This is a genomic window from Streptomyces luteolus, from assembly GCF_029968015.1.
GTDB classification, from domain to species: Bacteria; Actinomycetota; Actinomycetes; order Streptomycetales; family Streptomycetaceae; genus Streptomyces; species Streptomyces luteolus.
In genome coordinates this window covers 1-84,962 of record NZ_JASCIS010000035.1, presented here as the reverse complement: position 1 = coordinate 84,962, position 84,962 = coordinate 1, and the positions used below count along the sequence as shown (strand labels likewise).

General features: G+C 71.2%; 65 protein-coding genes, 1 tRNA gene and 5 pseudogenes. 37 read left to right on the top strand and 34 right to left on the bottom strand.

Going from position 1 to position 84,962, the window contains the following annotated elements; genetic code table 11:
• Positions 1–46: 46 nt before the first annotated feature.
• The 6 genes from hflX to miaA all read right to left on the bottom strand — a co-directional run bounded on the left by hflX (position 47) and on the right by miaA (position 8,352).
• Positions 47–1,552 carry a GTPase HflX gene (hflX, locus tag QIT00_RS28140; RefSeq protein ID WP_282538220.1) on the bottom strand — a complete coding sequence of 502 codons (1,506 nt, stop codon included), beginning with the start codon at positions 1,550–1,552 and terminating at the stop codon, positions 47–49.
• A gap of 232 nt (positions 1,553–1,784) precedes the next feature.
• Entirely contained in the window at positions 1,785–3,338 is a 1,554-nt protein-coding gene (locus QIT00_RS28135) for a M1 family metallopeptidase (protein ID WP_282538219.1), read from the bottom strand.
• A 120-nt stretch (positions 3,339–3,458) separates the two neighbouring features.
• Entirely contained in the window at positions 3,459–5,642 is a 2,184-nt protein-coding gene (locus tag QIT00_RS28130) for a RelA/SpoT family protein (protein WP_282538218.1), read from the bottom strand.
• Positions 5,643–5,784: 142 nt separating this feature from the next.
• A complete protein-coding gene (dapF, locus tag QIT00_RS28125; RefSeq protein WP_282538217.1) occupies positions 5,785–6,669 on the bottom strand; it encodes a diaminopimelate epimerase in 885 nt (294 codons plus the stop codon).
• Between the two features lie 130 nt (positions 6,670–6,799).
• Entirely contained in the window at positions 6,800–7,312 is a 513-nt protein-coding gene (locus tag QIT00_RS28120) for a hypothetical protein (RefSeq protein ID WP_408909865.1), read from the bottom strand.
• Between the two features lie 101 nt (positions 7,313–7,413).
• The gene (gene miaA / locus QIT00_RS28115; protein ID WP_282538216.1) at positions 7,414–8,352 is read right to left on the bottom strand and encodes a tRNA (adenosine(37)-N6)-dimethylallyltransferase MiaA; all 939 of its coding nucleotides are present in this window, start codon (positions 8,350–8,352) and stop codon (positions 7,414–7,416) included.
• 134 nt (positions 8,353–8,486) lie between these two features.
• Here miaA and QIT00_RS28110 point away from each other — a divergent pair, with 134 nt between their 5' ends.
• On the top strand, positions 8,487–8,879 hold the full coding sequence (locus tag QIT00_RS28110; protein WP_282538215.1) for an antitoxin: 393 nt from the start codon (positions 8,487–8,489) through the stop codon (positions 8,877–8,879).
• A 21-nt stretch (positions 8,880–8,900) separates the two neighbouring features.
• On the opposite strand, the gene QIT00_RS28105 is transcribed toward QIT00_RS28110, so the two are convergent.
• Both QIT00_RS28105 and miaB read right to left on the bottom strand, forming a co-directional pair.
• A complete protein-coding gene (locus tag QIT00_RS28105) occupies positions 8,901–9,617 on the bottom strand; it encodes a class III extradiol dioxygenase subunit B-like domain-containing protein (protein ID WP_282538214.1) in 717 nt (238 codons plus the stop codon).
• A gap of 115 nt (positions 9,618–9,732) precedes the next feature.
• Complete coding sequence (gene miaB / locus QIT00_RS28100; protein WP_282538213.1) at positions 9,733–11,277, bottom strand: tRNA (N6-isopentenyl adenosine(37)-C2)-methylthiotransferase MiaB; 1,545 nt, start codon at positions 11,275–11,277, stop codon at positions 9,733–9,735.
• 112 nt (positions 11,278–11,389) lie between these two features.
• Here miaB and QIT00_RS28095 point away from each other — a divergent pair, with 112 nt between their 5' ends.
• Positions 11,390–12,385 (top strand): TAXI family TRAP transporter solute-binding subunit, encoded by a 996-nt coding sequence (locus QIT00_RS28095; RefSeq protein ID WP_282538212.1) that lies wholly within the window; start codon positions 11,390–11,392, stop codon positions 12,383–12,385.
• 153 nt (positions 12,386–12,538) lie between these two features.
• Here QIT00_RS28095 and QIT00_RS28090 read toward each other — a convergent pair whose 3' ends face one another.
• Positions 12,539–13,576, bottom strand: a complete 1,038-nt coding sequence (locus QIT00_RS28090) for a LacI family DNA-binding transcriptional regulator (RefSeq protein ID WP_282538211.1) — start codon at positions 13,574–13,576, stop codon at positions 12,539–12,541.
• A gap of 340 nt (positions 13,577–13,916) precedes the next feature.
• Between QIT00_RS28090 and QIT00_RS28085 the strand changes: the two genes are divergently transcribed.
• From QIT00_RS28085 to QIT00_RS28050, 7 genes and pseudogenes are all read left to right on the top strand, one after another.
• Positions 13,917–15,149, top strand: coding sequence for an ABC transporter substrate-binding protein (locus QIT00_RS28085; RefSeq protein ID WP_282538226.1), 1,233 nt, complete (start codon positions 13,917–13,919; stop codon positions 15,147–15,149).
• Between the two features lie 17 nt (positions 15,150–15,166).
• Entirely contained in the window at positions 15,167–16,078 is a 912-nt protein-coding gene (locus tag QIT00_RS28080; RefSeq protein WP_282538210.1) for a carbohydrate ABC transporter permease, read from the top strand.
• The gene (locus QIT00_RS28075) at positions 16,075–16,923 is read left to right on the top strand and encodes a carbohydrate ABC transporter permease (protein ID WP_282538209.1); all 849 of its coding nucleotides are present in this window, start codon (positions 16,075–16,077) and stop codon (positions 16,921–16,923) included. The genes QIT00_RS28080 and QIT00_RS28075 overlap by 4 nt, the downstream gene beginning before the upstream one ends.
• A gap of 108 nt (positions 16,924–17,031) precedes the next feature.
• The gene (locus QIT00_RS28070; RefSeq protein WP_282538208.1) at positions 17,032–18,294 is read left to right on the top strand and encodes a glycoside hydrolase 5 family protein; all 1,263 of its coding nucleotides are present in this window, start codon (positions 17,032–17,034) and stop codon (positions 18,292–18,294) included.
• A gap of 29 nt (positions 18,295–18,323) precedes the next feature.
• A pseudogene (locus QIT00_RS28065) lies at positions 18,324–18,629 on the top strand (endo-beta-N-acetylglucosaminidase); the annotation flags it as partial.
• Positions 18,630–18,784: 155 nt separating this feature from the next.
• A complete protein-coding gene (locus tag QIT00_RS28060; protein ID WP_282538207.1) occupies positions 18,785–20,038 on the top strand; it encodes an RNA-guided endonuclease InsQ/TnpB family protein in 1,254 nt (417 codons plus the stop codon).
• Positions 20,039–20,431: 393 nt separating this feature from the next.
• Positions 20,432–23,449 (top strand): alpha-mannosidase, encoded by a 3,018-nt coding sequence (locus QIT00_RS28050; protein WP_282538206.1) that lies wholly within the window; start codon positions 20,432–20,434, stop codon positions 23,447–23,449.
• A 146-nt stretch (positions 23,450–23,595) separates the two neighbouring features.
• Here the strand turns inward: QIT00_RS28050 and QIT00_RS28045 are convergent, their stop codons facing one another.
• Both QIT00_RS28045 and QIT00_RS28040 read right to left on the bottom strand, forming a co-directional pair.
• Positions 23,596–24,996 carry a sensor histidine kinase gene (locus QIT00_RS28045; protein ID WP_282538205.1) on the bottom strand — a complete coding sequence of 467 codons (1,401 nt, stop codon included), beginning with the start codon at positions 24,994–24,996 and terminating at the stop codon, positions 23,596–23,598.
• Positions 24,997–25,003: 7 nt separating this feature from the next.
• A complete protein-coding gene (locus QIT00_RS28040; RefSeq protein ID WP_282538204.1) occupies positions 25,004–25,729 on the bottom strand; it encodes a response regulator transcription factor in 726 nt (241 codons plus the stop codon).
• Between the two features lie 303 nt (positions 25,730–26,032).
• On the opposite strand from QIT00_RS28040, the gene QIT00_RS28035 reads away from it, so the two are divergent.
• The 8 genes and pseudogenes from QIT00_RS28035 (at position 26,033) to QIT00_RS28005 (ending at position 33,412) form a co-directional block, all read left to right on the top strand.
• Complete coding sequence (locus QIT00_RS28035; RefSeq protein ID WP_282538203.1) at positions 26,033–26,809, top strand: amino acid ABC transporter ATP-binding protein; 777 nt, start codon at positions 26,033–26,035, stop codon at positions 26,807–26,809.
• 178 nt (positions 26,810–26,987) lie between these two features.
• Positions 26,988–27,908 carry a glutamate ABC transporter substrate-binding protein gene (locus QIT00_RS28030; protein WP_282538202.1) on the top strand — a complete coding sequence of 307 codons (921 nt, stop codon included), beginning with the start codon at positions 26,988–26,990 and terminating at the stop codon, positions 27,906–27,908.
• 166 nt (positions 27,909–28,074) lie between these two features.
• On the top strand, positions 28,075–28,722 hold the full coding sequence (locus QIT00_RS28025; protein ID WP_282538201.1) for an amino acid ABC transporter permease: 648 nt from the start codon (positions 28,075–28,077) through the stop codon (positions 28,720–28,722).
• Positions 28,719–29,660, top strand: a complete 942-nt coding sequence (locus QIT00_RS28020; RefSeq protein ID WP_282538200.1) for an amino acid ABC transporter permease — start codon at positions 28,719–28,721, stop codon at positions 29,658–29,660. The genes QIT00_RS28025 and QIT00_RS28020 overlap by 4 nt, the downstream gene beginning before the upstream one ends.
• A gap of 173 nt (positions 29,661–29,833) precedes the next feature.
• Positions 29,834–31,420 (top strand): annotated as a pseudogene (locus QIT00_RS28015) (FAD-dependent monooxygenase); the annotation flags it as partial.
• Positions 31,421–32,170: 750 nt separating this feature from the next.
• Positions 32,171–32,254: a putative leader peptide gene (locus QIT00_RS38795; RefSeq protein WP_349017208.1), complete on the top strand. Its 84-nt coding sequence runs from the start codon at positions 32,171–32,173 to the stop codon at positions 32,252–32,254.
• Positions 32,255–32,336: 82 nt separating this feature from the next.
• Positions 32,337–32,945 carry a cupin domain-containing protein gene (locus tag QIT00_RS28010; protein ID WP_282538199.1) on the top strand — a complete coding sequence of 203 codons (609 nt, stop codon included), beginning with the start codon at positions 32,337–32,339 and terminating at the stop codon, positions 32,943–32,945.
• Between the two features lie 20 nt (positions 32,946–32,965).
• Positions 32,966–33,412 (top strand): rhodanese-like domain-containing protein, encoded by a 447-nt coding sequence (locus QIT00_RS28005; protein ID WP_282538225.1) that lies wholly within the window; start codon positions 32,966–32,968, stop codon positions 33,410–33,412.
• A 30-nt stretch (positions 33,413–33,442) separates the two neighbouring features.
• Here QIT00_RS28005 and recX read toward each other — a convergent pair whose 3' ends face one another.
• Both recX and recA read right to left on the bottom strand, forming a co-directional pair.
• On the bottom strand, positions 33,443–34,375 hold the full coding sequence (gene recX, locus QIT00_RS28000; protein ID WP_282538198.1) for a recombination regulator RecX: 933 nt from the start codon (positions 34,373–34,375) through the stop codon (positions 33,443–33,445).
• Positions 34,376–34,378: 3 nt separating this feature from the next.
• Positions 34,379–35,530, bottom strand: coding sequence for a recombinase RecA (gene recA / locus QIT00_RS27995; RefSeq protein WP_282538197.1), 1,152 nt, complete (start codon positions 35,528–35,530; stop codon positions 34,379–34,381).
• Positions 35,531–35,820: 290 nt separating this feature from the next.
• Between recA and QIT00_RS27990 the strand changes: the two genes are divergently transcribed.
• The 10 genes and pseudogenes from QIT00_RS27990 to QIT00_RS27945 all read left to right on the top strand — a co-directional run bounded on the left by QIT00_RS27990 (position 35,821) and on the right by QIT00_RS27945 (position 42,970).
• Positions 35,821–36,444 carry a LysE family translocator gene (locus tag QIT00_RS27990; RefSeq protein ID WP_282538196.1) on the top strand — a complete coding sequence of 208 codons (624 nt, stop codon included), beginning with the start codon at positions 35,821–35,823 and terminating at the stop codon, positions 36,442–36,444.
• Positions 36,445–36,500: 56 nt separating this feature from the next.
• A pseudogene (locus tag QIT00_RS27985) lies at positions 36,501–36,793 on the top strand (class I SAM-dependent methyltransferase); the annotation flags it as partial.
• 122 nt (positions 36,794–36,915) lie between these two features.
• A pseudogene (locus QIT00_RS27980) lies at positions 36,916–37,244 on the top strand (dTDP-4-dehydrorhamnose reductase); the annotation flags it as partial.
• Positions 37,245–37,356: 112 nt separating this feature from the next.
• Positions 37,357–37,692 (top strand): annotated as a pseudogene (locus tag QIT00_RS27975) (carboxymuconolactone decarboxylase family protein); the annotation flags it as partial.
• A gap of 69 nt (positions 37,693–37,761) precedes the next feature.
• Complete coding sequence (locus QIT00_RS27970; protein WP_282538224.1) at positions 37,762–38,328, top strand: TetR/AcrR family transcriptional regulator C-terminal domain-containing protein; 567 nt, start codon at positions 37,762–37,764, stop codon at positions 38,326–38,328.
• 178 nt (positions 38,329–38,506) lie between these two features.
• Positions 38,507–39,736, top strand: coding sequence for a sensor histidine kinase (locus QIT00_RS27965; protein WP_282538195.1), 1,230 nt, complete (start codon positions 38,507–38,509; stop codon positions 39,734–39,736).
• Entirely contained in the window at positions 39,733–40,452 is a 720-nt protein-coding gene (locus QIT00_RS27960; RefSeq protein WP_282538194.1) for a response regulator, read from the top strand. The genes QIT00_RS27965 and QIT00_RS27960 overlap by 4 nt, the downstream gene beginning before the upstream one ends.
• Before the next feature lie 125 nt (positions 40,453–40,577).
• Complete coding sequence (locus QIT00_RS27955) at positions 40,578–41,885, top strand: cytochrome ubiquinol oxidase subunit I (protein WP_282538193.1); 1,308 nt, start codon at positions 40,578–40,580, stop codon at positions 41,883–41,885.
• 8 nt (positions 41,886–41,893) lie between these two features.
• Entirely contained in the window at positions 41,894–42,688 is a 795-nt protein-coding gene (locus tag QIT00_RS27950; protein ID WP_282538192.1) for a cytochrome d ubiquinol oxidase subunit II, read from the top strand.
• 45 nt (positions 42,689–42,733) lie between these two features.
• Positions 42,734–42,970, top strand: coding sequence for a DUF5957 family protein (locus QIT00_RS27945; RefSeq protein ID WP_282538191.1), 237 nt, complete (start codon positions 42,734–42,736; stop codon positions 42,968–42,970).
• 45 nt (positions 42,971–43,015) lie between these two features.
• On the opposite strand, the gene QIT00_RS27940 is transcribed toward QIT00_RS27945, so the two are convergent.
• From QIT00_RS27940 to QIT00_RS27930, 3 genes are all read right to left on the bottom strand, one after another.
• A complete protein-coding gene (locus tag QIT00_RS27940; protein ID WP_408909864.1) occupies positions 43,016–44,281 on the bottom strand; it encodes an AI-2E family transporter in 1,266 nt (421 codons plus the stop codon).
• 72 nt (positions 44,282–44,353) lie between these two features.
• The gene (locus QIT00_RS27935; protein WP_282538190.1) at positions 44,354–44,479 is read right to left on the bottom strand and encodes a hypothetical protein; all 126 of its coding nucleotides are present in this window, start codon (positions 44,477–44,479) and stop codon (positions 44,354–44,356) included.
• Between the two features lie 259 nt (positions 44,480–44,738).
• Complete coding sequence (locus tag QIT00_RS27930; protein ID WP_282538189.1) at positions 44,739–44,957, bottom strand: DUF3046 domain-containing protein; 219 nt, start codon at positions 44,955–44,957, stop codon at positions 44,739–44,741.
• A 249-nt stretch (positions 44,958–45,206) separates the two neighbouring features.
• Here QIT00_RS27930 and QIT00_RS27925 point away from each other — a divergent pair, with 249 nt between their 5' ends.
• The 4 genes from QIT00_RS27925 (at position 45,207) to QIT00_RS27910 (ending at position 47,946) form a co-directional block, all read left to right on the top strand.
• Complete coding sequence (locus QIT00_RS27925; RefSeq protein WP_282538188.1) at positions 45,207–45,506, top strand: WXG100 family type VII secretion target; 300 nt, start codon at positions 45,207–45,209, stop codon at positions 45,504–45,506.
• 87 nt (positions 45,507–45,593) lie between these two features.
• Entirely contained in the window at positions 45,594–45,893 is a 300-nt protein-coding gene (locus QIT00_RS27920; RefSeq protein ID WP_282538187.1) for a hypothetical protein, read from the top strand.
• A gap of 38 nt (positions 45,894–45,931) precedes the next feature.
• Positions 45,932–46,606 carry a hypothetical protein gene (locus tag QIT00_RS27915; RefSeq protein WP_282538186.1) on the top strand — a complete coding sequence of 225 codons (675 nt, stop codon included), beginning with the start codon at positions 45,932–45,934 and terminating at the stop codon, positions 46,604–46,606.
• Between the two features lie 23 nt (positions 46,607–46,629).
• Positions 46,630–47,946, top strand: a complete 1,317-nt coding sequence (locus QIT00_RS27910; RefSeq protein WP_282538185.1) for a hypothetical protein — start codon at positions 46,630–46,632, stop codon at positions 47,944–47,946.
• An 87-nt stretch (positions 47,947–48,033) separates the two neighbouring features.
• Here the strand turns inward: QIT00_RS27910 and QIT00_RS27905 are convergent, their stop codons facing one another.
• Entirely contained in the window at positions 48,034–52,494 is a 4,461-nt protein-coding gene (locus QIT00_RS27905) for an FtsK/SpoIIIE domain-containing protein (RefSeq protein ID WP_282538222.1), read from the bottom strand.
• A gap of 364 nt (positions 52,495–52,858) precedes the next feature.
• Here QIT00_RS27905 and QIT00_RS27900 point away from each other — a divergent pair, with 364 nt between their 5' ends.
• Positions 52,859–53,803, top strand: coding sequence for a hypothetical protein (locus QIT00_RS27900; RefSeq protein ID WP_282538184.1), 945 nt, complete (start codon positions 52,859–52,861; stop codon positions 53,801–53,803).
• Positions 53,804–53,806: 3 nt separating this feature from the next.
• Here QIT00_RS27900 and QIT00_RS27895 read toward each other — a convergent pair whose 3' ends face one another.
• Together QIT00_RS27895 and QIT00_RS27890 are read right to left on the bottom strand one after the other, a co-directional pair.
• The gene (locus tag QIT00_RS27895; RefSeq protein ID WP_408909868.1) at positions 53,807–54,325 is read right to left on the bottom strand and encodes a sigma-70 family RNA polymerase sigma factor; all 519 of its coding nucleotides are present in this window, start codon (positions 54,323–54,325) and stop codon (positions 53,807–53,809) included.
• Between the two features lie 450 nt (positions 54,326–54,775).
• Positions 54,776–55,519 carry a LamG domain-containing protein gene (locus tag QIT00_RS27890; protein ID WP_282538182.1) on the bottom strand — a complete coding sequence of 248 codons (744 nt, stop codon included), beginning with the start codon at positions 55,517–55,519 and terminating at the stop codon, positions 54,776–54,778.
• Between the two features lie 481 nt (positions 55,520–56,000).
• Here QIT00_RS27890 and QIT00_RS27885 point away from each other — a divergent pair, with 481 nt between their 5' ends.
• Positions 56,001–56,969 carry a hypothetical protein gene (locus QIT00_RS27885; RefSeq protein WP_282538181.1) on the top strand — a complete coding sequence of 323 codons (969 nt, stop codon included), beginning with the start codon at positions 56,001–56,003 and terminating at the stop codon, positions 56,967–56,969.
• 129 nt (positions 56,970–57,098) lie between these two features.
• On the opposite strand, the gene QIT00_RS27880 is transcribed toward QIT00_RS27885, so the two are convergent.
• The 3 genes from QIT00_RS27880 to QIT00_RS27870 are packed head-to-tail and all read right to left on the bottom strand — an operon-like array spanning position 57,099 to position 59,244.
• Positions 57,099–57,404, bottom strand: a complete 306-nt coding sequence (locus QIT00_RS27880) for an AzlD domain-containing protein (protein WP_282538180.1) — start codon at positions 57,402–57,404, stop codon at positions 57,099–57,101.
• Positions 57,401–58,147, bottom strand: coding sequence for an AzlC family ABC transporter permease (locus tag QIT00_RS27875; RefSeq protein WP_408909867.1), 747 nt, complete (start codon positions 58,145–58,147; stop codon positions 57,401–57,403). The genes QIT00_RS27880 and QIT00_RS27875 overlap by 4 nt, the downstream gene beginning before the upstream one ends.
• Before the next feature lie 29 nt (positions 58,148–58,176).
• A complete protein-coding gene (locus QIT00_RS27870; protein WP_282538178.1) occupies positions 58,177–59,244 on the bottom strand; it encodes an AraC family ligand binding domain-containing protein in 1,068 nt (355 codons plus the stop codon).
• Between the two features lie 127 nt (positions 59,245–59,371).
• Between QIT00_RS27870 and QIT00_RS27865 the strand changes: the two genes are divergently transcribed.
• From QIT00_RS27865 to QIT00_RS27855, 3 genes are all read left to right on the top strand, one after another.
• Positions 59,372–64,084, top strand: a complete 4,713-nt coding sequence (locus QIT00_RS27865) for an ATP-dependent helicase (RefSeq protein ID WP_282538177.1) — start codon at positions 59,372–59,374, stop codon at positions 64,082–64,084.
• Between the two features lie 136 nt (positions 64,085–64,220).
• Positions 64,221–65,057 carry an Fpg/Nei family DNA glycosylase gene (locus QIT00_RS27860; protein WP_282538176.1) on the top strand — a complete coding sequence of 279 codons (837 nt, stop codon included), beginning with the start codon at positions 64,221–64,223 and terminating at the stop codon, positions 65,055–65,057.
• Positions 65,058–65,088: 31 nt separating this feature from the next.
• Complete coding sequence (locus QIT00_RS27855) at positions 65,089–65,874, top strand: SDR family NAD(P)-dependent oxidoreductase (RefSeq protein ID WP_282538175.1); 786 nt, start codon at positions 65,089–65,091, stop codon at positions 65,872–65,874.
• Here the strand turns inward: QIT00_RS27855 and QIT00_RS27850 are convergent.
• The 10 genes from QIT00_RS27850 to QIT00_RS27805 form a co-directional block, all read right to left on the bottom strand.
• Complete coding sequence (locus tag QIT00_RS27850; RefSeq protein WP_282538174.1) at positions 65,822–66,190, bottom strand: hypothetical protein; 369 nt, start codon at positions 66,188–66,190, stop codon at positions 65,822–65,824. The two genes, QIT00_RS27855 and QIT00_RS27850, sit on opposite strands and share 53 nt — an antisense overlap.
• Before the next feature lie 274 nt (positions 66,191–66,464).
• Positions 66,465–66,935: a Dps family protein gene (locus tag QIT00_RS27845; RefSeq protein ID WP_282538173.1), complete on the bottom strand. Its 471-nt coding sequence runs from the start codon at positions 66,933–66,935 to the stop codon at positions 66,465–66,467.
• A gap of 262 nt (positions 66,936–67,197) precedes the next feature.
• Positions 67,198–67,599: a helix-turn-helix domain-containing protein gene (locus QIT00_RS27840; protein ID WP_282538172.1), complete on the bottom strand. Its 402-nt coding sequence runs from the start codon at positions 67,597–67,599 to the stop codon at positions 67,198–67,200.
• 109 nt (positions 67,600–67,708) lie between these two features.
• Positions 67,709–68,239, bottom strand: coding sequence for a CinA family protein (locus QIT00_RS27835; protein ID WP_282538171.1), 531 nt, complete (start codon positions 68,237–68,239; stop codon positions 67,709–67,711).
• Positions 68,236–68,892: a CDP-diacylglycerol--glycerol-3-phosphate 3-phosphatidyltransferase gene (gene pgsA, locus QIT00_RS27830; protein ID WP_282538170.1), complete on the bottom strand. Its 657-nt coding sequence runs from the start codon at positions 68,890–68,892 to the stop codon at positions 68,236–68,238. The genes QIT00_RS27835 and pgsA overlap by 4 nt, the downstream gene beginning before the upstream one ends.
• A complete protein-coding gene (rimO, locus tag QIT00_RS27825; RefSeq protein ID WP_282538169.1) occupies positions 68,889–70,361 on the bottom strand; it encodes a 30S ribosomal protein S12 methylthiotransferase RimO in 1,473 nt (490 codons plus the stop codon). Before rimO ends, pgsA begins: the two co-directional genes overlap by 4 nt.
• A gap of 149 nt (positions 70,362–70,510) precedes the next feature.
• A complete protein-coding gene (locus tag QIT00_RS27820; RefSeq protein ID WP_408909866.1) occupies positions 70,511–71,371 on the bottom strand; it encodes a helix-turn-helix domain-containing protein in 861 nt (286 codons plus the stop codon).
• A 249-nt stretch (positions 71,372–71,620) separates the two neighbouring features.
• On the bottom strand, positions 71,621–74,371 hold the full coding sequence (locus tag QIT00_RS27815) for a DNA translocase FtsK (RefSeq protein WP_282538168.1): 2,751 nt from the start codon (positions 74,369–74,371) through the stop codon (positions 71,621–71,623).
• A 117-nt stretch (positions 74,372–74,488) separates the two neighbouring features.
• Complete coding sequence (locus QIT00_RS27810; RefSeq protein WP_282538167.1) at positions 74,489–75,172, bottom strand: response regulator; 684 nt, start codon at positions 75,170–75,172, stop codon at positions 74,489–74,491.
• A gap of 254 nt (positions 75,173–75,426) precedes the next feature.
• A complete protein-coding gene (locus tag QIT00_RS27805; protein WP_282538166.1) occupies positions 75,427–80,970 on the bottom strand; it encodes a HAMP domain-containing protein in 5,544 nt (1,847 codons plus the stop codon).
• A gap of 276 nt (positions 80,971–81,246) precedes the next feature.
• Between QIT00_RS27805 and QIT00_RS27800 the strand changes: the two genes are divergently transcribed.
• Entirely contained in the window at positions 81,247–83,916 is a 2,670-nt protein-coding gene (locus tag QIT00_RS27800; RefSeq protein ID WP_282538165.1) for a SpoIIE family protein phosphatase, read from the top strand.
• An 87-nt stretch (positions 83,917–84,003) separates the two neighbouring features.
• Here the strand turns inward: QIT00_RS27800 and QIT00_RS27795 are convergent.
• Together QIT00_RS27795 and QIT00_RS27790 are read right to left on the bottom strand one after the other, a co-directional pair.
• Positions 84,004–84,076: transfer RNA gene (locus QIT00_RS27795), tRNA-Thr, on the bottom strand.
• 105 nt (positions 84,077–84,181) lie between these two features.
• A complete protein-coding gene (locus tag QIT00_RS27790) occupies positions 84,182–84,859 on the bottom strand; it encodes a DegT/DnrJ/EryC1/StrS family aminotransferase (RefSeq protein ID WP_282538164.1) in 678 nt (225 codons plus the stop codon).
• Positions 84,860–84,962 lie beyond the last annotated feature (103 nt).

The following is an 84,962-nucleotide window of genomic DNA, read 5'->3' as shown; positions in this document are numbered from 1 at the left end:
GGCTGGAGGGGGGCGGGCCTTCGTACGTACTGCTTCGCGGTGTTGCTCAGTGCTCCGCGGGGACGAACCGGGCCAGGTCCGCGGCGAGTTCGCCGTGCACCCGCGCCTTGAGCAGCGTGCCCTCCGGGAGGTGCTCCTCGGAGATCACCTCGCCCTCGGCGTGCGCGCGAGCGACGAGCCCGCCCTGCGTGTACGGAAGCAGCGCCTCGATCTGGATCTCGGGGCGGGGCAGTTCGGCGTCGATGAGCGCGAGCAGCTTCTCGATGCCGTCGCCCGTGCGGGCCGAGACCACGATCGCGTGCCGCTCGGCGCGCAGCAGGCGCTGCAGCACCAACGGGTCGGCCGCGTCCGCCTTGTTGACCACGACGATCTCGGGGACGTCCGTCGCGCCGACGTCCCTGATCACCTCGCGCACGGCGGCCAGCTGCTCCTCCGGCACGGGGTGCGAGCCGTCCACCACGTGCAGGATCAGGTCGGAGTCGCCGACCTCCTCCATCGTGGAGCGGAACGCCTCGACCAGGTGGTGCGGCAGGTGGCGCACGAACCCGACCGTGTCGGCCAGGGTGTAGAGCCGCCCGCTCGGGGTCTCCGCGCGGCGGACGGTGGGGTCAAGGGTGGCGAACAGTGCGTTCTCCACCAGGACGCCCGCGCCCGTCAGGCGGTTGAGCAGCGAGGACTTTCCGGCGTTGGTGTACCCGGCGATGGCGACCGAAGGCACCTTGTTCCTGCGCCGCTCCTGGCGCTTGATGTCGCGGCCGGTCTTCATCGCCGCGATCTCCCGGCGCATCTTCGCCATCTTCTCGCGGATCCGACGCCGGTCGGTCTCGATCTTGGTCTCACCGGGACCACGGGTGGCCATGCCGCCACCGCCGCCGCCGCCCATCTGCCGGGAGAGCGACTGACCCCAGCCGCGGAGCCTCGGCAGCATGTACTGCATCTGCGCGAGGGCCACCTGCGCCTTGCCCTCTCGGGACTTGGCGTGCTGGGCGAAGATGTCGAGGATCAGGGCGGTGCGGTCCACCACCTTGACCTTGACGACATCCTCGAGGTGGATGAGCTGGCCGGGGCTGAGCTCACCGTCACAGACGACGGTGTCGGCTCCGGTCTCGAGGACGACGTCACGCAGCTCCTGGGCCTTGCCCGAGCCGATGTACGTCGCGGGGTCGGGCTTGTCCCGGCGCTGAATGACGCCGTCGAGCACGAGCGCGCCCGCCGTCTCCGCGAGGGCGGCGAGCTCCGCGAGGGAGTTCTCCGCGTCGTCCACGGTGCCCGAGGTCCACACGCCGACGAGCACGACCCGCTCCAGGCGGAGCTGTCGGTACTCGACCTCGGTGACGTCCTCGAGCTCGGTGGAGAGGCCCGCCACACGGCGCAGAGCCGCGCGCTCGGAGCGGTCCAGCTGGTCGCCGTCCCGCGCTCCGTCGACCTCGTGGCTCCAGGCGACGTCCTCTTCCATCAGGGCATCGGCCCGAAGTCCTTCGGGGAGGTTCTGCGCGGTGCTCTGGCTCTGGCGGTCCTGCGCGTCCTGGGAAGGGGAAGAAGAGGAGGTCATTGGATCCTTACGTCGTTGGGAAGGGGGAGCCACCCGACAAGGGCGGTCCTCGTATCGGTCAACGTGCGCCCGGCCCCGGAGATTCCCGGCCTGCCGCGCCGTCGACCTGTCGATGGTCTCACGATACGCCCCGTCTCGGCACCCGAATTATTCGGTGCGTACGAACGGTCCGGTTCGGGCTCGGGTTCGGGCTCGGGCTCGGGCTGTCGCTCGGGCCGGGGCAGGGCTCGGCTCATCCGGCGTGACCGTGGGAGTGCCCCGGGGCGCCGTGGGAGTGCCCGGGGGTGGCCGTACGCGTTCCGGGCTTGCCCTTGGCCTTGGCCTTGGCCTTGGCCTTCGCGGTGCCGGACTTCCAGTCGGGGTGACCGGGCATGGGCGGCGTCTTCTTCCCGTACAGCCAGGCCTTGAAGAAGGCGCTCAGGTCGCGGCCCGCGATGCCCGAGGCGAGGTGGGTGAAGTCCGCCGTGGTCGCGGTGGAGTCCACATGCCGCCGGACCCAGGCGCGCTCCAGGCGCTCGAAGGCCGTGTGGCCGATCTCCTGGCGCAGCGCGTACAGGACGAGGGCGCTGCCGTCGTAGACGACCGGGCGGAACAGGCTGGTCTTCTGGCCGGGTTCGGGGGCCTTGGGCGCGGCGGGCGGGCCGCCGGCGGCGCGCCAGCCGTCGGAGAGGCTGTAGGCCTTCTTCATCCGCTTGCGCAGGGGCTGCTTGGCGTGCTCCTCCGCGTAGAGGGCCTCGTACCAGGTCGCGTGCCCCTCGTTCAGCCACAGGTCGGACCAGGTGCGGGGGGTGACGCTGTTGCCGAACCACTGGTGGGCCAGCTCATGGACCATGATCGAGTCGACGTACCAGCTCGGGTAATCGGGCTGCATGAAGAGCCGGCGCTCGAACAGCGACAGGGTCTGGGTCTCCAGGGCGAAGCCGGTGGTGGCGTCGGCGGCGAGGACGCCGTACGTCGCGAAGGGGTAGCGGCCGACCTTCTTCTCCATCCAGGCGATCTGGCCCGGCGTCTTCTTGAGCCACGGTTCGAGCTTCTTGCGGTCCTTGCTCGGCACGACGTCCCGGACGGGCAGCCCGTGCGGGCCCTCGCGGTGCAGGACGGCGGAGCGGCCGATGCTGACCTGGGCGAGCTCGGTGGCCATGGGGTGGTGGGTGCGGTACGTCCACGTGGTGCTCTTCGCGCCCGCGCGGCGGCCGGTCGGCAGTCCGTTGGCGACGGCGGTCAGCTGCTTGGGCGCGGTGATACGGAAGGTGAAGTACGCCTTGTCGGAGGGGTGGTCGTTGCCGGGGAAGACCCGGTGGGCGGCGTCGGCCTGGTTGGCCATGGCGAGCCCGTCGCCCGTACGCACCCAGCCGCCGTCTGCCTTGCCCGCCGGGTCGCTGGTGTGCCGCACCGTGATCCGCAGCGGGCTGCCCCGGAAGACCGGCCGGGCGGGCGTGACGACGAGGTCCTCGCCGGTGCTCGCGAACGGCGCGCGGGCCCCGTTGACCTCCACGGAGCGGACCTTGCCCTGGGTGAAGTCGAGGTTGATCTGCTGCAGGTGGTCCGTGGCGCGCGCCTCCACGACGGTGACGGCGTCCAACGGCTTGCTGTTGTCGCCCCGGTAGTGGAGCGAGATGTCGTACGCGGTGACGTCGTACCCGGGGTTGCCGAGGTGCGGGAAGAGGCGGTCGCCGATGCCGCGCGGGGCGACCGGCGAGGGCGCGCTCGCTGCGAGCAGCGAGACGGACACGGCGGAGCTGGCGGTGGCGAGGAGTGCGGCCCTGATGCGGCGCGAGAGCAACATGAACCACCGCTATCAGCACGGGCCTTGGTTGCCGTGCCGACGCGCGACCGGCCCACCCGAACGAGGTGTTCCGCCATCGGCCGACGCGCCGCCGTGCTCAGGCTGTGGCCGCCGCCTCGCTCAAGGAGTGGCCGCCGCGGGCTCCTTGCCGCGCCCCACGTCGTACACCCCCGGCACCTTGCGCATCGCCCGCATCAGGCCGGGGAGCTGGGCGGCGTCGGGGAGTTGGAGCGTGTACGAGTGCCGGACGCGGCCCTCGACCGGGGGCTCGACCGTGGCCGAGATGATGGCGGCGCCCTCCAGGGCGATGGCCTCGGTGAGGTCGGCGAGGAGGTGCGGGCGGCCGAAGGACTCGGCGATCAGCGTGACCCGGCACTCGGCGCCCTCGTCCAGCTGCGCCCAGTGCACCGCGACCGGTGCGCGCCCGGAGGCCGACATCCGCTCGACCGCCGGACACTCCACGCGGTGCACGGTGACGGCGCCGCCGCGCACGGTGAAGCCGGTGACGGCGTCAGGCGGGACCGGGGTGCAGCAGCCGGCGAGGCGGACCGTGGCGTTCGGCAGGTCGACGACGGCGTTGGCCGCGGTGGGCCGCATCGCCTCGACGGTCAGCTGGGGCCGGGGGGCCGCGGCCGCGACGACCGGGCCTTCGGGGTGCGAGCTGAGCCAGCGCCCGATGGCGATGCGGGCGGCGGGCGTACGCGTGTGGTCGAGCCACTCCGCGTCGGGGCCCGAGCCGGTCTCCGGTGGGGCGAGCAGCACATGCACGGTGTCGCCGTCCCGCAGGACCGTGCTGAGCGTCACCAGGCGGCCGTTGACCCGGGCGCCGATGCAGGCGTGGGCCTCCTCGCCGTACTGCGCGTAGGCGGCGTCGACGCAGCTGGCGCCCGCGGGGAGGTTCAGCGTGCCGCCGCCGGTGCGGTAGACGGTGATCTCGCGGTCCTGGGCGAGCTCTTCGCGCAGCGAGCTCCAGAAGGTGTCCGGGTCGGGGGCGGAGCGCTGCCAGTCGAGGAGGCGGGAGAGCCAGCCGGGGCGGGTGGGATCGACGCGCTCGCCCTCGCCGCTGTCCTCGTCCGAACCGGCGTCGTAGGGATTGCCGAGGGCGACGACTCCGGCCTCGGCGACCTTGTGCATCTGGTGGGTGCGGATGAGGACTTCGGCGACCTCGCCGTCCTGACGGGTGACCGCTGTGTGCAGCGATTGGTAGAGGTTGAACTTCGGGGTGGCGATGAAGTCCTTGAACTCGGAGATCACTGGCGTGAAGCAGGTGTGCAGTTCGCCCAGGACGCCGTAGCAGTCCGCGTCCTCGTTGACGAGGACCAGGAGGCGGCCGAAGTCGGCTCCGCGCAGCTCGCCGCGTTTGATCCGGGAGCGGTGCACGGAGACGAAGTGCCGTGGCCTGATGTGGACTTCGGCGGCGATGCCGGCCTCGCGGAGCACGGCGCGGAACTCCTCGGCGAACTCGCCGAGCGGGTTGCCGGCCGCGGCGTTCTCGGTGATGAGGGTGCGGGTCTGTGCGTACTCCTCGGGGTGGAGGATCGCGAAGACCAGGTCCTCCAGCTCCGACTTCAGGGCCTGGACACCGAGGCGTTCGGCGAGCGGGATGAGGACGTCCCGGGTGACCTTGGCGATGCGGGCCTGTTTCTCGGGGCGCATCACGCCGAGCGTGCGCATGTTGTGCAGGCGGTCGGCGAGCTTGATGGACATCACGCGGACGTCGTTGCCGGTGGCGACGAGCATTTTGCGGAAGGTCTCGGGCTCGGCCGCCGCGCCGTAGTCCACCTTCTCCAGTTTGGTGACGCCGTCGACGATGAAGCAGACCTCTTCGCCGAACTCCTCGCGTACCTGATCGAGTGTCACCTCGGTGTCCTCGACCGTGTCGTGGAGCAGCGAGGCCGTCAACGTCGTTGTCTCGGCGCCGAGTTCGGCGAGGATCAGGGTGACGGCGAGGGGGTGCGTGATGTAGGGCTCGCCGCTCTTGCGCATCTGGCCGCGGTGCGAGGACTCGGCGAGGAGATAGGCGCGGCGCAGCGGTTCGAGGTCGGCCTCGGGGTGGTGGGCGCGGTGGGCTTCGGCCACATGGCCGATCGCGTCCGGGAGGCGGCCGCGGGAGGTCGAGCCGAGGAGCGCGGCCAGGCCGATGCGGCGCAGATCGATGCGGGCGCGACCGCGTCTGCGGGGGCTCGAGGGGGGTGCGGGGGCCGCCGGGGCGGGCGTGGGCGGCGTCGCGGTGACGTGCTCGTGCACGGCCTCGCCGCCGTCCGGGGCGGTTCGCGCCGCAGTCCTCGATCCGTCCGCACTCATGGGAACCTCCGGCAGCTCGGCCGGCGGTCGGGGGCGGGGCGGCGGGTCCCCCCGTTGCCGGTGCTTGATGCTATCGAGCCCATCACGCGCCGCTCACCCGCTCTCGCTCAGCGTGAAACGGATCACCCATTCGAGCGAACGCTCACGCAATTCGGGTTTCGATCCACTCGGGAGTGATCTCGCCCTCGGCCACGATCACCGCTGGTCCGGTCATCTCGATCCCTCCGTCGGTCCGCTCGGTGATCACGAGGGTGCCACCGGGCAGATCCACTCTGTACGTCGCGGGCTCGCCGGTGTCGGACGGGCTCCGGCCGTCCCGGCGGGCGGCGGCCACGGCGACCGCGCAGGCGCCGGTGCCGCAGGAGCGGGTCTCGCCGGATCCGCGCTCGTGCACCCGCATCGCCACGTGGCCGGGGCCCCGGTCGACCACGAACTCCACGTTCACCCCGTCCGGGTAGACCGTGGCCGGGCTCGTGGGCGGGGCGTCGAAGAGCGTGCCCGCGTGGGCCAGGTCGTCCACGAAGGCGACGGCGTGCGGGTTGCCCATGTTCACGTTCAGGGCGGGCCAGCTGCGCTCGCCGACCGTGACCGTGGCCTGCTCGGCGGGGAGCTCGGCGCGGCCCATGGAGACGGTGACGGCGGCCTCGCCCTGGTCGTCGGGCTTGGCGATGTGCGCCTTCTTCACGCCGCCGCGGGTGGCGATGGCGAGGTCACCGGCCTCGATGTGACCGGCGCGCTGGAGATAGCGGGCGAAGACGCGGACGCCGTTGCCGCACATCTCGGCGATGGAGCCGTCGGCGTTGCGGTAGTCCATGAACCACTCGGCCTCGTCCGCCATGTGCCGGGCCTCGGGGTGGGCGGCGGAGCGCACGACGTGCAGCAGGCCGTCCCCGCCGATGCCCGCGCGCCGGTCGCACAGCGCGGCGACCGCCGTGGCGGGCAGCTCGACGGCGTTGTCCGGGTCGGGCACGATCACGAAGTCGTTCTCGGTGCCGTGGCCCTTGAGGAAGGCGATCCGCGTGCTCATTCCTCGATGTTACGGCCTACGGCCGGAAGCCCTCGCCCGGCCTGTGGGTAGCTGTGATTCCGCTTCTGCCGCGCTGCGGGACGGACCCTGACATGCGGGACGGACCCTGGCAAGCGTCCGAATGCGCAGGTCAGCGCAGCCGGGCCACGCGCCAGACCGCGAGGACCGCGAGAGCGGCGACGACCACGGCGTACAGGGCGATCACGCGCCAGTCGGCCCGGCCGCCGGAGCCCCGGACGGGCAGTCCGGGCCAGGTGTGGCCGACGCGGCGGGCGGCCATCAGGCCCCAGCCCGCGGCGCAGCTGCACAGGAGCAGGCCGAGCATGGCGACGACCGGGCCGCCCTCGCCGAACTCGAAGGCGAGCGGGAAGGCGAACATCAGGGAGCCGGTGGCGGCGAGGATCACGATGGGGGCGAGCTGCCAGATCCGCAGCCTGCGCCGGGGCCGCAGCTCGACCTCGACCTCGGAGCCGGTCACGCCGTCGGGCACGTGCTCGTCCAGCTCGTCGGGGCCGTCCGCGACGACGCCGTCCGGGGTCGCGCGGGGGCTGTCGGCAGGCGTGCGGGAAGCGTCAGGACCGTCGGGACTGAGCTGTCCCGGTTCCTCGTGTGCGGTGTCGCGAGGGCCGGCCTCCATCGCCACGCGCCCTCCCAACTCGGCTCCACTGGCTCGATCGAAGCTTGATGATGGCACGCCCCCGGGAGCCCGGATGACCGCCGGAGCGTCCCGATGCCATCACGTGATCAGGCTGTAACCGCTCGTTCGACCAACGCCAGGGCACGGCCTCGGAGTTCCCCCCGGTCCGCGGCGGCGCCGCTGAGCCAGTGCACCCGCGGATCCCGTCGGAACCAGGAGTCCTGGCGGCGCGCGAAGCGCTTGGTGGCGCGGATCGTCTCGGCGCGCGCCTCGTCCTCGGTGCACTCCCCCGCGAGCGCCGCGAGCACCTGCTGGTAGCCGAGCGCGCGGGAGGCGGTGCGCCCCTCGCGCAGGCCCTGGCGCTCCAGGGTGCGCACCTCGTCGACGAGGCCGTCCGCCCACATCCGGTCGACCCGGACGGCGATCCGCTCGTCGAGCTCGGGCCGCGCCACGTCGACGCCGATCTGCACGGTGTCGTAGACGGAGTCGTGGCCGGGGAGGTTGGCGGTGAAGGGGCGGCCGGTGATCTCGATGACCTCCAGGGCGCGGACGATGCGGCGGCCGTTGCTCGGCAGGATCGCCTGGGCGGCCTCCGGGTCGGCGGCGGCGAGCCGGGCGTGCAGGGCGCCGGAGCCGCGCAGGGTCAGCTCTTCCTCCAGGGCGGCGCGGACGTCGGGGTCGGTGCCGGGGAACTCCAACTGGTCGACGGCGCCCCGGACGTAGAGCCCGGAGCCGCCGACGAGGATCGGCCAGCGGCCCTCGGCGAGCAGCCGGTCGATCTCGGCGCGGGCGAGCTTCTGGTACTCGGCGACGCTGGCCGCGACCGTGACGTCCCAGATGTCGAGCAGGTGGTGCGGGACGCCGCCGCGCTCCTCGGGGGTGAGCTTGGCGGTGCCGATGTCCATCCCCCGGTACAGCTGCATCGAGTCGGCGTTGACGACCTCTCCGCCGAGCTGCCCGGCGAGGAAGACGCCGAGATCGGACTTGCCTGCCGCGGTGGGGCCGACGACTGCGATGACCCGGGGGGTGTTTGCTGCGCTGCTCACCGCCCCAGTCTCCCAAACGCGGGCGTGTGCCGGTTCCACAGGCGATGCGGTCCACCGCTGCGACCTACGCGCATTTTCGCCGGTACGAGTACGTTTGGAGAGGTTAGACCGGAATTGTCGGAAGAGGTGGACCCATGAGCTTTCTGGACACGCTGAAGGCCAAGCTCGCCCCGGCCAAGGACAAGGCCGCGGGCCTCGCCAAGGAGCACGGGGACAAGATCGACCACGGCCTGGACAAGGTCGCGCGGACGGTCGACCAGCGGACCAAGGGCAAGTACAGCGACAAGATCCAGTCCAGTACGGGCAAGGCGAAGGAGGGGCTCCACCGGTTCGCGGACAAGGGCGACGACACGCAGGGTCCGGGCGGCGCACCCGGCCCGGGCGGGACAGCGGGTCCGGGTGACACGCCCGGCCCGGGCGGGACAGCGGGTCCGGGCGGCGCACCCGGCCCGGGCGGCGCACCTGGCCCGGGCGGCACGGGCACTCCGCCTCCGCCGCCGGGCGCGGGCGGACCGACCACGGGCTGAGACACCCTGGGACCAGGCGGCCTAGGACCAGGCGGCCACCAAGTACCCCACCCCGTAAGGCGCTTCGTCGTAGAGGAGCGCTCCGCTGAGGCCGGCGCCCTCGGCGGCGCCCGCGAGGACCTGCCAGGGGGCGCGGCCCGCCGCCTTCAGCTCGTACGCGAGTTCCGTGTCGAGGGACGTGAGGGCGGCCAGGTCGGCGGCGCCGAGTGCGCGGGCGGCCTCGGTGTCGAAGGCGGCGGCGCGTTCGTCGAGGTAGCCGGGGGCCTTGAGGGTGCGGCAGGCGCTGGCGTCACCCATGACGAGGAGGGCCACGCGCTCGCCCTGTGCGGCGAGTTCGCGTCCCGCCTCGACGCAGCGCTCGGTGGACAGGGGCTCGCCCACGCCGAGTCCGGTGACGGGCGCGGACGACCAGGTGGCGCGCTCCAGGAGCCAGGCGCCGACGGCGAGGGACGCGGGGAGTTCGCGGTCGGCGGGGGCGGCCGGGTCGGCGGGGCCGAGGTGGACGTCGAGGTCCACGCCGAAGCCGCGGAAGCTGCCGCGGGCGCCCTGCGGGTGGGTGCCGCGGCGGCTCTGCTCGGCCGGGCCGACGACGATCAGCCGGTCCGGGCGGGCGGCGGCGAGCACGGCGACCGCGTCGGCGCAGGCGGCGCGGGCCTCGGCCAGTTCACCGGCGGCGCCTGCGGCGACCTCCGGCACGAGGAGCGGTGGACAGGGGCAGACGGCTGCGGCAACGAGCATGATCGGCAGGGTAGCTGGCCGCGGTGTGCCGCAGCCTGTACGGGCACCGGCGGCAGGCGCCCGTACAGGAGGCACCCGTAACGGCAGGTCCGCGTTGCGGCAGGTCCGTGAACGGTCAGTCGCAGCCGCAGCCCGAAGGGGCCGGAGCCGCCTGCGGGGCGGGGGCGCCGATGGTGGGCAGGCCCAGCATGACGCCGGCGGGCTTCGCGGCCTCGGCGGCGTTGCGCTTCGCCCAGGCGTCGCCCGCGCGGGTGCGGCGCACGTCGAGGACGGGGCCCTCGGCGAGCAGGTGGTGCGGGGCGGCGTAGGTGATCTCGACCGTGACGACGTCGCCGGGGCGGACCTCGGCGTCCGGCTTGGTGAAGTGCACCAGGCGGTTGTCGGGGGCGCGGCCGGAGAGGCGGTGCGTCGTGCCGTCCTTGCGGCCCTCGCCCTCGGCGACCATCAGCTCCAGCGTGCGGCCGACCTGCTTCTTGTTCTCCGCCCAGGAGATCTCCTCCTGGAGCGCGACGAGGCGCTCGTACCGCTTCTGCACGACCTCCTTGGGGATCTGGCCCTCCATCTCGGCGGCGGGCGTGCCGGGGCGCTTGGAGTACTGGAAGGTGAAGGCGTTCGCGAAGCGGGCCTCGCGCACGGCGTGCATCGTCTGCTCGAAGTCCTCCTCGGTCTCGCCGGGGAAGCCCACGATGATGTCGGTGGAGATCGCCGCGTCCGGCATGGCGGCGCGGACCTTCTCGATGATGCCGAGGAAGCGCTCCTGGCGGTACGAGCGGCGCATCGCCTTCAGGACCGGGTCGGAGCCGGACTGCAGCGGCATGTGCAGCTGGGGCATCACGTTCGGCGTCTCGGCCATGGCGGCGATCACGTCGTCGGTGAAGTCGCGCGGGTGCGGGGACGTGAAGCGGACGCGCTCCAGGCCCTCGATCTTCCCGCAGGCGCGGAGCAGCTTGCTGAACGCCTCGCGGTCCCCGATGTCGGAGCCGTACGCGTTGACGTTCTGGCCGAGCAGCGTGATCTCGGAGACGCCCTCGGCGACCAGGGCCTCGATCTCGGCGAGGATGTCGCCGGTCCTGCGGTCCTTCTCCTTGCCGCGCAGCGCGGGCACGATGCAGAAGGTGCAGGTGTTGTTGCAGCCCACGGAGATCGACACCCACGCGGCGTACGCGCTCTCGCGCCGCGTCGGCAGCGTCGAGGGGAAGGCCTCAAGCGACTCGGCGATCTCGACCTGCGCCTCTTCCTGGACGCGGGCGCGCTCCAGGAGGACGGGGAGCTTGCCGATGTTGTGCGTGCCGAAGACGACGTCGACCCAGGGGGCCTTCTTGACGATCGTCTCGCGGTCCTTCTGCGCGAGGCAGCCGCCGACGGCGATCTGCATGCCGGGGCGCCTGGTCTTCATCGGGGCGAGCCGGCCGAGGTTGCCGTAGAGCCGGTTGTCGGCGTTCTCGCGGACCGCGCAGGTGTTGAACACGACGACGTCGGCGTCACCGTCGGCGCCTTCGGGCGCGCGCACGTAGCCTGCGTCCTCGAGGAGGCCGGAGAGCCGCTCCGAGTCGTGGACGTTCATCTGGCACCCGTAGGTCCGCACTTCATAGCTCTTCGGAACGGCTACGTCCTGTGCCTGCTTGTCGTCCACGGTCTCACTCCGGCCCACGCTGGTCATACGGACAAGGGTAAGGGGGTCCGGGGGAGCGTCGGGACGAGAGGCGGGGTCAGGGCCGCAAGCGCGAGGGAGCCCTGGTCGGCAGGTGGGGTGAGCTGGCAGGATCGCGGTCATGTCGCAGGCACTCCCCCGGATCAGCAGGCGCCGCGCCCTGCAGGGCTCCGCGGCCGCCCTGGTGGTCTTCGGGCTGCTGCTCTGGTGGCTGCTGCCGCTCGGCGAGTCATCGCCGGGCGGGAAGGTGGTCTTCAGTACGGGCCTGCAGTCGGGCGTCTACCAGCGGTACGGGCAGCTCCTCCAGACCGCCGCCGCCGACGATCTGCCCGACCTCGACCTGGAGCTGATGCAGAGCGAGGGCTCGCAGACGAACGTGGCGCGGGTCGCTGCGGGCAAGGCCGACTACACGATCGCGGCGGCCGACGCGGTGGAGAAGTACCGCCTGGAGGAGCGCCCCGGCTGGCAGCGCCTGCGCGGCTGCGCCCGGCTCTACGACGACTACGTCCAACTCGTCGTGAAGCACGACTCGACCGTGACGCGGGCCGCCGATCTGCGCGGCAAGCGGGTCGCCGTCGGCCAGGAGGGCTCGGGCGTACGGCTGATCGCGGAGCGGGTCCTGCGGGCGGCGGGGCTCGACCCCGAGAAGGACGTCGAGGCCGAGCCGAGCGGCATAAACAAGGCGCCGGAGCAGCTGGAGAAGGGCGAGATCGAGGCGTTCTTCTGGTCCGGCGGGCTGCCCACGACCATCGTGCGGGAGCTGTCGGAGCGCGCCGACATCCGCCTGGTCCGCCTGGACGACCTGGTCAAGGGCCTGCACAAGCAGGGCGGTGCCTCGCGGTACTACCGGGCCGCGGTGATGCCCGCCGACGCGTACCCGGGCATGCGGGAGAACACCCCGGTGCCGACGATCGCGGTGGCCAACCTCCTGGTCACCACCGACCGCGCGGATTCGGCTCTGACCGAGCGTCTGACCCGTACGGTGATCGACAGCCGGGACCACATCGGCCGCAAGGTCCACGCGGCCCAGCTGGTGGATCTGCGTACGGCGATCTACACGGACCCGCTGTCGCTGCACGATGGCGCTCGCCGCTATTACCGGTCGGTCAAGCCGTAGTCGTAGCACCGGCGCCGGGTGGCCTCAGCGGGCAGCTCCTGGGGCTGCGCCCCCGGGCCCCGCTTCTCGGCCGTCGTTCGGCTTTCGCGCCGCCGTGGCCGGTCGCGCAGTTCCCCGCGCCCCTTAAAAGCAGCCCCTCCGGCGGGGAGGGGATCAAACGCCTCGCACCCCCACCCGCCCCGTACTCTCCCGCGGCTCCAACCGAGGAAGCTCCGCCTGGATACTGCGGACCGGCCCCCCGTCGAGCCGGTCGAGAAGCTCCTGTGCGGCCAGGCGGCCGAACCCCGACGTGTCCCGGACGAGCGCGGTCAGGCGGGGGTGCGTGACGCGGCAGAGGGCCGAGTCGTCCCAGGCCACGATGGACAGTTCGGCCGGTACGGCGGTGCCGCGCTCGGCGGCGACGGAGGCGCCCGCGACGGCCATCACGTCGTTGTCGTAGATGATCGCGGTCGGCGGTTCGGCCTCGTCGAGGATGCGCCGGGTGGCCTCGGCGCCCTCCGCGTCGGAGTAGTCGGTGGTGACCGAGCGGGCGTCGGTGAGGCCGAGCCGGGAGGCCTCCGTACGCAGTGAGCTGATCCGGCGTTCGGTGTGGGCGAGGCCGGGCAGTCCGGCGACGTGCACGACGCGGCGGTGTCCGAGCTCGTGGAGGTGCGCGAGTACGGAGGCCATGGCGGCGGAGTCGTCGGCCCACACCGTGGACAGCTCGGCGGAGCCCGAACCCGACGCGGGCGCGCCGATGACCACGGCGGGCAGGCCGAGCGAGGAGAGCAGGGCGGGCCGCGGATCGTGCGCGCGCGGGTCCACGATGAGCACGCCGTCGACCCGCTTCTCGGCCCACCAGCGCCGGTGCACCGCGCACTCGGCGTCGATGTCCTCGACCACCTGGAACAGCAGCGCCACCTTCCGGGAGGCGAGCACTTCCTGTACGCCGGAGACGAGTTGGAGGAAGAACGACTCGACGCCCAGGGTGTGCGCGGGCCGCGCGAGCACGAGGCCGACGCACCCGGCGCGCAGCCCCGACAGGGCGCGGGCGGCGCTGTTGGGCTGCCAGCCGAGCTCTTCGGCGACGCGCTGGACGCGGTCCCTGGTGCCCTGGGAGACCCCCGGCCTGCCGTTGAGCGCGAAGGAGACGGCGCTCTCCGAGACCCCTGCCCGGCGCGCGATGTCCTTGATGGTGGGGCGACGCGTCATGTCATGGGCTCCTCGTGCTCCTCTACGTATACGCGGTATACGCGGTATTTAAGCTAAACCGCATTAGCTCCTCAAGCCCCCGCCTCACTCGAAGCCGGGCCAATGGCCAGCAGCAAAGCGTCGGTTGGGCCCGGACCATTGACACCGCTAAACCGCATTAGTAGAACTTCGGTTGCGCGCATCCGAGTTGTTTCCGGTCCGAGCAGAGGAGCCGCAAGCCATGCGCATATCCCGTCGACAAGAGCGCCGCGCGGCCCGCCATACAGCCCGCCGCGCGGCCCGCCGTACAGCCCGCCGTGCCGCCACCACGACCGCGATCGCCACGGCGTGCGCACTCGTCATGGCGGCCTGCGGGGCGTCCGGCGGTGCCGGCTCGGACAGCGCGTCCGGCAAGGTCGAGGGCACGGTCGAGTTCCAGACCTGGAACCTCAGAACCAACTTCAAGAAGTACTTCGAGGGCCTCATCGCCGACTTCGAGCAGAAGCACCCGGGCACGAAGGTCGAGTGGATCGACCAGCCCGCCGAGAACTACGCCGACAAGCTCAGCGCCGACGCCGCCGGCGGCACCCTGCCCGATGTCGTGAACGTCTCCCCCGACCTCGCCGTCCCGCTGGCGAAGGCGGGCCTCGCCCTGGACCTGGACAAGGCGGCCGGCAAGTACAGGGACGAATACCTCGACGGCGCCTGGAAGAGCCACCAAATACCGGGCATGGAGGGCACGTACGCCTTTCCCTGGTATCTGAACACCGGCCCGATGTTCTACAACAAGAAGCTGTTCAAGGAGGCGGGCCTCGACCCCGAGAAGCCGCCGACGACGTACGACCGGCTCTTCGAGGACGCCAAGGAGATGGCGGACCGGAGCAAGGGCAGGATCGCGATGCTCGGCAACGCCCCGGCGATCGAGGACTTCGGCCGCTACGGCGTGCCGCTCATGGACGAGCAGGGCACGAAGTTCACCTTCGACGACGCGAAGGGCGTCGAACTCCTCAAGAAGTACAAGGAGTTGTACGACGTGGGCGCCCTCGACTCGCAGGCCCTGACCAACGAGGCCGAGGCGACGGGCCGCAAGTTCCAGCAGCAGTCCATCGCCATGAACCCGGGCAGCGCCCTGGATCTGGGCAAGTTCAAGAAGGAGGCGCCGAGCCTCTACAAGAACATCGGCATCACGCCCGCGGTGAGCAACACCGGCAAGGACAACATGTACGTGCAGGGCCTGATGGTGAACGCGCGGAGCGAGGTCAAGCCGGCGGCTGTCGCGTTCGCGCACTTCGTGACCAACGCCGAGAACCAGATGGACTTCGCGCACGAGGTCACGGTCTTCCCGTCCACCGAGGGCAGCCTCGACGACCCGTTCTTCACCGAGGAGGACGGAACGGACGAGACGCGGGTGCGGGTGGCGGCCGCCAAGTCCCTGAAGACCGCGGTGAATTACACCCCGGTGCTGTTCAGCGACCAGATGAAGACGGTCCTGCGCAACGAGGTCGCCAAGGCCATGCAGGGCGAGAAGTCCCCGCGGCAGGCCTTGGACGACGCCGTGGCCGAGTGCGACCGGCTCCTGAAGAGCGCGGGCTGAGACGGGACGTACCGCAGATGAGCCGCCGCATCCGTACCCACCTCCCCTCCAGCCGCCGCATCCGTACCCATCTCCCCTCCAGCCCCTGGCTGTTCCTCGGTCCCGGCCTGCTGATCGTCGGCGGGTTCAGCCTGTACCCGTTCGTCTCAACGGTGATCAACTCCTTCACCGACAAGCGCACGCTGATCGACGGGCAGTACGTGGGCGGCGCCAACTACCAGGAGCTGGTCCACGACGACATGTTCTGGACCGGGCTGCGCAATAGTGTCCTGTACGTCCTGGGCGCCGTGCCGCTGCTCGTGATCCTGCCGCTGCTGCTCGCACTCCTGGTGCAGCGGCACCTGCCCGGCATTACGTTCTTCCGTTCGGCGTTCTACACGCCCGTGGTCGCGTCCGTGGTGGTCGTCGGCCTGATCTGGGTGTGGATGCTCGACGACCGCGGCCTGGTCAACTCCGTGCTCGGGGCGCTCGGTCTCGGCACGGTGTCCTTCCTCAGCGACCAGTGGCTGCTGCTGCTCAGCGCGATGCTGGTGACGGTCTGGAAGGGCCTCGGCTACTACATGATCATTTACTTGGCGGCGCTCGCCAACGTGCCCCGCGAGCTGCACGAGGCCTGCGCCGTGGACGGCGCCGGAGCCGTGCGCCGGTTCTTTACCGTGACCGTCCCGGCGGTCCGCTCGACGATGGTCCTGGTCGCCGCGCTGTCCTCGGTCAACGCCTTCAAGGTCTTCTCCGAGGTGTATCTGCTCGCCGGTCCCGGCGGCGGGCCCGGCGGCGCGGACACCACGCTCGTGATGCTGGTGCAGCAGGTCGGCACGGGCCTCAGCGGCCGGGTCGGCTACGCCTCGGCGCTCTCGGTGGTGGTCTTCGTGATCACCCTCGGCCTGATGCTCCTTGTGCTGCGCGCCAACCGCAGGGAGGACGCATGAACCAGCGGCAGAGCGGACGCCGGTTGCCCGTAGGGCAGTTGGTACTGCGGTACGCACTGCTGCTCGCGGTGTTCGCGCTGATGGTCGGCCCGTTCCTGTGGCAGCTGTCGACCTCCCTGAAGGGCCCGACGGAGGACATCTACAGCTACCCGCCGAAGCTGCTCCCGGGCGACCCGACGCTCGACAACTACGCCAAGGTCGCGGACCTCATCCCCGTCTGGGACTTCGCCCTGAACTCCCTGAAGGTGGCCACGGCCAACGTCCTCACCAACTGCGCGGGCGCCGCACTGGCCGGATACGCCCTGGCCAGGGTGCGCTTCCGGGGCCGCAAGGCCGCCCTGGTCGTATTCGTGATGGCGATGCTGGTGCCCGTCGAGTCGATCATCATCGCCCAGTTCATGACGATGCGGGAGCTGCAGCTCAACAACACCCTGGTCGGTGTGGTGCTGCCCGCCTGCATCGGCGCGATGAACGTGCTGCTGATGCGGAACGCCTTCGCCAACCTGCCGTACGAGGTCGAGGAGGCCGCGTACGTGGACGGGGCCAACGCCTGGCAGCGGTTCTGGCGGATCGCGCTGCCCTCGGTGAAGGGCACGCTCGCGGTCGTCGCGATCTTCGCGTTCATGGGCGCCTGGGACGACTTCCTGTGGCCGCTGATCGTGCTGAGCGACCAGTCCAACTTCACCCTCACCATCGGCCTGAACTATCTGCACGGCACGTTCGCGCACGACCAGCGCCTGGTCGCGGCCGGGACCATCATCGCCGTACTCCCGCTGATCGTGATGTTCGCCTGCTTGCAGAGGTTCTTTTTCCGGGGGGTCGGTGAGGGGGCGGTCAAGGGGTAGGCCGCTCGGCGATTTCAGCGCACCGTCGTCCACCGCACCGTCGATCGCCCTTCGGGCTCGTCCTCAAACGCCGGACGGGCTGAGATGTCACCCCCCGATAGGACCTGAATGCCGCACCCTGCCACCGCCCAAAAGCTCCGCTTCGGCGCCAACTACACCCCCACGCAAGGCTGGTTCCACCACTGGCTCGACTTCGACCTCGATGCCGTACGGGCCGACCTCGACTCGATCGCGCAGCTCGGGCTCGACCACATCAGGGTCTTCCCGCTGTGGCCGCTGTTCCAGCCGAACCGCACCCTGATCCGCCCCCGCGCCGTCGAGCAGCTGGTCGCCCTGGCCGACGCGGCCGCCGAGCGCGGGCTCGACGTGAACGTCGACGGGCTCCAGGGCCACCTGTCCAGCTTCGACTTCCTGCCCGCGTGGACCCGGACCTGGCACCGCCGGAACCTGTTCACCGACCCGGACGTCGTCGCCGGGCAGGAGGCGTACCTGCGCACCCTGGCCGCCGCGCTCGCCGACCGGCCGAACTTCCTCGGCATGACCGTCGGCAACGAGGTCAACCAGTTCTCGTACGACCCGCACCCGGATCCTGACCGCATCTCCCCCGAGCAGGCGGCGCGTTGGCTGGAGCGGATGCTGGCCGCCTGCGAGGCCGGGGCGCCCGGCAGGCTGCATCTGCACGCCGAGTACGACGCCGCCTGGTACCAGGACGGGCACCCCTTCACGCCCGCGCAGGCCGCCCGGCTCGGCGGCGCGACCGCCGTGCACTCCTGGGTGTTCAACGGCACGGCGCAGCGGCACGGCCGCACCGGCACGGCCACCGAGCACCATGCCGCGTACCTGATCGAGCTGGCCCGTGCCTGGCACACCGACCCGCACAGGCCGGTGTGGCTGCAGGAGGTCGGGGCGCCCGCGCCGCACATCCCCGCCGAGCACGCCGCGCGCTTCACCGAGGCGACGGTCGCGAACGCCCTGGACTGCGCGCATGTGTGGGGTGTCACCTGGTGGTGCTCGCACGACGTCTCGCGCGGCCTTGCCGACTTCCCCGAACTGGAGTACTCCCTGGGCCTGTTGACGGTCGACCGGGCCGTGAAACCCGCGGGCAAGGCCATCGCGGGCATCGTCGAGGAGTGGCGCGGCCGCGAACACCGGCCGGCTCCCCGTACGACCGCGCTGGTCCTGGACACCGATCCGGTGACCGCTCCGGACCGCTCGGTGTGCGCGCCCGGCGGTGCGTTCTTCGAGGCCTGGGCCGCGCTCACCGCGCAGGGCGTACGGCCCGCCGTGGTCCTCGCCGCGTACGCGCACGACAAGGAACACCTGGCCGCGCGCGGGATCACCGCGACGGTCACGCCCGAAGAGGTCGTCTGAACCCTCCCCCCACCGAGGAGCCCCCAGCCATGACCGGCAACCACCCCACCCGCCGCACCGTCGTCCTGACCTCGGCCGCCGCTGCCGCCGCGCTGCTCACGCCCGCGACCCGGGCGACGGCCGAGACGGGACGGGCCGCCGACGACCTGCAGCCGTACGCGTCCTACTGGTTCCCCGACTCGCTCCCGTCCGGCAGCCCGGGCGAGGGCGCCGTCTGGCGCTCCCTGCTCGACTGGACACCGGAGGGCGACGCGGACCTGGCCTTCAACCGCTCGACGGTGCCGCTCGCGGAACGCTTCACACCCGTGCCGGTGAACGCCTCGGCGCGAGCGGGGGCGCCCCCGACAGATCCGGCGAGGGGGGAGCCGGTGAAGCCTCGAACGGTCGAGTGATCGCAATGGTTCGAACGTGCTTGCTCACACAGAGAGCCGTTTCGGCCGAGTGTGATCTTTCGCGCGAGAGTACGCGGCAGGCCCGTACGGTGATCGGCATGCAGCTTCGGTACCAGTTCCGCGTCTGTCCGACGCCCGGTCAGCGCATCCGCGCGGCCAGGGTGTTCGGGTGCAGGCGTGTGGTCTGGAACGACGCGTTGTCACGGATCAAGCCGGTCAAGGCATCGAACAAGCTACTCGGCAACCCGAAGAAGCGGCTGGCTCACGGCCCATACCGGTTGGTGCCGAAGCACCCGAACCTGGCCAAGACGCTGATCACCGAGGCGAAGAAGACTCCCGAGCGGGCGTTCCTCATCGATGCGCCGGTCGGTGTGATGCAGCAGACCCTCCGGGATCTGGACGCAGCGTGGAAGGCGCATGAGGACTCCAAGACCGGTAGGCGCAAGGGGCCGAAGGTCGCCCCGCCGAAGTTCAAGTCCCGCAAGGACAACCAGCAGGCTGCCCGGTTCACCCGCTCCGACCGCTGGTCGATCACCGAGACAAGCAAGCTGAGGTTGCCAAAAATCGGCGACCTCAAAGTGAAATGGACCCGTGACCTGCCCTCTGCCCCCAGCTCGGTGACACTGATCAAGGACCGTTCCGGCCGGTACTGGGCGAGCTTCGTCGTGGAGACCGACCCCGCCGCCGACATCCTTCCGCCCACGGACGGAGACCAGGGCATCGACCTGGGCCTTACCCGGTTCGCCGTCCTCGCCGACGGCTCGCACATCGCCTCCCCGAAGTACCTGCGCCGTGCGGAGAAGAAGCTGAAGAAGCGGCAGCGGGAGCTGTCGCGGAAGAAGAAGGGCAGCAGCAACCGGGACAAGGCCCGGATCAAGGTCGCCCGCGCACACGCCAACGTGGCGGATGCGCGCCGCAACTTCCACCACCAGTGGACTCACAAGCTGACGCGCGAGAACCAAGCCGTCTTCACTGAGACCCTGAACGTGCGTGGACTAGCGCGTACCCGGCTCGCCAAGAGCGTGCACGACGCGGGCTGGGCGCAGTTCGTGATGTTCTGCGAGTACAAGACGATCCGGCGCGGACGAGACTTCGCCAAGGTCGACCGGCACTTCCCGTCGTCCCAGATCTGCTCCGCCTGCGGACACCTCGACGGACCCAAACCACTCCACATCCGGCAGTGGTCGTGCCCGAACTGCGACACCCTGCATGACCGCGACTGGAACGCGGGCAAGAACGTCCGCAATGAAGGCCGCCGCATCCTCGCGGCCTCTGCGACAGCACCATCCACCCCAGGACCTGGGGCCCGACGCCGGCAACGGCAACGGCAAACGCCTGTGGAGCGCACGTAAGACCAGGCAGCAGCCCGGCAGCGCGCACAAACCCCACACCACGTGGGAAGGAACCAGGAACCCACCCGAGTGGGTGCCCCTCACCTACGAGGACCACCCACAGACGGAGAATCCACGCCCTCCAGGGCGACGGAGGAGGTCAATACGAGCTGCACCGCGTCCTGCCCGACGGCGCCCGCCGCTTCCTCACCGGCACCTGCGCGCGGGCCGCGTACGTGCGAGGACTGAAGGCCGAGCAGGGCGAGCGGGCGGTGCGGTTCGAACTGCGGGCGGTGGGAGAGCTGTTCACCACCTCGGAGGCGGTTGCGGTGGCCCACCCCTGGTAACCCCTCCTCGTACAGCCACGACACCGAGCGAGTACGCCGAACAGAGCCGAACAGATACGGAGCCCCCATGCATGACGACCGCGCCCTCGTAGAGGCCCGCCTCAAGCGTGTGCTCGACGAGCGCATCCGCCCCGCCGTGTACCCCGAGTCGGTGCCGCTCGCGGTCGAGGCCTGGGTCGCGCCGGGCGAGCCGGTGCCGGTGGCCGAGGGCCTGGCCGCCTCGCACACGCCGATCGAGGTCGGTACGCGGTGGGGGGCGCCGTGGGCGACGACCTGGTTCAAGGTGACCGGCGAGGTGCCCGCCGAGTGGGCCGGGAAGACCGTGGAGGCGGTGCTCGACCTGGGCTTCGACGAGCGGATGCCGGGCTTCCAGTGCGAGGCGCTCGTCTACACGCCGGACGGCGAGCCCCTCAAGGCGGTCAACCCGCGCAATCAGTGGGTGCGGGTGGGCGACCCCGTCGCGGGTGGGGAGCGCGTCGAATGGCGCCTGGAGGCGGCGTCCAACCCGGTGATCCTCGGCGACAACCCGTTCCGGCCCACCGACCTGGGCGACAAGGAGACGGCGGGCGACGAGCCGTGCTACGTCCTGACGCGGATGGACCTCGCGGTCTTCGACCGGGACGTGTGGGAGCTGATCCAGGACCTGGAGGTCGTCGGCGAGCTGATGCACGAGCTGCCGGTCGAGAGCGGCCGCCGCTGGGAGCTGCTGCGCGCGGTCGGCCGCTGCCTGGACGCGGTGGACCTTCAGGACGTGGGCGGTTCGGCGGTCGCGGCCCGTGCCCACCTGGCGCAGGTCCTCCAGGCCCCCGCCGACGCCTCCGCACACCGGCTCAGCGCGGTCGGGCACGCGCACATCGACTCGGCGTGGCTGTGGCCGCTGCGCGAGACGGTCCGCAAGGTGGCGCGTACCACGTCCAACATGACCAACCTCCTGGAGAGCGAGGACGAGTTCGTCTTCGCCATGTCCCAGGCCCAGCAGTTCGCCTGGATCAAGGAGCACCGCCCGGAGGTCTACGCGAAGGTCAAGAAGGCGGTCGCCGAGGGCCGCTTCGTACCGTCCGGTGGCATGTGGGTGGAGTCGGACACCAACATGCCGGGCTCGGAGGCGATGGCGCGGCAGTTCGTGCACGGGAAGCGGTTCTTCATCGAGGAGTTCGGCGTCGAGAACGAGGAGGCCTGGCTGCCGGACACCTTCGGCTTCGCGGCCGGTCTGCCGCAGATCATCAAGGCCGCCGGTTCCAAGTGGCTGCTGACGCAGAAGATCTCCTGGTCGCAGATCAACAAGTTCCCGCACCACACCTTCCAGTGGGAGGGCATCGACGGCACCCGGATCTTCACGCACTTCCCGCCGATCGACACGTACAACTGCTCGATGAAGGGCAGCGAGATCGCCCACGCGGCACGGAACTTCAAGGACAAGGGCGTCGCCCGGCACTCGCTCGCGCCGACCGGCTGGGGCGACGGCGGTGGCGGCGCGACCCGCGAGATGATCGCGAAGTCCCGCCGGATGAGGTCCCTTGAGGGCTCGGCGACGGTCGAGTGGGAGAAGCCCGCCGAGTTCTTCCGCAAGGCCGAGGCGGAGTACCCGGAGCCGCCGGTCTGGGTCGGCGAGCTGTACCTGGAGCTGCACCGCGCCACCCTCACCAGCCAGGCGAAGACCAAGCAGGGCAACCGCCGCAGCGAGCACCTGCTGCGCGAGGCGGAACTCTGGTCGGCGACGGCGGCCGTCCGCACCGGTTTCGCCTATCCCTACGAGCAGTTGGACCGGCTGTGGAAGACGGTGTTGTTGCACCAGTTCCATGACATCCTGCCCGGCTCGTCGATCGCCTGGGTGCACCGCGAGGCGGAGAAGACGTACGCGGCGGTGGCCGAGGAGCTGACCGGGATCGTCGAGGCGGCGCAGCGCGCGCTGGCCGGGGACGGCGACACGGAGCTGGTCTTCAACGCGGCGGCGCACCCGCGCGGCGGAGTGCCCGCGGGCGCGGCGGGCCCGTACGAGGAGTCCGGCTGGGTCGCGGTGACGCCCCGCCCGGACGGCGGTCACATCCTGGACAACGGCCTGCTCCGGGTGGAGGTCGACGAGCGCGGCCTGGTCGTCTCGGCGTACGACATCGCGGCGGACCGTGAGACGGTCGCTCCGGGCGAGGCGGCCAACCTGCTGCAGATCCACCCGGACTTCCCGAACATGTGGGACGCCTGGGACGTCGACGCGTTCTACCGCAATGTGGTCACGGACCTCACGCAGGTCGACTCCCTCACGGTGGAGGGGAGTTCGGTCACGGTGACGCGTAGTTTCGGCGACAGCCGCGTACGGCAGACGCTGTCTCTGCCTCCTCGCGCGAAGCGCCTCGACATCGACACCGAGGTCGACTGGCACGAGACGGAGAAGTTCCTCAAGGCGGCCTTCCCGCTCGATGTGCACGCGGAGCGGTACGCGGCGGAGACGCAGTTCGGGCACCTGTACCGCCCCACGCACACCAACACCAGCTGGGAGGCCGCCAAGTTCGAGGCGTGCAACCACCGCTTCGTGCACGTGGCGGAGCCGCACTGGGGCGTGGGCCTGGTCACCGACTCGACGTACGGCCACGACGTGACCCGCACGGTCCGTCCCGACGCGACGGGCAACCCCGGTACAACGACGACCGTCCGCCTCTCCCTCCTGCGCGCCCCGCGCTTCCCCGACCCGCAGACCGACCAGGGCGTCCACCGCTTCGGCTACGCGCTCGCCCCGGGCGCGACGATCACGGACGCGGTGCGCGAGGGGTACGCGATCAACGTGCCGGAACGGCGGGTACTCGGCTCCGGGCCGGTCGCTCCGCTGGTGTCGGTGGACCTCGACTCGGTCGTCGTCAGCGCGGTCAAGCTGGCGGATGACGGGTCGGGGGATGTGGTGGTGCGGTGCTACGAGGCGGGCGGTGGGCGCGCCCGCGCCTCCCTGAAGCTCGGGTTCGAGCCGGGGTCTGTGGTGGGGACGGACCTGCTGGAGCGCCCCTTGGAGGGCGGCCCGTCGTACGAGCTGGACGGGGGTGAAGTCGCCCTGAGCCTGCGCCCGTTCGAACTGGTGACGCTGCGTTTCACCCGCTGATTTTCCCCTCCCCGCCCCTTCCCGAACTGGGGCTCCGCCCCAGACCCCGCTCCTCAATCGCCGGAGGGGCTGATTTTTCAGCCCCTCCGGCGATTGAGGAGGCCCGTCCGGCGAGGACTTTCGGGAAGGGGCGGGGAGGGGAAAGATCAGCCGGACGTGCGCGGCACCGTGACCGTCACCCGCAGCCCCCGCGGCTCATTGGGTGCGTACCCGATGGACCCCCCGCCCGCCGCCAGCAGGGCACGAGTGATCGACAACCCGAGCCCCGACCCCTTCACATTCTGGTGCCGCCCACTCCGCCAGAACCGATCCCCGATCCGCTCCAGCTCGTCCTCCGTGAGCCCGGGCCCGCCATCGGCGACGACGATCGTCGCGGAGGAGCCGTTGGACGCGACGGTCACCGTCACCGACTCCCCCGCCGGAGTGAACTTCAGCGCGTTGTCGACCACCGCGTCCAGTGCGCTGGAGAGCGCGACCGGGTCGGCCCACGCGGTCGCCGCCGCCAGGCCCGCGCAGCGCAGCTCCACCTCCCGGTCCTGCGCCAACGGCCGCCACGCGTCGACGCGTTCGGCCGCCAGCTCCCCGATGTCCGTGAGCCGCAGATCCGCGGGCGCGTGCTCGGCGAGGGCCAGGTCGAGGAGGTCGTCCAGGACCTGCGCGAGCCGCTTGCCCTCGGTGCGTACGGACGCGATCTCCTCGTTGTCGTCCGGGAGTTCGAGCGCGAGCAGCTCGATGCGCAGGAGCAGCGCCGCCAGCGGATTGCGCAGCTGGTGCGAGGCGTCCGCGACGAATGCCCGCTGCTGTTCGAGCACGTCCTCCACATGGTCGGCCATCTCGTTGAACGACCGTGCCAGGCGCCGCAGTTCGGGCGGGCCGCCCGCCGCCGCGACCCGGGACTTCAGGCGTCCGGTGGCGATGTCGTGTGTCGTCGCGTCGAGTACGCGTACCGGTTTCAGGACCCAGCCGGTCAGCCGCAGCGCCGCGCCGATCGCGAGCAGCATCGCCGCCGCCTCGCCCGCACCGATCAGCCACCAGCCGTGCAGCGTCTCGGACCGCATCTTCTCCGTGGGCGAGTCGGTGACGACGACGGCGACGACGTCACCGTCCCGGATCACCGAGGATGCCACGTACAAGCGGCGGTCCTGCCAGGGCCAGACCTGCTTCGGGTCGTGGCTGCCGCGCCCGGCCCGCGCCTCCCGGAACGCCTCGTCGCCCTCGCCGTCCTCCGGCACCTGGAAGTTGTCCGCGCTGGCCATGACGTCGCCGTTCCGGTAGAAGACGCCTGCCCTGATGCCGTACACGTCGTGGTAGCGGACGAGCTGCTTCTCCAGCGTGGCGAGCCGCTCGTCCTTCTGCAGGCGCCGCGAGCCGGACGGGCGCTCCGTGACGTACTGCGCGAGTCCGGCGAACCGGGCGGTGTCGTCGATGCGGTCGATGACCACCTTCTGCTGCTGCGCCGCGGCGAGGCTGACCGCGAGCGGAAAGCCGAGCGCGAGCAGCACACCCGCCATGAGGACGATGAGCAGCGGGAGGAGACGGGTCCGCACCGAACGCCTAGCCCTGGGCGGGGGCGACGAGGCGGTAGCCGACTCCGCGCACCGTCTCGATCAGCGCGGGGCTGCGCAGCTTGGAGCGGAGCGAGGCGACATGGACCTCAAGAGTCCGGCCCGTCCCCTCCCAACTCGTGCGCCACACCTCGCTGATGATCTGCTCCCGGCGGAACACCACACCAGGCCGCTGCGCGAGCAGCGCGAGCAGGTCGAACTCCTTGCGGGTCAGCTGGACGCTCTGCCCGGCCACGCTCACCTGCCGGGTGGGCAGTTCGATGCGTACGGGACCGAGGCTGAGGGAGTCGTCCGCGGGCCCGGCGGCCTCCTCGGGCACGGTGCGCCGGCTGACGGCGTGGATCCGGGCCAGCAACTCGCCGGTGTCGTACGGCTTGACCACATAGTCGTCGGCGCCGAGGTTCAGGCCGTGTATGCGGCTGCGGACGTCGGCGCGGGCGGTCACCATGATCACGGGGGTGGCGGTGCGCTTGCGGATCTTGCCGCAGACCTCGTAGCCGTCCTGGTCGGGCAGGCCCAGGTCCAACAGCACCACCCCGAAGCCAGATTTGGCGGATTTGTCGGATTTGGCGGGATCGTTCGTATCGGGCGGGAGCAGCGCCCGCAGCGCCTCCTCGCCGTTGCGCGCGTGCACGACCTCGAAGCCGTGCCGGGCGAGCACCGCCGAGAGCGCGGCGGCGACATGGTTGTCGTCCTCGACGAGCAACAGCCTCATTCCGGCTCCCTTCGGTTCATCGGCCGGTCGGTCGGCACGGGCAGTCTGGGCGCGCACGCGGTCTGCGCGCGCACGCGAGGCGCACCAAGGCAGTCACGCCGATGGATGAGGACGGCGTCAAGAGCCTTCGGGTCACGGCCGGGTTCCGTTATGCAGCCGGTACGGAGCCGGGACGCCCTGTTCACACGGAGTGTCCGGTTGCGGCCGGATCGTTATGCTCAATTTCCCCTCAGATGTAATGACGCTGGTCGTACGGCATTACTACTGTCCTCCCCAACCGAGGAGGATGGAGCCAGAACCCCCATGGCCGAAGTATCAGTGACCAAGGACGCCGCGCCCGCGGCGGACGAGCTGGTCGCGCTGAAGAACGTCAACAAGCACTTCGGCGCGCTGCACGTGCTCCAGGACATCGACCTGACCATCGACCGCGGCGAGGTCGTCGTCGTGATCGGTCCGTCCGGATCCGGCAAGTCCACGCTGTGCCGTGCGATCAACCGGCTGGAGACCGTCGAGTCGGGCAGCATCACCATCGACGGCAAGCCGCTCCCCCAGGAGGGCAAGGAGCTGGCCAGGCTGCGCGCCGATGTCGGCATGGTCTTCCAGTCCTTCAACCTCTTCGCGCACAAGACGGTGCTCGAGAACGTGATGCTGGGCCAGGTCAAGGTCCGCAAGGTGGAGAAGGCCGCGGCCGAGGAGAAGGCGCGCGCCCTGCTCGACCGCGTCGGTGTCGGCACGCAGGCCGACAAGTACCCGGCGCAGCTCTCCGGCGGCCAGCAGCAGCGCGTCGCCATCGCCCGTGCCCTGGCGATGGACCCGAAGGTCATGCTCTTCGACGAGCCGACCTCGGCGCTCGACCCGGAGATGATCAACGAGGTGCTCGAGGTGATGCAGCAGCTCGCCCGGGACGGCATGACGATGGTCGTGGTCACGCACGAGATGGGCTTCGCCCGCTCCGCCGCGAACCGCGTGGTCTTCATGGCCGACGGCCGGATCGTCGAACAGGCCACCCCCGACGAGTTCTTCAGCAACCCGCGCAGCGACCGGGCCAAGGACTTCCTGTCGAAGATCCTGCACCACTGACCGACCCGCGGCGCCGGGGTTCCAGGCCCCGGACGCCCGCAGACGTCCCTGCGCCGGGCTCCTCCTTCAAGGACTCCCCCTCAAAGGGCCCCCTTCAAGGGCCCCCTTCAAGGGCTTCTCCCTGAAGGACTCCCGCCCGCACACGTCTCAGCACCTGACGACACGAAGGATGTGCACCATGAAGCTCCGCAAAACCGCAGCCACCGCGGCCGTCGTGGCCGCCCTCGCCCTGACGGCCACCGCGTGCGGCGGCAAGCAGGGCTCCGCCGGCGACAAGCCGAAGGGCCCGGACACCTCGGACACCAAGTCCCTCTCGTACGAGGTGAACAAGGACGCCAAGGTCGACTCCCCGGTGTTCGAGGCGGCCAAGAAGCGCGGCAAGCTGATCATCGGCGCCAAGGCCGACCAGCCGTACCTCGGCTTCGAGGACCAGTCGACCAAGGAGCGCTCCGGCTTCGACATCGAGATCGCCAAGATGATCGCGGCGGACCTCGGCTTCTCCCCGAAGCAGATCGAGTGGAAGACGGTCGACTCCGGCGCCCGCGAGACCACCGTCGCCAAGGGCGACGTCGACCTGATGATCGGCACGTACACGATCAACGACGAGCGCAAGAAGCAGGTCGACTTCGTCGGCCCGTACTTCCAGGCCGGCGCCTCCCTCCTGGTCCGCAAGGACGAGAAGGACATCAAGGGCCCCGAGACCGTGCGCGGCAAGAAGGTCTGCTCGATCGTCGGCTCCACGCCGCTGCAGAACATCAAGAAGCCGAAGTACGGCGCCAAGGTGACCGAGCTGTCCAAGTACTCCGAGTGCGTGGCCCAGCTCCTGCAGAAGCAGGTCGACGCCGTCACCACCGACGACGCGATCCTGATGGGCTACGCCGCGCAGAACGAGGGCAAGCTCAAGGTCGTCGGTGAGACGTTCTCGGACGAGCCGTACGGCGTCGGCCTGAAGAAGGGCGACAAGGCGCTGCAGAAGGCCGTCGCGGACGCCCTCACCGCGCACATCGACAACGGCGACTACAAGAAGGCCTTCGAGGCCACCCTCGGCAAGTCCGGCTCCGAGTACAAGGACCCGCCGGCCTTCACCGACCCGAAGTAATGCTGCCCGCCCCGCTCCGTACGCACCCCAGGGCGCGGCGGGGCGGGGCGATCCATGTGCGCCTCGCTGCCGGAGCCGTCCCTGTTCATGTCCGTGATCCCATCCCCGGACACCAGGGCCCCGTCGCGAAGACCTGCGACCGTCGCGAACCCCTCGCGGAGAATTCATGAACGTACTGCTCGACAACCTGTCGCTGTTCCGCGAGGGGTTCATCGGGACCCTGGAGTTGACCGGGGCCAGCGCCCTGGTGGCGATGGTGCTCGGCGTGATCATCGCCGGGTTCCGGGTCTCGCCCGTGCCGCCGCTGCGGATATTCGGGACCCTCTGGGTCACCCTGCTCCGGAACACCCCGCTCACGCTGCTGTTCCTCGTGGCGTTCTTCGTGGTGCCGAAGGTCCTCTTCCCTGACCTCGACTCCTTCCTGCTCGCCGTCTGCGCCTGCGGTTTCTACACCTCCGCGTTCGTGGCCGAGGCGGTGCGCTCCGGCATCAACACGGTGCCGCTCGGCCAGGCCGAGGCCGCCCGCTCCATCGGCATGACCTTCACGCAGACCATGCGCATGATCGTGCTCCCGCAGGCCACCCGCACCGTGGTGCCGCCGCTTTCGAGCATCTTCATCGCGCTCACGAAGAACACCGCGATCGCCGGTGCCTTCAACAACGTCGACCTGTTCAACGTCTCCAAGACCCTGAGCAACGACGGCTACGACATCGCGGTGATCTTCCTCTGGATCACCCTCGCGTATCTGATCGTCACGTACGCCATCAACGGTCTCTTCCGGCTGTTGGAGCACCGCCTGGAGGTCGCCCGATGAGCGCGAGCGTTCTCTTCGACGCCCCCGGCCCCAAGGCCCGGGTCCGCAACATCATCTACACCGTCATCGGCAGCGCCGCACTGCTCGGCGGCATCGCCTGGGTGATCCTGCGCCTCAACGAGAAGGGCGAGTTCGACCCCGCCCTGTGGGACATCTTCAACTACGCGGGCATCCGCCAGAACATCCTCGAAGCGCTGCTCGCCACCCTCCAGGTGTTCGCGCTTGCCGGTGTCTTCTCACTGGTCTTCGCGGTCGTCCTGTGTGTGGCGCGGCTCTCCGACCACAAGCCGGTGCGGTGGGTCGCGGTCGTCTTCATCGACCTCTTCCGCTCGATCCCGCTGCTGATCACGATCTTCGCCCTGTGGGTCGGCATCCTCGGCACGATGTCCCCGTTCTGGGCCCTCGTCGTCGGCCTGACGATCTACAACGGCTGCGTCCAGGCGGAGGTGCTGCGCGCCGGCGTCAACGCCGTACCGAAGGGCCAGAAGGAAGCGGCGTACGCGATCGGCCTGCGCAAGTCCCAGGTCATGACGCTGGTGCTGTTCCCGCAGGCGATCCGCTCGATGCTGCCGACGATCATCAGCCAGCTCGTGGTGACCCTCAAGGACACCTCGCTCGGCTTCATGATCCTCTACCCGGAGCTGCTGCACTCGGCCCGCCTGATCGCCAACAACACGCCCGTCAACGGCGTTTACCCGTTCGTCCAGACGGTCGCCGTCTTCGGTGCGATCTACATCGGGCTCTGCCTGGTGCTGTCGTGGCTGGCGACGTGGATCGAGAAGCGGGGGCGGCGGGCGAAGACGGGGATCAAGACCGGCAAGGCCGTCGAGCCCGTCGCGGCCGAGGTGGGCAAGGCTCACGGGACGACGAACCTGATGGCCTCCGACCCGCGCGGCGAGACGATCGTCACCGACACCCCTTCCGACGGGGCCAACTGACGAACCGTCGGTTGTTTGACTCTCACGGAGGCAGCGGCGTCACGTCGCTGCCTCCGTCACTTGACGCAAGCACCGGCAATAGGTTGCATACGTTCTGTGATCGCGCACCCCGCTCCAACTGCCAGTACCAGCACGCCCCTCAAGGCCTCATCCCTGGCAGGAGGCGCCGCGCCGTGGACCCGGTGATCGTCGTCGGAGCGGGACCCGTCGGGCTGACCCTCTCCCTCGCACTCGCCCATGCCGGAGTCCCGTCGGTCGTCCTGGACGAGGGCCCCGGCAAGGACGAACAGCGTCTCGCCCGCACCGCGGTGCTCCGCGAGGACACCGCCGACCTCGCCGCCCGGCTCACGGGGCGCGACTTCTCCGACGCCCGCTGGGCAGGCTGGCGCTCCTACCGCCGCAAGCAGGAGATGCGCCGGCACGCGTTCACCGTCGACGAGGTGAGCCCCGCCCCCGTTCACCTCGCCCAGCACACCCTGACGTCCGCCCTGCGCGAGGCCGTCGCCGACGAGCGGCTCGTCAAGCTCGCGCCGGACAGCCGCCTCGACTCCCTGGAGCAGGACGCCCACGGCGTGTCGGCCCACACCCGCGGCCCCAACAGCACCTGGTGGCGCGGGAGTTACCTCGTCGGCTGCGACGGCCCACGCTCGACCGTGCGCAAGCTCCTCGACATCCGCTTCCCCGGCCGCACCGCCGTCGAACGGCACGCCGTCGCCGCCCTGCGCGCCGACCTTCCCTGGCCCGGCGAGGCCGTACTGCACCGTCTCCCGCCGTGGCCGGGCGCCGCCACCGAGATCACCGCCCGCCCCCTGCCCGAAGGTGCCTGGCGCCTCGACTGGCTGCTGCCCGCCCGCAGCGAACTCGTCACTCCCGAAGTTCTGTTGTCAAAGATCCGTGACACCCTCGCCGGCTGGTGCGGCGGCAGCACCCCGCCGTACGACCTGCTCGACACCGGCGTCCACACCGTGCACCATCGCCTCGCCCGCGCCTGGCGCTCGCGCCGCTGCTTCCTCGCCGGGGACGCCGCCCATCTGCTCGGCGCCCTCGGCACCCAGGGCGTCGACGAGGGGCTGCGCGACGCCGACAACCTCGCCTGGAAGCTCGCCCAGTGCTGGCACCAGGGCGAGTCCGACGCCCTCCTCGACAGCTACCAGGCCGAGCGCCGCAGCACTGTCGCCGCCCGGCTGCGCGCCGCCGACCAGGCCCTGCCGATACTGCGCGGAGGCGGCGGCCTGCGCGCCTACGTCCCCGGCACAGCTCGCGGCCACGATGCCCTCCTCACCGACGGCCACGTGGGCCGCGGCCCCCTCGGCGCCGGTCCTTCCTACGCCAACTCCCCTCTCTCACCGGACACTTCCTCACCATCGGCCGTCGCCACCGTCACCCCGCCCGGCGCTCCGGTCGCCGACGTCCCGGTCACCGTGCCCGACGGCACGACGGCCCGCCTCCGCGACCGGCTCGGCCGCGGCAACTTCCTCGTCGTCCTCGTCGCCCCCGGCACCGGCGTCTGGGAGCGCCGGCACTGGATGACCGCGGGCGTCATGCCCCGCCTCGCCGCCGCGGTGACCGCCCTCCCGGTACGCGGCGAACTCCTCGTCGCCGAGCGCTACCCCGGCGCCGGCGCCCACACCGTCCTCCTCATCCGCCCCGACGGCCACCTGATCACCGCCCTCGGCGGCGTCCGCCCCGCAGAGCTGTACGCGGCGGCGGATACGGCGCGCGGCGGACCGTCGCCCCAGTCCCGTGCGTACGGGGGTGCCGCGGATTCCGTGGATTCCGTGGATTCCGTGGATTCCGTGGACGGCGGTGGCACCGGAGGCGCGGCGGCGGAAGGCACGGTCGAGTTCATGGCCGGGACCATGTCCGAGGTAAAGGTCGATGTAGAGGTCGAGGCCGAGTCCCAGACTTCGGCGGAGGCGGAGGCGGAGGCGGTGGCGGAGGCGGAGGCCGAGCTGTGGGCCGAGGCGGAACGGGGTGACCGGAGCGGCCGGGGCCACCGGGACCACCGGGGCGGTGAGGCCGGACGCGGCGGGGAAGCGGCGCCCGCCCCCGAGCCCCACGCCCCCGAGCCCCACGCCGACCCCCAGCTCCACGCCGCCCCCGAGTCCCACGCCGACACCAGCTCCGGCACCGAACCCGGCGCCCACGGCGATGCGGATGCGGTCACTGGCGCCGACACCGGGGCTGGTACCGAGGCCAGGGCCGAAGCGGCAGCCGAAGCCGATCCCGACGCCAGCCCCGGCAACGACAGCGACAGCGACAGCGACAGCGACAGCGACAGCAGTAACGCCAACCCTCCGGGCCGCCGCTGACCCGGCCCCTGCCCCGGCCCCGGCCTGGCCGCTTGCTCCAACCGCGCCTGCCCGCCCCAGCCCCCGCCTTTCCGCGCCCTCCGGGCCCCGGGCCCTCAGCCCAGCCCGCCCGGGGACGGCGCCCCTGGTCCCCGACACCCCCGTTCACCCACCGGACACCGTTTGACCCGTCCCGGTCCCCGTGCTGTACTCCGCCCCATGACCGACACCAGCCGACGCCTTTGGCGGAGGGTCCACATGGACCTCGTCCGCTATGCGGGCTGCGTCTGTCACCCGTCCTGAACTCGCCCTTCTCTCACGCGCCCCACCCTGCGGACCAGCGGGGTACCTGCGCGTTCCCCCGCGACTTCTCAGGACGGCCTACGTGTCTTCGACGACCACTCCCGCAGCCCCGGCAACGAGTCCCGCTCGGACCACCCCCGCTTCCACCTCCGCTGCCGCTTCCACCTCCGCTGCCGCTCCCACTTCCAGCGGCGGTTCCGCCCCCTCCCCGGCCCAGCTCCTGGACTTCGTGCGCCGCACCGCCGCCGACGCCGAGCTGGTCGCCTCGCTCCCCCTCGACCCCGAGGGCCGCACCTGGGTACGGCTCGAAGGTCCCGGCGGCAGCGAGGCGTGGCTCATCGGCTGGCCGCCCGGTACCGGCACCGGCTGGCACGACCACGCCGAGTCGGTCGGCGCCTTCACCACGGCCCAGGGCGAGTTGACGGAGAACTCGCTCGCGGTCCGGCTGCCCAGCGAGGGTTGGAAGACCCTCGAACTCGCCGCCGACGTCGACCGCCGACGCACCCTGCCCGCCGGCCGGGGCCGCGCTTTCGGCACCCACCATGTGCACGAGGTCCTCAACGAGTCGACCACCGAGCACGCCGTCTCCGTACACGCCTACTACCCCCCTCTCCCCTTGATCCGCCGCTTCAGCCGCACTGGCGCGGTGCTCAGGCTGGAGCAGGTCGAGCAGCCGGAGGACTGGCAGTGACCACCCCCGCATCCACCCCGTTGCCCGCGCCTTCATCCACCCCGGCCCCCGAGCCGCGCCGACCCCAACCCCTTTCCATCGACGCCCACTTGGAGCGTGTCCGCGCGGGTCTCGACCGCGTCGGACCGCATGAGGCCCACACCGCCGCCGAGGCCGGCGAGGCTCTGCTCGTGGATATCCGGTACGCCGAGCTCCGCGAGCGCGACGGCCTGATCCCCGGCGCCCTGGTCGTGGAGCGCAACGAGCTGGAGTGGCGCCTCGACCCCCAGGGCACTCACCGCCTCCCGGAGGCGACCGGCCACGATGTGCACGTCGTGGTGGTCTGCAACGAGGGCTACGCGTCCAGCCTCGGGGCGGCCTCGCTCAAGGAGTTGGGGCTGTACCGCGCCACCGACCTGACCGGTGGCTTCCAGGCCTGGCGTGCGGCAGGCCTACCGGTCACCGCCCCCGCCGTCGAGCCGACCTGAGCCACCGCGCGCCAAGATCCCCGTACTCACTCAGAACCCCCCGTACTCCAAGTCGTCTGTCTCTTCCCCCTCTTGTTCCAGCGCCTGGCGCACCACGCGTAGGGCCATGCCCTCCGGGTAGCCCTTGCGGGCGAGCATGCCCGCGAGGCGGCGCAGGCGCTTGTCCCGGTCGAGGCCTCTGGTCGAGCGGAGTTTGCGGTCGACCAGTTCGCGCGCTGTTGCCTCTTCCTGCTCGGAGTCGAGCTGCTCCATGGCCTCGTCGATCGCCGTGGAGTCGACTCCCTTGGTGCGCAGCTCGCGGGCGAGTGCGCGGCGGGCCAGGCCCCGGCTGTGGTGCCGGGACTCCACCCAGGCTCCCGCGAACGCCGTGTCGTCGATGAGGCCGACCTCCTCGAATCGGGAGAGGACCTCCTCCGCCACGTCCTCGGGGATCTCGCGTTTGCGCAGGGCGTCGGCGAGCTGCTTGCGGGTGCGCGGGGTGCCGGTGAGCAGGCGCAGACAGATGTTCCGTGCCCGCTCCTCCGGTGGCAGGTCGCGCTCTCGCGTACGCGATTCCCCCTTCCCGGCCCTCGACGGGTCGGGGGAATCGCCGTCCTGGTCCCCGGCGTGGCCGCCGCCTCGGGGCGCACGGTCGCCGAAGGTGCCGCCGCGCCCCTCGCCGAAGGCGCCGTCGCCGCCTTCGCGGCTTCTGGACGCACGCCGGCCACGGGCACTGGAACGCCCTCCTCGACCGCCCCGGTATCCCCCGCCGCTCAGGCCTCCTCGGCCCGCGCGACCACCGGAGCGGTCGGATTCCTCGCCGGTGCCGAACTCCTGGGAGCGACCCGACTGCTCGTCGCCGCCGAAGAGTTCGCCGTCACCACCGTCGCCGGAGGCCTGCCCGTGGAAGGGCTGCCCGCCCGGGGTCTGGCCGTCGAAGGGCCCGTCGAAGGGTTCTTCCGGCCAGTCCGTTCGCCGTACCACGGCTCAGCTCTTGGCCGGGGCGGCCTTGGTCGACTTGGCCTTGGTGGCCGGTGCGGGCACCGACTTGGCCGCGTCCTTGATGTCCTTCGTGTCCTTGGCGTCCTTGTCGGCTGCCGCGTCCACGGTCGCCGCGTCAGTGCCGGACTCGGCCTCGGCCGGCTTCACGCCGACGCCCAGCTTCTCCTTGATCTTCTTCTCGATCTCGTTGGCGAGATCCGGGTTGTCCTTCAGGAAGTTACGAGCGTTCTCCTTGCCCTGGCCGAGCTGGTCGCCCTCGTACGTGTACCAAGCTCCGGCCTTGCGGACGAAGCCGTGCTCCACGCCCATGTCGATCAGGCCGCCCTCGCGGCTGATGCCCTGGCCGTAGAGGATGTCGAACTCGGCCTGCTTGAAGGGGGGCGCCACCTTGTTCTTCACGACCTTGCAGCGGGTGCGGTTGCCGACCGCGTCCGTGCCGTCCTTGAGGGTCTCGATGCGGCGGATGTCGATACGCACCGAGGCGTAGAACTTCAGGGCGCGGCCACCGGTCGTGGTCTCCGGCGAGCCGAACATCACGCCGATCTTCTCGCGGAGCTGGTTGATGAAGATCGCGGTGGTCTTGGACTGGTTCAGGGCGCTGGTGATCTTCCGCAGCGCCTGGCTCATCAGACGGGCCTGCAGACCCACGTGCGAGTCGCCCATCTCACCCTCGATCTCCGCGCGCGGGACCAGGGCCGCCACGGAGTCGATGACGATCAGGTCGAGCGCGCCGGAGCGGACCAGCATGTCCGTGATCTCCAGGGCCTGCTCACCGTTGTCCGGCTGGGACAGGATGAGGTTGTCGATGTCGACGCCGAGCTTCTTCGCGTACTCCGGGTCGAGGGCGTGCTCCGCGTCCACGAACGCCACTTGGCCGCCGGCCTTCTGCGCGTTGGCCACGGCGTGCAGGGTCAGGGTCGTCTTACCGGAGGACTCCGGCCCGTACACCTCCACCACACGGCCGCGCGGGAGGCCGCCCACGCCGAGGGCCACGTCCAGGGCGGTCGATCCGGTGGGGATGACCTCGATGGGTTCGTTCGGCCGCTCGCCCATGCGCATCACGGCGCCCTTGCCGAACTGCCGTTCAATCTGTGCGAGCGCGGCGTCGAGCGCCTTCTCGCGGTCGGTTCCTGCCATGGGTTCCACCCGATTTGCTTGAGTCGATCGCTTCACGTCCAAGACGCTATCCCCTGCCACTGACAATGCGCCTCGACGTCGGCCCCGGCCTGTGGATAACTCCCCGGAACCCCCGAGATTCCGGGGCTGGAGTGGTGCCGGAGATCCCATAAGAATGGATGTTCGATTTACGTGTCAAGCGCACCACGCGGCACCTCGGCCCCGCCGATGTGAGCGCGAAGCCATGCCGCCGGAGGCCGGGCGTCCGAGCTGGGAGAAGCCCTCCCGCTGCCCGATGAGAGAGTGAACTCATGTTCGTTCAGCTCCTCGCGGCCACGGGTGTGCTCGCTGTCCTGACCATGGTTCCCGGCCCCGACATGGCAGTCGTGACGAAGCGGGCCATCGCGTCCGGCCGGCGGGACGGCCTGAGCACGGTCGGAGGCATCACGGCGGGCCTGCTCGTCTGGGGCGCGCTGACCGTGGTCGGCCTGGCCGCCGTCCTGGCCGCGTCCTCCACCGCCTATACGGTGGTGAAGCTCGCCGGTGCCGTCTACCTAGGGTTCCTGGGTGTCCAGGCGCTGCTGCAGAGCCGGCGGAACCGTGCGACGGCTTCGGAGGCGGCCGCTCCGCCGCCCCCGTCCGGCAATCCGTGGCGGACGGGACTGGTCAGCAACGTGTTCAACCCGAAGATCGCGGTTTTCTACACCGGCCTCCTGCCCACGCTCGCGCCGCCCGGTCTGGCGCCGCATCTGGGGATGACTCTGTTGGTCCTCATCCACGCGGCCCTCACACTCGTCTGGCTCGGTGCCTACGTGCTGGTCCTCGCAAAGGCCAGCGCCTTCTTCGAGAAGCCATCCGTACGACGCGCCCTGGACCGTGTCACGGGTGTCGTCCTGATCGGCTTCGGAGCCAAGGTCGCGACCTCCCAGCCGTGATGGCAGCCGGGCGGGGCCCGTAGCCGTACGGGCCCGCGCTGCCTACCTTCGGCCGCATGGCTGACGACTGCTTCGCGCACCCACGGCTCGCCGCGCTCTACGATCCGCTCCACCCCGACCGCAGCGATCTCGACGCGTATCTGCGGCTGGCGGAGGAGTTCAAGGCACGCCGAGTACTGGACATCGGCTGCGGCACAGGCGTGTTCGCGGCCCTCCCGGCGGACCTCGGGATCGACGTCACCGGCGTCGACCCCGCCTTCGCGTCCCTCGACACCGCCCGGGCGATCGCCGATCCAGAGATGTGGCGGCAGACGCTGCGGGGACCCGCGAAGCGCTGCGGCCGGGCGGGTGCCGCCACCAGCGCCCTGGCCTGGCGGAACTCGCTGGGCCTGCTGGTACAGCTCGCCCACGCATGACCGTCGACTGGGCTGTCACGGCCCACGCCCCGTCCGCCGCCTGGCGCCGCTGCCGCACGCCACGGCGAAGGGGGCGGCGGAAACGGGCGTCGGCGTGCTGTTCACCGACGACGTCCGTTGCCCGGTGCACGTCTGCGATCTGGCCGCCGCGCTGCTGGAGTTGGCGTACTCCGATGCTCAGGGTGTGCACCACTCGCAGGTGCCGACGCTGTCAGTCGTTACCAGCTCGGTCTTCTCGTCGTCCGTCGCGATGGGCTCGACGCCTCCCGTCTGGCAGCGGGCCTGCGGGCGGACTCCGGGCTCCCGGGTGCTCTCGACGTACGCCTCGACAGCCGTGCGGCCCAGCGCAGGCTGAGCACCGCACTGCGCGGGCTCGCACGTTTCTCGCCGCAGCCTGACCAGCGTGGCCCACGTCACCCTGAGCGATGTCACAACTCGCGGACTTCCGCCGTCCTATGGGTGCCAGCAAGCACCCGCAAGGACAGATGAGTTCACCATGGAAGCCCGGCTGAACATCATGGCAAGCCCTGTCGCCGCCAAGGCGCTGAAGCACCTCGTCGCCGCAGGCCAGGCGCCCACGGAGTCGACTCTTCCGCTTACCACGCAGGAGTTGGTGAAGATCCGCGCCAGTCAGGTCAACGGCTGTGCCGGCTGCCTGGACATGCACACCATGGAGGCTGCCGCGGCCGGTGAGACGTCGCTGCGGCTGAACCTGATCGCGGCCTGGCGTGAGGCCACGGTGTTCACCGAAGCCGAGCGGGCAGCGCTGGAGCTGACGGAGGAGGGCACCCGGATAGCGGACGGTGCGGGTGGCGTCCCGGACGCGGTGTGGGAGGCCCTCGGCACCGGCCAGGCCTCCCTCTACCGGTACATCTCCGGCCGCGACGATCTGCTCGACCTGATGACCGACGCGGTGGCCGGCGAGGTCGACCTGGACGTACCGCTGCTCGGCGACCCGGTCGCGGACCTGGTCGCGCTGTCGGACCGGACCAGGTCCGTCCAGCTGCGCCACCCCTGGCTGACCGACGTCCCGCCGGAACCCCTGCGCCTCGGCCCGCACGGCCTCGACCACGTGGAGTACGCGCTGCGGGCGATGACGCCCGTGGCGTTGCCGGGCGGGGCCAAGCTGGAGATCGTCGGCCTGACGAACGCCCTGATCACCCAGCTCGTACGGGCCGAACTCCAGGGCCGTACCAGCGAATCCGGCCGTACGACGAACGCGGACGGCGGCACGAGCAGCACCGAAGGCAAGGCTGCCGAACGCAACGCCGCCGAGCGCAACGCCGCCGACCGCCGAGCGGCGCAGGCGATCTACCTGAGCCGGGCCGCGGCGCGGGGGGACCGCCCGCAGCTCGCTGCCGCCCTGGCCGAGCAGCGCGGCGCGGAGCTGACGGACGCCCCTGAGGTGCTGTTCCGGCGCACCATGCGCCGGATGCTGACGGGGCTGCTCGTATCGGATGGCTCCTGAGTCGGCTCTCCAGCAACGCCGCTACAGGTGCCGATTTCCGCATCTACAGGTGCCGATTTCCGCACCTACAGGTGCCGATTTCCGCACCTAGAGGTGCCGATTTCCGCGAAAGCTGCCCCTAAGGGGTGCCGATTCCTGGCCGGGCCGAGCGGTGCCCGCCCGGAATATCCTTCGGGACATGGCACTCCTCCCGACCGGCCCGCTCGGACAGCGACGCTCCGCGCGTGCCAACGATCTCGCGGTGACGCTGGCCGTCGCCGCCGTGGTCCTGGGCGGCACGCTGTGGGGGATGCGGAACACGTCCGAGTCGTTCTGGCAGGCCGTGACGGGCTGGTGTCTGCTCGGGGTGGGCTGCGGTGCGCTGCACTTCCGGCGCCGTCGGCCCATCGGCGTCGCCGTCGTCACGCTCGTCGTGTGCGCGGTGTACTACCCGATGAGCGCGAGCGACGGTCCGGTGATGCTCGCGTTCATCATCGCGCTCTACACCGCCGCCGTGGACGGCCGCTTCGCCGCGGCTGCCGCGCTGGGCGTCATGGCGATGCTGTTGGTCGTGTACGGCGAGGTGTTGCAGGAGCCGGGGCAGCGCAAGGTCGACGACATGTCCCTCGTGATGCTGGCGGGCTGGCTGCTCAGCCTCCTGGTGCTCGCGCGTGCACAACGCACGCGTGCCGCCTATGTGGAGGAGGTCCGCCAACGTGCCCTGGCCGCCGAGCGGGAGCAGGAGGCCCGCGCCCAGCAGAGCGCGTCGGAGGAGCGGCTGCGGATCGCGCGCGAACTCCACGACGTACTGGGGCACAGCGTTTCGCTGATCAACGTGCAGTCCAGCGCCGCCCTGCACCGCCTCTCCAAGCGTCGCCCCGAGCCCTCGGAGAGGGCTGCACACAGCGCGGAACTCGCCACAGCCGAGGAGGCGCTCGAAGCGGTGAAGTCCACGAGCAAGCACGCGCTGGACGAACTCCGCGCCACCCTCGGCATGCTCCGCCAGGCCGACGAGAGCGCGCCCACGGCGCCCACAGCGGGCCTCGATCGGCTGCCGGAGCTGCTCGCGGGAGCGCGGGGCGCGGGGCTCGACGTCCGCGCGGAGACGGTCGGCACGCCCCGCCCGCTGCCGCCGCCGCTCGACCTGGCGGCCTACCGGATCGTGCAGGAGTCACTCACCAACGTGACCCGGTACGCGCGCGCGTGCAGCGCGACGGTCACGCTCGTCTACTGCGACGAGGACCTGCGGGTGCGGATCGACGACGACGGGCAGGGCTCGTCGGACGAGCCTGCGCACGGCAGCGGAATCCGGGGCATGGCCGAGCGCGCCAAGGCGTTCGGCGGCGAACTGACGGCACGCAACACGGCGGACGGTTTCCGGGTGAGTGCCCGGCTGCCGCTCGGGACTCCGTTGGAGGGGGAGCTGTGACAGCCACGCAGGGACCGCCGGAATCCGGCACCGGGCCCGAGGGCGGGAGAGCGGTCCGCGTCGTCCTCGCCGACGACCAGACACTGGTGAGAGCGGGATTTCGCTCGATCCTGGAGGACGAGGACGACATCGAGGTGGTCGGCGAGGCAGCCGACGGCGATCAGGCGCTCGCGCTCGCCCGCCGGCTGCTCCCCGACGTGGTCCTGATGGACATCCGGATGCCGGGAGTCGACGGCCTGGAGGCCACCCGCCGCATCACCGGGGACACGTCCCTGGAGGGCGTGCGCGTCGTCATCCTCACGACCTTCGACGTGGACGACTACGTGTACGGGGCGCTGCGCGCCGGTGCCTCCGGGTTCCTGGTCAAGGACACCGAGCCGATGGAGCTGCTGCACGGAGTGCGCGTCGTGGCGCGCGGTGACGCGCTGATCGCGCCCGCCGTGACCCGCCGCCTCATCGCCGAGTTCGCGGGCCGCAGCAGGCAGCCCGACCCCAGCCCCCGCCTCAACGCGCTGACGGAGCGCGAGCGGGAGGTGATGGGCCTGGTCGGCGCCGGGCTCTCCAACGACGAGATCGCCCGGCGCCTCGTCCTGTCCCCCGCCACGGCGAAGACGCACGTGAGCCGGATCATGACGAAGCTGGACGTACGAGACCGGGCCCAACTGGTCATCCTCGCCTACGAGTCCGGGATGATCACCCCGGGCTGGCTGACCTGATCCGCCACCGCGCGTGCGCGCAACTTTCGGAGTACGCGCAGGACGGCACCCGCAACTGAGGGGGTACGCGGACTGTCCACCGGCGGCCGACGCCGCCACCGGAGCCGTACGCGGACGCTGACGGGGTGGACCCATCCCTGACTTTCGCGAGCGGCCCAGCGGCCCCGGAAACCCTCGACCTGGCGCGGCTGCAGTTCGCCCTCACCGCGGGCGGACACTTCCTGTTCGTGGCCCTCACGCTCGGCCTCGCCACGCTGGTGGCGTGCCTGCAGACGCGGGCGACGCTGAGCGGCAGCGTGCTGCACGCGCGCATGGTGCGGTTCTGGGGGCAGCTGTACGTCATCAACTACGCGGTCGGCATCGTCACCGGCATCGTCATGGAGTTTCAGTTCGGCCTCAGCTGGAGCGGACTGACGCACTACGCAGGGGACGTTTTCGGGGCCTCCATGGCGCTCGAAACAGTCGTCGCCTTCTTTGTGGAGTCGACTTTCCTCGGCCTGTGGATCTTCGGCTGGCACCGGTTCAACCGCTGGGTCCATCTGGCGCTGATCTGGGTGGTCACCCTCACCGCGTACGCCTCCGCGTACTGGATCCTCGTCGCGAACGGCTTCCTCAACAACCCCGTGGGATACCGGGAGTCGGGCGGCAGGCTGGTCATCGGGGACGCCGCGGCGGTGTTCACCAACCCGAGCACGCTCCTCGCGTTCGGGCACATCGTGGCGGGCGCGCTGCTCACCGCGGGGTTCTTCATGGCGGGGGTGAGCGCGTACCACCTGTTCAAGCGCTCCCCCGAGTGGGAGTTCTTCGGGCGCAGCCTGCGCATCGGGGTGTTCGTGTCGCTTCCCGCGCTGTTCGTCGCGGCGGCCTTCGGCGGGGTGCAGTTCACCGTGATGCAGCCCATGAAGGAGGCGGTTTTCAGCAGCAAGGCGGCTGAAGTGGCCCGTCTCCAGGCCGACATGGTGGCCCGTTTCGGCCCCGGTGACTACGTCCCTTCGGAGGCCTGGACGCGCGGTGCGGGCATTCTGATGCTGCTCGCCTTCGCGCTGATGATGTACCTGTGCATCGCCGGTTTCGTGCTCGCCTGCTTCAAGAGGACCGTCTACCGCTTCCGGCTCTGGCACCTGGCGCTCATGGCGGCGGTTCCGCTGCCGTACGTGGCGGTGATCAGCGGCTGGGTGTTCCGTGAGGCAGGGCGCCAACCCTGGGTCGTGTACGGCCTGTTGAAGACCGAGGACGCGGTCTCCTCGGTGTCTCCCGGCGCGATGCGCACCTCGTTGATCGTCTTCACCTCCCTGTTCGCGTTGCTCGCCGCCGTCAATGTGTGGCTGCTCGTGCGGCACGCGCGCGTGGGGCCCGTCGACCGCGGGCTCGGCCACGACGAGCGGGCCGCGGAGCGGGACCCTGCCGACTCTCTCGCCGCCGCGAGCTACTGAGGAGCGCCATGGACACCTCGACCCTCGAAACCCTGGCCGTCGGCCTCCTCGCGTTCTTCGCGGCCGGGTACTTCGTGCTCGGCGGCGCCGACATCGGCACCGGCATGCTCGCGCCCTACCTCGGGCGTGGTGACGGCGAACGGCGCCTGGTGCTGACGTCGTTCGCGCCGTTCTTCCTCGGCAACGAGGTGTGGCTGGTCGCCACCGCGGGGCTGCTCATCGGCTGCTTCCCGGAGCTCGAGGGCGAGCTGCTGAGCGGGCAGTTCGCCGTCGTGGTACCGCTCCTCGCGGGCTGGGTGGTGCGCGACGCGGGGCTGTGGCTGCGCGGGCGTGCGGGCGGCTCCTGGTGGCGCGCGGGATGCGACACCGCGGTGGTGTGCGGGAGTTGGGCCGTCGCGCTCGCCTGGGGCTGGCTGCTCGCCGCGCTGTTCACCGGCTCCGCCGACACCACGGCGTCCGGTCCGGTGGCGTTGCTCACGGCGCTCGCCGTCGCCGCCCTGTTCGCGGCCCACGGTCTCGGCTTCGCCGCGATGCGGCTGACCGGAGACCCGTACGCACGCGCGCGTGTGCTGGTGGGTCGGGGCGGGCGGCCCTGGCAGTCGTTCGCCCTGACCGGTGCGCTGATGGCCGCGCTGCCGCTGTCCGCGGGTGTCGCGCTGCCGCTCACGGAGTCGGCCGCGGACGGCACCACGCTCGCGTTCCTCGTACCGGCGCTCCTGGTGGTGACGCCGCTGCTGCTCGCCGTGCAGGCGTGGACGTGGCACACGTTCCGTCACCGGGTGACCAGACCCTCGTACATCTGAGCCCGCCTGCCGCCCGATTCCCCTCTGCCTCACCCTGGAGCTCTCGTGAAGTACGTACTCGGCGTCCTCGGCGGTCTGTTCGGTGGCTTCTTCGCCGGTGAGCTGGTGGCCGCCGCGATCGGGGCCACGGCCCGTCTCGCGTTCGACGCGGACATGCCGTTCGCCCTCAAACTGATGCCGCTCTACCTCGCCGTGGCGGGCGCGATCGGCACTCCCCTGGTGCTGACCCGCCGCGCGGGCACGCCCCGGCCTGACCGGACGGACTCCCCGTACGGGAACTAATCACCTCGTACGGCGATGCCCCGGCCCTGGTCGGCCGGGGCCGGGTCAGAGGTCCTGGTCCGGGGGTTCCGCGGTGCGCTGCTGGGGCGGCGGGGGTGCGTCGCTGCGGGTGTTCAGGGCCTGTCTCAGGCGGACGAGCGGCGGGCCCGCGCCGCGCCTGCGGTGGCCGTGCACGCGCGGGTCGTCCGTCACGTCGTACCGCCTCACGTAGGCGCCGAGGAACGCCTGGAGCGTGGCCACGGCGGGGATCGCGACCAGGGCGCCGACCGCGCCGAGCAGGGCCGTGCCCACGATGACCGAGCCGAACGCCACCGCCGGGTGGATGTCGACGGTCTTGGCGGTCAGCTTGGGCTGCAGCATGTAGTTCTCGAACTGCTGGTAGACCACCACGAAGACGAGCACCCACAGCGCGTACCAGGGGTCGACCGTGAACGCGATCAGCATCGGCAGGGCGCCCGCCAGATAGGTGCCGATCGTGGGCAGGAACTGCGAGACCAGGCCGACCCACACCGCGAGCGCGGGCGCGTACGAGACGCCGAGCGCCGCCAGCAGGATGTAGTGCGCGACGCCGGAGATCAGGGCCATCAGGCCGCGGGAGTACAGGTAGCCGCCCGTTTTGTCGACGGCGATCTCCCAGGCGCGCAGCACCTCGGCCTGCTTGGCGGGCGGCAGCACGGAGCACAGCGCCCGGCGCAGGCGCGGGCCGTCCGCCGCGAAGTAGAACGAGAAGAGCAGGATCGTCAGGAGCTGGAAGAGGCCGCCCAGGACCTGCGCGGAGACGTCCAGGACGCCCGTCGCACTGTTCTGCACGTACTTCTGCAGCCAGTCCGAGTGCACCAGGCTGTCCTGCAGCTCGACCCGGGACAGCTCCGTGTGGAACGTGGTGTTGATCCAGCTGATCACGGAGTCGAGGTACTGCGGGAAGTCCTCGACCATCTCCACGATCTGCCCGGCGAGCATCGAGCCCAGCATGGCGACGAAGCCCGCTCCCGCGGCGATCACGCCGAGGAAGACCAGGGCGGTGGCCAGGCCGCGGCGCATGCCGCGGTGCGCCATCCTGCTCACCGCGGGCTCCACGGCGAGCGCGAGGAAGAACGCGATCAGGATGTTGATCAACAGGCCGGTCAGCTGGTGGAAGGCCCAGCTGCCGAGCTGGAAGCAGGCGAACAGGGCCAGCGCGAGCACCATGGCGCGCGGCAGCCACCGCGGCATGCGCTGTCCCGCCCACGCCGAGGCGGGCCCCTCGGGGGGCGTCGAGGGCGGGCCGCTGTCCTGCGCGACGGTCTCACTGGGTGCTTTGCTGGCTGCCACGCCGACCAGTCTCGCGTACGCCACCGACAATCCGGCAGCTGTCCGGGCGTGATGCACCTCATCCGGCCGAGGTCAGGTGTCGTGGCCGTCGCCCGCCGCGAAGCCGTGGCCGTCGCCCGCCGGGAGACCCGTCACCGCGCGTGCGCCACCGGAACTCGTCACCGCGCGTGCGCCACCCCGGAACCCCTCACCACGCATGCGCGAGCCCGAACCTCCTCACCGCGCGTGCGCGAGCCCGAACCTCCTCACCACGCATGCGCGAGCCCGAAACTCCTCACCGCGCGTGCGCACCTCGGAACCCCTCACCGCGCGTGACCCGCCTCCGGACTCCTCACCACGCGTGAGCCACCCCGGAACTCCTCACCACGCATGCGCCACCCCGGAACCCCTCACCACGCGTGACCCGCTTCGGAACTCCCACCGCGCGTGAGGCGCCGCGGGATGCCCTCGCCGCGCGTCAGCGCTTCTCCTCCGGGAGGGTGCCCCGTTTGTCGGCCGGTACGCCCATCGCGTTGCACACCGCGCGCCAGACGTCCTTCGTCTCCCAGCCGGCGTCGAGCGCCTGGTGCACGGTCCGCCCGCCGAGCTCGGACATCACATGATCGCGCGCGAACGAATCGGCGTACGAAGCACCGAAGTGCTCCTCCATCCGCTGCCAGAACACCGTCAACCGCATGCCATCCGCTCCACACTCATCCTGACCCGCTTGTTCTCCCCCATCCTCACCCGCGCGTGCCGACCGGGGGACAGCTGGGGGCCATCGGCAAGCAGGAGTGCGCCAGGCCGGGGGTGATGCCTTGGTTTGTCACCGTTTCGCAACAGCGGTGAACCGAGCTGACGGACGTTCCGTAGTGCCCGGTAACGGGTGCGCGTGCCTCTGGGGGTCCGTAGCCCGGGAACGGACCGAACGAGGAGAGGAACGGACATGGCCGACGGCAACATCAAGATCAGCCCGGACGAGATGCGCGAGGCCTCCGCCTGGCTGAAGACCCAGAAGGAACTCATGCAGCAGAGCCTCCACGAGGCGAACACCAAGATGGAGGAGATGGTCGAGGCGGCCTACGCGACCCCCGGCTCCGAGACGAAGTTCCGGCCGTTCTGGGAGGAGTACAAGAACGGTACGCAGGAGGCGATCGAGGGTCTGCAGGGCGTCAGCGAGTTCATCCAGCAGGTCGCCGACGCCTTCGTCGACACGGACAGCCAGACGTCCGGCGCCATCGGCTGATGTGCCTCGAGTCCGGTCCCGCCCCTCTCCTGCCGGAGGGGGGCGGGACCGGACTGCGGAGGCCTGAGCGCCGATCAGGAGGAATCAGTGACCAGCATCATCGTCCCTGTCGCGGACCTGAACGAGACGGCCAAGACGCTGGAGAGCCTGGGGGAGCGGATCAGCAAGACCGCGCGGCTCAGCCATGTCGGATCGAGGGACGACGTGGGCGACTCGAAGCTCGCCGACGCCGTCGAAGCGTTCGACGAAGCCTGGGGCAAGGGCCACGAGAAGGTGCAGGACAACGTGAAGGTCTTCTCGGAGAACACCAAGACGATCTCCGACAACTTCACGACGACGGACCAGGAAGCCGTCAACGCCCTTGACGAATCAGGCGAGAAGGCCTGAACCCCGATGAATGCCCACGGGCAGAAGGGACATGTGTCATGACGCAGCCGGTCACGGAGCGGCCGCCGGGCGCGCCCGCAAGATACAGGCTGCGGCTCCCCGCGTCCTGGTGGCATCTGGACCTCGACCCGAACACCCGGGACGCCTCGATACGCCGCCGGGTCGAGGCCCAGGTACGACACGTGCCGCAGCTCACGCGCGAGCAGGTGGACGAGCTGATCCGCAACACCCGGCGCACCGCACGCGAGGCGTACGCGAAGGGCGCACTGCAGGCGGCGGGGATGCTCAGGATCCTCGGCACCGGGTCATCCGGGCCTCTGGTACTCAGCGCCACGTCACTGGTGCTGCGGATCTCCGTACCCGAGGAGCAGGCCGACGACCTGGCGGAGCTCGTCGTCGCGGCCGGCATCCAGCTGAGCAAGGACGCCGAGGGCACCGGCCTGCCGCCGGGCGAGGTGGAGTTGGTGGAGTTCGCCGGGGTCGGCGGCGCCGGGCGGATCACCAGGATCGAGGAACTGGAGCACAAGGGGAGGCGCATCCCCACGGCGGTGCACCACGTCCTGATGCCGGTGCCGAACAGCCAGGAGTACCTGGTGCTTTCGAGCTCCACGCCGAATGTGCACCTGGCCGACCAGTTCTACGACGTCTTCGACGCGATCGCCGAGTCCTTCCGCTTCGAGGACGCGGCGGCAGTCGAGAGCAAGGGAAAGTGAGCGCGACCATGGTTCGGCCGCTGGTGTCCGACTGGGAAGAAGTCTTCGGGTTCTCGGACGACCCGACTCCGGGTGACGCGGAGATCCTGGACAAACTCGCGAGGAGCTATCGCTCCGTGGCGGACGACGCGGGCGACATCCTCCCCCTGGTCTCCGGCCTTGAGGCCGATCAGGTGGGCGAGGGCAAGTCCATGGACAAACTCCGGGACAAGCTCGGCGATCTGGCCGATCAGGTGCGCAAGCTGAACAGCTCGTACGACCGGGCGGCCGGCGCCCTCGACACCTACGCGGACTCGTTGCGCACCCAGCAGCGAAGGGCCGACGACGCCTTGCGCGACGGGCGGGACGCCAAGGGCCGGCTGGATTCGGCCACGGCGGCGCTGCTTGCGGCCGAGATGGAGGTCGGAGCCTTGGACGGGACCACGGTCCCCCCGGACGACGAGGCTCTGAAGCAGGAGACGAAGCGGGCCCTGGACCAGGCCAGGTCCGAACAGTCCACGGCGCAGGGCAACGTCGACGACGCCCAGGCGGACCTCGACGCCGCCCGTCTGCTCGCCGAGGACGCGCGAGAGGTACGCGAGGCGGATGCCGCCACCGCGGCCCAGGCTCTGGAGGAGGCGGAGGACGAAGCGGTTCCGGGCAAGAGCCTCTGGGAGCGGATCCGCGACAAGCTCAGCCTCGCCTTCGGCATCATCGGCGGCATCCTGGGCGTGCTTGCCATGTTCGTGCCAGGCCTGCAGGGCATCGGTCTCGCCCTGACGATCGGCGCCTTCGCGTTCTCCGCCGCGGCGTTCGGGATCAACATCGCCAAGAGCGTGGAGACGGGGGAATGGGATCCGCTCGACCTGATCCTGAGCGGGATCGGGTTGGTTCTCGGCGCGGGCGCGATCGTGGGCAGCCTGGGCAAGATGACCAGTCTGCTGAAGTTCAGCAATCTCAAGGACGAGTTCTTCAAGATCCCCACGGCCGTCAAGGGGATCCCCCGGAACATCCAGGTCGCCGTGAACGACTACAAAAACCTTCCCGGGGACTTCATCAAGATCGTGAAGGACCTCGGGTCCAAGCTGGACGACGTCGCGCAGCTCGCGAAGATCGCGGTGAACCCGGCGGGCATGGCGGACTTTCTGGCGAAGACGCTGTTGGCCCTGCGCAATTTCAAACCCACGGGCGGGGCGCTGCCGACCGTCCCCGGTCTACTGGGGGTCACCTACCGCTGGTCCCGCCCCGATGTGGCCGGGTTCTTCCTGGGAGTCGCGGGCCTCATCTACGGACCCGCGGCCTACGCGGGGCACACCGGCCCGTTGGCGCATGACGACAGCCGGGTCTCCGGATCCACCTGACGCCGCCTCGGACACTCCGGGCTCCGGCACGCACGAGGGCCCCGCACCGGCAGAGGTGCGGGGCCCTCAACTCGTCCGTACGGCAGGTCAGTTCACGTCGGATCGCGCGCCGGAGCCGGAGCCGGAACCGGACCCGGACCCGGAACCGGAACCGGAACCGGAACCGATCACCGTCTCCGGCACCTGCACCGTCCGCAGCACCCCGTCCGCGAGATGCAGGATCGCCCGTCCCGTACGGGCGGCGCCCAGGCGGCTGCGGGGCACCTTGACGCCGATCAGTTCGCCGTCGCTCATGTTCTGCGGCTTCAGGAGCAGGCCGCAGCGGTTCCGGCGGGCCTCGGCGTGCCAGCCGGAGAACCCGGAGGAGAGCCGGTCGGTCTGTCCGGCGACGACCAGGCCCCGGCCGGTCTCCGCGCCCGTCTTGGCGATCTGGGTGAGGACCGCTTCCGCCTTGGTCTTCAGCAGCAGATCGGCGTCGTCGAGCAGCACCACGGCCCCGTCCGGTGCCGAGGCGAGCGCCGTCTCCAGGGCGTCCGGCGCGATGTCCGCGTCGTCGAACACGGCGAGCACACCGGGCCGCCCGGCGAGGTCGCGCAGCGGGGAGCGGGCGGGCGCCCCGATCACGACGGAGGTGCCCGCGGACAGCAGGGACAGCGCGAGGGTCGCCAGAACGGTACTGCGCCCCGAGCGGGCCGGGCCCGCGACGAGGAAGGTCGGCGTCAGGGAGAAGTCCGGTCCGTGGGCCGTCAGTTCGTCGCCGCCGACACCGGCGAGCGCCCGGCGCGGCCGCGGCTCGTGCACGTACGCCATGGCCTCGTCGTAGCCGATCCGGTCCGGCAGTGTGTCGACGCGGAACGGGCGGGTACGGGCCGGAAGGCCCGCGGCCCGCTCCCGGCAGTGGGCCGCGATCTCCTGGAGTGCCGCGGCCTGCGCCTGGCCTCCCGGGTCCTCGGTGAGCAGCGCGATCTGCACCTCCGCCTTGTCGGCGGCGCGCAGGGCACGGCCCGGCGGGATCTCGTCGGGCACCTTGCGCTGGGTCACGCCGATCAGGCCGTACTCGGACTTGTCGTTGAGCTTGAGGACCAGCTTGTCCTCGGTGGAGTTGCCGACGCGGCTGGAGAACAGGGCGCGGTCGCCGCTCATGATCAGGTGGATGCCGGCGCTGGCGCCGTCCCGGAGCAGGGCGAGCACGCCGTTCAGGAGGTTGCCCGCGTCGTACTCGCCGAGTGTCTTGTCGAAGACCTCCCAGCGGTCGAGGAACACCACGATGTGCGGCGGCCGTTCGTCCTCGGGCAGGGCGCGCCGGAGTTCGGGCAGGTCGGCGCTGCCGCGGGCGGCGAGGAGTTCCTGGCGGCGGCCGAGTTCCGCGGTGAGCCGGGCGAGGAGCCGGGCAATCCGGTCGGGCTGGGTGCGCTGGGTGACGGCGCCGCAGTGCGGCAGGCCCTCCATGGCGAGCAGGGCGCCGTTGCCGCAGTCGATGCCGTACATGTGCAGCCGGGCCGGGGAGTGGGCGCGGGCCAGGGCGCCGGCGATGGTGCGCAGCGTCTGCGACCTGCCCTGCCGCGGGGAGCCGACGACATGCAGATGCCCCAGGGTGGCCGGGTCGATCAGCAGCGGGCGGCGCGCCTGCTCGGCGGGCAGGTCCACGATGCCGTACGCGACCGGCGCGAGGTCGTAGCCGGTGGGTGGCGCGGGCGGCAGGTCGTGGGCGACCAGGCGCAGCGGCAGCGGCGGCAGCCAGGGGCTGTGCTGTGCGGGGATGCCGAGTTCGTGGTCGGCGCCGCGGATGGCCTCGACCAGGTCGGTGAGGTCGGTCTCGATGTCGCCTCCCCCGCGCACGGCACGGCGGGGCCGCGGCGGCAGCGGCTCGCCGAGCTGGTCCCAGCCGACGACGACGGCCCTGGGCTCCGGGAGCGCGGACGCGGAGGCGCCGGGCCTGCGGCCGCCGACTCGTCCGGCCTGGAACGGTACGAGGGAGGTCTGGCCGAGCCGTACGTAGGCGCGTCCGGGGGTGCTCTGCGAGATCCCGGCCGCGTCCGGCGAGTTGAGGACGTCCTGGCTCTCGCCGGTGTCCGTCACGCGCAGCGCGATCCGGAGGTTGGTGTTCGCGCGGATCTCGGAGGAGACGACGCCGCTGGGCCTCTGCGTGGCGAGGATCAGGTGGATGCCGAGGCTGCGTCCTCGCTGCGCGATGTTGACCAGGCCCTTCACGAAGTCGGGCAGGTCCCGCACCATTGACGCGAACTCGTCGATGACGATGAGGAGTCGGGGCATCGGCGGACGGCCCGCGCCCGGCTCCCGCTCCAGGAGGTCCACGTAGTCCTCGATGTCCTTGGCGCCCGCCTGGGCGAGGATGTGCTCGCGGCGGGTGAGTTCCGCCGTGAGGGACACCAGGGCACGTTCGACGAGATGGGCGTCCAGGTCGGTCACCATGCCGACGGTGTGCGGCAGTCGCACGCAGTCCTTGAACGCGGAGCCGCCCTTGTAGTCGACGAGGACGAACGTCATCGCGTCCGGCCGGTTGGCCACGGCGAGGGAGGCCACGAGCGTCTGCAGCAGCTCGGACTTGCCGGAGCCCGTGGTTCCGGCGACCAGTCCGTGCGGCCCGTCCCGGCGCAGGTCGAGGTAGAACGGCCCGTCGAGGGAGACGCCGACCGCAGCACGGGTGGAGCGCCCGCCGGCCTGCCAGCGGGCGCGGATGTCATGGGCCTGCGGCGGGTCGAGGGACAGCACGTCCAACAGGCGTGCGGAGCCCGGGAGTACGGCGGCCTCCTCGTCCGAGCCGCCCGGGTCGCGCAGCGGGCCCAGGGCGCGGGCGAGCGAGCGGCACCAGTCGAGCGAGACCAGGTCGGGCCGGATCCCGGTGACCGTGCCCGCACCGGAACGGCCCGCGCGCAGCGTGCCGCCGGGTTCCTCGGCGACGACGGCCTGGCACTCCTCGGGCAGCAGCCGCTCCTCGGCGTCGAGGCAGATCGCGCGGACGCCCACGGCGGGCCCGTCGCGCAGGATCTGCACGACGCCGGGCAGCGAGCGCAGTCGCCTGGCGCCGTCGAGCACCACGAGCACGTCGGGGCCGTCGACCTGGTTCCGCTTGTCGTGCTGCGCGCGCCGCTCCGCGATCAGCGCCGTGAGCTCCGCGATCCGGCGGGCGGACGTCTCGGTTCCCGACCCGATGCTGGCCAGGGTGTCACCGGACTTCTTGCGTACGTGCGGCAGCCAGCGCATCCAGGCCCAGCGTTCGCGCTCCGAGCTGGCCGCGAGGAGCAGATGGATCTGCAGGTCGCGCGGGCTGTGCAGGACGGCGGCCTGGGCGACGGCCCAGCGCGCCAGCGCGTGCGCGGCCCGCCCGGATCCGGCGATGCCGAGGACGTGGTGCTCGCGCAGCGGCACGGTGACCGGGACGTCGAGGGCGGTCCAGGGCTCCTGCCGGCGGTGCTCGTCCCTGGTGGGGTCGCGCAGGACGACGTCGGATGGCTGGTCGGCGGTGCCGACGCGCAGTTCGAGGAAGTCCGCGTCCGAGGTGCGGCGCTCCCACAGGCGGCGGCGCGGGCCGACGGCGGTGAGGATGACCTCGGCGGGGTCGGGGAAGCCGCGGCGGCGAGCCGTGCGTTCGGCCTCGAGGGCGGCCCGCGCGTCGCCCTCGATACGCTCCTTCTTCTCCTCGTACGCGGCCACGGCCTCGGCGTACGACTGGCGCCCGCCGCGCCGGTTCATCAGGTAGTTGCCGACCACGGCCACCGGGGACAGCAGCCCGAACAGCAGCATCGACGGCCGCTGGAAGATCAGCCATCCCGCCACAGCCATCAGCAGGGGAACGGCCGCGGCGATCCACGGCAGGGTCCGGTGGGCGGGCGGCGTCGGCGGCGACGGGAGCGTGAAGCGCGTGTCGACCGCTGCCGGGCGCAGCCGCGGCGGCCGGTTGTAGTCCCGGCCCGTGCCGTCCTCGGAAGGTTCGAGGGCCGCGTCCGGGCTCTGCGGCAGCGACAGTTCGAGCAGGCAGTCGCCGACGAGGAGTTGCGCGCCCGTCGGCCAGGCCACGTCCCCCTCGATGTTCTCCCGGTCCAACTGGAGCGCCCCCGCGCCCGGTTGGGGGCCGCCCGCTTCGCGCGGGCCGTCCGGGACGATACGGCAGCGTCCGCGGGGGCCGACCTGCAGCGTGGCGTACGGCCGGGCGGGAGCCCGGCGGAGCAGCTGCGGGGTGCCGTCCTGCGCGAGGCCGACGCGGTACTCGCCGATGTCGAGTCGGTGCACGGCGCCCGCGCCAGGACCGCCGACCGCGCGGACCTCGACGAGCCCCGCGGGCTCCGCCGACTGGGACACGGCCGGCCGGCCGAGCCCCACGACGGCCGCGTGGTGCAGCGGCGCGTCGCGCAGCAGCAGGTCGGCGGGCAGCAGCCGGCCGTCCACGTACAACCCCGACCCGTCCGGGGGCAGCGCGACGCCGCCGGCCTCGGCCAGCGTCCGGGCGACAGCACCCACGGGGGTGTCGGGGTCGGCGTCGAGGTGGACGTCGAACGCGTCACCGCCTCCCTCGACCACGGTCAACATCAACGACACAGGACGTCCTCCAGCTGGGCGTGATTGCGAGGACCGCAGAAGCACCGCACAGCGGGTACCGGGCCCTTCGTGACTACGGAGCCGGAGCCCGGACGGTTCACACCGCCCCACCCGGCACGGACGAAACGGCGCTGCACACGACACGGCGGCGCGGACGAAACGGCGGCACGGACGAAAGCTCGATGGCACGACACGGCGGCGCACACGACACGGCGGAACGAACCCCGCCGGGTGTGAACCATCCGCCGCCACCGCCCGTAGTGACCATCGGGGTGCGCGTCGCGGCCGCGGCGCGCGTCCCGTCACCGACCGCCCCGGTTTCCGGTGCCGAGGCGTCCCGACAAGGAGTCAGAAGATGATCTGGTACGTCGCTCTGGCAGTTCTGCTGGGGCTGGCGCTGATCGGCGCGCTGGCCGCGCTGGTCGTCACCGAGAAGCGGAACCGCCCGCCGAAGCCCGCCACGGCCGGCCCCGCCGTCCTGGACCGGGAGGCGCTCGACGTCATCGACGCGGGACTGCGTCGCCTGACCGGCGAATGCCTGCGCTCCGGCCGGGCCCTGCCCGACCTGTACGGCGTCCTCTACTCGGGAGAGAGGCTGGACCTGCTGCTCGCCGGCACGGAGGACGGCACGCCCGAGCCGTGGACGGCCGACGAGTCCGGCGAACGCTGGACCGCCACCCGGGAGGCACTGGAGCGGCCCGGCCCCGAGGGCGAACCGGCACTCCCGTACGCGCTGACCGTCACGGTGGGGACGGTCGGGCCCGACCGGGCGCTCGTCGACCTCTCCCGGGCCACGCCGTCCGTCTCCGTGGCGGGCCCGGAGGAGGACGTACGCCGCTGGGCGCGGGCCGTCGTCACCGAGGTGCTGACCGGCCCGGTGGGCGGCCTGGCCGAGGTCACCCTGGTGGGATCCCTGGCCATGGACGAGACCCTGAACGGTGCCGCGCTGCGCTCGTCGCGGCTGTACACGGCGGCCAGCGTGGAGGAGGCCCTCGCCCGGACCGCGGGGGCGCCCGTGGCCCCGTCGGGCGGCGCCGCCTCCGACGTCACCCAGATCTTCCGGCTGATCGAGGGCCGCAGTCAGGTGGCCGTGGAGGGGGACGCGCCGCACCTCTTCCTGGTGGATGCCTCCCAACTGCCGCGCCGGGAGGGCGCGTTGGACGCTCTGCGGCCCGGTGACGCGGTGCTCGTCCTGGGCGACGCCCCCGCCGCCTGGCGCTGGCGGGCCGGTGCCGACGGCACCCTCGACACCGGCCCGCTCGGCCTCCGGATCGACCGGCACGCCGGGCATCTCGGATGAGGTTCACGCGGCGTTCCGGCCCGCCTCCCGCGCTTCGCGGACGTCCACTCCGCGATCGGTCAGCGCCCGCCGCAGAGCACGGGCCGCGTAGTAGGTGCGCGACTTGACGGTGCCGGGTGGCACGCCGAGCACGGCGGCCGTCTGGGTCACGGTGCGGCCCATGTAGTGCACGTGCAGGAGGACTTCACGGTGGAGCGGAGGGATGTCACGCAGCGCCTCCGTCAGTACGTGGGCGGTCAGGACGCGGTCGACCTCGTCGGACACGGGGAGATGGGTGAGGTCCGGGTCGTCGGTCTCCGGTGGCCGGGACTGGCGGGCCCGGTGCCCGTCTATGACGAGGTTGCGCAGCACGGTGAACAGCCAGGGACGCATGGAGTCGTTGCCGCCGCCGAGCTCGGGCGCGTGCCGCCAGGCACGGATCGCGAGCTCTTGCAGTACGTCCTCGGCGCGGTGCCAGTCGCCTTCGAGGCGCGCGGCGAACCGCAGCAACTCGCTTCCGTGGCAGTGGTAGAAGACTCTCAGGAACTCCTCTTGTCCGAGTCTGTCGGCTTGTCCGAGTCTGTCGGCGCGGGGTGGTGCGGTTTCGGTGGGCTGGTCAGTTAGGGCGCTTCCCCGGGCCTGGCGGGGTACGCGGTCTTCGGGTGAAAACCTGGCCGACAAGGGCCTGTTCCTCTCCGGTCGCTCTGTGAGGGGTGACGGAAAACGGCCGGCGGTGGCAGGACCGAGCGCGTGGCGGCACGATCGGACGCGGATACCGTGGGTCATTTCTACCGGTGTTGTGGGGGCCCGAACGGGCCCGCGGCTGTGCTTATTTCGACCGGTATTGCCCGCACGGAAGCTGTGGTTCCTGCTGTCGCACCTGGTCAGGGCCCGACGGTCTGCTGCGCGGCGCCCGTTTCCCCGTCACACGGCGCCCGGTCTGGGCCTGCTTGCCTCCGAACGGGCGCAAACAGGCAGCCCCTAGGTCCGCGGTCACTGGGGTTCCCCGGACGCGAGGGAGGAGACCTCGTCCGCGGTCAACTCCCTTTCGTACACGTGCACATCGGCGATGTCGCCCTTCCAGAAGTCGACCGGGCGTCCGCCGCTCTTGGCCCGCCCGATCACGAGGCTGCCCGGCTTCTTGGGCTGCGCGGACGCCTGGCGCTCACCGGCCAGTTCTCCGTCGACGTAGATCTTCATCGTCTTCTCGTCCTGGCTGTAGGTGCCGACGAGGTGGTACCAGCGGCCTGTCTCCGGCTTGCCGGTCTTCTCGGCGAGTGTCCGGGCGCCCGGGAAGCTGAAGGCGAACCGCTCGTCGGACGCGGAGTACTGGAGGAAGAAGGTGCTGATCCCCGGGCCGTCCTGGGAGACGGCCGTACGGAAGCCCTGGTCCGTGGCGAGCCGCACCCGGGCGGCGACCGAGTAGTCCTTCTCGGCCGTGTCGATGACCGGCGTCCCGATGTCGGCGAAACCGTCGATGCCCTCCAGGCTGAGCGCGCCGCCGTTCGGGCCGTCCTCTGCCCACTGCGCACGGCCGTTGACCACGGCGTCGCGCTCACCGGTACGGGCCGTTCCCGACCCGTGCAGCGGCCACCAGCCGTCCCCCCGCAGCGATGCGGAGCCGTCACCGCTCTCGCTCTTCGTCGGGCCGGGCTTCCCTCGGCCTGAGGCCTCTTCGTCGGTGGAGTCCAAGGTCACGACCTGGACGACGACGAAAGCCAGTGCTGCGGCCAGCACGGCGATCAAGGAAATGAGCGACCATCTACGCGTCATGATCTTCCCCGTAATGTGAAGCGGAACAAAGCTGTCCTCCGTGATCACGGACAGCCCCCGCAACCGGTTCACACCGGCAGGGGAATCGGCCGGATTCATCCGCCCCGGCACGGGTCGACCTCGCGGCGGCCCCTCGCCCTCGCGAACCCGACGCTCTCGTCCCCCGGCTGAATCCGAACGCCCGACTCCCGCCGTACGCGCGCGTGGTGGCCGTTTTCCTCGCGAGCACGGCGCCGTAACGGTGGGGCGCCCGGGCAGGACACGACGGGCCACCGCCCTCCGCACAACAGTCCGGACCGAAGCGCCTCGGCAAGAAACTTCGCAGGTCAGGGCCCTCTTCGGGACCAGGATGACGTCAACCGCACGACCCCGGCGTCCCGCCCCTGAGAGTGGGCCGTGCCCGGAGCGGCCGTACGGTGCCGTCCACCGCCCTACGGTTCAGGGCATGGCTGAATCCGTAGCATCCGGTACGCCCGACGCGGCCGGGCGCCTTCCGCGCCCCGCGTCCCCTCGGCCCCGCCGGCTCGCCCGCGCCGAGCGCTTCGTGTGGCTCACCGCGCGGGTGCTCGAACAGCGCAGGTTCGCCCACCACTTCCTCGGCGGCTCCGCCGACGCCGTCGAGGAGGCGCTCGCCGCGTACCGCACCCAGGACGGCGGGTACGGCCACGCCCTGGAGCCCGATCTGCGGGGCCCGGTGAGCCAGCCGCTGCACACCGCGCACGCCCTGCTCGTACTCGACTCGATCGGGCGCTGCGGCGGCCGGCGCGTGGAGCGGGTGTGCGGCCACCTGTCGGAGCTGTCCACGCCTGACGGCGCCCTGCCCGCGATCCACCCGAGCCAGCGCGGCTACCCCGTGGCGCCGTTCGTGCCGGTCGTGGACGACCCGCCCAGCGACCTGCTCGCCACCGGCCCCGTGGTCGGCCTGCTGCACCGCAACGAGGTGTGGCACGCCTGGCTGTTCCGCGCCACGGACTACTGCTGGACCGCCGTCGAGTCGCTCACCACGTCCCACCCGTACGAGATCCAGGCCGCGGTGGCCTTCCTCGACGGGGCGCCCGACCGCTCCCGCGCGCGGGCCGCCGCGGACCGACTCGGCCGGCTCGTACGGGAGCAGCGGCTCGCCGTGCTCGATCCGCGGCGGCGGGACACGTACCCGGTGGCACCGGGCTATGCCCCGGGCGAGCACCACTTCCCGCACGACTACGCGCGCGTGCCGGAGTCCCTGGCCCGCGCCTGGTTCACCGACGAGGAACTGGGCCGCTCCCTGGACCACTTGGAGAGCGAGCAGCAGGACGACGGCGGCTGGCCAGTCAACTGGCGCCTGTGGGCGCCCGGTTCGGCCCTGGAGTGGCGCCCGGTCGTGACGATCGACGCCCTGCGCACCCTGCGGGCGTACGGGCGTGCGCTGAGCTGAGCTGAGCTGAGCTGAGCTGAGCTGAGCTGACGATGATCGGGCGGTCCGCGAAAACGGCCACTACGCGCGCATGGTGCCCGCCCACGGCCTACGCACGCGTGGTGCCGCCCGCGTACCGCCCGCTCGTTGTCAGCCGAGTGCCCGCACCCCCGCGGTGACGACCACGGCAGCCCCGATGATCAACAGGAACGGGGCCCGCAGCAGGAAGGCCACACCGGCCGCGGCGAGTCCGGCGGCCTTGGCGTCGAGGACGAGTGCCTGCCCCTCCGCGAACGTCTGCTGCGCCGTGAGGGCGGCCAGGAGCGCCACGGGCAGCAGTGCGGCCAGGCGCTGGACGAGGGGCCGCTCCAGGACTCCTGCGGGCACCAGGAGGCCGAGCAGCTTGACGGCGTAGCAGCCGACGGCGGTCAGGGCGACGGCGAGCCAGATGTTCAACGGTCCTCCTTCTCACGGGCACGGATCTTGCGGCCCTCCACGACGAGCACGAGCGGCGCGGCGAGGGCGGCCACCAGGACGGGCACACCCTCGGGCAGCACGGGGAGCAGCATGAGTCCGAGGGCGACGGCGAGCAGCGCCACCGCTCGTTCCGTCGTGGAGCGCAGCATCGGCGCGAGCAGGGCGAGGAACGTGGCGGGTCCCGCCGCGTCCAGGCCCCATGCGTCGGTGTCGCCGATGGCCTCGGCGCCGAGACCGCCGAGCAGTGTGGTGAGGTTCCACAGCACATAGAGAGTGAGGCCGGTGACGGTGAACCCGATGCGGCGGGCGCGCCTGGTGGGCTGGGCCAGCGTCACGGCGGTGGTCTCGTCGATCACCCAGTGCGCGGCCAACGGCCTGACGAAGCGCGGAAGTTGCAGCAGCTGTGAGAGCCGCAAGCCGTAGAAGGCGTTCCGCACGCCCAGGAAGAAGGCCCCGGCCGCCGCGGTCACCGGATTGCCGCCACCGGCGAGCGCACCGACGAGCGCGAACTGCGAGGCGCCGGTGAAGACAAGGAGGCTCAGGGCGCAGGTCTGAAGAAGGCTGAGGCCGTTGCCGACGGAGGTCACGCCGAACGCGAAGCCGGAGAGCCCGACGGCCACGCCCACGCCGAGCGCGTCCCGGACCACGGCGGAGTCCGCCTTCGGCGCGCTCTGGTCGGGCGGGACGCCCTGGTCGCCGACGGGGTCGTCCCCGTGACGTATAGCTGCGGATGCTGTCTGTTCTGCCACGCCTAGGAACGTACGGTGAACGGCTCCGCCCGGTCTTGTACGTTCTTGCGCACCGCGCGGTGCCGGTCGACCGGCGACAAGGGGCCGGACACGGGCGGCGGCTCGGGCACGGTCAGTGGCCCGGACGCGGGCGGCGGCCCGGGCACGGTCAGGGGCCCGGACGCGGGCGGGGACCCGGTCGACGCGGGTGTGGGCGGCCCGGCCTTCCGCGCCGGATCGGGCCCGGTCAGCGGTACGACCCCGCGCTCCCGGCGCTCGCGCTGGTACGCCCCCGGGGGCACCCCGACGATGCGCGTGAAGTGCCGGTTCAAGTGCGGCTGGTCGGTGAAGCCCACGGCGGCCGCGGCGTCGGCGGGAGCGGTGCCGGCGTCGAGCAGCGCGCGGGCGCGCCGCACGCGCGCGTTGGTCAGCCAGGTGTGCGGAGGCATCCCGTACTGCTGCTTGAAGGCGCGCAGGAGCGCGAACGGGCTGGTGCCGAGTTCCGCGGCGAGCTCCTCCAAGGAGGGCGGTGCTGCCATCCGGGTCTCCAGGACATCACGCGCGCGTGCGGCGTTGCGGAAGCCCGCGGAGCGCCGGGTGCGGGCGGGCAGCGAGCCGCCGTACCGGCGAAGCAGCCTGGCCACGAGGATCCGCAGCACGCTGTCGGCCGCGAGCGCGTTGCCCTCCTCGGCGGCCCGGTGCACCTCCCTGATCATCCGCGCGCCCTGCGGGTCGGCCACGTCGACCTCGGCGAAGCCGACGGTGCCGCGCAGGGCGGTCGTCTCGGCGGCGATCTCGGCGACGACCTCCGTGGACGGGTACAGCGTGGAGTAGGCCCAGCCCTCGGGGACCCCGGCACGTGCCGAGTGCGGCACCTCGGGGTTGATCATCACGAGGCTGCCGGGGGCGGCGTGCACGGTGCGGTCGGGCAGCACGACGTCCTCGACGCCGCCGCTGACCGCTCCGAACACATAGCCCTCGTGGCTGTGCCGGGGGAAGGAGTGCCGGACGTACCGGGCGCGGAGCAGGTCGATGCCCGGCAGCTGCTCGTGCTGCCAGTACCTCGCCCACTCGTCCTCGCCCATCCCCATACCGGCATTCTCCCAAAGCGGCGGCGAGCCCTCCGGTCCCCGGGCGGCGGACCGCCCCGGCCCACCCGCCGACTCTCATTTCCCCAGGTCGGGGCGATTGTCAGTGGGGCGGTGCACGATGGGGAGCATGGCACGGACAGCGCTCGACTCGTTCTCACACGCGACCCGCAGCTGGTTCACGGGAGCCTTCTCCGCGCCCACATCCGCCCAGGAGGGCGCTTGGCGGGCGATCGGCGAGGGCTCGGACGTGCTGGTCGTCGCGCCGACGGGCTCGGGCAAGACCCTGGCCGCGTTCCTCTCCGCGCTCGACGGCCTCGCGAGCACGCCGCCGCCCGCGGACCCGAAGAAGCGCTGCCGCGTGCTGTACGTGTCCCCGCTCAAGGCCCTCGCGGTGGACGTGGAGCGCAACCTCCGCTCGCCGCTGACCGGCATCCGGCAGGAGTCCGTGCGCCTCGGCCGGCCCGAGCCGGAGGTGAAGGTCGGTATCCGCTCGGGCGACACCCCGGCCGCCGAGCGCCGCTCCCTCGCCACGAAGCCGCCGGACATCCTCATCACCACGCCCGAGTCGCTCTTCCTGATGCTGACGTCGTCCACGCGCGAGGCCCTGGCCGGCATCGAGACGGTCATCCTGGACGAGGTGCACGCCGTCGCGGGCACCAAGCGCGGCGCCCACCTGGCGCTCTCCCTGGAGCGGCTCGACGAACTGCTGCCGCGCCCGGCCCGCCGCATCGGCCTGTCGGCGACGGTGCGGCCGGTGGACGAGATCGCCCGCTATCTCTCCCCGCAGCGCCGGGTGGAGATCGTGCAGCCGCCGTCGGGCAAGGAGTTCGACCTGTCGGTGGTCGTCCCGGTCGAGGATCTGGGCGAGTTGGGCGGCTCCCCGGCGAGCGACGCCGACGACGCGCAGGGGGAGCGCCCCTCGATCTGGCCGCATGTGGAGGAGCGCATCGCCGACCTGGTGCAGGCGCATCGGTCGACGATCGTGTTCGCCAACTCCCGCCGCCTGGCGGAGCGCCTGTGCAACCGCCTCAACGAGATCGCGTACGAGCGGGCCACCGGCGAGCCGCTGCCCGAGGATCACTCGCCCGCCGAGCTGATGGCGGAGTCCGGTGCGGCCAAGGGGGCGCCGCCGGTCCTCGCGCGCGCCCACCACGGTTCGGTGTCCAAGGAGCAGCGCGCCCTCGTCGAGGAGGACCTGAAGGCGGGCCGGCTGCCCGCCGTGGTCGCCACGTCGAGCCTGGAGCTGGGGATCGACATGGGCGCGGTCGACCTCGTCGTGCAGGTCGAGTCGCCGCCCTCGGTCGCCTCGGGCCTGCAGCGCGTGGGCCGCGCCGGACACCAGGTGGGGGCGGTCTCCACCGGCGTGGTGTTCCCGAAGTACCGCGGGGACCTGGTGCAGTCCGCAGTCGTCACCGAGCGGATGCGGTCCGGCGCCATCGAGTCCCTGCGGGTCCCGGCCAACCCCCTTGACGTCCTGGCCCAACAGCTGGTCGCCATGGTCGCGTTGGACACCTGGCAGGTGGACGACCTGCTGGCGGCGGTGCGCCGCGCGGCGCCGTTCGCGGCCCTGCCCGAATCGGCGTTCACGGCCGTCCTGGACATGCTCGCCGGGCGCTACCCCTCGGACGCCTTCGCCGAGCTGCGCCCGCGCGTGGTGTGGGACCGGGTGGCGGGCACGGTCACGGGACGCCCGGGAGCACAGCGCCTGGCCGTCACGTCGGGCGGCACGATCCCGGACCGCGGCCTTTTCGGGGTGTTCCTCGCCGGTTCGGACCCCAAGAAGGGCGGCGGCCGCGTCGGCGAGCTCGACGAGGAGATGGTGTACGAGTCCCGCGTCGGGGACGTCTTCACCCTCGGCACGAGCTCCTGGCGCATCGAGGACATCACCCGGGACCGCGTCCTGGTCTCCCCCGCCCCCGGAGTGCCCGGCCGGCTGCCGTTCTGGAAGGGCGACCAGCTGGGCCGCCCGCTCGAACTGGGCCGTGCGCTCGGCGCGTTCCTGCGCGAGATCGGCGGCCTCACCGAGGAGGAGGCCCACCACCGCCTGGCGGAGGCGGGCCTGGACCGCTGGGCCGCCGAGAACGTCCTGTCGTATCTGGACGAGCAGCGCAAGGCCTGCGGCCACGTGCCCGACGACCGCACGATCGTGGTGGAGCGCTTCCGCGACGAGCTGGGTGACTGGCGGATCGTCGTCCACTCCCCCTTCGGCGCCCAAGTGCACGCCCCGTGGGCGCTCGCCCTCGGCGCCAAGCTCACCGAGCGCTTCGGCATGGACGCCCAGGCCATGCACGCCGACGACGGCCTGGTGCTGCGCCTGCCCGACGCCGACCTGATGAGCCTCGACCTGCTCGACCAGGACCCGGCGAAGCCCGGCCTGGAGTACGACGACGAGCAGGCACCGGTGAGCGCCGCGGACGTCGCCTTCGACAAGGGCGAGATCGACCGGGTCGTCACGGACCAGGTGGGCGGCTCGGCCCTGTTCGCCTCCCGGTTCCGGGAGTGCGCCGCCCGCGCGCTGCTGCTGCCGCGCCGCAACCCCGGCAAGCGCACGCCCCTGTGGCAGCAGCGCCAGCGCGCCGCCCAACTCCTGGAGGTGGCGAGCGAGTTCGGCTCGTTCCCGATCGTCCTCGAAGCCGTGCGCGAATGCCTCCAGGACGTCTTCGACGTGCCGGGCCTGGTCGAGCTGATGGGGGACATCGAGTCCCGCCGCGTCCGCCTGGTCGAGGTCACCACACCGGAGCCCTCCCCCTTCGCCCGCTCCCTGCTCTTCGGGTACGTGGCGCAGTTCCTGTACGAGGGCGACTCCCCGCTCGCCGAACGCCGCGCCGCCGCCCTCTCCCTGGACTCGCGGCTCCTGGCCGAGCTGCTCGGCCAGGCGGAGCTCCGCGAGCTGCTCGACGCGGACGTCCTCACCGAGCTCGAACGCGAGCTGCAGTGGCTCACCGACGACCGCCGCGTCAAGGACGTGGAGGGCGTCGCCGACCTGCTCCGGCTCCTCGGCCCGCTCACCGACGCCGAGTTGGCGCTGCGCGGCGCCGAACCCCACTGGGCCGAGGAGCTGGCCGGTGCCCGCCGCGCCATCCGGGTCCGTATCGCGGGCACCGGCCACTGGGCGGCGGTCGAGGACGCGGGCCGCCTGCGCGACGCGCTCGGCACGGCCCTGCCGGTGGGTGTGCCGGAGGCCTTCACCGAGCCGGTCAAGGACCCCCTGGGCGACCTCCTCGCGCGGTACGCACGCACGCACGGCCCGTTCACCTCCGCGACGGCGGCCGCCCGCTTCGGCCTCGGCGCCGCCGTCACGGACGGCGCGCTGCACCGACTCGCGGCAGGCGGACGTGTCGTCCAGGGCGAATTCCGCCCGCCCGTCACCCACCACCACCCTTCCAACGATGCGCTGCGCGCAGCCTCTCCCGACATGGGCATCGGCCAGGAGTGGTGCGACGCCACGGTCCTGCGCAGGCTCCGCCGCCGCTCCCTGGCCGCGCTCCGGCACGAACTGGAGCCGGTGCCACCGGCCGCGCTCGCCGGCTTCCTGCCGCAGTGGCAGCACGTGGGCAGTCACGGCCTGCGCGGGATCGACGGCCTGGTGCGCGCCATCGAGCAGTTGCAGGGCGCCTCGGTCCCCGCTTCCGCCCTGGAGAAGCTGATCCTGCCGTCCCGCGTGCGCGACTACACCCCGGCGCTGCTTGACGAACTCACCACCACGGGCGAGGTGTTGTGGGCCGGCGCGGGCGCCCTGCCCGGCAAGGACGGCTGGGTCTCCCTCTTCCACGCCGACACCGCTCCCCTGCTGCTCCCCGAACCGCACCCCCTGGAGATCACGGCGCTGCAGGAGTCCGTCCTGACCGCCCTCTCCGGTGGGTACGGACTGTTCTTCCGCCAGATCGCCGACCAGGTCCGCGCCACCACCCACCCCGAAGCCACCGATCCGGAACTGGCGGACGCCATCTGGGAGTTGGCCTGGTCCGGTCGGCTCACCAACGACACGCTCGCCCCCATGCGCTCCCTCCTCGGCTCCGGCCGCACCGCGGGCGCCACGGCACACCGCGCCAGACGCAACGTCCCGCGCGGGCGGTACGGCTCACTCACGGCCGCCGCCCGCACCGGCGCCCGCCCGGTCTCCCGTTCGGGACCGCCCACGGTCACCGGCCGCTGGTCACTGCTCCCCGGCCACGAGCCCGACGCGACCCGGCGCGCGCACGCCCTGGCCCGCACGCTCCTGGACCGGCACGGCGTCGTGACCCGCGGCGCGGTCGGCGCCGAAGGCGTGGAGGGCGGATTCTCCGCGACGTACCGCGTCCTGTCGGCGTTCGAGGACAGCGGGCAGGCGCGGCGCGGATACGTGGTGGAGGGCCTGGGCGCCGCACAGTTCGCGATGGACGGCGCGGTGGACCGGCTGCGTGCGGCCGCCAACGCCCGCGACCGCGGCGACGCCCCCGCGGGCACCGAGCGCGCGGTCGTCCTGGCCGCCGCCGACCCCGCGAGCGCGTACGGCGCGGCACTCGCCTGGCCCGAGCCGCCCACCGGCGCGGGCCACAAACCGGGCCGCAAGGCCGGCTCGCTGGTCGTCCTGGTGGACGGCGAACTCACGCTCTACATGGAGCGCGGCGGCAAGACCCTGCTCGCCTGGCCCACCCACCCGGAGGACCCTGCCTCACCCGACGACTCCAGACTCCACGCGGCCGCGGAAGCCCTCGCCTCGGCCGCCCGCGCGGGCGCCCTGGGCACGGTCACCGTGGAGCGGATCAACGGGACGGCGGCCCTCACCTCACCCCACGGCTCCCTCCTGGAGGCCGCAGGTTTCATCGCCACCCCGAGAGGCCTCCGCCTCCGCGCCTGACACCCCACCCGCCCCATCCCCTGGATGCGGCCCCCTCCGCCTCCGCGCCCGATACCACCCGCCACCCGCCACCCACCGACGGACACCCACCACCCGCCGACGGCCAGCCACCGCCCCATCCCTGGATGATGACGACATGCCCGAAGGAGACACGGTCCACCAGGCGGCCCGCCGACTGCACAGCGCACTGGCCGGCGAGGTCCTCACCCGCTCCGACCTGCGCGTCCCCAAATACGCCACCGCGGACCTCACCGGCCGCGAGGTCCTGGACGTCACCCCGCGCGGCAAGCACCTGCTGACCCGCATCGAGGGCGGCCTCACCCTGCACTCGCACCTGCGGATGGACGGCTCGTGGAAGGTGTACGCACCGGGCGAGCGCTGGCGCGGCGGCCCCACCCACCAGATCCGCGCCATCCTCGGCAACGACCACCACACGGCCGTCGGGTACCGGCTCCCCGTACTGGAACTGCTGCGCACGGCCGACGAGAACCGCGTGGTCGGACACCTGGGCCCCGACCTGCTCGGCCCCGACTGGGATCCGGACCAGGCCGTGCGCAACCTGCTCGCCGACCCCGCCCGCCCCCTCGGTGACGCCCTGCTCGACCAGCGCAACCTCGCCGGCATCGGCAATGTCTACAAATCGGAGCTCTGCTTCCTGGCCCGCGCCACCCCCTGGCTCCCGGTCGGCGAACTGCCCGAGGACGTCCCCGTACGCCTGGTCGCCGCGGCGAAGCGGCTCCTGGAGGCCAACCTCGACCGCCCCGACCGCTCCACCACGGGCCGCCGTGACCAGCGCCTCTATGTGTACGGCCGCGCGCCGCGCCCCTGCCTGCGCTGCGGCACCCCGGTGCGCTCGGCCGAGCAGGGCGGCGAGAGCAACAACCGCGACCGCGTCACCTACTGGTGCCCCACCTGCCAACAGGGCCCCACCCCGGAGCACACCCCCAACACGAAGCCCCACCCTGGCAATTGACGCTCCATCAGATAATCCCTACCGTCCGACCATGCCGACCTCCGTGCGCACCGCCCAGGACCTGACCGGCCGTACCGCGTTCGTCACCGGGGCCGCGAGCGGGATCGGACGCGCGAGCGCCGTACTGCTCGCCGAAGCGGGCGCCGTCGTGCACTGCGCGGACCGCGACGCCCAAGGCCTGCACGCGACGGCCGCCGCCATCAAAAACGCGGGCGGCACGGCCCGTACGCACACGCTCGACGTCTCCGACCGCGCGCAGGTGGAGACGGCGATCAGGACCGCGCAGCAGGAGGACGGCCTGGACGTGCTGGCGGCCGTGGCCGGAATCATGCACAGCAGCCCCGTCCTGGAGACCACGGACGCGGACCTGGACCGCGTCCTGGCCATCAACTTCAAGGGCGTTCTGTACGCGTGCCAGGCGGCGGCCCGAGCCATGATCGACGCGGGCCGCCCCGGCTCGATCGTCACGATGGCCTCGGGCGCCGTCGACACGGGCGGCCCCGGACTCCTCTGCTACGGCGCCGCCAAAGCCGCGGTCGTCCAGCTCACCAAGACCCTGGCCACCGAGGTCGGCCGGCACGGCATCCGCGTCAACGCCGTGGCGCCGGGCTGGATCCGTACGCCCATGACCGAGCGGCACAACAACGACGAGGAGCAGGTGCACACCGAGGCGCTGATGTCCCGGATGTCCCCGCTCGGCCGGGTCGGAACGCCCGAGGACGTGGCGCACGCGGTGCTGCATCTGGCCTCGGACGCGGCGGCGTTCACGACGGGCCAGATCCTCCGCCCGAACGGCGGCGTCGCCATGCCCTGGTGACCGCCCGCGTGACGTCGCCGCGCAGCCGCCCCGCCCCGGCGCGCCAGCGCACAGCCTCCCCCCGCCAGCGTGCGGCTTCCTGCCGCGCCCGCCGGCGCGCGCTCACCGCGCGCGTGAAGGGCACGGAGTGCACCGGCAGCACGCTCAGCCCCCACCCGCCGGCAAAGACCGCGCCCTCCACGACTCCCGTCCGGCCCGGCGCGAGCACGAGCCGCAGGGCGGCCCACCACCACGCCGCCCCGAGCACCAGGGCCACGGCGACGAGGAACGCACCGCGCAGCGACCTCGCTCCCGCTTCCCGCCCGAGACACGTCATGGCAGCCTCCTCCGGCCGATGCCGTACCCGCCGCGCGATCACTCGACGGGACGGCGCGCAGGAGACATCAGAAGCATCAGAAGCACAGCAACCCCCCACAAGAGCAACGGCGTTCAGCGACCGACCCGGCCCACCCAGCCCCGCGACCAGCAACCGACCCGGACCACCCAGCCCCGCGACCAGCGACCGACCCGGACCACCCGGACCCGACCCGGCGACCAGGGGGCGGGTTCCCGGGGCACCCAAGGCCCCCTGGGAACCCGCCCCCTCGACCTCACCTGTTCTCCGCCTGGAACATCCAGTGATGCTTCTCCAGGTCGGCCGTGACGCCGATGAAGATGTCCTGGCTGACGGGGTCGGCCTCACCGGTCGCGTCGACCCGCTCCCGCATCCGCCCGATCACCGCACCGAGCGCGTCCACGAGCGTCTGCACGGCGTCCGAGTCCTTGACCCAGCCGTCCGGCACGTCACCGATCCCGCTGCTCCGCGCCACCGTCGCCGACCTGCCGTCAGGCGAGACCCCGAGCGTGGCCGCCCGCTCCGCGACGGTGTCGGAGTGCAGCCGCGCGGTGTCGACGACCTCGTCGAGCTGCAGGTGTACGGAGCGGAACCGGGGGCCGACGACATTCCAGTGCACCTGCTTGGCAACCAGTGACAGATCCACCAGGTCGACCAGGGCGCCCTGCAAGGCTTCGCCGACCGTCTTCAGGTCGGCGTCGGACAACGGGCTCTTCACGACGTACATGCGTGTCCTTCCAGAGGAATCGATGGCACTCGGTGGCAGGCGACCGTCCCCCTCTCCCTCAACCATCCCACAGAGCCCCAAACCCGGGCACTTCGAAGCGAATACCGAGACTTGAGACTCCTCCACCGAGCACAGCTCCCCCACCGAGCACGACCTCCCCACCAGCACGACGAAGGCCCCGACCGGACAGATCCGGTCGGGGCCTTCGAAGAAGACAGGAGTTCACGGCGCTGAGGCCAGCAGCCCCAGCCCTGGGTCACCCTCAGGCCGCTACGACATCCACAGCTTCCGCGGGTGCCTTGATCGTCACGCGCTCGGGTGGCACACCCGTCACGGACACCGAATTGAGCATGGGACGCACTCCGGCAGACACAGCGGGCACCGGTTCGCGGACCGGCGCGGACTCGCCCGCGGCAGCCGACTCGGCCAGCTCGGCGAGCGAGAGCTCATCGCTCACTTCCCGCATGAGCTCGGACATCCGTACGTCAAGCGCGTCGCAGATCGCGGAGAGCAGCTCGGAGGAAGCCTCCTTCTGCCCCCGCTCCACCTCGGAGAGATAGCCGAGCGAGACTCGGGCGGACGAGGAGACTTCGCGCAGAGTACGGCCCTGGCGCTGGCGCTGCCGACGCAGCACGTCACCCAGCAGGCGACGGAGCAGAATCATCGGTGGCTCCCTCCTCGGACCGCGTAGCCGCATCCTTCACGCCCCACCGTACCGCCTTGCGCGACGGCCGTGCGGGGAGCGATGTCGTGTTCACTCAGGGCTGCAAACATCAATTCCCCCCGTTCTGTTCCGTATCCTGTGCCCGCTCGTTCGCGATGAGTTCGTCTGCGAGCAGGTCGAGCACGCTCCGTACACTCTCTCTACGGATTTCCGAACGATCGCCGTTCAACCGCAGCGCGACGACTTTGCCGGGTACGTCTCCGTCCCGGTGGCCGGGACCGATCACCGCGACGTACACCGTTCCGACGGGCTTTCCGTCCTGCGGCCGGGGGCCGGCGACCCCGGTGGTGGCGATCCCCCAGTCCGCGCCGAGCGCCTCGCGCACCCCCCGCGCCATCTGCCGGGCCACGTCGGGATCGACCGCCCCGCGCTCGGCCAGCAGGGTTCCGTCGACCCCGAGCACCCGCTGCTTGAGTTCCGTCGCGTACGCCGTCACGGAACCGCGGAACGAAGCCGAGGCACCCGGCACGGAAGTGAGCTCGGCGGCGACAAGTCCGCCGGTCAGGGACTCGGCGACGGCCAGGGTCCGGCCGCGCCGGGCGAGCAGCCCGAGCACCTCGGCCGCCCTGGATTCGGTCACGCCGTGTGCTCCTCGGCGGCCTGTCCCTGGCGTCGGAGGACGATCGCCTGCCGGATGTAGTCGAGGCCGGTGGCCACGGTCAGGACGACCGCGAGGGCCATCACCCAGAACCGCAGCGTCGCGAGCGGCCCGGTCAGCGCGAGGACGTACATCCCGACCGCGATGCCCTGTGAGAGCGTCTTCAGCTTGCCGCCGCGACTGGCCGGAATCACGCCGTAGCGGATCACCCAGAAGCGCAGCAGCGTGATGCCCAGTTCCCGGCCGAGGATCACTCCGGTCACCCACCACGGCAGATCGCCCAGCGCGGAGAGACAGATCAGTGCGGCGCCCATGATCGCCTTGTCCGCGATCGGGTCGGCGATCTTCCCGAAGTCGGTGACGAGGTTGTACGTACGCGCCAGGTGCCCGTCGAAGACGTCGGTGATCATGGCGATGGCGAACGCGGCCCAGGCGAGCGCGCGCCAGGCCGGGTCGTACCCGCCCTCGGCGAGCATCAGCGCGACGAAGACCGGCACGAGCACGAGCCGCACCATCGTCAGGATGTTCGCGATGTTCCACAGGCTGGCCTGATTGACGGCCGCAGTGCCCAGCTTGCCGCCGGGTGCCGGCTGCCGGCCGGTGCCACCCGCCGCCGATGCCGGGACTCCGGTCATCTGCCCGCCTCCTCAGAAACCCGCTCCACCACCAGGTCGACACCCAGAGTTCCGACCACCTTCGCCTCGACCATACGACCGGCAGTCAAGCCCGCACCGTCGGCGAAGACCACCTGGCCGTCGGTCTCGGGGGCCTGGTGCGCGGCCCGGCCGAAGGCGCCGTCCTCGCCGTCAAGGGACTCCACCAGGACGCTCAGCGTCTCCCCGACGCGCTCGTCGGCCCGCTGCGCGGTCAGCTCCTCGGCCAGCCGCGAGACCCGCGCGAGGCGTTCGGCGACGACGTCCTCGTCCAGCTTGTTCTCGTACGTGGCGGCCTCGGTGCCGTCCTCGTCGGAGTACCCGAAGACGCCGATCGCGTCCAGGCGGGCCCCGTTAAGGAAGCGCTCCAGCTCGGCCACGTCCTCCTCGGTCTCGCCGGGGAAGCCCACGATGAAGTTGGACCGGGCACCGGCCTGCGGGGCCTTGCCGCGGATCTGGTCGAGCAGCTCCAGGAACCGGTCGGTGTCGCCGAAGCGCCGCATCGCGCGCAGCACGCCGGGCGCGGAGTGCTGGAAGGACAGGTCGAAGTAGGGCGCGACCTTCGGGGTCGACGTCAGCACGTCGATGAGGCCGGGGCGCATCTCGGCGGGCTGGAGGTAGCTGACGCGCACGCGCTCGATCCCGTCGACCTCGGCGAGCTCGGGAAGCAGCGACTCCAGCAGCCGGATGTCCCCGAGGTCCTTGCCGTACGAGGTGTTGTTCTCGGAGACCAGCATGACCTCCTTGACGCCCTGCTCGGCGAGCCAGCGCGTCTCGTTGAGTACATCGCTGGGGCGGCGCGAGATGAACGAGCCGCGGAAGGACGGGATCGCGCAGAACGAGCAGCGGCGGTCGCAGCCGGAGGCGAGCTTCACCGAGGCCACCGGCGAGCTGCCCATGCGGCGGCGCAGCGGGGCCCGCGGCCCGGACGCCGGAGCCAGTCCTTCCGGCAGGTCGGCGGGCTCGTTCTCCGGCGCCTGCGCGTGCCCGGGCAGCGCCACGCCATCGGCGCCGGACTGGCGCTCGACGGGACTGAGGGGCAGCAGCTTGCGGCGGTCGCGCGGGGCGTGCGCCTCCACGTTGCCGCCGCTGAGGATGGTGTTCAGGCGGCCGGAGATGTCGGTGTAGTCGTCGAAGCCGAGCACGCCGTCGGCCTCGGGCAGGGCGTCGGCGAGCTCCTTGCCGTACCGCTCGGCCATGCAGCCCACGGCCACGACGGCCTGGGTCCTGCCGTGATCCTTGAGGTCATTGGCTTCGAGCAGGGCGTCGACGGAGTCCTTCTTCGCGGCATCGACGAATCCGCAGGTGTTGACGACGGCGACATCCGCGTCCGCGGCTTCCTCGACGAGTTGCCAGCCGTCCGCCTCCAAGCGGCCTGCGAGCTCCTCCGAGTCCACCTCGTTACGGGCGCAGCCAAGAGTGACGAGAGCGACGGTACGGCGTTCGGGCATGGGGTCAAGCGTACTTCGTCCCCACCGGCCGCCCTGCCGCGAGGTTCCCGGCGGTACGCGAGGGGGCCGGGACGGGCTGCGAGAGGCCCCGCGGCAAGCCCGAGACCCGGCTCCCCGAAGGGAACCGGGCCTCGCGGCGGCGTCCGGGGTCAGCCGACCTCGGGCGCTCCGCCGTTGTCGCCGCGGGTGTACGACAGGCGCTCGACCTGGCCGGGCTTGAACTCGTCCTTGACCTCCTTGCCGTTGACGAAGAGCTTGATGGCTCCCGCGTCACCGAGCACGAGGTCGATCTTCTGCTTGTCCGTGAAGGACTTGGACTGCCCCTCCTCCAGGAGGCCGTCGAACATGATCGCGCCGTTGTGGTCCTTCGCCGAGATCCAGCTGCGGCCCTCGGTGGCGCTGACCATCACGGTGACCTTGTCCTTCGGGGCGCCCGCGATGGCGCTGTCCGTCGGGTCGGGCTTGGGGTCGGGCTTGTTGGGGGCGGGCTTCGACTCGGTGTCGCCGCTCGTCGGGGAGCCCTCGGCGACCGGGTTCTTCGAACCCTGGCCGTCGCCGCCGCCGTTGAACAGCGTGAAGCCGACGAAGCCGATCACCGCGACGATGGCGGCGACCATGGCCGCGGTCCAGTTGGGCCGCCGCGGTTCGGCCCGGATGCGCTCGGCCTCGAAGAGCGGTGCGGCGGGCGTGGGAGCGGGCCGGCCGCCGTGCTCGGCGTCGTACTGCGCGACCAGCGGTTCGGGGTCGACGCCCACGGCGCGTGCGAGGGTGCGGATGTGGCCGCGCGCGTACACATCGCCGCCGCAGCGGGAGAAGTCCTCCTGCTCGATGGCGTGCACGATCGGGACGCGCACCCGCGTGGCCGCGCTGACTTCTTCGACGGTGCGGCCCGAGTCGATTCTCGCCTGCTGGAGGGCACGGCCGACCGAAGGCCGGTCGTCTTCGTGGATCGAAGGACGGTCTTCTTCGGGAGAGTTGCCGACTTCTTCAGGAGAGTTGCCGATGGACACGAGGGCGCCTTTCGAGCGTGCAGCCACCTGCTGGACGTTCAGTCTAGGGGGGGTACGAAAGGGTGAGGCAAGCGGGCGGATGCAGTTTGTACGCCATTCGTACGCGATAGCCATGGCCGGTCTCACCAGTGGCGAACCGCCGGTGAGGCATCCTTCCGTCTCCCCTTCCGACTCTTTCCAACTTGACGTACGGGAAAGGGAAACGGTTGCCTGCCGAATCCTTTCGGTGGAGTCTCGGCTGACGGGTTCCTACGGTTGAGCCTCCCCGCGGATCACGGCGAGCACTCCATCCAGTTCGTCAGGCTTCACAAGAACGTCACGAGCCTTGGATCCCTCGCTGGGCCCGACGATGTTGCGCGACTCCATGAGGTCCATGAGCCGGCCCGCCTTGGCGAAGCCCACGCGGAGCTTGCGCTGCAGCATCGAGGTCGATCCGAACTGGGTGGAGACGACCAGCTCGGCGGCCTGGCAGAGCAGGTCGAGGTCGTCGCCGATGTCCTCGTCGATCTCCTTCTTCTGCTTGGTGCCGACGGTGACGTCCTCGCGGAAGACCGGCGCCATCTGATCCTTGCAGTGCTGCACGACCGCGGCGACTTCGGCTTCGGTGACGAAGGCGCCCTGCATCCGCGTCGGCTTGTTCGCCCCCATCGGCAGGAACAGTCCGTCGCCCTTGCCGATCAGCTTCTCGGCGCCGGGCTGGTCGAGGATGACGCGGCTGTCGGCGAGCGAGGAGGTGGCGAAGGCGAGGCGGGACGGCACGTTGGCCTTGATCAGTCCGGTGACGACGTCGACGGAGGGCCGCTGGGTGGCGAGCACCAGGTGGATGCCGGCGGCCCGCGCGAGCTGCGTGATCCGCACGATCGCGTCCTCGACGTCCCGCGGCGCCACCATCATCAGGTCGGCGAGCTCGTCCACGATCACCAGGAGGTACGGGTACGGCTGCAGCTCGCGCTCACTGCCCTCGGGTGCCTGCACCTTGCCGTTGCGGACGGCCTCGTTGAAGTCGTCGATGTGCCGGAAGCCGTACGCCGCGAGGTCGTCGTAGCGCAGATCCATCTCCCGTACGACCCACTGCAGTGCCTCGGCGGCGCGCTTCGGGTTGGTGATGATCGGGGTGATCAGGTGCGGGATGCCCTCGTACGCGGTGAGTTCCACGCGCTTGGGGTCGACCAGGACCATCCGGACGTCCTCGGGCGTCGCGCGCACCATGATCGAGGTGATCAGGCAGTTGATGCAGGAGGACTTTCCGGAGCCGGTGGCGCCGGCGACGAGGATGTGCGGCATCTTCGCCATGTTCGCCATGACGTAGCCGCCCTCGACGTCCTTGCCGAGCGCGACCAGCATCGGGTGGTCGTCCTCGGCGGCGTCGGCGAGGCGCAGCACGTCCCCGAGGTTGACCATCTCGCGGTCGGTGTTGGGGATCTCGATGCCGACGGCGGACTTGCCCGGGATGGGGCTGATGATCCGCACGTCCGGCGAAGCCACGGCGTACGCGATGTTCTTGGTCAGGGCCGTGATCTTCTCGACCTTCACGGCGGGGCCGAGTTCGACCTCGTACCGCGTGACGGTCGGGCCGCGGGTGAAGCCGGTGACGGCCGCGTCGACCTTGAACTCGGTGAAGACGGTCGACAGCGACTCCACCACCGCGTCGTTGGCGGCGCTGCGGGACTTGCCGGGGCCGCCGCGGGTCAGCAGGTCGAGGGAGGGCAGCGCGTACGTGATGTCGCCGGAGAGCTGCAACTGCTCGGCGCGCGGCGGCAGATCGCGGGGCGCGTCCGGGGCGGCCTTGGTGAGGTCGGGGACGGAGCGCTCGCCGCTGTCGTGCTCTTCGGGCGGCCGGCGCCGGGCCGGCTTCTGCCCGGCGCCGCGGGCCGTCGGGACCGGCGTCGGCGTGGTCTCCTCGGGGCGTTCGGCGGGTGAGACGCCCTGGGTGAGGTCGGCGACGAGCGGCGAGGGCGGCATGCCGTGCAGGACCGCGCCGTCGAGTGCGGCGGCGGCAGCGGCGGCCACGTCCACGGCGTCCATCGGCTGGTCGAAGTCGGGCTGCGCGCTGGGGCGTCGGGGCCGGCGGCCGCGCTTGCTGAGCGCCTCTTCCTCGGCGTGGTCGGGGTCGTACGCGTCCGGCGGGCTCTGGCGGCCGCGGCGCTTCGACTTGGCGGGCAGGGACTCGCGCCACTGCTCTTCGTAGCGCGCGTCGTCCTCGGTGAACTGCTCGGCGGCGGCCTCGGGTTGGACGATGCCGAGCGTCTCGCCGAGCTGGCGCAGCCGCTGCGGAATGGCGTTCACGGGCGTCGCGGTGACGACGAGCAGGCCGAAGACGGTGAGCAGCACGAGCAGCGGTACGGCGAGGACCTCACCCATCGCGAAGGCCAGCGGCCGGGAGACGCCCCAGCCGATCAGCCCGCCCGCGTCCCGTATGGCCTCGATGCCCTCGCCGCGCCCCGGCGACCCGCAGGCCATGTGAACCTGCCCGAGCACGCCGATGACGAGCGCGGACAGGCCGATGACGATCCGCCCGTTGGCGTCGGGCTTCTCGGGGTGGCGGATGAGGCGTACGGCGATGGCGCCGAGCAGCAGCGGTACGAGCAGGTCGAGCCGGCCGAAGGAGCCGGTGACGAGCATCTCGACGAGGTCACCGACGGGGCCGCGCAGGTTCGACCAGGTGCCGGCCGCGCAGATCAGGGCGAGGCCGAGCAGCAGCAGCGCCAGCCCGTCCTTGCGGTGGGCCGGGTCGAGTCCCTTCGCTCCGCGCCCTATGCCGCGGAACATCGCTCCGACGGCGTGGGCGAGGCCGAGCCAGCAGGCGCGCGCGAACTTGTACACGCCGCCGGTGGGGTTGGGGGCCGGCTTCGGTGCGGGCTTCTTCGCCGCAGCCTTCTTGGCGGGAGCCTTCTTCGCGGGCGCCTTCTTCGCCACGGCCTTCTTAGCCGGAGCCTTCTTGGGGGCGGCCGCCTTCTTCGCGGGCGACGCCTTCTTGGCTGCGGACGGACGTGAGGCCATGAGGGTGAGGTTACCTGCGCGGGCCACGGCGGACACGTGTGCCCACCGCTTCACCCGTTCGTGTCGCCCTTGCGGGGTCCGGCAACTGACACCTGCTCAGCGGCCGGTCCGCTTCCGTCAGTTCTGCGTGGGCAGCGTGGGCGCACCGCTGTCGGTGCCGGGCTCCAGGGCGTCAAGTGCCCTGCGCAGGCCGGTCAGTTTGCGCTCCAGGTGGGCGGCGGTGGCGACGGCGGCGGCGTCCGCCGAGTCGTCGTCGAGCTGCTTGGAGAGCGCCTCCGCCTGCTCCTCGACCGCGGCGAGGCGGGCGGAGAGCTCGGCGAGGAGCCCGGTGGACTCCTGCGCCTCGCCGACGGCCGTCCTGCCGCCGCCCTCCAGCTGGAGGCGCAGCAGGGCGGCCTGCTCGCGGAGTTGGCAGTTCTTCATGTACAGCTCGACGAACACCGAGACCTTGGCGCGCAGCACCCACGGGTCGAAGGGCTTCGAGATGTAGTCCACCGCGCCCGCCGCGTATCCGCGGAAGGTGTGGTGGGGGCCGTGGTTGATGGCCGTGAGGAAGATGATCGGGATGTCCCGGGTCCGCTCGCGCCGCTTGATGTGCGCGGCGGTCTCGAAGCCGTCCATGCCCGGCATCTGAACGTCCAGCAGGATGACCGCGAAGTCGTCCGTGAGCAGTGCCTTGAGCGCTTCCTCCCCGGACGATGCCCGCACCAGCGTCTGATCGAGCGCGGAGAGGATGGCCTCCAGCGCAAGCAGATTCTCCGGCCGGTCATCGACCAGGAGGATCTTGGCCTTCTGCACCATGGCCCGTCCTCCTCGTCCCGGCTGAGCACCGGTCGCCGCCCCAGGGGACGACTCCGTCTCGCCGCCCGTCCTTGTGCCGGTCATGGTAACTGCACCCCACTCGTCGCCACACCCTGTCACCGCGATGTCACTGTGCCCGTAGCAGAAACGGCGCGGGAACCGGGAAAGTTCCCCGATCCCCGCAGCCTTACACGGAATCGGCCACGTTCAGTCAGCGACTACGCCTGGTCTGTCCGCGAATACGTCATGACGTATCACTCTCCGCTCATCCACCGCTCCATGACCGAAAGAAGATGATCCGGGTCGACCGGCTTCGTGACGTAGTCGGACGCACCGGACTGGATGGCCTTCTCCCGGTCGCCCTTCATCGCCTTCGCGGTGAGCGCGATGATCGGCAGCCCGGCGAACTGCGGCATCCTGCGGATCGCCGTCGTCGTCGCGTAGCCGTCCATCTCCGGCATCATGATGTCCATCAGGACCAGCGTCGTGTCGTCGTGCTGCTCCAGGACCTCGATGCCTTCCCGGCCGTTCTCCGCGTACAGCACCGACAGGCCGTACTGCTCGAGGACGCTCGTCAGCGCGAACACGTTGCGGATGTCGTCGTCGACGATCAGGACCTTCTCGCCGCCGAAGTGGAACGTCGGGCGCGCGTTCTCCTCCGGCTCGTCCGCGGGCCACTGCTCGGGCGCCGACTGCGGTGCGGCGGCCGCCGGGGACGGTGCGGCGGAGGGCGCGGGGGCCGGCTGGCCGGGCAGTGCCGGGCGCTGCTCCGGGGCCTGCACGCTGCGCCTGCGCCGCCGGAACAGCGTCCCGGAGTTCGCCGTGGGCGCCGCCTGCGGCTCCACCGACGGCTCGGGCGCGCTCTCCTGCTCCGCCGGAGCCTCGTCCTCCGGCACCGCGGGCAGCGCCGCCGTCATCGCCATCCCGGCCGGCAGGACCGGCGGCAGCTGCGAGTAGCCCTGCGGCGGCAGCTCGCTCGGATGCAGCGGCAGGTACAGCGTGAACGTCGAACCACGGCCCGGCTCGCTCGCCGCGTGGATCTCGCCGCCGAGCAGCCGCGCGATCTCCCGGCTGATCGACAGGCCGAGGCCCGTACCGCCGTACTTGCGGCTCGTCGTGCCGTCCGCCTGCTTGAACGCCTCGAAGATCACGCGCATCTTGCTGCCCGCGATGCCGATCCCGGTGTCGGTGACCGAGAACGCGATCAGGTCCGCGCCCGCCTCGCGCAGCGAGCCCGCCTCAAGGAGCTGCTCCCGAATGCCGTCCGGCACATCGGAGTTGGCTGGCCGGATCACCAGCTCGACCGCACCGCTCTCGGTGAACTTCACCGCGTTCGCCAGGAGGTTCCGCAGCACCTGGAGCAGCCGCTGCTCGTCCGTGTTCAGCGTCGCGGGCAGCTCCGGCGAGACCCGTACGGAGAAGTCGAGTCCCTTCTCCGCCGTCAGCGGCCGGAACGTCGCCTCCACATAATCCACCAGCTGTACGAGGGCGATCCGCGTCGGCGAGACGTCCATCTTGCCCGCCTCGACCTTCGACAGGTCCAGGATGTCGTTGATCAACTGCAGCAGGTCCGAACCCGCCCCGTGAATCGTCTCCGCGAACTCCACCTGCTTCGGCGAGAGGTTGCCCTCCGCGTTGTCCGCGAGCAGCTTGGCGAGGATCAGCAGCGAGTTCAGCGGCGTGCGCAGCTCGTGCGACATGTTCGCCAGGAACTCCGACTTGTAGCGCATCGAGATCGCCAGCTGCTCGGCGCGCTCCTCCAGGACCTGCCGCGCCTCCTCGATCTCGGTGTTCTTCACCTCGATGTCGCGGTTCTGCTGGGCGAGCAGCTCGGCCTTCTCCTCCAGCTCCGCGTTGGAGGCCTGCAGCGCCTTCTGCCGGTTCTCCAACTCGGCCGAGCGCTCCCGCAGTTGCTCGGTCAGCTCCTGCGACTGCTTGAGCAGCACCTCCGTCTTCGTATTGACGGAGATGGTGTTCACCGACGTCGCGATCATCTCGGCGATCTGGCTCAGGAAGTCCCGCTGGATCTGCGTGAACGGCTGGAACGACGCCAGCTCGATCACGCCGAGCACCTTGGCCTCGAACAGCACCGGCAGCACGATCACCTGGGCCGGCGGCGCGTCCCCCAGACCGGAGGCGATCTTCAGGTAGCCGGACGGGGCGTTCTCCACCAGGATGGTGCGCCGCTCCGTGGCGGCCGTACCGATCAGCGTCTCGCCGGGCTTGAACGACGTCGGCATCGAGCCCATCGAGTAGCCGTAACTGCCCATCATCCGCAGCTCGTACGCCTCGTCGTCGTCCTCGACCGCCAGGTCGGCGCCGTCGTCCGTGGGCGTGGCCACGAAGAACGCGCCGTGCTGCGCCGACACCACCGGCGTCAGCTCGCTCATGATCAGGCCCGCGACGTCCTCCAGATCACGGCGGCCCTGCATGAGACCGGAGATACGGGCCAGGTTGCCCTTGAGCCAGTCCTGCTCCTTGTTCGCGATCGTGGTGTCGCGCAGGTTGGCGATCATCGTGTTGATGTTGTCCTGCAGCACCTGGATCTCGCCCGAGGCGTCCACGTCGATCTTCAGGTTCAGGTCGCCGCGGGTCACCGCCGTCGCGACCGCCGCGATCGCGCGCACCTGCCGGGTCAGGTTCCCGGCCATCTCGTTCACGGACTCCGTCAGGTCGCGCCACGTGCCGTCCACGTCGCGCACCCGCGCCTGACCGCCCAACTGGCCCTCGGTGCCCACCTCTCGGGCCACCCGGGTCACCTGCTCGGCGAACGACGACAGCTGGTCGACCATCGTGTTGATGGTCGTCTTCAGTTCCAGGATCTCGCCGCGTGCGTCGATGTCGATCTTCTTCGTCAGGTCACCCTTGGCGATGGCCGTCGTGACCATCGCGATGTTGCGCACCTGACCCGTCAGGTTGGACGCCATCGAGTTCACCGACTCGGTGAGGTCCTTCCACGTACCGGCGACGCCCGGCACCCGCGCCTGACCGCCCAGGATGCCGTCGGTGCCCACCTCGCGGGCGACTCGGGTCACCTCGTCGGCGAACGAACTCAGCGTCGTCACCATGATGTTGACCGTGTCCGCGAGCTGCGCGACCTCGCCGCGCGCCTCCACCGTGACCTTCTTCGTCAGGTCACCGTTGGCGACCGCCGTGGCGACCTGGGAGATGTTCCGCACCTGACTGGTCAGGTTGTTGGCCATCAGGTTCACGTTGTCGCTCAGGTCCTTCCAGATGCCGATGACACCCGGCACCCGCGCCTGACCGCCCAACTGGCCTTCCGTGCCCACCTCTCGGGCGACCCGCGTCACCTGCTCGGCGAACGACGAGAGCTGGTCCACCATCGTGTTCACCGTCGTGACGAGTTCGAGGATCTCGCCCTTCGCGTCGACGGTGATCTTCTTCGACAGGTCACCGTTGGCGACCGCCGTCGTGACCTCGGCGATGTTCCGCACCTGACTGGTCAGGTTGTTCGCCATGCCGTTCACGGACTGCGTGAGGTCCTTCCACGTACCCGCCACGCCCTGCACCTCGGCCTGGCCGCCGAGGATGCCGTCCGTACCCACCTCGCGGGCCACCCGCGTCACCTGCTCGGCGAAGGCCGACAGCTGGTCCACCATCGTGTTGAGGGTGTTCTTCAGCTCCAGGATCTCGCCGCGCGCGTCCACGTCGATCTTCTGCGACAGGTCACCCCGCGCCACCGCCGTCGCCACCTGCGCGATGTTGCGCACCTGACCCGTGAGGTTGCCCGCCATGCCGTTCACGGAATCCGTCAGGTCCCGCCACACACCGGCCACACCGGGCACCTGCGCCTGACCGCCGAGGCGGCCCTCCGTGCCCACCTCGCGGGCCACCCGGGTCACCTGGTCCGCGAACGCGGAGAGCTGGTCGACCATCGTGTTGATGGTGTTCTTCAGCTCCAGGATCTCGCCGCGCGCGTCCACGTCGATCTTCTGCGACAGGTCACCCCGCGCCACCGCCGTCGTGACCTGCGCGATCTGCCGCACCTGTGACGTCAGGTTCCCCGCCATGAAGTTGACGGAGTCGGTCAGTTCCTTCCACGTACCGCTGACGCCGTCCACGCGCGCCTGACCGCCGAGGCGGCCCTCCGTACCCACGTCACGGGCCATCCGGGTCACCTGGTCGGCGAAGCTCGACAGCTGGTCCACCATCGTGTTCACGGTGTTCTTCAGCTGGAGCATCTCGCCGGACACGTCCACGGTGACCTTCTGCGACAGGTCACCGTTGGCCACCGCCGTCGTCACCTGGGCGATGTTGCGCACCTGGCCCGTGAGGTTGCGGAAGGCCGTGTTGACCGAGTCCGTCAGGTCCTTCCACGTACCGGCCGCGCCGACCACCTGCGCCTGGCCGCCCAGCTCACCCTCGACACCGATCTCCCGTGCCACCCGCGTGACTTCGGAACCGAAGGCCGACAGCTGGTCCACCATCGTGTTGACGGTGTTCTTCAACTCCAGCATCTCGCCCGCGACATCGACGGTGACCTTCTGCGACAGGTCACCGTTGGCCACCGCCGTCGTCACCGTCGCGATGTCCCGCACCTGCGTCGTCAGGTTCCGGAAGACCGTGTTCACCGAGTCGGTGAGGTCCTTCCACGTGCCCGCCGCGCCCGGCACATTGGCCTGACCGCCGAGCTGGCCGTCGGCGCCGACCTCGTTCGCCACGCGGGTCACCTCGTCGGCGAACGTGCGCAGCGTCTCCGTCATCTGGTTGATCGTTTCGGCGAGTTGGGCCACCTCGCCGCGTGCGTTGACCGTCACCTTCTGCGACAGATCACCGCTCGCCACCGCCGTCGTCACCTGCGCGATGCCGCGCACCTGCGCCGTGAGGTTGCCGGCCATCAGGTTCACCGAATCGGTGAGGTCCTTCCACACACCGGCCACGCCCGGCACCTTCGCCTGGCCGCCCAGCTCACCCTCGGTACCGACCTCGCGCGCGACCCGGGTCACCTCGGACGAGAACGACGACAGCTGGTCCACCATCGTGTTCACGGTGTTCTTCAGCTCGAGCATCTCGCCCGCGACATGAACGGTCACCTTGCGTGACAGATCACCCTTGGCCACGGCCGTCGTGACGAGAGCAATGTCACGTACCTGCGCGGTGAGCCGGTACGCCATGGTGTTGACCGAATCCGTGAGGTCCTTCCACGAACCGGACATACCGCGCACCCGGGCCTGACCGCCCAGCTTGCCCTCCGTACCGACCTCGCTGGCCACCCGCGTCACCTCGTCGGTGAACCGCGACAGCTGGTCGACCAGGTTGTTGACCGTACGGCCGACCTTCAGGAACTCACCCCGCAGCGGATGCTGGGCCACGCCGTCGGGAGCGGGCGCCTTCAGCTCCATACGCTGCTCCAGGTCACCCTCCGCGACCGCGGAGAGCACCCGGCCGACCTCGGAGACCGGACGTACGAGATCGTCCACCAGCGCGTTGGACGCGTCGATCGCCGCCACCCACGAGCCCTCGCCGGCACCGTGCTCCAGGCGCTCCGTGAGCTTTCCCTCACGCCCCACCACGCGCCGCACCCGCGCCAGCTCACCGGTCAGGTGCAGATTGCGGTCCGCGACCTCGTTGAACACGGCCGCGATCTCGGCCATCACACCGTCGTTGGAGACGGTCAGACGCTTCCGGAAATTGCCGTCACGCATCGCGACGAGCGCCGTGAGCAGCCGGTTCAGAGCCGCGGTGTCGACCGCGGTGGTCCCACTTCGCTGTTTGCTTCGGGACGGGCCGCCTTTTGCGCGCGTGCCAGTGCCACGCGCCGCCGCGCCAGACTCCACTGTGTCCCTCCCGCAGGGGTCGACCACTTGCTTGGGCACTCCGCCTTCATTCGGAGCCTGCCCAGTGTTTCACCATGCCCGAACCAGGCCATAACAGTTCGGCAGCTTTGCACAGCGTCCCCGCACCCTCCGGGCGGAAACACTGTCGACCGGCATCCGCATGGACCGCGAAGGTAAGTAACCTGGCATCCGGCTGTCCAACCACCCCGGTACGCCCGGCCTGGGCGGCGGAAGGCACAACGGCGGGCAGACGCGCATCGGAGGGGCGGCCGCAGCATGGGCATGGGAGATCTCGGCGTCGACACTCGAACTAGGAGCAGTGTGATCACCGCGCGGGCGGCTGCCACCTTCGACCCCGTCGGACGGTCCGTGGCATCCGCCAGGACGTTCGTCCGCGACACCCTTCAGGGCTGGGGCCACGGCGACATCGTCGACGACGCGGTCGTCCTCACCAGCGAGCTCGTCACCAACGCCGTCGTGCACGCCGGCACCGCGGCCGACGTCCTGTGCCTGCGCTCCGACGACGCGGTACGCATCGAGGTCGCCGACCGCTACCCGGAACGCGAGATCCCGCTCCAGCAGTCCGTGCACACCATGGGCAGCCCCGACCGCGAAGGCGGCCGCGGCCTGCAACTCTGCGCGGCGCTCGCCGCCCGCTGGGGCGTGGACTACACCTCCACCCACAAGCAGGTCTGGTTCCAACTCGACCTCCCGGAACGCATGGTGGGCACCCGCACGGCAGGCCCCGAGATCGCCACCGACCTCCTGCCGCTCGCCGACACCCGGGTCCGCGTGGCCGTGGTCCAGATCGACCGCACCGGCAACGTCTCCGCCTGGAACGAGGACGCCGAGACACTCTTCGGGTACCCGGCGGAGAAAGTCAACGGCAAGCCGCTGACCGACCTCGCCGCCTGGCCGCACACCCCCGGCACCGGCACCGGCATCGCCGAGGCCCTCCAACTCTCCCGCTGGGAAGGCAGTTACGGCATCCGCGGCGCCGACGGCCGCGTCATCCCGGTCTACGCCTCCCACCTCCGCGTACGCGACACCGACGGCGAGCCCTCCACGGTCTGCCTCCTCGTCCGCGACCACGAACGCGCCGTCCTGCAGACCCCGTTGCGAGGCCCCGCACCCGACGCCGCCTCCGTCCCCGACGGCCAGGCCGGCGCCGACCCCTTCGACGCGTTCATCGGCTCCCCTCCGCCCGACGACCTCGACGGCCTCCTCCAGCGCACCGTCGAACGCGCCCGCGACATGCTCGACGGCGACGCCGCCTTCCTGCTCCTCGCCACCGACGACGAGACGGAGCTGGAGGTCCGCGCCTCCACCGGCCTGCCCTCCGCCCGCCAGCGCTTCGCCCGCGTCCCCGTCGAAGCCGGAACGGGACGGTACGGATCCGCCCGGATGCCCTCCGTGCACGAGGACCTCGCCGTCGTCCCCGGCGCCTCCCCGCTCCTCAACGGCACCGGAATGCGCTCCGTCGTCACGGTCCCGCTGAAGGTCGAGGGCCGCCTCACCGGCTCCCTCGGCGTCGCCGCGGAGAACCCCGGCCGGTACTCCAACGAAGAGGCGCTGCGCCTCCAGTTCGCCGCCGACCGCATCGCTCTCGCCGTCGAGTCGGCCCGCCTCGGCGAGCTGGAGCGGCTCCGCAGAGGCTCGCTCTCCTTCCTCGTCGAGGCCTCCGACCTGCTGGCCGGCACCCTCGACCGCGACCAGACCCTGGCGCTCATGGCCCAGATGACGGTCCCCACCCTCGCCACCTGGTGCGCGGTCTACACGATCGCCGACCAGTCCTCCGAGCCGTATCTCTCGTACGTCCTGCACGAGGACGAGGAGCGCATCGACGGCCTCAAGGCCCTGCTCTCCCGCATCGCCCCGCCCGACCCCGTCCCGACGCCGGGCGCCCGCGTGTGGAGCGCCCCCGCCGACGCCGCGCACCAGGCCGCCCTGCGCTCCTCCATGCGCACCCTCGGCCTGGGCGAGACACCCCAGCTCGGCATGGGTATCGGCACGTCGCTCGCCACAGCGGCCGCGGTCGGCGGCGAGACCGTCGTCCTGCCCCTGGTCGCCCGCAACCGCGTCATCGGCATGCTCACGCTCGGCAAGCCCACCGAGGAGCACTTCCGCCAGGAGATCCTCGAACTCGCCGAGGACCTCTCCCGCCGCGCCGCCCTCGCCCTCGACAACGCCCGCCTGTACTCGGAGCGCATGGCCATCAGCCAGTCCCTCCAGCGCAGCCTCCTGCCGCCGGAGCTCCCCGAGGTCCCCGGCGTCGAGGTCGAGGTCATCTACCGCGCGGCCGGCGAGGGCAACGAGGTCGGCGGCGACTTCTACGACCTGTTCCCCATCCGCGACGGCGCGTACGGCTTCGCCATCGGCGACGTCTGCGGTACGGGCCCGGAGGCCGCCGCCGTCACCGGCCTGGCCCGCCACGCACTCCGACTCCTGGCCCGCGAGGGCTTCGGCGGCCCGGCGGTCCTGGAGCGCCTCAACGCCGCGATCCTCGACGAGGGCGCCCGCAGCCGCTTCCTGACGCTGCTCTACGGCGAGTTGTGGCCGCAGGAGGACGGCTCCGCGATCCTCAAGATCGTCTGCGCCGGCCATCCGCTCCCGCTCCGCCTCCGCCAGGACGGCACGGTCGAGCCGTACGCGGAACCCCAGCCGCTCCTCGGCGTCATGGACGACCTGGAGCTGTACGAGCAGACGACGACGCTCGACCCGGGCGACGTCCTGCTCTGCGTCACGGACGGCGTCACGGAGCGCCGGGAGGGCACGCGCATGCTGGGCGACGACGGCCTCGCCGACGTCCTCACCACGTGCACGGGCCTGACCGCCGGCGCCGTCGCTGCCCGCATCATGCGCGCCGTCGAACGCTTCGCCTCGGACGCCCCGTCGGACGACATGGCGATCCTCGCGATGCGCGTCCCGGAACCCCACCAGGACTGAACCCGGGGGGAACTCAACTGCCCCCGTACAACGCGTACAACGCGAAAAGGCCCCGCCCGAATCAACGGGCGGGGCCTTCTGTGTCGGAGCCCCCATGCGGAATCGAACCGCAGACCTTCTCCTTACCATGGAGACGCTCTACCGACTGAGCTATAGGGGCCTGTTGTCCTCGCGGTCTCCCGCGCGGCAACGGAATAGATCATACCCCGTTTCAAAGGATGCCTCGAACCACCGGCACGCACCGGCACGCACCGGCACATCACGCTCAGAACGCGGGCTGCAGCAGTCCTCCGAGCGCATTGCACGCGGACACGAGCCGCTGGAGTTCGCGCCGCGTCATGCTTCCCTGAATGGGCAGAGCGAGCGTCTCGTCGGCGGCCCGCTCGGTTTCGGGCAGTACGACATCCCGCCGGAACTCCGGCAGCCGGTGCACGGGCGTCTTCACCGGAACCCGGCAGTCAACTCCCTTGCCCCTTATGGCCCGTGCGAAGGCGTCCCGATCGGGCCGCCCATTCCCGGGCACGCGCACGACGTACTCCTGATACGTGTGCCCACGCGTCGGCTCGGGTGTCCGCACTCCGGTGAGCCGCCCGTCGAGGTACTTGGCGTGCGCCTGCCTCCGCGTCACTTCACCGTACGACTCGCTGCTCTCGCCCTGTTCGAGGACGAGCAGCCCGCGCCGGCGCCCGACTTCGCCCAACTGCCCCATGTCCGCGGGGCGTCCGAAGCGATGAACGACGATCACGGCAGCTGTCCGGGCCGTGGCTACGGCTTCAACTGCCGCTGCGTCCAGGCAGTACGTCTCCGGGTCGATGTCCGCGAACACCGGCAGCCCTCCGGCCTGGACGACCGCTTCGGCCACGTCGGCGTTCCCGTACGCAGGCACGATGACCTCGTCACCGAGTCCGACGCCGGCGGCCTTGAGCATTCCAACTGTCCCCATACCTGGGGATGTTGGTGGCCCAACGTGAACACGAGGTGACGCAAAACAAAAAGACGCTGGTCCCCGAACCGAAGTTCAGGGACCAGCGTCTTCATCAAATTTA

Coding starts and splice junctions, on each gene's coding strand:
- hflX (WP_282538220.1), bottom strand. CDS start 1,552: ATGACCTCCTCTTCTTCCCCTTCCCAGGACGCGCAGGACCGCCAGAGC.
- QIT00_RS28135 (WP_282538219.1), bottom strand. CDS start 3,338: ATGTTGCTCTCGCGCCGCATCAGGGCCGCACTCCTCGCCACCGCCAGC.
- QIT00_RS28130 (WP_282538218.1), bottom strand. CDS start 5,642: ATGAGTGCGGACGGATCGAGGACTGCGGCGCGAACCGCCCCGGACGGC.
- dapF (WP_282538217.1), bottom strand. CDS start 6,669: ATGAGCACGCGGATCGCCTTCCTCAAGGGCCACGGCACCGAGAACGAC.
- QIT00_RS28110 (WP_282538215.1), top strand. CDS start 8,487: ATGAGCTTTCTGGACACGCTGAAGGCCAAGCTCGCCCCGGCCAAGGAC.
- QIT00_RS28105 (WP_282538214.1), bottom strand. CDS start 9,617: ATGCTCGTTGCCGCAGCCGTCTGCCCCTGTCCACCGCTCCTCGTGCCG.
- miaB (WP_282538213.1), bottom strand. CDS start 11,277: ATGACCAGCGTGGGCCGGAGTGAGACCGTGGACGACAAGCAGGCACAG.
- QIT00_RS28095 (WP_282538212.1), top strand. CDS start 11,390: ATGTCGCAGGCACTCCCCCGGATCAGCAGGCGCCGCGCCCTGCAGGGC.
- QIT00_RS28090 (WP_282538211.1), bottom strand. CDS start 13,576: ATGACGCGTCGCCCCACCATCAAGGACATCGCGCGCCGGGCAGGGGTC.
- QIT00_RS28085 (WP_282538226.1), top strand. CDS start 13,917: ATGGCGGCCTGCGGGGCGTCCGGCGGTGCCGGCTCGGACAGCGCGTCC.
- QIT00_RS28080 (WP_282538210.1), top strand. CDS start 15,167: ATGAGCCGCCGCATCCGTACCCACCTCCCCTCCAGCCGCCGCATCCGT.
- QIT00_RS28075 (WP_282538209.1), top strand. CDS start 16,075: ATGAACCAGCGGCAGAGCGGACGCCGGTTGCCCGTAGGGCAGTTGGTA.
- QIT00_RS28070 (WP_282538208.1), top strand. CDS start 17,032: ATGCCGCACCCTGCCACCGCCCAAAAGCTCCGCTTCGGCGCCAACTAC.
- QIT00_RS28060 (WP_282538207.1), top strand. CDS start 18,785: ATGCAGCTTCGGTACCAGTTCCGCGTCTGTCCGACGCCCGGTCAGCGC.
- QIT00_RS28050 (WP_282538206.1), top strand. CDS start 20,432: ATGCATGACGACCGCGCCCTCGTAGAGGCCCGCCTCAAGCGTGTGCTC.
- QIT00_RS28040 (WP_282538204.1), bottom strand. CDS start 25,729: ATGAGGCTGTTGCTCGTCGAGGACGACAACCATGTCGCCGCCGCGCTC.
- QIT00_RS28035 (WP_282538203.1), top strand. CDS start 26,033: ATGGCCGAAGTATCAGTGACCAAGGACGCCGCGCCCGCGGCGGACGAG.
- QIT00_RS28030 (WP_282538202.1), top strand. CDS start 26,988: ATGAAGCTCCGCAAAACCGCAGCCACCGCGGCCGTCGTGGCCGCCCTC.
- QIT00_RS28025 (WP_282538201.1), top strand. CDS start 28,075: ATGAACGTACTGCTCGACAACCTGTCGCTGTTCCGCGAGGGGTTCATC.
- QIT00_RS28020 (WP_282538200.1), top strand. CDS start 28,719: ATGAGCGCGAGCGTTCTCTTCGACGCCCCCGGCCCCAAGGCCCGGGTC.
- QIT00_RS38795 (WP_349017208.1), top strand. CDS start 32,171: ATGACCGACACCAGCCGACGCCTTTGGCGGAGGGTCCACATGGACCTC.
- recA (WP_282538197.1), bottom strand. CDS start 35,530: ATGGCAGGAACCGACCGCGAGAAGGCGCTCGACGCCGCGCTCGCACAG.
- QIT00_RS27990 (WP_282538196.1), top strand. CDS start 35,821: ATGTTCGTTCAGCTCCTCGCGGCCACGGGTGTGCTCGCTGTCCTGACC.
- QIT00_RS27970 (WP_282538224.1), top strand. CDS start 37,762: ATGACCGACGCGGTGGCCGGCGAGGTCGACCTGGACGTACCGCTGCTC.
- QIT00_RS27965 (WP_282538195.1), top strand. CDS start 38,507: ATGGCACTCCTCCCGACCGGCCCGCTCGGACAGCGACGCTCCGCGCGT.
- QIT00_RS27950 (WP_282538192.1), top strand. CDS start 41,894: ATGGACACCTCGACCCTCGAAACCCTGGCCGTCGGCCTCCTCGCGTTC.
- QIT00_RS27935 (WP_282538190.1), bottom strand. CDS start 44,479: ATGCGTGGTGAGGGGTTCCGGGGTGGCGCACGCGCGGTGACGAGTTCC.
- QIT00_RS27930 (WP_282538189.1), bottom strand. CDS start 44,957: ATGCGGTTGACGGTGTTCTGGCAGCGGATGGAGGAGCACTTCGGTGCT.
- QIT00_RS27925 (WP_282538188.1), top strand. CDS start 45,207: ATGGCCGACGGCAACATCAAGATCAGCCCGGACGAGATGCGCGAGGCC.
- QIT00_RS27915 (WP_282538186.1), top strand. CDS start 45,932: ATGACGCAGCCGGTCACGGAGCGGCCGCCGGGCGCGCCCGCAAGATAC.
- QIT00_RS27905 (WP_282538222.1), bottom strand. CDS start 52,494: ATGTTGACCGTGGTCGAGGGAGGCGGTGACGCGTTCGACGTCCACCTC.
- QIT00_RS27900 (WP_282538184.1), top strand. CDS start 52,859: ATGATCTGGTACGTCGCTCTGGCAGTTCTGCTGGGGCTGGCGCTGATC.
- QIT00_RS27885 (WP_282538181.1), top strand. CDS start 56,001: ATGGCTGAATCCGTAGCATCCGGTACGCCCGACGCGGCCGGGCGCCTT.
- QIT00_RS27870 (WP_282538178.1), bottom strand. CDS start 59,244: ATGGGGATGGGCGAGGACGAGTGGGCGAGGTACTGGCAGCACGAGCAG.
- QIT00_RS27865 (WP_282538177.1), top strand. CDS start 59,372: ATGGCACGGACAGCGCTCGACTCGTTCTCACACGCGACCCGCAGCTGG.
- QIT00_RS27860 (WP_282538176.1), top strand. CDS start 64,221: ATGCCCGAAGGAGACACGGTCCACCAGGCGGCCCGCCGACTGCACAGC.
- QIT00_RS27855 (WP_282538175.1), top strand. CDS start 65,089: ATGCCGACCTCCGTGCGCACCGCCCAGGACCTGACCGGCCGTACCGCG.
- QIT00_RS27850 (WP_282538174.1), bottom strand. CDS start 66,190: ATGACGTGTCTCGGGCGGGAAGCGGGAGCGAGGTCGCTGCGCGGTGCG.
- QIT00_RS27845 (WP_282538173.1), bottom strand. CDS start 66,935: ATGTACGTCGTGAAGAGCCCGTTGTCCGACGCCGACCTGAAGACGGTC.
- QIT00_RS27840 (WP_282538172.1), bottom strand. CDS start 67,599: ATGATTCTGCTCCGTCGCCTGCTGGGTGACGTGCTGCGTCGGCAGCGC.
- pgsA (WP_282538170.1), bottom strand. CDS start 68,892: ATGACCGGAGTCCCGGCATCGGCGGCGGGTGGCACCGGCCGGCAGCCG.
- rimO (WP_282538169.1), bottom strand. CDS start 70,361: ATGCCCGAACGCCGTACCGTCGCTCTCGTCACTCTTGGCTGCGCCCGT.
- QIT00_RS27815 (WP_282538168.1), bottom strand. CDS start 74,371: ATGGCCTCACGTCCGTCCGCAGCCAAGAAGGCGTCGCCCGCGAAGAAG.
- QIT00_RS27810 (WP_282538167.1), bottom strand. CDS start 75,172: ATGGTGCAGAAGGCCAAGATCCTCCTGGTCGATGACCGGCCGGAGAAT.
- QIT00_RS27800 (WP_282538165.1), top strand. CDS start 81,247: ATGGGCATGGGAGATCTCGGCGTCGACACTCGAACTAGGAGCAGTGTG.
- QIT00_RS27790 (WP_282538164.1), bottom strand. CDS start 84,859: ATGGGGACAGTTGGAATGCTCAAGGCCGCCGGCGTCGGACTCGGTGAC.